Below are 92247 nucleotides of genomic sequence, written 5' to 3' on the forward strand. Positions count from 1 at the left end.
TATCTGACCAAGGGATGGGCGCGCAAGTAAGTCAATTGCCAAAAAGCTTTATTGAATTCGTGCTCGCTCGGCTATCCGAGCCAGCCGCCGGTAGGAATCGAGCCTCCGCTCCAGGTCAAAGCTGTTCATGGTCACCAGGACCTCGTCCGCGCCGGTGAGCTCCACCAGCGCGCCGAGTTCGATCTCGACCTCGTGCGCGGTGCCGTGGATCTGCCCCTTGCGGGACTCCTCGAACAGCGCCCGCTCCCGCTCGGTCATCGCCGTCGCCAGCACCCGCTCGGCGGGGGACAGCGGAGGGAAGGCGCCGCTCGTCCGCGAGCGCGCGGTCGCCCACGCCTCCGGCACCTGCAGCAGCTCCGCCTCGCGGGCCGTCTCACCGACCGCGACGTTCGCCGCCACGATGACGTACGGCGCCGCCGCCCAGGCCGAGGGGCGGAACCCGGCGCGGTAGCGCGAGATCGCCTCCCGCAGCCGGACCCCGCCGCCCCCGATCACCATCGGCAGCCCGTGCTCGGCGGCGATGTCCGCCCCCGAGCCCATGGCCAGCACGAACACCTGCGGCCGCAGCCCCTCGGCGGGCAGCGCGTGCACACCGGGATGCCCCCGCTGGTCCCCGGTGAAATAGCCGAGCAGCTCTTCCAGCTGCCCGCCGAACTCGTCGGCGTCCTCCTTGCCATGGCCGAGCGCCCGGCGAATGCCGCCGGTGAAGCCCACCGAGCGGCCGAGCCCCATGTCGACGCGGCCCGGGTTCAGCGCCTCCAGCACCCCGAACTGCTCGGCCACCACCAGCGGCCGGTGGTTGGGCAGCATCACGCCACCCGTGCCCACCCGGATCCGGTCGGTGGCCGCGGCGACGGCGGCGGCCAGCACGGTCGGCGCCGAGCCGGCCACCCCCGGCACGCTGTGGTGCTCCGACACCCAGAACCGGTGGTAGCCGAGCTCCTCCGCCTGCCGGGCGAACCTGACGGTGTCGCGCAGCGCCGTCGCCGGGTCGTGCCCCTCGCGGACGAGGGAGCGATCGAGGATCGAAAGCTTCATCACATATGTCGGCAACAGCGCAGGGGCGTGGCTGCTTCCGGGCTACTTCTGGTAGAGGCCGACAGCCCAGCGGACCGGGCGGTTGGTGTCGCTGCCCAGCAGCTTCCAGGTGACCTTGACGGTGGTCGTCTTGTTCGTGGGAAAGCTGAACTCGCTCACCGCCGAGGGGAAGGCGCCGCCCTCCCATACGCCGCAGGCGCCGCTGCCCCCCTGCGGGCGGCCGTTCACCACGAAGCTGAACCACAGGCGATCGGCCAGATCGCCGGTGCACGAGGTGTCGAAGCCGACCTTGCCCCGCACCTTGAACGTGGCGGAGCCCTCCTGAGGCCAGACACCGGCCTTCGTCTCCGCGAGCCGTGCCTTTCCCGCGTGGTCCGGCATGGCCGCGAGCGTCGTCGGCTCAGCCGGTCGCGCGGGCGGCGTCCACTCGTAGACGGCCAGTGACCAGGCGCCGCGGGTGAATTCCCGCGGCACGCACTTGCCGTTCCGGATGAGGCAAACCTTGCCGCTGGTCGTCGTGTCGAAGGTGATCGTGAGCTTGCCACGCGTGGCGGCCGGCACTTGGAGCGGCTGCAGCCGCATGCGCCTTGAGCACCCGCTGAAGTGGGCCGTCATGGACCTGTTGCCGGCGGATATCCTCGGCGCGCTGCTGTCCGGCCCCGCGCAGACCGCTCCGACGTCGAGCGGCTTGCCGGAGACCGGGATCGTCACCGAGACCTTGGTCGGCCCAGTCCTCTTGATCGACGTGATGGCGATCCGCCGGTACTTCGTCCCGTCTGAGGCGATGAACTGCTCCGGCAGCAAGCCCGCCAGCCCCGTGGGGATGGCGGTGGCCTCGGCGGCGGGTTCGTGCCGCGGCTCCGTCGGCTCGGCGAGGGACCCGGGGAGGAGGGAGACGCCCAGCGCGACGGCCGCCGCCACCGCGACCACCCCGCCGCCGCCCAGCATCCGCCTGCGCAGGCGGATCCGCCGGATGCGGGCCGCTATCTCTTCGTGCCGGGCCGGGTTGGCGGGGGAGGGGCCGTCACCGTGCTCGCGCAGGACGTCCCGCAGGTCATGAACGGTCATCGGTGCAGCTCCTTCACAATGGTTTCGTCCACGCGCAGCTTGGCCAGCGCCTTGGCGCTCTGGCTCTTGACCGTGCCGGGCTCGCAGCCCAGCAGCCGGGCCACCTCCGTCACCGGCAGGTCCTCGTAGAAGCGCAGCACCACCACCGCCCGTTGCCTGGCGGGAAGCCGGCCGACGGCCCGCCACAGCGCGTCGCGGTCGTCGGAGACCGGATCGCTGGCCGGGGTGTCCGGCAGGTCGTCGCTCGGCAGCTCACGTCGCCATCTCCTGCGCCACCACGAGGTGTAGGTGGTCACCAGGACCTTGCGCACGTACGCCTCTGGCTCCTCCACACGGGCCCAGGCGAACCATGCCTTGGCCAGCGACTCCTGGAGCAGGTCTTCCGCGGTCGCCCAGTCGTGGGTCAGCAGGTACGCCGTGCGTAACAGCCGATCCGATCGAGTGACCACGAAGTCCTGATATATCCCCCGGTCCGCCACGTACCGCCTCCTGTCGTCGCCTGTCGACGGTAGGGACGCATCGAGCGCGGACCTAGGTTGCCCCGTCCGTCTGGCGGCTGAGCGTGAAGGGGACCAGCTCGCCCAGCCCTCGTACGGACAGGCGTCTGACCGGGCGCAGCTCGAAGGCCCGGTCGCCCTCCAGCTCCTCGGCCATCTCCGGGCCCGCCAGGATCGTGTCCGGATAGGCCAGCGCGGTCAGCCTGCTGGCCAGGTTGACCGGAGTGCCGAACACGTCGCCCATCCGGCCGAGCACCGGCCCCACGGCCAGCCCCACACGCAGCTGCGGCATGCCCTTGTCCTTGGCGTGGGTCTCGATCAGGCGCAGGCCGATCTCCGCCGCCTCGTGCGCCTTCCCGGACACGAACAGCACCGAGTCGCCCAGTGTCTTGACGATGCGCCCGCCGCCCGAGGTCACCACGTCGGCCGAGCGGCCCTCGAACCTGTCGACCAGCCCGGCCAGCTCCGTCTCGGTGATCTGCCTGCTCAGCCTGGTGAACCCGACCAGGTCGGCGAACCCCACCGTCAGCCGGGCCGCGCTCGTCTCCTGTTCGGCCAGCCGGTGGGCGGAGGCGGCCAGGTTGCGCCGCCACGCGTAGACCAGCAGCCGGGCCAGGTCGGGCATCACCCGATCCGCCCGCCTGCGCCACGCCCGCGGCCGCTCGCTCAGCGGCACGCCCGCCTGGTCGAGCGCGTCGGCGCCCAGCTCGGCCTGCGACTCGGCCAGCCGCGCCGTCGCCCGGCCCAGGGATCTGGCCATGAGGAGTACATGCTCCTCGTCGTAGACCCCGTCGCTCACCATGCCGAGCAGCGTCCGCAGAGCCGCCACGTCGGAGTCGGTGAACTCGACGGCGTCGTCGGCGACGTTCGCGAAACCCAGCGCGCGCCAGAACCTGCGGGCGCGGTAGACCGGGACGCCGGCCATGTCGGCGACCTGGTGGCTGGTGTAACGACGGGGCTCGCGAAGGAACGCCTCCGTCAGTCCATCGGGATCCTCGCGCGCCACGACCGCAACATAACACCTGGCTGCACCAGTAGCGCACGCAGAGCGGGCCGCTCGTCCCCTTGACCCGAGCCGTCGCGGACTGGCAATCTGCGTAGCCTACTGGTCCGACCAGTGCACTAGCCAGGAGGCCGTAAGGCGTGAGGCGAATCGGCACCTGGATCCCCGTGGGGGCCAGAACCTCTACACGCGGACGCTGCCCCGGGCCGTACCGACATTGGAGGGATTGCTGTGATCGAGGTGGATGAGGTCGGGGTCGTCGAGTTCACCCAGGCGCTGGTCCGCATCCCGAGCACCAACGACCCGGCGCGCGGCCGCGACGAGCGGCCCGCCGCCGAGCTGGTCGCCGCCAAGATGCGCGAGTGGGGGTGGGAGCCGGTCGTGGACGAGGCCGCGCCCGGCCGGCCCAACGTCGTGGCCGTGGTCGAGGGCGGCGGGGGTGACGGGCCGACGCTGATGTTCGAGGGACACACCGACGTGGTCACCGAGGGCGACCTGTCGACGTGGACCGTGGACCCGTTCGGCGGGGAGATCCGCGACGGGCGGCTGTGGGGGCGCGGCAGCGCGGACATGAAGTCGGGCCTGGCCGCCACTCTCTACGCCACCCGTGCCCTGCAGCTGGCCGGGCCGTTCCCCGGGCGGATCAAGGTGTGCGCGCTGGCCGACGAGGAGGGCCTGATGCTCGGCGCCCACCACTTCGTCGCCTCCGGCCTTGCCGCCGACGTGGACGGGGCCATCGTGGCCGAGCCCGAGGCCGGGGAGATCTGCGCGGTCGCCAAGGGCGCGCTGCGGCTGCGGGTCGACTTCACCGGCAAGATGGCGCACGGCGCGATGCCGCAGCACGGCCGCAACCCCGTCCAGGCGGTCGGGGCGCTGCTGGTGGCGCTGCGGGCGCTGGAGGCGGAGCTGCAGGGGCTGCACCCCGCGCACGAGCACCTCGGGGAGGTGTACGTGACGCCGACCGTGGTGCGGGCCGGGACCGAGGAGCAGGTGAACGTCATTCCCGCGACCGCGTCGGTCTTCATCGACGTGCGGACGATCCCCGGCGTGGAGCACAAGCCGGTGGCCGAGCGGGTGGCCGCGCTGGCGGCCTTCGAGGGGATCGCGGCGGAGGTGTCCATCCTGGTGGACCGGCCGCCGGTGGACGTGCCCGTCTCCGACCCCGTGGTGGTCGCTTTGGCCGTCGCGCACCAGCACGTGACGGGCGCCGCGCCCGTGTACGGCGGCGTGCCCGGGTCCACGGACGGCACCGTGCTGACGCATTGGGGCGGGATCCCGTCGGTCGTGTACGGGCCGGGCGGCAAGTGGATCGCGCACCAGGCGGACGAGTACGTCGAGGTGGCGGAGATCGTGCGGTGCACCCGCGTGTTCGCCGAGGCGGCCCGGCGCTTCCTGACCCGGTCCGCGTCGTGACGGCCGGGTCGGACCCGGCCCGCGTCATGACGGCCGGGTCGGACCCGGTCCGTGTGACGGCCGGGGCGACGAACTCGCTGGTCGACGTCGCCGGGCTGCGGGTCGGGCACGCGCAGCGGGTGGGCGACGGATACCGCACGGGGACCACCGTCGTGCTCGCGCCGCCCGGCGGCATGGTGGCCGGGGTGGACGTGCGGGGAGCCGCGCCGGGCACCCGGGAGACCGAGCTCCTCGACCCGCGCAACCTGGTGGAGCGGGTGCACGCCATCGTCCTGACGGGCGGCAGCGCGTACGGGCTCAGCGCCGCATGCGGGGTCATGGACCGGCTGGCGGACGCGGGGATCGGCTTCCCGGTGGAGGGCGGCGTGGTGCCGATCGTGCCCGCCGCCGTCATCTACGACCTGGGCCGTGGCGGCGCGTTCCGCGCCGTACCGGACGGCTCGCTGGGCGCCGAGGCGTACGACGCCGCCGCCCACTCCCACGGCCCGGACCCATGGACGTGCGGGTCGGTCGGGGCGGGCACCGGCGCGGTGGCGGGCGGGCTGGCCGGCGGAATCGGTACGGCCAGCGTCGTCCTGCCCTCCGGGGTCACCGTGGCCGCGATGGCGGTCGTCAACGCCGTCGGGTCCGTGCTGGACCCCACCGGCGGACGGCTGTCCGGCACCCGCTACGGGCTGCCCGGCGAGTTCGATCATCTCCGCGAGCCCGGTGAGGACGAGGTGGCGGCCTGGCCGGGCGCCACGGTGACGTCGTTCAACACGACGATCGGCGTGGTGGCCACCGATCTGACGCTCACCAAGGCGCAGTGCGGCAAACTGGCCGGCGTGGCGCACGACGGGCTGGCCCGGGCGATCAGGCCCGCCCACACCATGGTCGACGGCGACACCATCTTCGGCCTCTCCACCTGCGCCCTCCCCTTCCCCTTCCTCGGGCCTACGGCGCTGGACAGCCCGGAACCCGGCACCGTGTGCCTCGGAGGCGCTGCCGGGAGCACCGAGGGCTTTGAGGGTGCGGCCGGGCCGGCGCCTGTGGGTGCCGGGCGGAACGCGCCTGGTGCCGCTGGGTTGCATGACGTGCTCGCCGCCGGGGCCGATGTCTTCAGCCGGGCCGTGGCGCACGCCATGCTCGCCGCCACCGGCCGTGACGGCGCGCCCGCCTATCGAGATGTGTTTCCAAGCGCTTGGGGGAAGTAGCGTGACATTTCAGGACTGGCCGGGGAACTGGTCCAGGGACTGGCCCGGCGGGCTGCCCGTGGGTGACGGGTGGGCCGAGGTCGAGGACACCGCCGAGGTGGTCTTCCCGTACGACGGCTCGGTGGTGACGGCCGCCCCCGTCGGCACCGCCGCGCTGGCCCGGCAGGCCGTCGAGGCCGCGCTGGCGGTCGCCCCCGCCATGGCCGCGCTCCCCTCGCACGCCCGCCGCGCCGCGCTCATGGCCGCCCACGATGCCCTGGCCGCACGGCGTACGGAGTTCGAGCGCCTGCTCGTACTGGAGACCGGGAAACCGCTGGTGGACTGCCAGGTCGAGGTGGCGCGGACGCTTGTCACGCTCCTCACCGCCGCCGAGGAGGTGGCCCGGCTGCACGGCGAGACCGTGCCGCTGGACCTGCTGCCGTCGGGGGAGGGGCTGATCGGGTTCTGGACGCGGCGGCCGATCGGGGTGGTGGTCGGGATCACCGGCTTCAACTACCCGCTGCTGCTGGCCGCGCACAAGATCGCCCCGGCGGTGGCGGCGGGTTGCCCGGTGATCGTCAAGCCCGCGCCCGCGACGCCTTTGGCGACGCTCTGGCTCGTCCATCTTCTTCGCGAGTCGGGCGCGCTGCCCCCTGCCGGGGTACAGCTCGTCACCGGCGACGTCGAGGTGGGCCGGACGCTGGTCGAGGACCGGCGGATCGGGGCCGTGTCGTTCACCGGCTCGGCGGCGGCCGGGCACGCCATCGCGAAGAGCGCGGCGCCCACCAAGGTACTGCTGGAGCTCGGCTCGAACGCCGCCCTCGTGGTGGCGGCCGATGCCGACCTGGAGGCCGCCGCCGCGGCGGTGGTGCGGGGCGGCTACTACGCCTCCGGGCAGGCGTGCATCTCGGTGCAACGGGTGCTGGTGGAGGAGCCGGCGCGGGAGGAGTTCCTGTCGCTGCTGGCCGGGCGGATGAAGGACGTGGTCGTGGGCGACCCCCGCGACCCGCGGACCCGGGTGGCGCCGCTGATCGACCCGGCCGCGACCGAGCGGGTGCTCGGCTGGGTCCGCGGCTCGGGCGCGACGCTCGTCACCGGCGGCGGGCTCGACGGGCGGGCCATCGCGCCCACCGTGCTCGCCGACGTGCCCGACGGGGCCGCCGCGTGGGACGAGGAGATCTTCGGCCCAGTGGTGTGCGTACGCTCGGTGCCCGGCCTGGACGCCGCGTTCACCGCCGTCAACGCCTCCAGGTACGGCCTGCACGCCGCCGTGTTCACCCGCTCGCTGGCCACGGCCTTCGCCGCGATCGACCGGATCGAGGCGGGTGGGGTGGTGGTCAACGAGGTGCCGGGGTTCCGGGCGGACAACATGCCGTACGGCGGCGTCAAGGACTCGGGCGCCGGCAGGGAGGGGCCCCGGTTCGCCATCGAGGAGCTCACGGTGACCCGGATGGCGATCATTCGCCCCTGAGGGGATATGGGGTCCTCGGGCGTCGGGGGTTGGACAGACCGGTTCGGTCGCCTGGTGAGCGCGTCGGGGGCTCGGGCTCCGACCCGACCCCGACCCTCGACCCCGACCCCGGGCTCGGGACCCTGTCTGGGGTCCCGGTCTCAAGTCCGGTCTCAGGTTCCGGGGCCGGGACAGGGGTCAGAGTTCGTCGAGGATCTCGATGTCCTCCGCGGTGACCTCCCGGGCCACCCCGAATGCCGCAGTGGCCGCGGCGGTGCCCGGCAGTGTCTGGCGGGCCGCTTGCAGGCTGGCGGCCGAGTCCCAGCGCCAGACGCCGACCCACGTCTCGTCGTCGAGCCGGCCGAGGCGCGCCTCGGTGAGGCCGGGCAGCTTGTCCCTGACCGCGGAGACCAGGGTCGCGTGCCGGGCCCGGACCTGTTCGGCCTCGGCGGGATCGGCCTGGAAACGGGTGACGCTGATGACTGACATGGATGGACCATTTCTCTAGAGTTGACTTCTAGTGACTGGATCTAGAGATAGACTCTATCCATGAGCGATGTCAAGCGGCCGAACAAACGGGCGGAGAAGGCGAAGGAGACGCGCCGGCGCATCCGTACGGCGGCATTGGAGCTGTTCACGCAGGACGGATACGGCGCGACGAATCTGCAGGACGTCGCCGACAGGGCCGGGGTCGCGGTGCAGACGATCTACTTCGTCTTCGGCAACAAGCGCGCCCTGCTGAAGGAACTGGTCGACGTGACGATCGCCGGTGACGACGAGCCGGTGGCGACCATGGACCGGCCGTGGTACGTCGCGGCGCTGGCCGCCGACACGGCCCAGGACATGCTGCGCGCCTACGTCGCGGGCGCGACCGCGGTCCTGGAGCGGATCGCGCCGATCGGCAAGGTGCTGGAGGCGGCGGCCGCGAGCGATCCCGAGGTCGCCGCCCTGTGGCCGCACGACGTCGACCCGCGTTACGTCGTCCAGCAAAGGGCGGCCAAGGCGCTGGCCGGCAAGCCGGGCGCACGGGCGGACCTGCCGGTGGAGGAGGCCGCTGACGTGCTGTACGGGCTGCTCAGCCCGGAGCTGTACCTGCTGTTCGTCCGGGAGCGCGGCTGGTCACGCGAACGCTGGGAGAGCTGGGTCGGCGAGACCTTGCGCGGCCGACTCTGCCAGCCCTGACCTGGCGACGCCGGTCCAGCGCGCTGGACGCTCAGTTGGGTGGGTCGAAGCGTCCGTCCACGGCGGTCCAGCCGCCGTCCACGTACAGGACGGAGCCGGTGACGAAGCTCGCCGCGTCGCTCGCCAGGTAGACCACGGCGCCCGCCATCTCCTCCGCCTGAGCCCAGCGGCCGAGCGCGCTCTTGGCGGCGTACGCGTCGTACCAGGCGGGGTCGTCCTTGATCTGCCGGGTCAGCGGCGTCTCGACCACGCCCGGCGCGACCGCGTTGACCCGCACGCCGGACGGGCCGAACTCGGCGGCGGCGGTGCGCAGCAACTGCACCAGCCCGGCCTTGGTGGCGGAGTAGACGCCCTGGCCGGGTTCGGTCACCGATGCCCGGATCGACGCGAACCCGATGATCGACCCGCGCCCGCGCTCCACCATCCCGGCGCCGAACGCGCGGACCACGTCGAACGAGGCTCGCAGGTTGAGGCGTACGACCCGCTCGAACTCCTCGCCGGAGTAGTCCAGCAGCCGCTTGCGCACATTCGTGGCGGCGGTGAACACCAGCACGTCGGCGGGCGCCTCGGCGGCGAGGGCCCGCACCGCGTCCGCGTGGAGGACATCGACCCCGCGCGACGCCGCCCCGCCGCACCGCTTCGCGGTCTCCTCGGCGGCGGCGGGATCCAGGTCCGCGCAGACCACCTCAGCGCCGTGCGCGGCCAGCGCCAGCGCCGACTCCCGTCCGATCCCGCTTCCGGACCCGATCACCACTGCGCGCCGCCCATCCAGGCGGAACAACGCGTCGTATGCCGTCATGTCGGCTAGCCTAGCAACTGGTCTGACCAGTGCACCAGGTCTGCCCTGAGATGGTGTCGGCGATTCCCAGGGACACGTCAGGGGCGATCACCGATGATGCGGGCCGGGGCGGCGCGGCATCGTGGTGGCATGATCTCCACCGACACCCCTGCGAACAGCCTCGCGAACAGCGTCGCCAGGGCCTCCTTCACCGCCGGACCCGCCGCCTTCCTCGGTGGCTGGCTCCTCATGCGTCCCATCGACGGCGATCTCGTGCCCGGTCCGTGGTGGACAGCCGCGCATGCCGTGTGGTTGCTCGGGTTCCTGCTGTTCGGCGTCATGGTGCTGGAGCTGCGGCGGATGGCGGCGCCCACGACCGGCGGGCAGAAGGCGGCCGTGTGGGCGGCGACGGGGGTGGCGCTGTTCAGCGTCCTGGCCAACGTGGCGCAGCTCGTCATCGACCTGGTGGCCGGGTTCACCTCGGCGGACGGGGCGGCGATGCGGGCGGTGTTCGACCAGGTGCAGGGGTATCCCGGGGTGGAGCTGGTCGTGTACTCGGTGGGGGCCCAGCTGTTCTTCGTGGCCCTGCTGGTGCTGGCCGGGATCATGGCGGTGCTGCACCGGGTCACCTCGCTCAGCGCCGTGGTCGTCGCGGCCGGGGTCGTGGTGCTGGCCGTGGCGATGCTCGGCGTCGGCCGCGACTCGGCGCTGGTCGCGGTGGGGATGGCCGTGCTGTGGCTGGGGGCGCTGCTGCTCGGCCGCGGACCCGGCACGCCGGCGCTGAGCGCCTAGAAGACCACTGAGAGATCTTGTGGGCCAAGGACCAGGGCGAGGAGCGCCGGGACGCGGCCGGTGTCGTCGAAAGTCCAGGTTCCGCGGTCCGTGGTGGGCGGGCCGTCCTCATCCGCCCCGACGGGTACGTCGCCTGGGTCGCCCGAAACGGCCGGACGGATCTGGACGCGCTCCGGGCGGCCCTCACGACCTGGCTCGGCCCGGGGCGGTGATCAGGTGGCCTTGCCGCGGGCGAGGTAGAGCTTCATGTCGGTGAAGTCGACGGTGATGTTGTAGGGCTTCCAGAAGCAGTGGGAGAACCAGCCCATCGCGTCGAACCCCGTCCCGAACGGCCACGGCACGTTGATCGCCGAGTTCGGGTTCGTGTAGCAGTAGACCTCCTTGGCGACGGCGTCGCCGAGGCGGACCTCCTTCGGGTAGCAGGGGTAGACGACGGCCGGGTGGCTGCTGCCGAAGGTGCCGATCTCGCGGTCGTAGTCGGCGCGGATCCCCAGCTCCTCGCCTGTCTTCCCGCGCAGGCCGGCGGCGATCTCGCTGGTCCCGCCGAAGTTCACGCCCACCACCCCGCTGCGGGAGCCGGTACTGCCGGTGAAGCTGCCCACGCTGTGCAGGTACTGCTCACGGGCCAGCCACAGCGGCAGGGCCTTGGCGCCCGCGCGCGCCTTCCTGGCCGCTTCGGCGGTTCTGCGGCGCAGGATCAGCGACCGGCCCGCGTAGTCGAAGGTGGTCAGCAGGTGGTAGAAGACCCACGTGCCGATCAGCCCGTCGCTGTCGGTGCCGACGTCCTCGCCCGACTCCGTCGTCGACCAGCCCACGGGGACGTTGCGCAGCTCGATGCCGCCCAGCTTGAGGGATTCCAGCACGCCGTAGTACGCCCAGACGGTGCCGTTCTCGTACTCGACCTTCTGGCTGGCGACGGGGTTCAGCCCGGCCTCCTTGGCCACCGACCCCCGCAGGCTCAGATTCGGGGCGCCGGTATAGAACATGAAGCGTTTGGCCGGCCCGCCGTTGACCGAGCCCTCCACCAGCGGGATCGGGTCCATCTGCTGGATCGGCAGCCGCGCGGAGTCGCCGTGGACCTGGTACGCCTCGCCGCTGACCGCCGCGAACCACTTGGCGTAGCCGTCCTCGCCGGCCGCCTTCCAGTGCGGTGCGGCGAGGGCCAGTTTGTCCTGCCGGATGTAGCAGTCGCCCAGGTAGGAGTTGGTCTCCTTGTCGTCGGGGGCCAGCGTGAGGGCCAGCTTGAAGTACTTCTCGGCCTCGGGGAACCGGTTGGACAGCAGCGCCACGTAGCCGCGCTGCCGGGCCGCGTGCAGGTTCTTCGGGTCCGCTTTCAGAATCTCCTCGTACGCGCGGGCGGCCTGCTCGAACTTCCCGGCCTTGAACAGCGCGTCCGCGTCACCGCCGGCGGCCAGCGCCGTGGCCGCCCCGCCCAGCAGCGGAGCTGTCGCTGCCGCGCCGGCCAGCACCGCGGCGCCCCGCAACACCGAACGCCTGTCCCATCCTCCGTCGTCAGCCAACGCCTTCTCCCTTTCGTGATCACATCGCCGGAACGCCCTCCACTGTCGGCCAGCGGTGTCCTCACCTCGTGCGCGCCGTGTCATGGTCGTGTCACGGCCGCGACCGGGCGGGCTCGGCCGCCTCCCCGTCGAGGACGTCGGCGACCGCGGCCACCCCGCCGGTGAGCCAGGCGAAGGTGGCGAGCCGGTCGATGCTGCGCTGTTCGGGCTGCAGGGTGCACCATGTGCGTGCCGGTGAAACGGTCGCGCAGGTAGACGGGGGCGTAGGTGTATGACCGGGAGGTGACAGCCGGCCAGTCCCGAAAAGCCTGCGCGTCGGACTCGGCGTCCTGCCCCAGCGCACCGGGCGCGCCAACGCGGAGGAGTAACCGGTGACGATCCGCCCCCGTCTCGGCGTCCACCCACACCACCACGTCGGTACCGCCGTTCGTTACCGCGCTCCGCGGCGCCGGGGCGATCACCTCCGAAGGAGAGATGGTGGAGGAGGCCATGGCGGCCCGCAGGCTGGCCTGGGTCATCATGGCGAAGCGCAACCACGCCGGCAGCGGGCCCTCCTGCGACGGTGAAAGCTGCTCCTCCACCAACGAGGGGCCGTACCAGACCGTGGCCGTCCGCGGCTACTACCTGACGCCGGGTACCCAGGTCACCGTCCAGGTCAAGCGCGCCTCGGATGACCGGGTGCTGTGGCAGGGCCGTACCACGGCGCAGGCGGGCGGCAACGGACCGTCCGGCAGTTACTCGCTCGACACGCCACGGCGAAAGCGAGCCTCGGCGATCCGTTGGCCGACCGGTTCAGATCACGCGGACCGGTTCACGCTTTCCTTTTGCCGGACGTACCAGGTGACGATCCACAGGACCAGGCCGATCGCCAGCAGTACACCCGCGATCTGGTACTGGCCGGCCGGACGCCCGGAGGACCATGGCAGCACCAGGTAGAGGCACGTGAACGTGCCCACCACGGGCAGGATTCGGCCCGCCTTGAAGTGCTTCTCGGGCACCCGGTCCTTGCGCAGGACGAGCACGGACAGGTTGACGAGCGCGAACACCGCGAGCAGGAGCAGCGACGTCGTCCCGCCCAGCAGGGCCACGACCGGGCTCTCCGGGTCCAGCGAGACGAAGGTGATGAGACCGCCCGCGATGGCGGTGGTGAACAGGATCGCCGCCTGCGGCGTGCGGCGCGTGGGGTGCACCTTCGACAGGAAGGCCGGCAGCACGCCCTGCCTGCCCAGCCCGTAGAGCAGCCGGCTGGCCATCAGCATGTTGATCAGCGCCGAGTTGGCGACGGCGAACATCGAGATGAACGGCAGCAGGTCGGCGATCGGGAAGCCGGGGGCCGCGGTCTGCACCACCAGCGACAGCGGGGTCTCGCTGTCGGCGAGCTTTCCGACGGGGACCACGGCGACGGCGCAGATGGAGACGAGCACGTAGATCAGACCCGTGATCCCGAGACCGGTGAGCATCATGCGGGGGAAGATCCGGGCCGGGTTCTTCGTCTCCTCCGCCATGTTGACCGAGTCCTCGAACCCGACCATCGCGAAGAACGCCAGCGAGGTGGCGGCGCTGACCGCCAGGAACACGCTCTTGTCCTCGGGGGTCTCGAAGGCGACGACGCGGGAGAAGTCCGCGTTCCCGCCGGAGATGAAGTACAGGCTGATCACGATGACGAGCAGCAGTCCCGAGAGCTCGATCGCGGTGAGCACAACGTTGATCTTGACGCTCTCGCCGACGCCGCGCAGGTTGACCGCCAGGACCAGGAGCATGAAACCCAGAGCGATCATCAGGATGACGCCGTTGCCGGCGTCGAGCCCGAATCCGGTGCTGAGGTTCGCGGCGAAGGCCCGCGAGGCGGCGGAGGCTGAGGTGATGCCGGAGCACATCACGGCGAAGCACACCATGAAGGTCAGGATGTGCGTGCCGAACGCCTTGTGCACGTAGAGCGCGGCTCCGGCGGCCTGCGGATATTTGGTGACCAGCTCCAGGTACGAGCACGCCGTGATCAACGCGACGAAGAAGGCGATGGCGAAGGGCAGCCAGGCGGCGCCACCCACCTCGCCCGCGACCTGGCCGGTCAGCGCGTAGATGCCGGTTCCGAGAATGTCGCCGATGATGAACAGCAGCAACAGCCCCGGGCCCATCACCTGCTTCAGGCTGGGCTGCTCGCCGCTGTTCGTCGCGAGATGGCCGGGTGGACTGGTGTGTGCCACAGGGGGATTCCTTATCGTGCGGCCGCTGTAGTAGGTGATCACGTACCCCACCCGGCCCGCGGATACTCCGGCCCACGGCGGAGCCGGCGACGCCACGCTGGAGATGCCCCCATCACGGGCCTAGCGCTTCGGGCGGGCCGCCCAGTCTGATCTGAGCAGTTCGTACTCCACCTCGCCCTGGTCGGAGCCGTCGATGACGTCCGGCCAGTCCTGGAAGAACGTCCGTACGAAGCGCAGCCCGCACTTCTCCATCACCCGCCGGGAGCCGCGGTTCACCGTCATCGTCTGGGCGAAGATCCGGCGGGTGCCCAGTTCGGCGAACGCCTTGTCGATGAGGGCCCGCGAGCCCTCCGTCGCGTAGCCCTTGCCCCAGCACGACTTGTGCAGCCGGTAGCCCAGTTCGAGCTCGTCCTCGGGGCCGTCCTTGGGGGGCCGCAGGTGGAACCAGCCCAGGAACTCGCCCGTCTCCCGCTCGACGGCGGCGAAGAAGTGGCCACTGCTGATGAAGACGGGCAGCGTCTCGCCGACGATCACCTCGCGCGGGGTGGCCTTCCCGCCGTTGAGGTATCGCATCACCTCGGGGTCGTTGTGCAGCTCGACGAGGCGCTCGGCGTCGGCCTCGGTGAAGCGGCGCAGGGTCAGGCGATCGGTCTCCAGGTACATGTGCACGCGCATACGCTAGCCACCGGGGCCGCGGTCCCTCGACCGGTTTTCCGGGTGATTGAGGCCCGCCTGCTCGAAGGCGGCGCAGCAGGGCAGGTGTACATCTCGGCCGCGGACGGCTGCGACGACGGCCACCGCGCCGTCCGAGCGGAACTCCCCCTGAGCCTGGAAGCGGCGGCGGAAGATCTGGGCTCGAAATATCACGCGGGAAATGAGGTCTCGCTCGGCATGTTCGCCCTGAGCGCGGCGTGTGAGTGGCCTGCCCGGCACGAGTACATGAACACCTGGGAAGACCTCAAGCAGGAGTTCCGCCACGGTAAAAACGAGGCCATAACCCTGGCCGGCCTGCTGAAGAAGACCGAGGACGGCTACAGCACGGCTGAGAGCGAGAACGCCCGCACGGTGCTCGCCGCCGTGGCCGAATCCCGGGAGGCGAAGCCCACCGACGTTCCCGAACCCTACTACGACCATGATCCCTTTAGTTTGGACACGCCTTTTCCGTGGTCGTTCACCGGTGGTGCGAGCGTCGCGGCGACGGGCTGGTCGAGTTCATCGCCGCGGGCAACCATCTGACCGAGAGAACACGCCGGCTGTCCGCCGCGCTGTCCGATACGGTCCAGGACCTCGACCGTATCCACCAGATCGCGCTGGCATTCTCCGCCGTCAGCCTGGGCGCCATCGCGGGCGCCGGAATCGCGGCCCGGATCAACCCCGCCCTGCGCCCCGTCACCGAGTTCCTCGGCACGCAGCTGGCCATGGTGATCCTTTCCTGCGCGCAGTTCGCGCCGGCGGTGGCCGCGGGAGCGCTCGCCTGGTACCGGATGGCCGACGCCAGCCGGCCGACCACCATCGGGGGCCGCGAGATCACCGGGTTCAGGCGTCCCTGAGCCGCCCGTAACCGGCACCGGCCCGCTCCCCGCACAGCCCGCTCACCGAACGACCTACTCCCCGAACGCCCCGCTCCCCGAACGGTCTACTCCCCGAACGGCCCGCTCACCGAATAGCGCGTGAGCGGGCCTTCGTCGCCCTGGCCGCTTTCCTTGCCCACTCGCCCGTTTTTCCGGTTATGCCAGGTCGTGCCAGAACATCCGTCCGGACATTTGCCGAGGTTGGGGTCCCATGTCGGATCCGATTTGACGGTGAGTGATGAAGTGTGGTCGTCTCGTGACTTATGTTTCTGATGGGATGATTGAGACCGCTTCGGGGGTAACTGTTCCGTGCGGTATCCATGGCACGCCCTGGGGCGCGTGCTCGTTTCCGCTTCCATGATCAGCGCGACCCTGGCGGTCGTGCCCGTCACCGCGCACGCGGCAGCGCCGTCGTACGAACGGCCGTACAGCAAAGAACGGCCGCAGGACGAACAGGTGGCCAAGCCCAAGATCCGCCCGGTGCCCGCCGTACGGCAGCCGGCGCCCGCGGCCGTGAACGTGCCGATGGAGGCGTCGCCGGCCCGCAGGGACGCGGGCTCGGAGGCCGTCGGCCCGCAGGCGCCGGAGGTGACGACGCCCGCCGGCCCGACGCTCGTCAACGAGATCACCGCCGAGGCGGCCAAGCGCGTCGGCGCGTCGCGGCCCGATCCCAAGCGGCTGCTGCCCGACACCGGTCAGGCGGCCACGCTGGCGGTGAAGAACCCGGTCGCCGGGCTGTTCGACCGGCTCGCTGCCCAGAAGGTCGTCTCCGCGCTGACCTACCGGCTCTGTGTGGAGAGCGAGGCCGTACCGGTCTCCTGCTCGGTCACCCGCCCGGTGGGCGTGCCCGCCGCCGCCGACGTGACCGGGGATAGCATGCCGGATCTGGCCGCCGACCTGGTGCCCACGGCCAGTCCCAAGGACTCGTCCGTCGGGCTCGGCTTCGCGGTCAGGCGGCTGCCCGGCGCCGAGACGAACCTCAAGGCGCAGGTCTGGGCGGAGTACGACGGCCGGGTGTCGGTCGGTTTCGACGGGCTGCACCGGGGCGGTTCGCTGTCCGGCGCCGACTGGGGCACCTTCACCGTCGACCTCACGGGCAAGCGGGTGAAGGCGAGCGTCGACCGTACCGATCCCGGAGCCTCTGCCGCGATCGTGGCCGGGCTGACCGGCCGCAGCGTGGTGAGCCTGCGGCAGACGCCCGCCACCGAGAAGCTCGCGGTCGACGTGGACCTCGACTCGACCGCCCTGGACGTCACCAGTTCGGCCGCCGCCAAGCTGGAAGCGCTGGCCGTCAGCGGCAGTCGCTACACCAAGGCGACGCTGGACAAGATGCCGACCAAGGCCAAGATCGGGCTGACCCGGGACAAGGACGGCGCCCGGCTCCGCTTCAGCAGCACGACCTCGATCCGCCACGCCGAGCTGTACAACTACGTCTACGCCGACGGCGCTCTCGCCCGGGCGGCGAGCGTCGAGGTGCGCGGCGCCCCGCCGTCCATGACCGCCGCCTACACCGCCACGAACGGCAAGCAGGTCCTGACCGTCGACTCGGGCCACCCGCGGGCTGGGTCGGCCAAGCTGCTCTACTTCGACCGGGCCGCCGCCAAGACCGTCCTGCGGGCCGAGCTCAGCGGGCTGCCCGCCAAGGTACGCCTGGTGAACGACCTGGCCGAGCACCGCGTGACGCACACCACCAGCTCGAAGATCGGCAGGTTCGCGGTCGTGCTGCAGCGCGACGGCGGCGCCGTCTCCAGCCCGCGTGGCAGCCACGTCACGATGATCAAGAACGGTGACGCCGTCGGCGTGTCCGGGCTGCTGACCGGCCTGTCCGGATTCGACGTCACGTACGGCGCCGCGCCCCACGCCCAGCTGGAGGTCGGCGCCAGTGGCCGGTCCTTCCTCGGCGCGGCCAGCATCGACGGCACCCGCCTGGCCAGGCTGGAGATCTCCAACACGCCCGCCAAGGTCGACGTGACCCTCGACCCGGCGGCGCGCAAGGCCGTCTACCAGGCCAGCGGCGTGATCGACAAGATCAGGGCGGCCTACACCGACACCCGGTCGGGGCCCACGATCGACGGCACCATCCAGGGCGTGCACGACGACGTCAAGGCCGGCTGGGAGCTGGGGGAGCGCTCGACGGTCGACATCGCCTCCTCTTCCACACTGGCCAAGGCGCGCATCTACGCCAACAAGGCGTACGTCACCAAGCCCCAGGGCGAGGACGTCCAGGCCGAGGTGTCGGGGGTGCGCAAGCACGTCCAGCTGGTGGCCGACACCGCCGCCAAGACCCTGACCTGGACCTCGGACGGCCCGGTGCGCTCGGTCTCCGCGCTGGCCCGCGCGAACGTACAGGGCCGCTACATCACCGCCGCCGCCGAGGTGAGCGGCGTGCCCGCCCGCTTCGACGCCTCCTGGAGCGGCGCGGCCTACCGCTTCCGCGGGCTGTCGGGCCCGGTCGGCTCGGCGGCCGTGGCGTTCGCCAACCACGACGGCGCCAAGGTGCCCGCCGGTCCGCATCTGTCGGCCCACTACGACGAGGCCACCGGTGACCTCGACGCGAGCGTGCGGGTCAAGGGCCTGCGCACGGTCGAGTTCAGCCCGGGGGACCAGGGCTTCACCGCCGACTTCAAGGCGGCCCGGCAGACGCTCGCCCTCGACACCGACGTCACCCGGGGCGACCTGCGCTTCGGCCTGCTCGGCAGGCTCGGCCCGCTGCCCGGCCGCCTGGCGGTCTCGGCGGCCGGGGGCGCGCTCACGTACTCGGGGTCCCGGCTCGATGTGACGGCCCGCGCTTGGCTCGGCAAGGCGGGCGCGCTCAAGAACATGGCGGCCGCGCCGGCCGTGCCCGGCGGCATCTCGCTGGTGGACGGCGGCTGCGTCGCCGGGTCCGCCGGGTGCGGGCAGGGCGCCTTCTGTACGGAGCGCGGCTGCTTCGGCGTCCAGGGCTACCTCGACGTGTCCGGCCTGCCGGACCAGGTCACGGTGGATCTGGCGAAGAAGGCGTTCACGTTCGCCGGATTCACGCCCAAGCGCCGCTCGCTGGGCGTCTACCTGGCCAGTACGATCCTGGCGCCGGTGCCGATCAAGGCGCGGGCCACGCTCACCGGACTGCCCTCCAAGATCACCAGCATGTCCGTCGGCCCGTTCGACGTGACGCAGGGCAACGCCGTACAGGCGAACTACCGGATCGAGCCCGCCGCGACGCTGGGCTCGCTCGACCTGCTGGCCGAGGCGGGCACCCTGCGCGGTCACGTGGCCATCGACCCGGTCCCGGCCGCCGTCGCCGTACAGGGCAGCTATGGCGCGCAGACCCGCATCCGCGTCACGAACTCCGCGGCCGTCAAGCGCCTCAGCGCGAAGGTCACCGTGGACGGGGCGGGCACCGGCGAGCTGCGCTTCGGCGACGTGCCGGCCCGATTCGGCGTGGACGCGGACGCCTCCGGCGCGAACCTGCGCGTGCCCACGCTCACCTACAAGGCGCTGGGCGGCGTCAACACGCTCGACGGCCACCTCGGCGTGGAAGGCGGGCTGATCGACCGGACGGGGCGGCTCGGCGACGTGTCGCTCGACGTCACCGACCTGGCCGCCGACACCACCGTACGGCTGAACCCGGACCAGTCGCTCGACCTGGTGTCCCGGCCGGTGCCGACAGGACGGGTCCAGGTGCGCGGCGGGCTGACCGTCGACCCGGTCGCGCGGCAGCGCATCGCGGTCAGCAAGGAGATCCCGTACACCACCGGCTTCCTCTCCTACCAGGTCGGCGGCGATTTCGGGCTCGGCAAGAGCACGATCAAGGACCTGTCGCTGGACATCCGCCGCATGGCGTGGCTGCGGATCAGACCGGGCAAGATCCCGTTCGGGATGAAGGCGCCGCCCGCGCTGGGCTACATCGCCCCCGGCTTCGAGGGGAACTATGAGCGCCTCGCCCTCGCCGCGAGCGGGGTGAGCCTGCGCCCCGACGTCAACGTGAACGTCAAGCTGAGCCGCAAGCTCGGCAACGACATCTTCCGCGACACGGTCCGCATCGGCCCGGTGACCTCGCTCGCCCTGCGCCGCTACGACCAGCGGATGCGCCGCATCGGCGCCAAGCAGGCGATCAGCGCGGTGGGCGTGCAGCTGGCCTGCCTGACCGTCGACGCCAAGCCGGGCTTCGCCGCGAACGGCACGAACTCGATCACGCTGCGCGGCGCGGACGGCCCGCAGATGGTGTCGCTGCTCGACCCCGGCGGCCAGGTGCCCGACTACGCGGTGGACCTGCTGACGCACTTCATGTCCCCGTTCCCCGGCGCCGAGTGGAAGGTGGCGGGGACCAAGGTCGGGCGTTGCGCCACGGGCACCCCCAAAACCTGAGCCGTCAGCGGGGGCCCAGGTAGCCGGGTGGCGGGCCCCCGCCGTCGTAGGTCCGCACCGGCCGGCCGGCCAGGAAGGCGCGCAGGACGTTCAGGTAAGGCTTGCCCCGGTACGAGCCGGTCGCCACGTAGGCGAGCTCGGCCCGGGGGAGGGCAGTGCGGTAGTCGGCGGCGGCCGACCAGGTCCGCCGGTCGTGGACGCCCTTGACGATCAGGGCGGGCGCGGTCGAGGCCGCCAGGCCCCGGCGCAGGCCGTCCGGGGCGGCGCGCTGGGCCAGGCCGGCGTAGCCGCTGCCGTAGGCGGCCTCCACTTCGCGGTCTCCGGCGAAGGCGTGCGCGGCCTGCGGGTCGGCCCGCAGGAGCGTGTAGACCGCGAGGAGCCGCGGCGACGGCGGGCGGCTGAGGCCGAGGAGGGAGGCCGCCTCCGAGGCCAAGGGGGAGGTCGTCTCCGGAGGGCCGACGGGTGTCGCCGAGGGGTTGAGCGGCAAGGGGGAGGCGGCCTCCTGGCCGTCGAGCGGGGCCGGGGAGGTGAGGACGGCCTTGGCCACCTGATCCGGGTGCTCCGCCAGGTAGGCGGCGGCCAGCCGGGCACCGTAGTCGTGGCCGATCAGGATCAGCCGCTGGGCGCCGATCTCCTGCCGTATCGCCTCCAGGTCGGCCACGTCGCGAGTCAGGCCGTACCCTCGCGGGTCCGTCAGCCGCGCGGACCGGCCCGCGCCCAGCTGGTCGTAGGCGTACACGGTGTAGCCGTCGGCGCTCAGCCCGGCCAGGAACGCCGAGTCGCCCGCCAGGTCGGCCGTGCCCGGCCCGCCGTGCAGGAAGACCACCGGATCCGGCCGCGTGGCCCGCTTGGGCGTCAGCCGTACGTAGGCCAGCTCGGAGCCCGTCGTCAGACGCCATTCTCGCTGCCCGGCCACGGCGGGCGGCGGCGCGGAGGCGTCCGGCGGGGCGTGCAGGGTGGCGGCCGTGACCTGCCAGACCACGGCGGCCTCCACGGACAGGATGGCCAGGGCCCGCAGCCAGCGCCCCCAGACCGGGCGCGGTCTCGGCACGCACAGCAGCAGGCCGAGGAAGAACACCGACGCGAACACCGCGAGCCCCGTGATGGCGAAGATGTCCGGCGGGGCGCCGATCGTCGCCATGCCGGCCAGCGCCGCCAGGCCCGCGATCGGCGAGAGCGCCAGGATCGCGAGCCCGGTCAGCAGCCGACCGGCCCGTCTGGCTAGAGCACGCACAGGGCGAAACTAGCCCAAACCACCCGTACGGGCGACCGAAACCGCCAACGGCGCCCCATGTTCCTGGCCCACGTCGCAGGCCAGGAGGGCGGCGAGTGGTCCAGGTCAGGTGAGCGAGTCGCCCAGCCGGAGCCGGAGGTGGCCGTCGCGTGGCGCCATCTCCCGCACCGTCCACAGCCGCTCCTGCACGACGGTGCCCCGGCCGGTCACGTACCCGCCCACCCGGAGCACCGGCCGCCCGGTGTCGTCGGTCAGGAGCCGCGCCCGCGACTCCGCGTCGTCGTCGCCGAACACCAGCAGGAAGTCGACCGGATCGGCCGGCGCGTCAAGGATGAGGCCGGGGGAGAGGTGGGTTTCCGGGATCCTGATCACGTGATAGTTCACCCGGACTCCTCTACCCCGGCCACGCGGTTTCAGTTGTTGTTGAGGAACTGCTGGGCGAGCGTCCTGCCCAGGTTGGTGGCCTGGGTGTGGTTCTCGATGGTCGAGACCTTGGTGCCCGAGCCGGTGAACACGATGTACGTGACGCCGCTGTCGGTGCCGCCGTTGCTCGGGTCGGGGTTGATGCCCAGGTCGGCGGCCGTACGGTAGGACGCCTCACCGATGATGCCCGTCGGTCCGGTATCACCCATGACGGCGTACTCCACTTGGCCGTTGTAGACGATCGCCACCACCGTCCCGCAGCCGATGCCCTTGGTCCGGTAGTCCCAGATGCTGCTGGCGCTGGGCACCACCATGTAGGCGAGCTGCGCGGCGTTGAGCGGCCCGCCGGAGCTGGTCTGGCAGAACGTCTCGTTCTGGAAGCAGCAGTCGGTGTCCTCGTTGCACTGCGTCGTGCGTACGCCGTCGCAGTCGATGTCCATGTCTCCCTTCCAGAACACCGCGCCGGTCTTCTCGCACACCGCCACCGTCGCCGTGCTGACGTCGGAGTCGGTCTTGTACTTGCCGTTGGAGATCTGGCTGCACGCCGTGACCTTGGCCAGCAGCTGGTCGGCCGTGGGCCCGGTGGTGCCGCCGGTGGCGGTGCCGGTGACCGTGGCGCTGTGGCCCGACTCGTTGCCCGCCGAGTCGACGGCGGTGACCGTGTAGCTGTGGGTGGAGCCGGAGGTCAGGCCGCTGATCGTGGCGCTGGCCGTCGGTGAGGTGGCCACGACGGTGGTGCCCTCGTAGACCTTGTAGCCGGTCACGCCGACGTTGTCCGTGGAGTCGTTCCAGGCCAGCGAGATGCTGCTGGCCGAGGTGCCGGTCACGCGGGGACTGGCGGGCACGCTCGGCGCCTGGCCGTCCGGGCCGCCGGAGCCGCTGACCGACAGCCGGTCCACGTTCGGGCCGCCGTTGGCGGAGGTGCCGGTCGCGCGGATGGTGTTGACGCCGGCGTTCAGGGTGACGGTGACCTGGCCGTCGGCCCAGGTGTCCCAGTTGCCGGTACTGGCGAAGTTCACTCCGGCGGCGGCCACGGTGCCGTTGACCGCGATGTCCATCGGCCGGGTGGCCGTGGTGCCGTTGGCGTACCGGAAGGTCAGGGTGTGGGTGCCCGCGTCGGCCACGCTGACGCTCCACTCGATGTACCCGCCGACGGCGTTGACGTAGTCGACGAAGCCGGTGCCGGTGTAGCCGGTGTGGTTGGTCGCCACGCTGGCCTCCGACAGGGTGGCCGCCTCCGCCTGGTACTCGCTGGCGGGCGCGTCGGCGACCGTGGCCTCGAGGTAGTCGAGGTTCGGGTTGCCGCCCGCGTTCGTCGAGGTGACGCGGATCGTGTTGTCGCCCGCGTTCAGCGTCGCGGTGAGCGTGGAGGTGGCCCAGGTGTTCCAGTTGGCGGTGGTGCCGAAGGAGCGGCCGGCCGAGACGACCGTGCCGTTCACCGAGACGTCCGCGGTGCGCGCCGAGGTGGTGCCGTTGGAGTAGCGGATGGCCAGCGTCGCGGTGCCGGCCGCGGGGGCGTTGACCGTCCACTCGGTGTACGGGCCCACGACGTTGTCGCCGTTGACGAAGCCGGTGCCGGAGAAGCCGGTGTGGTTGGCCTCGACGACGCCCTGGACGACGGTGGCGTTCTCGGCCTCGTAGCGGACCGTGGCCGCCCGCGCGGGCAGAGCGGTCAGGGTGGCGGTCAGGAGGGTGAGGAGGGGGAGCAGGATCAGCGGGCGTAAGCGTAAGCGAGCCCGAGCTGGAGAGTGCACGGCTGGCCCTTCTGCCGAATTCGTTAGGAAGGCTTCCTAACAACTGGAGATGGGACCACTCCGTCAAAGCGCAGTCAACCCCGTAGAGGGGCCCAAATAGCGTGAACGCCAACAGATGCTATGAAATAGCTCCACCCTCTACGAAGGCTGGAGACCTACGTGGCCCTGTTCGACCTGCCGCTTGAGCAGCTCCGTTCCTACCTCCCCGACCGTGATGAGCCCGCCGATTTCGACGACTTCTGGACGCGCACGCTCGCGGAAGCACGCGAGTTCGACTCGGCTGCCGAGTTCACTCCCTACGACTTGCCACTCGCCTCGGTCGACGTGTACGACGTCTCCTTCGCGGGCTGGGGCGGACATCGGATCAATGGCTGGTTCCTCGTGCCGCGCGGTGTGGAGGGGCCGGTGCCGTGTGTGATGCACTACATCGGCTACAGCGGCGGCCGCGGTTTCCCGCATCACCACCTGACCTGGCCCGCCGCGGGTTACGCGGTGTTCGTGATGGAGACCCGGGGTCACGGCGGCGCCAACCCGGGCAGCCCCGGTGTGACCGGCGACCCGTACGGTGGCGACCACGCCCAGGCCCCCGGCATGATGACCCGCGGCATCCTCGACCCCGACCAGTACTACTACCGGCGGGTCTTCACCGACGCGGTCCGCGCGGTCGACGTGGCCGCCGCGCACCCGGCCGTGGACGCCTCGCGGATCGTCGCCTCGGGCGGCAGCCAGGGTGGCGGCATCGCGCAGGCGACCGCCGCGCTGCATCCGGCGATCAAGGCGGCGCTCATCGACGTGCCGTTCCTGACGCACTTCCGCCGGGCCGTGGAAATCACCGACCGGGATCCGTACCAGGAGATCGTCCGGTTCCTGTCCAGCCGGCGGGAGAGCGCCGACCAGGTGTTCCGCACGCTGTCGTACTTCGACGGCGTGAACTTCGCCGCCCGCGGGCAGGTGCCCGCGCTCTACTCGGTGGCGCTCATGGACCAGATCTGCCCGCCGTCCACGGTCTTCGCCGCCTACAACCACTGGCGTGGGCCGAAGGAGATCAGCGTCTGGCCGTGGAACGGCCACGAGGGCGGCGGCGGCTTCCAGAACGAGGAGCAGATCCGCTACCTGCACAAGCTGCTCGCCGGCGCCTGACCGGTACAGCCTGACGAACCACTGGTCCGGTACGGCCCGACGAAAGGTACGTACCGGACCGGCGGTGGTCCGTGTTTCAGTCGGCCTGGCCGCTCGCCAAGCCGATAAGGCCCATCTAGACGGGCTGGTCGGTCACCAGGAAGGACACAGAGCCCTGGTCGTCCGCTCCCGCGTCCAGAGACTTGTCCTCCAGCACGGTCGCGGCCACCGGGTCGAGATACACCCGCGCGCCCTCCGCCTCGACGACTTCGTCGGCCGGCTCCGGCGCGGTGGCCAGGGACAGGGTCAGCGAGCTCGAGCCCTCGCCCTGGGACGAGATGCGGATGCCGCTCTGCGCAGGCTCGGGCGCGGACGCGGTCAAGTCGCGAATCGCCTGGGCTGCGTTGTTTGTCAGGGTGAGCACTACGGCTCCTCCTCACGATCGACGTACATGAACTGCCTGCCCTTCCCCCATTCAGCCGGTCAAACCTTCTGACTCGAAATCTTTGCCAGGCATTCTTGCCCGCTCGCGGGAATCATGTCGGGTATGGAGTTCGACGAGTACCGCGAGGCCATGGTCGCCCAGCTGCTCGAGCGCGGGGAGGTGAGCGAGCGGGTCGCGGAGGCGTTCCGGCTGGTCCCGAGGCATCGGTTCCTGCCGGACTTCGACCCGGAGGCCGCCTACCGGGACGAGCCCATCGTCACCAAACGCGATGAGGAGGGCAGGCCGATCAGCTCCTCCTCGCAGCCCGCGATCATGGGCATCATGCTCGACCAGCTCGACGTCCGGCCCGGCCACCGGGTGCTGGAGATCGGCGCGGGCACCGGCTACAACGCCGCCCTGCTCGCGCACCTGGCCGGGCCGGAGGGACGGGTGGTCAGCGTCGACATCGACGCCGACGTGGTCGCGGCGGCGCGGCTGCATCTCGACGCCGCCGCCTATCCCGAGGTGACCGTCGAGTGCGCCGACGGCGCGGCCGGCTTCCCCGCGGAGGCGCCGTACGACCGGGTGATCGCCACCGTCGGCGTGTGGGACCTGGCCCCGGCCTGGCTGGAGCAACTGGCGCCCGGCGGCCGGCTCGTGGTGCCGCTCGACCTGCGCGGCGTGCAGGTGTCCGTGGCCATGGAGCACGCCGGCGACCACTGGTCCAGCCGGTCGGTGGAGCCCTGCGGCTTCATGCGCATGCGCGGCCCCTCCGCCGGGCCCGAGGTCACGCTGATGCTGGACGGCGATGCCGATCTGGTGCTCACGCTGCCCGAGCCGCGCGAGGTGGGCGACGTCCTGGCGATGCTGGACGAGCCCTTCGCGGAAGTGGCCGTCGACGGTGTGGCGCCGCTGCCCCGCCTGTCGCTGATGGGCGGCGGGGTGGGCCTGTGGCTGGCGCTGCACGAGCCCCGCTGGGGGTCGTTGACCGGGCGGCTGCGGTGGGCCCCGGTGACCACCCAGGGCTACGGCATGACGGTGGGCATCGTCAGCGGGGACGGTCTGGCCGTACTGGCGGCCGAGGAGGAGCTGCGCGCCCGCGGGTACGGGCCCGGCGGGGCGGCGCTGGCGGCGGAGCTGATCGCGCACGTCCAGGCGTGGGACGCGGCGGGCCGCCCGGAAGCCTGCGACCTGCGCATCGACGCCTACCCCGGCCCGGCGCCGGAGGGCGCGGCCGTCATCGCCAAGCGGAACACCAGCCTGGTGCTAAGCTATGACTGAATATCCAGAGTAGTCATAGGGGCATAGATGGCCGTGGCGTTCACGGCGGACGACCGGGCGCGCATCACCGCCCGGCTGCTCGACACCGCCGAAGAGCTCTTCGCCGCCCAGGGGCTGAAGAAGACCTCGCTCGACGAGCTGGTCGCCCCCTCGGGCATCGCGAAAGGCAGTTTCTACGCGTTCTTCGAGTCGAAGGAGGAGCTCTACAAGGAGGTCATGGTCCGCCGGGCGCCGCTGATGGGCAAGCTGCTGGCCGCCGCGCTCGACCGGCCGCCCAGCGTGGAAGCGCTGGCCGGGCTCATGCGGAGCATGATCGAGGCGCTCACCACCGACCCGTTCTACCGGCGCCTGCTCACCCGCCCCGACGAGCTCGAGGCGGTGGCCCGCCGGGTCGGCCCCGAGGAGCTCGCCCGGGTCACCCCGCATCTGATGACGCCGCTGATCGACTACCTCGCCCAGGGGCAGAGCGCCGGCGTCATCGTCGCGGACGTCTCGCCGGAGGTGCTGATGGGCGTGCTGCGCACCGCGGGCCTGCTGGTGATCAACCGCGACAGATACGGACCCGACTTCGAGCAGGTGCTCGACGCCACCATCAACGCGCTGGCAAGGGGGCTCATCGCATGAGCGTGCTGAACAGATACGCGCAGGCCGCGGGCATGACCGACGAGGCGTGGAAGCGGCACGCCAACCCGTGGAGCGTCTGGACCAGGTTCGCCGCGATCCCGCTGATGATGCTGGCCATCTGGAGCAGGACGTGGATCGGCTGGTGGTCCCTGGTGCCGGTGGCCCTGGTCGTCGTCTGGCTGATCGTCAACCCGCACGCCTTCCCGGCGATCGAGCAGCCGACGAGCTGGACGGCCAAGGGCATCTACGGCGAGAAGATGTGGTTCCAGAACCGGTCGCTCGTGGCCGGCGATCATCGCAAGGTACAGCGCCTGCTCATCGCGGTGGGGCTGGCCGGGTTCGCGCTGCTGGCGTGGGGACTGGTCGCGCTGGAGGTGTGGCCCGCCGTCTTCGGCGCGACGCTGGTCGTGCTCGGCCAGCTCTGGCGCATCGACCGCCTCGGCCAGCTGTACGAGCGCCACAAGGCCGCTTAACCGGTTGGCAGCCTTTAACCGGTTGGCAGCTCCATCGGGGCGCCCAGGGTGCGGGAGACCTCGTGCGCGGTGGCCGCGACCAGCGGCCCGAGCTCCTCGGCGTCCGCCACCGACAGCTCGTGGGTCAGTGTCGAGATGCTCACTCCGGCCACCACGTGCCCCATGTGGTCGAAGACGGCCGCGGCGACGCAGCGGATGCCCGCCTCGTTCTCCTCGTCGTCGATCGCGAAGCCGCACTCCCGTATCCGGGCCAGGTGGCGGCGGAGCGCGGCCTGCGTGGTGATCGTGGCGGGTGTGCGCCTGGTCAGCCCGGTGCGGGTGGCGATGCCCGCCACCTCGTCGTCGGACATGGCCGCGAGCATCGCCTTGCCGATCGCGCTGGTGTGCAGCCACAGCGACATGCCGACGCGCGAGGGCATCTGGTAGGGTTTGCGGCCCTCCAGCTTGGCGGCGTAGACGGCCTCGTCGCCGTTGAGCACGGCCAGGTGCACGGTGTAGCCGGTCTGGTCGTGCAGGCGCTGCAGCACCGGAGAGGCCTGGCGTACGGGATCGAAGCGGGCCAGCATCCGGCCGGCCAGCGTGAGGATCTTGGGACCCGGCAGGTAGCCGCCGCCGCCGTCGGGCCGGGCGAAACCGTGCTCGGCCAGCGACTGCAGGATGCGGTGGGTCGTCGACTTGGGCAGACCCGTGGCCGTCGCGATCTTGGTGACGCTCTCGTGCTCGGCGAGGGCCTCCAACACCCAAAGCGCCTTGTCGATGGCGGTGCTCGGCCTGGGTTCCACCCGATCAAGCATACTCAGCGGGCCAGCCAGCCGCCGTCCACGACGAGCACGTGGCCGGTGACGTAGTCGGAGGCGCGCGAGGCGAGGAACACGGCCGCCCCCTCCAGGTCCGCGGGCTCGCCCCAGCGCCCGGCCGGGATCCGCGCCCTGATCTCCCGCTCGCGCCCCGTGTCCTCCCGCAGGGCCGTGGTGACGTCGGTGGCGATGTAGCCGGGGGCGATGGCGTTGACCTGGGCGCCCCGTGGCGCCCACTCGTTGGACAGCGCCTTGGTCAGCCCGGCCACCGCGTGCTTGGCCGCCGCGTAGGACGCCACGTTGATCCCGCCCTGGAACGACAGCAGCGACGCGATCGAGATGACCTTCGTGGCGCCGTGCTCCAGCAGCGCCTGGCTGAGCACGTACACGGCGTCCACGTCGACGGCCATCACCCGCCGCCAGTCGTCCAGGCTGGTCGAGCCCCGGCTGATCGTGCCCGCGTTGTTGACCAGGATGTCCACGTCGCCCTGGGCCAGCACCGGCTCCAGCGCGGGCCTGATCGCGGCCGGGTCGCCCAGGTCGAGCACGAGCTTGCGTACGTCTGCGCCGAGCGGCTTCACCTGGCGCTCGGTCTCGTCGAGGTCGTCGCGATGGCCGTGCAGGATGAGGTCGGCCCCGGCCCGCGCGAGGCCGACCGCGATGGCCCGGCCGATCCCCGACCGCGCCCCGGTGACCAGCGCCGTCCGGCCGGTGAGCGAGAACAGCTCCATCCGTCACCGCATCTCCGTGATCGCGACCTGGTCCATGTCGTCGAACGCCTGGTTCTCCCCGGCCATCGCCCACACGAACGCGTAGCTGCGCGTGCCGAACCCGCAGTGCACCGACCAGCTCGGCGAGATCACCGCCTGCTCGTTGGCCACGATCAGGTTGCGGGTCTCGTCGGGGCGGCCCATCAGGTGCACGACGCGCTCATCGCGCGGCAGGTCGAAGTACAGGTAGACCTCCGTGCGGCGGTCGTGGGTGTGGCACGGCATGGTGTTCCACATGCTGCCGGGCTCCAGCACGGTCACGCCCATGACGAGCTGGCAGCTGCGGATGCCGTCGAGGTGGATGTACTTGTAGATGGTCCGGTCGTTGGAGCCGTCGGCGCCGCCGAGCCGTACCGGATCAACGTCCTTCAGCCGCGCGTGCGTGGTCGGGAACGTCTCGTGCGCCGGGGCGGAGACCAGGTAGAACGTGCCGCGCTCGAACGTCACCTCGCGCGCGCCCCTGCCGACGTACAGGCAGTCCTTGGGGTCCAGCTCGTACGGCACGCCGTCGACCTCCACGGTGCCCGGCTCCCCGATGTTGATCACACCCAGCTCGCGGCGCTCCAGGAAGTGCTCCGACCGCAGCGGGTCGAACGCCCCCAGCCGGGCCTTCCCGCTCGGCCTGACCCCGGCGACGACCATCCGGTCCTGGTGGGTGTAGACACCGTCCACCTCCGGCCCGAACAGGCCCTCGACGAGGTAACGGGCGCGGAGTTCCGCGGTGCCGAAATGGCGGATCTGGTCGGGAGCGGTGGCATGCCGTATTTCCATCTCTTCCCTCCGGTTGTTCGGCGTCCTACGATCCTAGACACGGAACACTGTTCTATCCAATGGAACGCCTACCCCCGGAGGCGCGCGGTGTACCAGCAGAACTTCAACCCCACCGGCTCCCTATGGTTGTCCGCCCTTCTGGCCGCCCTGCCCCTGCTCGCGGTGCTGGTGCTGCTGGGCGTCTTCAAGTGGAAGGCGCACTGGGCGGGCATCTCCGGCCTGGTCGTCGGCTTCCTGATCGCGATCCTGCCCTTCGCGTACGGCATGCCGGTCACCCAGGCGCTCGACTCCGCCCTGTACGGCGCGGCCAGGGCGGTGCTGCTGATCCTGTGGATCACCTTCAACGCCATCTGGATCTACAAGATGACCGAGCGCAGCGGCCACTTCGCGGTGCTGCGCCGGGCCTTTCAGGGCATCAGCGACGACAAGCGGATCACCGCCATCGTCATCGCGTTCTCCTTCGGCGCGCTCATCGAGGCCCTGGCCGGCGGCGGCTCACCGATCGCCATCTGCGCGGTCATGCTCATCGCCCTCGGCTTCGAGCCGATGCGCGCCGCGGTCATCGCGCTCATCGCCAACACCGCGCCCGTCGCCTTCGGCGGCATGGGCAACCCGATCACCATCCTGGGCAGCGTCACCGAGCTGCCGCCCGAGCCGTTCGGCGCGATGGCGGGCCGGCAGACCGCGTTCATCGCGCTGCTCGTGCCGTTCATCCTGATCTTCGTCGCCGACGGGCGGCGCGGCCTGCGCCAGGCGTGGCCCGCCGCGCTGGTCGCCGGGCTCAGCTTCGGTGTCACGCAGATCCTGATGTCCCAGGTCAACTACCTGCTCACGGACATCGCGGCGGCCCTGGTCTCTGCGATCGTGCTGGTCGCGTTCGGCAAGATCTGGAAGCCGGCCGAGACGGTCGGGTTCACGCCGAGCCCGACGCCGATCGCGGGCGGGTCCGTGGACGATCCGGCGTTCGTCCGCACCCACGGCCGCCCCGGCGGCGACACCACCGGCGACAAGATCGCGGCCTTCGCCCCGTACGCGATCATCATCGCGCTGTTCTCCATCGCGCAGATCCCCGCGATCAAGACCTACCTCGCCGGCTTCACCGTCAAGCCCGCCTGGCCCGGGTTCGACATGGTGAACCCGGCGGGCAAGGCCGTGCCCGTCGTCTACGAGCTGCCGTGGGCCGCGCACCCGGGGACGCTGCTGTTCGTCTCCGGGCTGCTCACGCTCCTCGTGCTGCGGATCAGCCCGGCCTCGGCGCTGGCCACCTACGGGGCCACGATCCGGCAGTTCGGCTGGGCCATCGTCACCATCCTGTCGGTCTTCGCCCTGGCCTTCGTCATGCAGTTCTCGGGGCAGATCCAGACGCTCGGGCTGTTCCTGGCGGGCGCGGGCGCGTTCTTCGCGTTCCTGTCACCGCTCGTCGGCTGGTTCGGCGTCGCGATCACCGGTACGGACGCGGGCGCCAACGCCCTGTTCGCCAAGCTCCAGACCACCGCGGCGGGCCAGCTGAACATCCCGCCGGAGCTCTTCGGCGCGGCCAACAGCTCCGGCGGCGTCATGGGCAAGATGATCTCGCCCCAGAACCTGGCCATCGGCACGGCCGCGGTCGGCCTGGTGGGGGAGGAGGGCAACCTGTTCCGCCGGGTGGTCGGCTGGAGCGCCGTGCTGCTGCTCATCCTCTGCGTGCTGGTGTTCCTGCAGTCGACGCCGGTGCTGGGCTGGATGGTGCCCTGACACCGGGTGGGTCGGCTATGGCCCCGCCGGTACGTCCGGCTGGTACGTCTACGGCCCCGCTGATACGTCCGGTTGCTCCGTCGGTGCGGTCGGCCGATCGGCTGGGCCGTCGGGGCTGTCAGGGCCGCTGGGGCCGCTGCTTCGTCTGGACAGCAGCCAGACCGCCAGGCCGGCCACCACCAGCGCGGCGAGTCCGCCCCAGAGCCAGCCCGGGATGCCCCCGCCCTGCGCCGCAGCGGCAGGTCGGGTGCTCTCCGCCGACGTGGCGGGTGCGGCCGAGGCGGCTTGGGTGGCGGACGCCGTCGTGCTAGCGGCGGCGCCCTTCACGGTGAAGGGGATCTCGCCCTCGATCGGGTGGCCGTCGGACGAGACCACCCGCCAGGCGATGACGTATGAGCCGCCCGCCAGCTTGGTGGGCACGGCGGTCCGCACCTTGGGGCCGTCGGCCTGCGGCTCGCCGAGCTGGATCGTCTTGCCGTCGGCGGTGCGCAGCACCACCAGCGGGAAGCGGACGCGTGACGAGTACTCCAGCTCGATCGTCTGGACGCCGGAGACGGTGGCGTTCTTGGCCGGTGAGCTGCTCTTGAGGCTGTCGTGGGCGAGGGCGGCGGGCGCGGTGGCGGCAAGGAACAGCCCGCACCCGATCACCGCCACCAGGGTTCTGCGAAGGAGCGTTAGGCGAAGAAGGAAAGGCAAGGTGGACTCCATGACGAGGGAAGTGTTGGCGATTCGGTGACTCCCCTCGTGGGAGGCCCTCTGCGTGGCTCCGCGGTCGCGATCTGGACCGTGATCGACGGCCTCAGCGGCGCCCGCGCCGGCGCCCGGCGTAGCGGAGCGAGGGCGGGAACCGGGCGAAGCGGGCGCGGCAGGGCGAGCCGGGGACGGCCCGCCAGACGCACCATGAGCCAGAACGCGCTCTCACCCCGATGCAGCCACCAGCCCGTCAGCACGGCGATCGTCAGGTGCGCCAGCGGCATGCCCACGGTCAGATGCGCGTGCCCGCTGCTGGGCGCGGTCACCCCGAACAGCTGATGCAGCACTGCCTGCGTGCCCACCGTGGCGCCGAACACCACCTCGGGGCCGCGCTCGTGCCCGCCCAGGCCGTACGCCAGGCCGAGCGCGCCCAGCCCGCCCAGGACCATGACGCCGGGCGCGACCGCCGCGCCGCCCGCGAAGGCATGCCCGGCCGCCGTCACGGCGGCACACACCACCGCGAAGACCAGAGCCCGGGCGAAGCGCATACGCCCATCCTCGCAGCCTTCAGGCACGGACAATCTACTTGCCGGACATATGTACGGCCGGAGGGGCGGTATCTACTGTGAGGGCATGTGCGATCTGAGTCAGCAGGAAAGTCGGGACCTCAGCGACACCCTGAGCAAGATCAACAGCCTGGCGGGGCAGGTGGAGACACACCGATCGAGCATCGAGCAGACCGCGTACATGGACCACGAGAACCTGGCCGCCCTCCTCTCCGATCTGGAGCGCCAGGTGGGCTCCGCGCGGGCCTGGGTGGTGGCCAAGCCCCAGGAGCACGCCGGACACTGACGCTCAGGGCGTGCCAGTGGGGGGAATGCGGATGATGCGGTCGTCCTGGGCCACCGGGGCGCCGCGCCCGTCACGGTTGCTCGTCGTCACCCACAGCCATCCGTCCGGCCCCACCGCGGCCGCGCGCAGCCGCCCGTAGGTGCCCCGCAGCTCGGCGACCGGGGTCCCGGCCCCGCCTGCGCTCGTCAGAGGGACGGTCCACAGCCGGGTCCCGCCCAAGGCGGCGGCGAACAGCGTGCCGTTGGCGTACGCGAGCCCGCTCGGCGACGCCTCGGCCGTCGACCACGTGACGATCGGGTCGCGGAAGGACGGGTTGCCGCAGACGCCCTCGCAGGTGGGCCAGCCGTAGTTGCCGCCGGCGACGATCCGGTTGATCTCGTCCCGGGTGTTCTGGCCGAACTCGCTGGCGTACATCCTGCCCTGCGCGTCCCAGGCCAGGCCCTGCACGTTGCGGTGGCCGTAGCTGTAGACCCGGGAGCCGCCGAAGGGATTGTCCGCCGGGACGCCGCCGCTCGGCGTCATACGCAGGATCTTGCCCGCCGGGGTGTTCAGGTTCTGTGCGTTGGCGGTGTTGCCGGCGTCGCCGGTGGACACGTACAGCTGTCCGTCGGGGCCGAAGGCGATGCGGCCACCGTTGTGGATGGAGGCCCGCGGCACGCCGGAGAACAGGACGTTCTGGGTCTGCGGCGCGTTCAGCCGGAACCGTACCAGCCGGTTGTCGTTGCTCGTGGAGAAGTAGGCGTAGACCCACTGGTCCTGGGCGTACGTCGGCGACACGGCGATGCCGAGCAGCCCGCCCTCGCCGGAGGCGGCGACCCCGTTGACGGTCGCCACCCGAACCGGGGTCTGTCCCGGGCGTACCTGGAGAATCCTGGCGGTGCCGCGCTCGGAGACCAGCGCGCTGCCGTCGGGCAGGAAGGCCAGCCCCCACGGCACCTGCAGGCCGGTGGCGGACACCTGCGCCCGGGAGTAGTCGAAGCCGCCGATCGCCTGCGCGGCGGTGGGGCTCGTGACCACGAGCACCACGGCGGCCAAGAGAATCATGATCAGGGACGGGGTCGTTCGCGCGCGCATGGCGGGCTCCTTGACCGATCTGTCGAGATCATCGTCAATGACGGGGGACTCGTACGCTACGCAGTTTTCGACGCGTCAACAATGATCTGATCCGTCACCTGTCGCGGCGCCGGCCCCGCGAGCTGCGCGTTCGGCCGCCTCCTACGATGTAATTTTCAACGCGCAGGCGTAGCCGGATGGCAGGTGGGTGTCGCCGGCCGGGCGACTGGCCTGGAAGCCGAAGGACGTGCTCGCGCCGGGCGCCAGCGTCCCGTTGTGCGCGGCGTTGCCCACCGTGACGGCCTGGCCGCTTACCGTCAGGGCGGCGTTCCACGACCCGGTGATCTGATGGCCGGACGGCAAGGTGAAGGTGACGCCCCAGCCGTTCGCGGCGCTCGTGCCGGTGTTGGTCACCGCCACCTGGATGACGTACCCGGTGCTCCACTGGCTCTGCGTCGTCGCGGTGACCGTGCAGCCGCCCGTTCCTCCGTCGGCGCGCGTGGTCACGGTGACCGTCCCCGAGCGCGGCGAGCGGTTGCCGGCGGCGTCCTTGGCGTAGACGGCGAAGGTGTGGGCCGTGCTCGCGGCCAGGCCGGTGACGGTGGCCGTGGTGGTCGCGGCCGTGGCCACCGTCGTCTCGCCCGTCGGCTGCACTCGGACCACGTCGTAGCCGGTCACGCCCACGTTGTCGGACGAGGCGGACCACGACAGGCGCGTGGAAGAGGAGGTGATCTCGGACGCGACCGGCGTGCCGGGCGCGGTGGGCGGGCTGGTGTCGTCCTGCGCCTGCCCGTACGTCAGGCCGAAGCCGTACGCGAACAGCGGCGTCTTGCCGTCGCCCGCGTTGATCGGCTCCTGGGAGGCGCTGCTCATCCAGGTCACGGGCAGCTTGCCGGTGGGCTGCACCGTGCCGAACAGCACGTCGGCCACGCCCTGGCCCTCGGTGCCCGGCAGCCAGGCGGCCACCAGGGCGTTCCAGCCGGGCAGCTGGGCCGCGATGTCGAGGGGGCGCCCCGAGACCAGCACGACCACGACGGGCACCCCGGCCGCGCGCAGCGTGGCGATGGTGTTCAGGTCGGTGGTGTCCAGGCCCAGACCGCCTGGGCGGTCACCCTGGCCCTCGGCGTACGGCGTTTCGCCGACCACGGCGATCGCCACGCGATAGGAGCCGTCGATACCGCTGCCGTCGCGGCTGTAGGTGACGGTCGTGGCCGAGCCCGCGCTGTTCCTGATGCCCTGCAGGATGGTGGTGCCGGGGGTGATGGCGCCGGACGAGCCCTGCCAGGAGATCGTCCAGCCGCCGCTCTGGTTGCCGATGTCGTCCGCGCTCTTGCCCGCCACGAAGATCTTGCCACCCCGGGCGAGCGGCAGGATGTTCCCGCCGTTCTTCAGCACGACCTGCGACTTGGCCACCGCCTCGCGGGCCAGGGCGCGGTGCGCCGAGCTGCCGACGGTCGCGGTGTAGGACCGGTCGGTCAGCGGTTTCTCGAACAGGCCGAGCTCGAACTTCTTCGTCAGAACGCGCCGGACCGCGTCGTCGACCCGGGCCGTGGTCACCCGGCCCGCCTGCACCTCGGCCCGCAGCAGGTCGATGAACCGCCGCCAGGCCGTGGGAACCATCACCATGTCGATGCCGGCGTTCACGGCCGTGCGCACGTCGAGGGCGGAGGTGCCGGCGGCGCCGTCGATCTGGTCGATGCCGTCCCAGTCGGAGACCACGAAGCCGGAGAAGCCCAGCTCGCCCTTGAGCACGGTGGTGATCAGGTATTGGTGCCCGTGCAGCTTGGCGCCGTTCCAGCTGCTGAAGGAGATCATCACCGAGCCCACCCCGCGCTCCACCGCGGCCTTGAACGGCGGCAGGTGGATCGCCCGCAGGTCGGCCTCGGACAACTGGGTGTCGCCCTGGTCCACGCCGCCCGTGGTGCCGCCGTCGCCGAGGTAGTGCTTGGCCGTGGCCAGCACGGAGGCGGGGCCGTTCAGCACGGTGCCCTGCAGGCCGGTCACGATCGTGGCCATGGACGAGGGCAGCTCGGGCGTCTCGCCGAAGGACTCGTACGTGCGGCCCCACCGGTCGTTGCGGGCCACGCACAGGCAGGGCGCGAAATCCCAGTCCACGCCGGTGCCGGAGACCTCTTCGGCCACGGCCCGGCCGACCCGCTGCGCCAGCGCGGGGTCCCTGGTCGCGCCGAGCCCGATGTTGTGCGGGAAGATCGTGGCGCCGACGACGTTGTTGTGGCCGTGTACGGCGTCGACGCCGTACAGGATGGGGATGCCCAGCGGCGTGGCCAAGGCCGCGTTCTGGAAATTGTCGTACATATCCGCCCAGGACGCGGCCGTGTTCGGGGACGGCCCGGACCCGCCACCCGACAGCACCGAGCCGAGCCGGTACGTCGTGACGTCGCCGGCGCTGACCGAGCCGCGCTCGGCCTGCGTCATCTGGCCGAGCTTCTCATCCAGCGACATCCGGCCCATCAGGTCGGCCACCCGGGTGGGCACGGGCAGGCTCGGATCCTGGTACGGGTACGCGGCCGACGCGAAAACGGCCTGCCCGGCGCCGGTGCCGGGACCCCCGGGAACGCCCAGCACGGCGGCGACCAGCAGCGTCACGGCCGCCCGCGCCGTCCATTTCATGCTCGCGTTTCTCATGGCCCGCCATTCTTGGTCGGTGCGTCGCTTGGCCCGTGCGTCTCTCGGTCAGTGCGTCGAGATCGATATTGGGAGCGCTCCCAATATCGACTCTAGGCCACCGCTCCGCCATTCCCTTGGCCGTCCACAGCCTCACCCAGGCCCGCCTGCGACACCAGCGGAAACGGCCGAGACCGGGTGAAACTTTCACCGGGCATTTCCCGCGGCCCGATGCGCGGCGCAGGCCTTTTGCCACAGCGCGAACAACTCCCGTCGCTTTCACCTGCCCGATCCCGGGCACCAGCGAGCGGTTTCAGGGCCACGACGAGGGCGTCGGTCAGCGGCTGAAAGTTTCCCCCACCCCGTAACATCACCGGCTCGGCCACGGAACCGCCTTTCCGCTGCTCGCCCCCCGAATCGACGGCGGCCCGCATGCGGCGGCGAGCATGTTGACTCTCGCCTGTCATTGTCTTCACTTATGCAGTCATCTACCGTCGCCGCCATGCAGGAGCGCTCCCAATAACCGAGACCCCCACCGGAACACGGAGACCGCACCATGCCCTACACCCGTACACCGCGCTGGGTGCTCCGCGCCCTGGCTCTGCTGCTGTTCGCGGCGACGCTCTACGCCCTCCCGCTGGCCGGCACCGCGTCAGCGCATGGATCCGTGGTCGACCCGGCATCCCGCAACTACGGTTGCTGGCTGCGCTGGGGCAGCGACTTCCAGAACCCCACCATGCAGCAGCGAGACCCCATGTGCTGGCAGGCATGGCAGGACAACACGAACGCCATGTGGAACTGGAACGGGCTCTACCGCGACAACGTCGGCGGCAACCACCAGGCGGTCATCCCCAACGGCCAACTGTGCAGCGCGGGCCAGACCCAAGGCGGCCGCTACCGGTCCATGGACACACCAGGCGCCTGGACCATGACGAACCTCGGCAGCACCTTCAACATCCGCCTGAACGATCAGGCCAGCCATGGCGCCGACTACATCAGGGTCTACATCACCCGCCAGGGCTACAACGCCACGACCACCGCCCTGGGCTGGAACCACCTGGAACTGGTCCGCGAGACCGCCAAGTACGCGCCCAGCCAGACGTACATGATCAATAACCTGACCTCGGCCGGACGCACCGGCCGCCACGTCATCTACACGATCTGGAAGGCTTCGCACATGGATCAGACGTACTACTTCTGCAGCGACGTCAACTTCACCTGAGCTTGGGCGCGGCCCGGACTCAGGCGGAATGCGCCGGCAACGGCCCGTGGCCTCCCGGTTCGTCCGCTTCTAGGAGCCCGAGTTGACGTAGTGGCGGATGAGCGGCCCTAGGTAGTCCACGCAAGCGCCCTTGAGTCCGGCCACCTCGGTCGGGGAGCGGACGAAGGCGATCTGCTCCAGTTCCGGATCGCGTCCCTGTGCCGTCTCGGCGGACGTCAGAGCGGCGAACCGCTCGCGCAGCAGCGACGCCGGCCGGTGCGGGGCCAGGAACACCACGCCCACGCTCCCGTTCTCGCCGCGTGTGACCAGCCACAGGGACAGCTCGCTCGGCGCTGTGCCGAGGCCGGTCTCCTCGGCCAGTTCCCGAGCGGCGTGCCGGCGGAGGGCGGCCGTATCGAGGCTCTCACCCTCGGCGGGCGGTTCGACCGCTCCACCAGGTAGCTGCCAGCGACCAGGAGTGGCCGTCGACGCCGACATCCGCCCCACCAGCAGGCTCCCGTCATCAGTTGCCGGTTGCGCGACAGTGACGAAAAGAGACGGCAGCCACGAGGTGGCCCCCGGAACCCGCCCCAGAGCGCGGTGCCGGTAGGTCGTCCTCGCCCAGGTGAGAACCAAGCTGTGCGGCCCATCCCGATCCAGCCCCGCGCACGCTACCACCGGCCCATCGAAGAGACAGGGGTTGGCCTGGACCGCCTCCTCCCACAGGCGATCCATGGCCACCCGCTCAGCAGGCGGCACCCGCGGCGCGGCGTCCTCGATCAGGCGGAGCCGGCCGACTTCCAGAAGGCTGACCTCGCGAGGCCGTGGCAATGGCTCGGTCACCGACTCATGCTGGCACATCACGACCGACACCAACGGCGGATCGGGCGCGAAGAAACCCCCGGGCCAGCGGTGTCTTGCTACGCGGGTCGGCGGTGTCTTGCTGCGCGGGCCCGGTGCGGCGGATTCTGTCGGTGGCGCGTGGGAGGCTCGCGGGGACGCGGAAGGAGGGCTTACGTGGACACCCGCGCAGACGGTCCGATGGGCTGGATGGCCGAGCAGGCCGAGGTAGGTCGGCGGCGACTTCTCGTCGGGCCGGCCCAGAGACGTGTGGAGTCGCCCGTGGTCGTCGTCGAGCCGACGGAGGCCGCCGGATGACGGCCGGCCGCAAGCACGGCCGGTCAACGCCCCCGACCACCACGACGGTCCGCTCGGCCGACTGGGACGGTCGCGAGCTGACCCAGGAGACCTACCATCAGGTGCTGTTCGTCGACGTGGACATGACGGAGCTGACCAACACCGGGTGCGTCTTCGAGGAGTGCACGTTCAGCAGCGTCCGTTTCAACGTGTCCGTGCACGAGGACGCGATGTTCCTCAACTGCACGTTCTCGCGGTGCTCGTTCTTCGACACGACGTTCAAGGGATGCAAGCTGACGGGCAGCATGTTCGACGGCTGCTCCTACGGGCTGCTGAAGGTCGAGGGCGGCGACTGGTCGTTCACCGGCCTGCCCGGCGCCGACCTGCGGGGGAGCGCCTTTCATGGGGTGCGGCTGCGCGAGGCCGACCTGTCGGGCGCCCGGCTGGAGAAGGCCGAGGTGTTACGGAGCGATCTTTCCGGGGCTTGGCTCAGCGGGGCGGACCTGACGGGCTGCGATCTGCGGGGCAGCGACCTGTCCGACCTGGACCCGTCGACGGTCACGCTGAAGAAGGCGATCATCGACTCCTTCCAGGCGACCGTCGTGGCCACCGCGCTGGGCTTCGACGTCCGCGCTTGACGCGCTCCCGGGATGCATCCTGAGGATTCTCGCCCGTGCCTCAGGGACTGCCTCGTGCACTGTCACCGACGCGGCGCTGCGCCGCACCCACGGGCTGTTCACCAACCGCGACGACCTGCGTGAGGGATCCGCATCCTGATCAACGCCACCCTCGCCGTGTGCGACACCGGGTGGTGGGGCCGGCCTGACAGGGAATGTCGCTTAGGTTAAGCGGCAGTTGTCCCCGGACAGATCCCCGTTCCACGAGAAGACGCTGGGGCAGGAGTAGGTGCCCTTGGCGTCACCGAACCTGATGAGGACGGTGACCTGGTAGTAGCCGGAGCCGCTGCACGTCCAGCCGCTCAACTTGTAGGAGTCGCCGTTCGAAGTCCGGGCGCCGGAAAAGCACTCGTGTGATCCGTCCGCGTGGGCAGGGGCGGCGATCAGGGCCACGACCAGCAGGGCGGCGCCGGCTGTGGCGGCGAGGCGTTTGAGGAGCATGCTCTGAACGTAGAAGCCACCTGCGCAGGTGGCCTAGATGCGGTTTGCCATCGTGAGGCGTGGATTCTGCACAGCGCGAGCGGTGCGGTCGCACGACTGCTCGCCAGGTTGCCGGCCGAGCAGACAGCCGGACAATGTCCGCTCTCGACATTGAGGTGGTGGACGGTCCGGCATTGGCTGTGCGCTGCCTCGCTTCCACCGGCGCGAGTGGGCGGTGGCCGCCGACGAGTCGGTGTCGTATTCGGCTTCCAAACCTACGGTCCGGTATGCGGCGAAGTGCGGTTGTGTGCCGTCGGCGTTGGTGAACCCGTACTCCTGGTATAGGCCCCATGTGGCGAGTGCGCGCCCGGTCTTGGCCATGATGTCGGGGCCTGCTCGACCGCCGCATTCCAGGCGGTCGAGCACGGTAGTCCTGATCGGCGCCCGCCGCGGCCGGACCTCGCCCAAGAGCTTCATCGGCTGGCGCGAGCGCCGTGCGCATCCTGACGACCGGCAGCCTCTCCGACTTGACCGGTGAGTGGGCGTTCACTCACTATGGGCGGGAGCTGAGGAGGCCCCATGGAACTGACGATCTTCGGAGCTACCGGAGGTACGGGAATCGAACTGCTTCGCCAGGCGCTCGCCGCCGGGCATGAGGTGACCGCGGTGGTCCGCGATCCCCGGCGGCTGCCCGCCGACCTGCCGTCCGGCCTCGACATCGTCCAGGCCGACCTGATGGACCCGGACGCCATCGCGCCCGCCGTCAGGGACCGCGACGCCGTACTGTCCGCGATGGGTCCCGGCGGCCGGGGGCCCACCACGGTGTGCTCCGACAGCATCAGCGCCATCGCCACGGCCATGGCCCGCGGCCGTACGCGGCGCCTGCTCATGACCAGCGCCAGCGGCCTGGTGGCCGACGCGGGCGACGGCGTGTTCACCCGCTACGTGCTCAAGCCGCTCATCGTGCAACGGCTCTTGAAGCACTCCTACGCCGACCTCCGGGAGGCCGAGCGGCGGCTGCGCGCGACGAACCTCGACTGGACCATCGTGCGGCCGAGCCGCCTCACCGACCGCGGGCTGACGGGCCGGTACCGCACGGCGTGGGACACCAACATCAAGGGCGGCCTCAGTACGACCCGCGCCGACACGGCCCACTGCCTGCTCGCGCTGGCCGCGGATCCCATGTCCGTGCGCCACGCCGTTTCGGTGGCCTCTTGACGACGCATACTCTTGATTGAATCAAGAGTTGTTGATAGAAAGAGTAGAGGTGATCGCTCTTCCAGCGGGGATGGGGGCGCCGACAGCAGAGAGATCGCGTGTGGAGACTCCCGAAGACAGGTTCTTCCGCGAGTTGGGCGGTGCCTGCGGTGAGACGCGTCAGGCGTTCGCGCGGCATGTGGGGATGAGCTCATCCAGACTGCAGCTGCTGATGCGGCTGTGGAGGAACGGGGAGACCAGCCACAGCGACCTGCGTCAGGGCCTGTCCCTCGACGGGGCGAGCGTCACCCGGCTGATCAAGGAGTTCGAGGCCGAGGGACTGGTCAGCCGTCGCATCGATCCGGCGGACAACCGCTACACCCTGGCCAGCCTGACATCCACCGGCGAACGAGTGGCCGCCGATCTTGAGCGGTCTCACCAGGCATACCAGGTGCGGCTGCTCGACGGGATCAGCACGCAAGAGCGGGAGATCGTGCTGCGCGCTCTGGAGCGCCTGCGCGCCAATATGGCACGCATCGACCCAGTCGGCTGATGGCCCGTTATATCCCCAGGAACCCGTGATAACCCAGGAAAGAGCAGACAGATGACCGATGACGTGCGAGCTGTCGGGCAGCGCATGTACGAGGCGTTCAACGCCCATGACTTCGGGGCCGCCGAGACGATCTTCACTCCGGATTTCGTCAGCCACCCGTTGGGCACGACTGGAGCCGAGAGCGTCGTCCGCTCGTGGACGCGGTTTCACGAGAGGTTCCCCGATATTCGGGTGATCGTCGAGGACATGCTCATCGACGGGGACAAGGTCGCCGTCCGCACGACCCTGCACGGGCTCCCGGCCGATGTCGTCGAGCAGCCGCCGACGATGCTGGAGATCTTCCGGGTGCGAGACGGACGCATCGCCGAACTGTGGGGCCTGTCCGCGCTGAGGTGATCCGCCACACGACGGGATACCCGCATGAGAGGGCGGTCTTGGGGCAGCAGGATGAGGTGAACCCCGCACGGTACGACCCCGCCGACCTGGAACATCTCATCCGCCAAGAGTTAACCAACGCGGGGTTCACCGTGGAGCCCCCGAAGCCGCCCAGGTCGAATGGGCCGTCCGGGTCGTCGGGTGAAGGCGGTCTCAGCCTCCGGCGCGAGCCCGGTCGCGGTGTGGTCGTCTCGTGGGAGGCATCTCCCGATCTCGCCAAGGCCGACATGGTGAAGTACGAGACCATCCGCACCGCCGTACAGCTCGCCCTGCGCACGATCCTGGCGCAGGCCGGATTCCAGGTGGTCGGCGACTTCGGCGGCAACGAGATGCTCGTCATCGCCGACCCTCTCGGTACGACGCCCGAGGACCACTGGCCGCCCGGACCGGTACCCGAGCGGAACCGGCCGAGCAAGCCGGTGCCGGGACAGAACTGACCCAGCGCGCCCGGCGCCCACGCAGGACCGGCGGCCCCAACTACCGGTCCGCCAAATTACCGGCCGTCTCCAAGCGTGCCCGGCCCGAACAGCCAGGCGAAACCTGCCCGTCAGTGCCTCCCCTTGGCGAAGGGCGAAAGGACCGGTGGGAGACTGCTGGTGAGAGCCGCAGTCGCGGGGCGAGCGTTACGGGAGAGGTAGGCATGACCGACGAGTTCGACGTCATAGTGATCGGCGCCGGCCCCACCGGCGAGAACGCCGCGGCCAGAGCCGTGCGCGGTGGTCTGACCGCCGCCATCGTGGAGGACCGCCTGGCCGGTGGCGAATGCTCCTACTGGGCCTGCATCCCGAGCAAGGCGCTGCTGCGCCCGATAGACCTGGCGGCCGAGGTGGGGCGAGTGCCCGGTATGTCGCTCGGTCCGCTCGAGGTGAGCAAGGTGCTCGCCCGGCGCGACGAGGCCGTGTCGCACTACAACGACTCGGGGCAGGTCGAGTGGATCAAGAACGTGCCCATCGAGTTCGTCCGGGGCCGGGGGCGGCTCGATGGGGTCAAGCGAGTGCTGGTGACCACGCGAGACGGACAGGGGACCACCGAACGCGTGCTGACCGCGCGGCACGCCGTCGTGCTGGCCACCGGGAGCACCGCGCTGGTCCCGCCGGTGCCGGGGCTGGCCGAGGCGAAGCCCTGGACGAGTCACGAGGTCACGGCCGCCCAGGCGGTGCCGGAGCGGCTGGCCGTGATCGGTGGCGGAGTGGTCGCCTGTGAGATGGCACAGGCCATGCACGGGCTCGGCGCGCGGCAGACCACGGTCCTCGTACGCGGCGGGTCGCTGCTGGCCAAGATGGAGCCGTTCGCCGGCGAGTTGCTGGCCGAGTCGTTCGCCGACGCCGGGATCGACGTGCGGACCCACACGGACGTCGTACGCGTCGAGCGGCCGGAGCCCGGCGGCAAGGTGACCGTGCACCTGTCCGACGGTCCGCCGCTGGAGGCCGACGAGCTGCTGGTGGCCACCGGCCGGGTGCCCGCCACGGCCGGGCTGGGGCTCGAGACGGTCGGCCTGGCCGGGGGCCGTTCGGTCGAGGTGGACGACAGCATGCGGGCGACGGACGTCGAGGGCGGCTGGCTGTACGCGATCGGCGACGTCAACGGCCGCGCGCTGCTCACGCACATGGGCAAGTACCAGGCGCGGGTCTGCGGCGACGTCATCGCGGCGCGCGCCAACGGGGGCAACGACACGCTCCCCGCGATGCGCGACATCGCGGACGAGTTCGGGGCGCCGCAGGTGGTGTTCACCGACCCGCAGATCTGCGCGGCCGGCCGCACCGAGGCGGCCGCCCGCAAGGCCGGATTCGCGGTGCGGGTGGTCGAATACGATCTGGGCAACGTCACGGGGGCCTACCTCCTCGGCGACGGCTATCGCGGCCGGGCCAAGGCGGTCGTGGACGAGGAGCGGCGGGTGCTGCTGGGCGTCACGTTCGCCGGGTCCGGGGTGGCCGAGCTGCTGCACGCGGCGACCATCGCGGTCACCGGCGAGGTGCCGCTCGACCGGCTCTGGCACGCCGTCCCGTCCTTCCCCACGGTCAGCGAGATCTGGCTGCGCCTCCTGGAGGAGTACGGCCTCTGACGCGAGCGGGCCGGTACGGGGTCAGGTGCGGCGCGGCCGGACACGAGCGAGCGGTGAGCGAGGACCCAGGCGCCGCCGCCCGGCCGGCCGCGAGTGCGCCGCTGAGGGCTCAGCCGGACAAAAACGTCAGCCGGGCAAAGCGTCAGACGGGGGCGAGGGTTTCGGCGGTGTGCCACAGGTCGGGTAGCGCGTCCAGTACGCGCTGCCCGCGCCGCCGCCGGTCCGCGAACGTCTCGGCGTCGAGGTCCGCCAGCAAAGCGCGGAACCCCTCCTCGTAGGGCCCGGTGGGCGCCCCGGCCAGTGACAGCTTCTTCAGGCACCGCGCGTATGTCGCCACCAGCCAGAACACCGCCTCCCGGTGCAGGCCGCCCGCGATGAGCTCCCGGCTGCCGTCGATCGACAGCGGCCGGGCCGCCTCGCTGATGTCCGACGAGAACGGGTATGACGCCGCCTGGACGTCCTTGGCCGCGTCGAACACCCGCTCCAGCACCTCCAGATGCCCGGCCACCCGCGCCGCCCCCAGCCCATCGCAGCCGAGCAGCTCCAGCAGCGCCTCGTGCCGGTCCAGCATCCCGTGTCCGGCCAGCAGCTCCCGTACGGCCTCATAACGGCGGCGGACGGTGGGGTTGCGCAGCCCGGCGACGAGCAGCACATGAGTCGTGACCCCGGTGCCGAACAGCCACGACATCACCTGGTCGACCGGCGCCGCCGCCTCGTCCATACCGGCGATCCCGCGGCGCACCACGTCCATCGCCGCGCCGCACCGCCGCAGCACCCGCCGCCGGTCGGCGAACTCGCGGGCCACCACCTCGTGCAGCGCGGTCAGCCGCCCGCCCGGATCGGCCAGCACCCCGGGCAGGTGGAAGCTGCCCGCCAGGTGGTAGTCGCCCAGGACGTCCTCCGCCGACGCCAACCGCTCGCCCGACATATACGAAATTTCCAGCAAAACGCCGTCGTAGCGCAGCTTGCCGGGCTTGATGGGCGGCTCCGGGACGTCCAGCACCACCATCACGTCCACATCGGAGCTGGTGGCCAGGACCGCGTCCGCCGGCGACCACAACGCCGAGCCGGTCAGGAACGCCCCGCCGAACCCGGGCAGCCCGGAGCCCACCTCGGCCACCCACCGCCGCGCGATCTCCCTGGCCTCCAGGACCCGCGTCACCGCGTCACCCGGCACACCGCTCGCGTCGAGTCCTACCGGCGGGCGCGCAGCGGCGCGCCCACCTCGTGGAGGTGCTTCATCGCCTGGCCCCAGGAGGCCAGCAGCCCGCACTCCACGTAAGCCACTCCCAGCGACTCACAGTGCTCCCGCACCAGCGGTTGCACCTTGCGCAGGTTGGGGGTCGGCATGCCGGGGAACAGGTGGTGCTCGATCTGGTAGTTGAGGCCGCCCAGCGCCGTGTTGATCACGTGTCCGCCGCGTACGTTCCGGGAGGTGAGCACCTGGCGGCGCAGGAAGTCCAGCTCGTCCTCGGCGGTGAGGACCGGCATGCCCTTGTGGTTGGGGGCGAACGTGCACCCCAGGTAGACGCCGAAGAACGCCTGGTGCACCAGCAGGAAGACCACGGCCTTGCCCACCGGCAGGACCGCGAACACGCCACCCAGGTAGATGACGAAGTGCGCGAGCAGCAGCAGCCCTTCGGCCATCCGGTTCTTGAGAGAGTCGCGGCGCAGCGCCCGGACGCTGGAGATGTGCAGGTTGAGGCCCTCCAGCGTCAGCAGCGGGAAGAACAGGAACGCCTGATAGCGGCCGATGAGTCTGGGCAGTCCCCGGCTGGCCTCGGCCTGCTTGACCGACCAGAGCAGGACGTCGGGCGCGACGTCGGGGTCGTGGTCCTCGTGGTTGGGGTTGGCGTGGTGGCGCGTGTGCTTGTCCTGCCACCACCCGTAGCTGAGCCCGATGCCGAGGTTGCCGACGAGCAGGCCCGCGATCGCGCTGGTGCGCCGGGACGGGAACACCTGCCCGTGGGCCAGGTCGTGGGCGAGCAGGGCCACCTGGCCGAACGTCGCCGCCTGGAACACCGCGACCAGAATCTGCCACCACGAGTCGCCGACCAGGGCGAACGCCAGCCAGCCCGCCGCGAAGAGGCCCGTCACCACGCTGATCCGCGTGGCGTAGTAGACGGGTCGCCGTTCCATGAGGCCTGCCTGGGCCACCCGGCGTGACAGGCGGGCGAAGTCGCTCCCCCTCTCTTCCGATGCCGGTGCCGATGCCGAGGCCGTGGCGGCGCGAGTAGTGCTCACGTCAGTCACAGATTCTCCGATGCTCCAGACTCGATTCCCGATCGTTCACCATCAGCATTTCGGGATAACCGTGATCGCGAAGTCCTGCTGTCACCCGTCTTCGGGGTAGGGCTGGCCCTACCTCTGGGACCGGTCGAGGTCAGAGGATACGCTCCGCGCAGCCGGTCACACGCGGATCAGCGCGAGTGTCTGACGGGCGATCTCCCATTCCTCGTCGGTGGGCACGACCAGCACGGCCACCTCCGACTCCGGCGTGGACACCCGCCGCTCGCCCGTCTCGTCGGCCTCGTTGCGCGTGGGGTCGAGGGCGATGCCGAGGCGGTCCAGCCCGGTCAGCGCGGCGGCCCGGGTGGCCGGGTCGTGCTCGCCGACGCCGCCCGTGAAGACGATCGCGTCCACCCGGCCGAGCAGCGCGTAGTAGGCCCCGACGTACTTCTTGATCCGGCGGCCGTAGATGTCCAGCCCCAGCCGCGCCCGCTCGTCGCCTTCACGGGCCCGTCGCCGTACCTCCCGCATGTCGCCGGTGCCGGCGAGCGCGAGCAGGCCGCTGCGGTACGACAGCTCCTTCTCCGTCCGCACGATGTCCATGCCGCCCGCGCGGGCCAGGTAGCCGGTCAGCGCCGGGTCCACGTCCCCTGAACGGGTGCCCATGACCAGCCCCTCCAGCGGCGTGAGCCCCATGGAGGTGTCGACGCTGCGGCCGCCCTCGATCGCGGTCGCGCTCGCGCCGTTGCCGAGGTGCAGCACGATCAGGTTCGTCCGCGCCGGATCGCGGTCCAGCAGCTCGGCCGCCCGCGCCGACACGTACGCGCAGGACGTGCCGTGGAAGCCGTAGCGCCGCACGCCCAGCCGGTCGTGCCAGTCGCGGGGCACGGCGTAGGTGTACGCCTCGGGCGGCAGCGTCCGATGGAAGGCGGTGTCGAACACGGCCACCTGCGGCACGCCGGGAAAGGCTTCGCGGGCCACCCGGATGCCGGTGAGGTTCACCGGGTTGTGCAGGGGTGCGAGCGCCGAGAGGTTCCCGATGGCGCTGATCACGTCGTCGTCCACCAGCACCGCCTCCTGGAAGCGGGTCCCGCCGTGCACCACCCGATGCCCCACCGCCACCGGTTTCAGCGCGGGCCCCGCCTCGTCGAAGGCGGCCAGCATGGCGGCCAGCCCCGCCGCGTGGTCGCCGAACCGCTCCTTCCGCTCGTACGGCGGGTCGTCCCCGGCGTGGTGGGTCAACCGCCCCTCCTTGTCGCCGATCCGCTCCACCAGCCCCCTGGCCGGCCGCTCGCGCGACTCCACGTCCACCAGTTCGTACTTGATGGAGGAGGAGCCGGTGTTCAGGACGAGAATCTGTCCGGCCATGTCCACTCTCGGATCTCGGGCGCGTCCTCGCCGTGCTCACGGGTGTGGGCGCGGGCGCGCAGGCGGGCGTCGGTCATCCGCTGACGCAGGTGAGCCTGGGAGGAACCGAGGCCCGGGGTGCGGTCGATGACATCCATGACCAGGTGATAGCGGTCGATGTCGTTGAGCATGACCATATCGAAGGGTGTGGTGGTGGTGCCTTCCTCCTTGTAGCCGCGGACGTGCATGTGGGCGTGGCCGTGGCGGCGGTAGGTGAGGCGGTGGATGAGCGCGGGATAGCCGTGGAAGTTGAAGATGACCGGCTTGTCGGTGGTGAACAGGGCGTCGTACTCGTTGTCCGGCAGGCCGTGCGGGTGTTCTGAGGGTGGTTGCAGGCGCATCAGGTCGACCACGTTGATGACGCGGACGCGTAGTTCGGGCAGGTGCTCGCGGAGCAGCGCGGTGGCGGCCAGGGTTTCCAGGGTGGGGATGTCGCCGGCGCAGGCCAGCACCACGTCGGGGTCGCCTCCCTCGTCGGTGGAGGCCCACGGCAGGATGCCCAGGCCGCGGGTGCAGTGGGCGATGGCCTGGTCCATGGTGAACAGGTCGAGGATCGGCTGCTTGCCGGCCACGATGACGTTGACGTAGTCGCGCGAGCGCAGGCAGTGGTCGCCGACCGACAGCAGGGTGTTGGCGTCGGGCGGCAGGTAGACGCGCACCACGCTGGCCTTCTTGTTGACCACGACGTCCAGGAAGCCCGGATCCTGGTGGGAGAAGCCGTTGTGGTCCTGCCGCCAGACGTGCGAGGACAGCAGGTACGTGAGCGAGGCGACCGGCCGCCGCCAGGGGATCTTCTGGGAGGACTCCAGCCACTTGGCGTGCTGGTTGAACATGGCGTCGATGATGTGGATGAACGCCTCGTAGCAGTTGAACAGCCCGTGCCGCCCGGTCAGCAGGTAGCCCTCCAGCCAGCCCTGGCACAGGTGCTCGCTCAGCACCTCCATCACCCGGCCGCCGGGGGCCAGGTTCACGTCGGTGGATTCGAGGCGGGCGTTCCAGGCCCGGCCGGTGACCTCGAACACGGCCGAGAGCCGGTTGGAGTCGGTCTCGTCGGGGCCCATCAGCCGGAAGGCGCGCGGGTTGGCGGCGATCACGTCGCGCAGCAGGGCGCCGAGCACCCGGGTCGGCTCGCTGGACTGGGTGGCGGGCGTCTTGACCTCGACGGCGTGCTCGCGGAAGTCGGGCAGTCGCAGGGGCTGGAGCAGTTCGCCGCCGTTGGTGTGCGGGTTGGCGCTCATCCTGCGGTCGCCCGGCGGCACCGTCTCCCGGATCGAGGCCACCGGCCGGCCGTCGTCGTCGAACAACTCCTCGGGCCGGTAGGAGCGCAGCCACTCCTCCAGCATCGCCAGGTGCTCGGGGTTCTCCCGTACCTTGGCCAGCGGCACCTGATGGGCCCGCCAGGTGCCCTCCACCGGCAGCCCGTCCACGACGCGGGGCCCGGTCCAGCCCTTCGGCGTGCGCAGGATGATCATGGGGAGCCGGTCGGAACGGCGCTGTTTGTACTCGGCGATCTGGTCGAAGACGGTGTCGAGGGTGTCGGCCATCTCCTGGTGGTCGGGGCCGACGATATGCGGCCGGTAGCCGTACCCCTCCATGAGCTTGAGCAGGTCGTTCTCCGGGATCCTGGCCAGGACGGTCGGGTTGGCGATCTTGTAGCCGTTCAGGTGGAGGATCGGCAGCACCACGCCGTCATGGGCCGGGTCGAGGAACTTGTTGGAATGCCAGCTCCCGGCCAGCGGCCCGGTCTCGGCCTCGCCGTCGCCGATGACGCAGGCCACGACCAGTTCGGGGTTGTCGAAGGCGGCGCCGTAGGCGTGCGCGAGGGAGTAGCCCAGCTCGCCGCCCTCGTGGATGGAGCCGGGTGTCTCCGGCGCGGCGTGGCTCGGGATGCCGCCGGGGAAGGAGAACTGCCGGAACAGCCGCTGCATCCCGGCCGCGTCCTGGGAGACGTCCGGATAGCGCTCGGAGTAGGTGCCCTCCAGCCAGGCGTGCGCCACCGTCCCGGGACCGCCGTGGCCGGGCCCGGCGATGTAGATCATGTCCTGGTCGCGTTCGCGGATCACCCGGTTGAGGTGGGCGAAGCAGAAGTTCAGTCCCGGTGTGGTGCCCCAATGACCTAGCAGGCGAGGTTTGATGTGCTCTGGGGTCAATGGCGTCTTTAGTAGTGGATTGTCCAGTAGATAGATCTGGCCCACCGACAGATAGTTCGCCGCGCGCCAGTACGCATCGATTCGCTCCATGTCTCTGCTGATTCCTCCAGAAACGCAGCTCAACCTTAGGCAGCGGTCATCCTGATCCAATTTGATGCACTTTGATCCGACCTAGCTGAACCGCATTCGGTTAACATCCGTCATATCGGTGGGGGGCCGCAGTCACTGGCAGTACGCGCGAACGCGCACTGCCAAAAACGGGGTGCGGAGGACGCCGGTGGGTGGATCGCGGGGATTGGCCGTACACGACGACATAGAGATGTCGTTGCTGTCGGGAGAGCACGCACTGTATGGGGAAGGCAGCCTGCGGGCGGCGCGGCGCTGGTTCGAGACCGCACATCGGGAGGCAGAACGGCACGGCGACGCGGACGGGATGGCGCGGGCGGCGCTCGGGCTGGGTGGGTTGTGGGTGCACGAGCACCGCACGGCCGCCGAGGCGGCCGCGGTGCGCGCGCGCCAGCGCCAGGCTCTGGCGCTGGTCGAACCGCGCTCCTCACTGGGGTTACGGCTGCGGGTACGCCTGGCCGGGGAGGACGACTACCGCGGTGGAGGGCACGAGGCGATCCTGGCCATGGTCGAAGAGGCCAGGCAGGCCGGTGACCCCGTCGCGCTGGCCGAGGCGCTGAGCCTGGCCCACCACTGCGTTCTGGGACCCGAGCACGGCGCCCTGCGCCTGGCGCTGGCCGAGGAGCTGATCGAGCAGGCGCCGCGGACCGGGCGCCGCGGCGACCTGCTGATGGGGCTGCTCTGGCGGACCGTCGACCTGGTGCTGGACGCCGACCCCCACGCCGAGCGGGCGCTGGTGGAGCTGCGCGGCCTGCTGTCCAGGGAGGACCACCTGGCGGTCGGGTTCGTCGTGGACGCGATGGAGGTCATGCTCGGCATCAGGAGCGGCCGGCTGGCGGAGGCTGAGGCGATGGCCGGAGCCTGCGCCGACCGGGGCGCGGCGGCGGGTGACATCGACAGCGCGGGCTGGTACGCCGGCCAGCTCGCGGCCATCCGCTGGTACCAGGGACGCACCGCCGAGCTCGTCCCCATGCTGGCGGACCTGGTCAACTCGCCGGATCTCAGCGCGGTGGACAGCTCGTTGTGGGCGGTGCTCGCGGTGTCGGCGGCCACCGCGGGGGACCGGCGGCTGGCGGAGGGGGCGCTGGCCCGGCTGCGCGTCCGGGACCTGGGGGCGTTGCCCCACTCCAGCACCTGGCTCATCTCGATGTACGGCGCGGCGGAGGCGGCGTACCTGCTCGGCGACGCGGACACGGCGGCCGAGGTTCATGCCGTGCTCCGCCCGTTCGAGCGGCTGCCCGTCGTCGTCAGCCTGGGTGTCACCTGCCTCGGCTCGGTCCGCCATTCTCTCGGCGTGGCCATGCTGACCTGCGGCGAGACGGACAAGGCGATCGCCTACCTGCGGGCCGCCGTGCACGACAACCTCGCCTTGGGGCACTGGCCCGCCGTCGCGCTCTCCCGCCTGCGGCTCGGCCAGGCCCTGCACGGGACCGAGGAGTCGCGCAGGGTCCTGGCGCTGGCCCGGCAGGAGGCCGCGTCGATGGGTATGGCGCTGCCCGACGACGGTCCGGCGGCCCCGGCCGAGGTCGTCTGCGTGCGCCAGGGCCGCAAGTGGCGGATCGAGCTGGCCGGCCGGACCGTGCTCGTCGACCACATCGTGGGCATGGCCCACCTGGCGACCCTGCTGGCCAACCCCGGTCGCGAGATCCCGGCCGTGGACCTGGCCGCGGGGGCGGCGGCCGGCGAGGCCGCCGAGTCGGCCCAGCCGGTACTGGACGAGCAGGCCAGGCAGACCTACAAGCGGCGGCTGTCCGGGCTGCAGGCCGAGATCGAGGAGCTGGAGGCGATGCACGACCTGCAGCGGGCCGCCACGCTGCGGGCCGAGCGCGACTGGCTGATCGACGAGCTGGCCGCCGCCACCGGGCTGGCGGGGCGGGCGCGCCAGTTCGCCGGCAGCGAGGAGCGGGCCAGGATCGCCGTGGGCAAGGCCATCAGGCGGGCCCTGGTGCGCATCGGCGAGGCGGACCCGGTCATCGCGGAGCGGCTGCGGTCAGCCGTACAGATGGGGGTGCGATGCAGCTATCACCCGGTGTGACGTGGAACGGCGTGGAACGGGATGGAACGCCTAACAGGTGTATCCACCCTGGACCGTGATCTCACGCTTAGGCGGCCAGTGAGATCACGCCCCCCGGCGGCCCGTGTCCCTGTGCGGGCCGCCGGTTTCATCCCCAAAATGGCGGGATGTCAGGATGAGGGCATGCCGCTCCGCAGCTCCCGCTGGTACTCAGGTCAAGACCGCAACTCCTACATCCATCGCGCCTGGATGCGCCGCGGCCTGCCGGAGGCCGCGTTCGACGGGGACCGGCCGCACATCGCGATCGCCAACACCGCCTCCGACCTCACCCCGTGCAACTCCCACCTCGACGAGGTGGCCGACAGCGTCAAGCAGGGCGTGTGGGCGGCCGGCGGCGTCCCGCTCAACCTGCCCGTCGTGTCCCTCGGCGAGACGAACGTCCGGCCGACCGCGATGCTCTGGCGCAACCTGGCCGCCATGGCCACCGAGGAGATGCTGCGCGCCAACCCGATCGACGGCGTGGTGCTGCTCGGCGGCTGCGACAAGACCATCCCGTCGCTGCTGATGGCCGCCGCCTCGGTGGACCTGCCCGCCCTGGTGGTGCCCGGCGGCCCGATGCTGACCGGCCACTTCCGCGGCGTCCCGCTCGGCTGCGGCACCGACGTGTGGCGGCTGAGCGAGGAGGTACGCGCGGGGACGCTCTCCCGCGAGGCGTTCCTCCGCTCCGAGTCGTCCATGATCCGCAGCCGCGGCCACTGCAACACGATGGGCACCGCCTCGACCATGGCCTGCATGGCCGAGGCCCTCGGCATGACCCTGCCCGGCACGGCGGGTACCCCCGCACCCGACAGCAGGCTGCTCGAACGCTCCCACGAGAGCGGCCGGCTCGCCGTCGAGCTGGTACGGCGCGAACTGCGGCCGAGTCGGGTGATGACCAGGGGATCGTTCCTCAACGCGATCGTGACGCTGGCCGCGATCGGCGGCTCCACCAACGCCGTCGTCCACCTGCTGGCCATCGCCGGGCGCCTCGGCGTCGAGCTGGAGCTGGACGACTTCGACCGGACCGGCAGGGGAGTGCCGCTGCTGGTCGACCTCCAGCCCGCTGGCCGGCACCTGATGGACGACCTGTTCAGGGCGGGCGGGCTGACGGCCGTACTGAAGGAGGTCGAGGACCTGCTCGACCCGGCGGCGGTCACCGTCAGCGGCCGGCCGCTCGTGGAACACCTCGCCGACGCGGAGATCTGGGACGAGAGCGTCATCCGCCGGCGCGCCGACCCGCTGCTGCCCGAGGCCGGGATCGCGGTGCTGCGCGGCAACCTCGCGCCGGACGGCGCGGTGATCAAGCCCGCCGCCGCCTCGCCCGAGCTGCTGAGCCACCGGGGCCGGGCCGTCGTGTTCGACAGCGTCGAGGACCTCAACGCCCGGCTCGACTCGCCGGACCTGGACGTCGACGAGACGTCGGTCCTGGTGCTGCGCGGCTGCGGGCCCAAGGGCTACCCCGGCATGCCCGAGCTGGGCAACCTGCCGCTGCCCGCGAAACTGCTGGCCAAGGGCGTACGCGACATGGTCCGCATCAGCGACGCCCGGATGAGCGGCACCGCGTACGGCACGGTCGTGCTGCACACCGCGCCCGAGGCGGCGGCCGGCGGCCCGCTCGCGCGGGTGCGGACCGGCGACCCCATCGTGCTGGACGTCGCGGCCAGGCGGCTCTACGTCGACATCCCCGACGCCGAGCTGGCCGCCAGGGAGCCGGTCGTCAACGGGCACGCCGCCCCGCCCCGCGGCTGGGAGCGCCTGTACGTCGACCACGTCATGCAGGCCGACAAGGGGGCGGACCTCGACTTCCTCACAGGTTCGAGCGGCGACGCCGTGGGCAGGGAATCCCACTGACCTGGAGACCCGCGCGATATCTTGCCCGGTACGGGATTAGTGTGATCGTTTGACGGCACGAGGAGGACGAGTGGGCGGCGACATCACCCAGAGCCAGGAGTGGGCGGCACTGGACAAGCACCACGGGGAGCTGGCGGGCAAGCAGCTGCGCGAGCTGTTCGCGGAGGATCCGGGCCGCGCCGAGCGGATGACGCTGACCGCCGGTGATCTTTACCTCGACTACGCCAAGCACCGCGCCACGGACGAGACGATCGACCTGCTCGTCCAGCTGGCCGAGCGGGCCGGGCTGCGCGACCGGATCGCCGCGATGTTCCGGGGCGAGCACATCAACGTCAGCGAGGACCGGGCCGTCCTGCACGTCGCGCTGCGCATGAGCCGGGAGGCCAAGCTGGAGGTCGACGGCCAGGACGTCATCGCCGACGTGCACGCCGTGCTCGACAAGATGAGCGCCTTCGCCGACCGGGTCCGCTCGCGCGAGTGGACGGGCGCCACCGGGCAGCCGATCACCACCGTGGTCAACATCGGCATCGGCGGCTCCGACCTCGGCCCGGCCATGGCGTACGAGGCGCTGCGCGACTACGCAGACGCCGGCATCGCGGCCAGGTTCGTCTCCAACATCGACCCGGCCGACATCACCGGCAACCTGGCCGGTCTGGACCCGGCGAGCACGCTGGTCGTGGTCAGCTCCAAGACGTTCACCACGATGGAGACGCTGACCAACGCCAAGGTGGCCCGCCAATGGCTGGTTGACGCGCTCGGTGAGGACGCCGTGTCGCGGCACTTCGTGGCCGTCTCGACCAACGCCGAGAAGGTCGCCGCGTTCGGCATCGACACCGCGAACATGTTCGGCTTCTGGGACTGGGTCGGCGGCCGCTACTCCTATGACGGCGCCATCGGCCTGTCCCTGATGATCGCGATCGGGCCCGAGCGGTTCCGCGAGATGCTGGCCGGGTTCCGCGCCATGGACCAGCACTTCCGCACCGCGCCGTTCAAGGCCAACATGCCGGTGCTGCTCGGCCTGCTCGGCATCTGGTACAACGACTTCTTCGGCGCGCAGACCCGGGCCGTGCTGCCCTACAGCCAGCGGCTGCACCGCTTCCCCGCCTACCTGCAGCAGCTCACCATGGAGTCCAACGGCAAGTCCGTACGCGCCGACGGCACGCCCGTCACGACCGACACGGGCGAGATCTTCTGGGGCGAGCCGGGCACCAACGGCCAGCACGCCTTCTACCAGCTGCTGCACCAGGGCACCCGGCTGGTGCCCGCCGACTTCATCGGGTTCGCCGAGCCGTTCGAGGACCGCGAGGGCATGCACGACCTGCTCAACGCGAACCTGTTCGCGCAGACGTCCGCGCTGGCGTTCGGCAAGACGGCCGAGGAGATCGCCGGCGAGGGCACGCCGCCCGAGATCGTGCCGCACAAGGTGATGCCCGGCAACCGGCCCACCTCCACGATCCTGGCCACCAAGCTCACCCCGTCCACGCTCGGCCAGCTCGTGGCCCTGTACGAGCACGCGACGTTCGTCGAGGGCACCATCTGGGGCATCGACTCCTTCGACCAGTGGGGCGTCGAGCTGGGCAAGAAGATGGCGCTCGACCTGGCGCCCGCGCTCACCTCGGAGGAGCCACCGACAGACTTCCCGGACGCCTCCACCGAAGGGCTCGTCCGGCGCTACCGCGAGCTGCGCGGAAGGCGGGTCTGAGGTGGGGGCGACCAAGGCCGCGGGCGCGCTCGTCCTGTTCGGCATCACCGGCGACCTCGCGCGCAAGATGGTCCTGCCCGCCCTCTACCAGCTCACCGCCAAGGGCGAGCTCGATCTGCCGATCATCGGCGTGGCCAAGACCGACCTGGACCTCGACGGGCTGCGTGAGCACGCCCGCGCGGCCTGCGGCGGCGTGCGCGACGCGGCGTTCGAGAAGCTGGCGGGCAACCTGCGGCTGGTGGCGGGCGACTACCGCGACTCCGGCACCTACACCCGGCTCCGCGAGGAGCTGGAGGGCAAGGGTTTCCTGGTCCACTACCTGGCCGTGCCGCCCGCGCTGTTCTCGGTCGTGGCCGAGGGGCTGGCCGCGGAGGGCCTCAACAGGGACGCCAGGCTCGTCGTGGAGAAGCCGTTCGGCAGCGACCTGGACTCGGCCCGGGGGCTCAACGCCGAGCTGCTGAAGTACTTCGACGAGGATCACCTGCGCCGGGTCGACCACTTCCTGGGCAAGGAGCCGGTCGAGGACCTCATGGTGTTCCGGTTCGCCAACATGCTGGTCGAGCCCCTCTGGAACCGCAACTACGTCCGCAGCGTGCAGATCACCATGGCCGAGGACTTCGACGTGGCCGACCGGGGCGCCTTCTACGACGCCAACGGCGCTATCCGCGACGTCGTCCAGAACCACCTGCTGCAACTCCTCGCCATCTTGGCCATGGACCCGCCGCCGTCCAAGGACGCCCGCGCCCAGCTGGACGAGAAGTGGCGGGTGCTGCGCGCCGTCGAGGCCATCAAGCCCGTCGACGTGGTCTGCGGCCAGTACGAGGGCTACCTCGACACCGAAGGCGTCAAGAAGGGTTCGACCACCGAGACGTTCGTCGCGCTGCGCGCCTACATCGAGAACTGGCGATGGGCCGGGGTGCCGTTCTGCATCCGCGCCGGCAAGGCGCTGCCGATGACCGACCTGGAGATCGTCGCGGAGCTGCGCAAGCCGCCGATCTCGCTGTTCCCGCACGACCCGCACCTGAATCCCAACCTGATCAGGTTCCGGCTGCAGCCCGACGCCGGGGTGACCTTCGACGTGCTGGCCAAGGAGCCCGGTAAGCAGCGCACCCGGCAGGTGCCGGTGAGCGTCGACTTCACCAAGGTGCTCGGGCCGATGGAGGCCGCCTACGAACGGATCCTGGCCGACGCGGTAAGCGGCGATCCGCTGCGGTTCGCCAGGTTCGACCTGGTGGACGAGTCGTGGCGGATCGTCCAGCCGATCCTCGACCTTCCGGACCCGCCGCTGCCGTACGCGAAGGGCACCTGGGGGCCCAAGGCGGCCGAGAAGATCGCGCCCGGCGGGTGGCACGAGATCTCGACCACCTTCGACTGATCCCGCGCGGGCGGGCAGCGATGAGTGGCATTGACGGCGGGGCCGATAGGTCCGACGATCGCAGGCATGCCCCTCATCCCTGTTCCCGCCCACGCGCACACATGGGCTGCACTCACCCGCGATACCTCCTATGTCTTCGGGTTCGAGGAAGCCGACGGCGATACTCGGGTCGTGCAGTGGTACTGGGGGCCCCGGTTACCCGCCGGGGCCCTCGGCCAGGTCGCCGAGCACGCCCCCGGCTGGATCGTCACCGGCTTCCTCGACCCCGACGACGCGACGGAAATGCTGCCCGTCGACGGCGGCCGCCGCTGGGGCGTGCCCTCGCTCCAGGCCGTCTACGAGGGCGGGGTCCGCTCCGTCGAGCTCGGCTTCGAGGACGCCGTCCTCGGTGAGAACGAGGTGGAGGTGGTCCTGCGCGACCACGCCTACGGCCTCCGGGTGGGCCTGCACGTACGGGTCTTCGACGACTGCGACGTCATCGAGCGCTGGGTGAACGTCACCAACGAGTCGGCCGCGCCCCTGCGGCTGCGGCGGCTCGACTCGGGCAGCTGGGTGATCCCCGAACAGGCGGGCTTCCGCTACACCAGCGCCGCCGGGGGCTGGGGCCGCGAGACTCAGCTCCAGAGCGGCGAACTGCCGGCGGGGGAGACCACATTCGGCAGCAGGACCGGCACCACCTCGCACAAGGCCAACCCGTGGATCATGCTCGGCGACGCCACCGAGGACACCGGCGACCTCTGGACAGTCGCGCTCGCCTGGAGCGGCTCCTGGCGGCTCACCACGCAGCGCCGCCCCGAGGGCGACGTCGCGGTCAGCGCCGGATTCGGCCACGAGGGCCTGACCTGGCCCCTCGGTTCCGGCCAGTCGCTGCGCACCCCCTCCGCGCTCGGCCTGCACACCGCCGGCGGCTACGGCGCGGCCAGCCGGGCCTGGCACGACTACGCCCGCAAGCACGTCCTGCCCAGACCCGAAGAGGAACGGCCCGTCCTGTACAACTCGTGGGAGGCCACCGGGTTCGACGTCACCGAGGCCGGCCAGCTGGACCTGGCCCGCCGGGCGGCCGACCTCGGCGTGGAGCTGTTCGTGGTGGACGACGGCTGGTTCGGCGCCCGCACCGACGACACGCGCGGGCTCGGCGACTGGTGGCCCAACCCCGAGCGCTTTCCGGACGGCCTGCGGTCGCTCTTCCAGGGTGTACGCGACCTCGGCCTGCTCGCCGGGCTCTGGGTCGAGCCCGAGATGGTCAACCCCGACAGCGACCTGTACCGGAAGAACCCCGACTGGGTGCTGCACTACCCGGAACGCCGCCGCGACACCATGCGCAACCAGCTCGTGCTCAACTACGCCCGCGACGACGTGCGCGAGTGGGCGCTCGGCTGGCTCGACCAGCTCGTCCGCGAGTACGGCCTGGCCTACCTCAAATGGGACATGAACCGCAGCTTCAGCCAGGCAGGCTGGGCCGATGGCGGCGACCTGCTCTGGATCGAGCACACCAGGGGCGTCTACACGATCATGGACGAGCTGCGCGGGCGCCATCCGGGGCTCCGCATCGAGTCGTGCTCGGGCGGTGGCGGCCGGGCCGACTTCGGCATGCTCCGCCGTACGGACCAGGTGTGGACCTCCGACAACACCGACGCCCGCGACCGGCAGGTGATCCAGCGGGGCTTCTCCTACCTCTATCCCGCCGGCGCCATGTCGTGCTGGGTGACCGACAGCCCCAACCCGATCACCCACCGGGAGGTGCCGCTGCGCTACCGCTTCCACGTGGCCATGGCGGGCACGCTCGGCATCGGCGGCGACCTCACCCGGTGGAGCGCCGCGGAGCTCGAGGAGGCCAGGCAGCTCATCGCCGACTACAAGGCCGTCCGCCCGGTGATCCAGCACGGCGCGCTGCACCGGCTGGCCGGCCGGCCCGGTGAGAGCGCCTCCGCCGTCCAGTACACGCTCGGCGACCAGGTGGTCGTGCTCGCCTACAACCCCTTCGCGCTGGACAAGCAGCCGCCCCGGCGGCTCCGCCTGGCCGGGCTCGACCCGTCGGCCGTCTACGAGGGGCCCGGCGGCTCCTGGTACGGGGCCACGCTGATGCACCACGGCCTCACCCTGCCCACCTGGTTCCACTCCGGCGCCGACTACCGCAGCGAGATGGTGGTGTTGCGCCGGGTCTAGGGCCAGCATGTGGGGATGGACATCATGGAATTAGTCGAACGCGCGAAGGACTCCGCCACCGTCAAGCGGGTCTTCGGCGACCCGATCCAGCAGGACGGCGTCACGGTCATCCCCGTCGCCCGGGTCGTCCAGGGCGGCGGCGGGGGCATGGGCAGGCAGGAAGCCTCCGTGGATCCGGACGCCGCGCCCGGCGGCGAAGGCAGCGGCGGCGGATTCGGTCTCAGCGCCACTCCCGCCGGGGTGTTCGTGGTGAAGGACGGCGACGTCCGCTGGCAGCCGGCGGTCGACGTCAACCGCATCGTCATCGGCGGCCAGATCGTGGCCATCGTGCTGCTGCTGACCATCCGATCGATCCTCAAGAAAAGCCGCAAGCGCTGATTTTTGCCTGTTTTTAGTAGCGTTAGCGTCATGAGCTCTGTGACGCAAGTGCTGGCTTTCGGCGGTGTGGTGATGCTCGGGGCCATGTCCCCAGGGCCCGATTTCGCCGTCGTGGTACGGCGCTCGGCGATCTCCGGTCGCCTGTACGGCATGGCGGCGGCGCTGGGCATCTCGATCGGCGTGTTCGCCTGGGTGGTGGCCGCGGCGACGGGCGTCGCCGCGCTGCTGGCGGCCTCGGCGATGGCGTTCACCGTGGTCAAGGTCGTCGGGGCCACCTACCTGCTGTTCCTGGGCGTCAAGGCGTGGCGCGCCGCCCTGCGCAAGGGCGGCGCGCTGGAACTGGAGGCGCCGGACCCGGGGAAGCGGAGCGCGTGGGCGGCCTTCGTCGAGGGACTGCTGACGAACGCGCTCAACCCCAAGGCGGCGCTGTTCTTCGTGGCGCTCGTGCCGCAGTTCGTCAGCGAGGGCGCGTCCCTGGGAGACACGCTCACGCTGTCGGTCATCGCGCTGGCGGGGACCGTGCTGTGGTTCCTCCTGGTGGCCACCATCGTGGGGGCGCTGCGCAAGGTCTTCGCCAGGCCGGCGGTACGGAAGACGGTCGACGGGCTGACGGGCGCGGCCCTCATCGCCCTCGGCGTCAACCTGGCCGCCGCCAGCCGCCCATAGCTCTTTGGGACGGCTGGTCTATGGGGCGGCCGTTCTATGAGACGGTGACGCCCAGCAGGTGGCCCAGGCCGAATGTCACGGCGGCGGCCCCGGCGCCCAGCGCGAGCTGGCGCAGGCCGCCCAGCCACCACGGGCGGGCCGTCATCCGCGCCACCGCCGCACCGAACACGAACAGCGCCACCAGGCTCAGCACCAGCGCCACCGCCAGCCCCGACGCCCCGAACAGGAACGGCGCCAGCGGCACCACCGCCCCGGCCGCGAACGCGCAGAACGACGACCCGGCCGCGACGTACGGCGAGGGCAGATCGTCGGGATCGACGCCCAGCTCCTCCCGCACATGCACCCGCAACGCCTGCTCGGGATCCGCCGACAGCCCGGCCGCGACCCGCGCCGCCAGGTCGGCGTCCAGGCCACGCGCACGGTAGATCGCGGTCAGCTCGGCCAGTTCCCCTTCGGGGTCGCGGGCCAGCTCCCGGCGCTCCACGGCGATCTCGGCCCGCATCAGCTCCGTCTGCGACTTCACGGACGTGTACTCGCCCGCCGCCATCGAGCACGCGCCCGCGATCAACCCCGCGCACCCGGCGAGCACCGCCCCACGCCCCGCACCCGCTGCCCCGACGACTCCGGCGATCAATGCGAAATTGGACACCAGCCCATCCATCGCCCCGAACACCGCCGGCCGCAGCCAGCCACCGGTCACGTCGCGATGGCTGTGGTGCCTCTCGGGAGAGTACGGCCGGTCGAGCTCGATGGTCATGAACATCCTCCGCTTCAATAACGCCTTAGTACGAAATTTAGGCAGATGTCACGGTGATCCGCAACGAAGGGGAGGCTTCCCTGACCTGCGACGGAGCGGCAGGCTACGAACGTGTGTGCGGGTCTCAGCAGGGAAGTGGCGGTGAATCTCTCGAACGCCTGTTGCGGAAAGCCAGGGGAAGGTAATGTCATTCCGTCACTCGGTGTGATCGTACGACTGCGTATGGCTGAGGTCGGGTTGGCGTGCGAGACTCGGTCCTATGGAAGGCGGCGATGACATGAGCGCTCTGCCCGACGAAGGCTGGCTGGCCGCGCATCGCCCGCCCAGGCGTACGAGACTCTTCCCGCTGGCCCATGCCGCCGGTTACACCGTCGATGACTGGCTCAAGCTGCCCGATTCCGGGGAGCGCATCGAGTTGATCGACGGGAGCTTCGTCGTGAGCCCTGCGGCCATGGGCCTGCACGCATTGTGCGCGGGTGGTCTGCGGACCGTCCTGGCGTCAGCGGCGAAGGCGGCCGGAGCCGATCTCGTGGTCGTCGAGGCGGTCAACGTGGCCGTCGGCGAAGACGGGCTGATTCCCGACATCGTGGTGCTGCCTCGAGACCTGGTCATGTCCCGCATGGTGATCTTTCCCGCCTCGGAGGTCGCCGCGGTGGCCGAGATCGTGAGTCCCGGACCGGGCAATCGCCGGCGCGACTACGAGATCAAGCCGCTCAAGTATGCTGAGGCGGGCATACCGGTCTTCCTGCGGGTCGAGCTCGAAGGTCCGGGCGGCCCGTGGGTCGAGGTGCTGGAGTTGGGAGCGGGCGGCTATGGGGTGACGGCTCGGGCTGGGGCGGGGGAGAAGGTGACGATCTCTGATCCGTTCGCCGTGTCCTTCGACCCGGCGCACCTACTCGACGCCTGATCCGATCCGCTGGGGAAGCGTGGCGCATCCCCAGGGGTCGGGTCGGACAGAGGTCAGATGCGGGCAGGGGTGGCGTGCTCCGGGGCGGTCTGGGTGTCGGTGCCGCGGATCAGGGCCTGGCAGTCGGCGATGGCGCCCGTCAGCAGGTCGCGCAGCAGGGTGTCCGGGTCCGGGATGCAGGCCTGGACGATGCCCACCACCGAGAGCTGCACCGCGTTCGGCGCCGCGTACCGGCGGAAGCCCTTCTCCGTGATCCGGGCCGCGCGGCTGAAGCGCCTGGCCTGCTCCGCCGCGTGCGGGACCAGCGCCATCGCGCGCTGGCTTTCCTCGCTCAGCGGGACCGTGCTGAACCGGCCCGAGGCCGGCTGGCCGGACGGGACGCCGTCGAGCCTGGCCAGCATCTCCTCGGCCGCCAGCACCGACACCGCGAGTGCCAGTTGACGCTCGGCCGCCGAGACCGGGAGTGCGGTCGTCGCGCACCGCAGCGCGATCCGGGCGTCCACCCGGAGGTCGTCGGCGTTCAGGTCGATGATCGAGGGAACGAGGCCCACGAGGCGGGCCCGGTTCGCGTCGCTGGTGTTGTCGTTGACCAACCGGGCGAGCGCGGCCAGCAGCGGGTGCGTGCAGGCCGGGTGGTCGCTCCACCGCTCTCCGGCTAGGTAGGACGCCAGCTCCATGAAGCAGGCGCCGCGCTTCGGGTTGCGATGCCTGCCGCGTGACAGAACCGGCATGTGATCAAGCTGATTGTCCACGGGGTGCTCCACTGCTCCACGGGATGCTGCTCTACGGGATCGCCGTCTTTCCAGTCTGCGCTGATAACAGCAACAACGCCAGTGATGGGGGATTTTGCCTCCCCTGCAGCCTGCCCGGTGGGCGCGCACGCACACCTGGGGTAAGAGGGATGCCACCTTTGTGGATCAGTTCGGTCGCCGGAAGCCGCTGAAATTATTCTTTAGTTCATCGTCAAGTCTTGAAAGTTATAACCGCGAACGATTGAGTTCGGTCGTGCAGACCCTCCGCTACGCGGCCGTCGCGGCCGCGCTCGTCTTAGGGATCGCCGCCCCCGCGCAGGCCGATCCCCAACCCCCCGCCGAAGACGCGCTGAAGGCGTCGTCCTATCCGCCGCCCTCCACGCTGCTGACCCAGGCCGTCACCGGCAAGCAGCTGGAGACGGCCAAGAAGACCCGGCCGGTGGCCCCCGGCATCTCGCTGACCTCGTTCGACCGCTACGACGAGCTCGGCTGGCTGCGGGCCGACGCCGTCACCGCCGACCTGGGCGCCGCGAAGGCCGACTACGTCTACTCCGGCGAGGTGTCCAAGACCGAGCCGCTGTCCGGGCCCGCCAAGCGCGCCCACGCCGTCGCGGCCGTCAACGGCGACTTCTTCGACATCAACAGCTCGGGCGCCGCCCTGGGCATCGGCGTCCAGAACGGCTCGCTCATCCAGTCGCCCGCCTCCGGCCACGACAAGGCCGTCGCGATCACCGGCGACGGCATCGGGCGGGTGCTGAGGATGTACTTCGAGGGCACCGCCACCCCCGCGGGCGGCGCGCCGATCACCCTGACCCAGTTCAACCAGATCGTCCAGGCGGGCGGGGTCGGCCTGTTCACGCCGCTGTGGGGCTCCTACAATCGGGCCCGCGCCGTCGAGGGCGCCACCGCCGTGACCGAGGTCGAGCTGGTCGACGGCGTGGTCTCGGCGGTACGCCAGGCGCCGGGCACCGGCCCGATCCCGGCGGGCACCACGATCCTGCTCGGCCGTGACGCCGCGGCCGCCACGCTGGCCGGGCTCAAGCAAGGCGACAAGATCGACGTGAAGTACCAGCCGAAGTCGTCGGACGGCGACGCCGTCAAGGCGGCGGTCGGCGGCAACTACGTCCTGGTCAAGGACGGCGCCGTGCAGAGCTCCACCGACCCGGCCGCGCACCCGCGCACCGCGGTCGGCTTCTCGGCCGACGGCAGGAAGATGTACCTGCTGACCGTCGACGGCCGCCAGGCCGACAGCCGTGGCGTCACGCTCAACGAGCTGGCCGCGATGATGGTCGAGCTCGGCGCCGCCAACGCGCTCAACCTCGACGGCGGCGGCTCCTCCACGATGCTCGCCCGCGAGCCGGGCTCCGCCGACGTCCAGGTCGAGAACAGCCCGTCCGACGGCGGCGAGCGCCATGTGCCGAACGGCCTGGCCCTGTTCGCCCCCGAGGGCAGCGGCAAACTCAAGGGCTTCTGGCTGGAGACGGCCGGCGACCCCGCCAAGGCGCCCGGTGCTTCTCCTGTCGCCGGTGGCCGCCCCGACCGGGTCTTCCCCGGTCTCACGCGGCGGCTGACCGCCGCCGGATACGACGAGACGTACGGCCCGGCGGCCGGCACCCCGTCCTGGCGCGCCGAGCCGATGGTGCACGGCGTCATCCGTGACGGCAAGTTCCACGCCCTGGTCCCCGGCCAGACGACGGTCACCGCCTCCCGTGGCGCCGCCAAGGGCACGCTGCAGCTGACCGTGCTCCAGCCGCTCCAGCGGCTCGGCGCCACCGTGGACCGGGTCGGCCTGGCCGGCGCGGACGCCACGGCCACCTTCGGCGTCGTCGGCTACGACCACAACGGCAACACCGCGCCCATCGAACCGGCCGACCTCACGCTCGACTACGACCACGACGCCTTCGAGGTGACGCCCGCCGACCAGGGCTACTTCACCGTCAAGTCCAAGAAGGCGACCACGTCCGGCCTGATCACCGCCAAGGTGGGCAAGATCAGCACCGCCGTGCCCGTCACCGTGGGCTTCGAGGACAAGCCGGTCGCCGACTTCGAGAACGCGGCCCAGTGGAGCTTCGCCGCCGCCCGGGCCACCGGCTCGCTGTCGGCCGCGCCCGGCCAGAGCGGGGGCGGCCTCAAGCTGTCGTACGACTTCACCCAGTCCACCGCGACCCGCGCCGCCTACGCCAGCCCGCCGCAGCAGATCGAGGTGGCGGGGCAGCCGCAGGCGTTCGGCCTGTGGATCAACTCCACCGGCAAAGGCGAGTGGCCCAGCCTGGAGTTCTACGACGGCCAGGGGCAGTCGCAGATCCTGCGCGGCCCGTACATGACCTGGACCGGCTGGAAGTACGTCGAGTTCGCCGTGCCGCCCGGCGTCACCTACCCGCTCAAGCTGCGGCGCTTCTACGTGGCCGAGACCAAGACCGACGCGAAGTACACCAACGACATCCTCATCGACGGACTGGTGGCCAAGGTGCCGCCGTCGGTGACGGCGCCGCCCGCCCAGAAGGTCGCCGACCCGGTCGTCAAGCCCGAGGTGGCCAAGATGCCGTGGCGGTTCGCCGTCATGTCGGACGCCCAGTTCGTGGCCCGCGACCCGGACAGCGACATCGTCAAGAACGCTCGCCGTACGCTCCAGGAGATCAAGGCCGCCAAGCCCGACTTCCTGCTGATCAACGGTGACCTGGTGGACGAGGCGTCGCCCGAGGACTTCGCGCTGGCCAAGAAGATCCTCGACGAGGAGCTCGGCGGGACGCTGCCGTACCACTACATCCCGGGCAACCACGAGGTGATGGGCGGCAAGATCGACAACTTCAAGGCCGTCTTCGGCGACACGTACCAGACCTTCGACCACAAGGGCACGCGGTTCGTCACGCTGGACACCTCGCGGCTGAACCTGCGGGGCGGCGGCTTCGACCAGGTCGCCCTGCTCCGGGCCCAGCTCGACGCGGCGGCTCGGGACTCGTCCGTCGGCTCGGTGGCGGTGCTGTTCCACGTGCCGCCGCGCGACCCCACGCCCGGCAAGGGCAGTCAGCTCGGCGACCGCAAGGAGGCCGCGCTGGTCGAGGGCTGGCTGGCGGACTTCCAGCGGACCACCGGCAAGGGCGCCGCCTACATCGGGGCCCACGTCGGCACGTTCAACGCCTCGCACGTCGACGCGGTGCCGTACTTCATCAACGGCAACTCCGGCAAGAACCCGGCCACCGCGGCCGACGACGGCGGCTTCACCGGCTGGTCGCTGTGGGGCGTGGACCCGGTCACCGCGCAGGAGGCGGAGCACGTCAAGCGCAACTGGTTCGCCGACGCGCCCAGCTGGCTCGGCGCCCAGGTACGGCCGCACGTGGACGACCTCGCCCTCGCGGCCCCCGCGACCGTGCAGGTCGGCAAGACCGCGGCCGTGTCGGCGACGGTCAAGCAGGGCACTCGGGTGGTGCCCGCCGCCTACCCGGTGTCCGTGGCGTGGTCGGGCTCGCCGAACCTGCACATCGGGTCGCGGCAGAGCGCCAGGCCCTGGGACGTCGCCGTGCTCGACCCCGCGACGGGGACGCTCACGGCGCTGCGTAAGGGCCAGGTGACCGTCGCGCTGACGGTCAGCGGCGTCACCCGCCAGGCGACGATCGCGCTGACGGCCAACGCGGCCGCCTGACAAAAGCGGCCGCCTGACGTAACAGGCGCCTGACACACGGCGGTGGGGGTCACCACACCCGGCCCCCACCGCCGGACACAATGGACGTCATGACGGACCTCGTCGAGACCATCGAACGGCTCGAGCTGGTCGACCACCATGTCCACGGAGCCACCGCGCACGACCTGACGCGTACCGCGTTCGAGGAGCTGATCACCGAGTCGGACCGGCCGGTGCCGCACTGGATGACCCAGTTCGACTCCCAGGTCGGCCACGCGATCCTGCGCCATTGCGCGCCCGTGCTCGGCCTCGACCCGCACCCCACGCCCGAGGAATACCTGGCCAGGAGGGCCAGGCTGGGCGCGGCCGAGGTCAACGGGCGGCTGCTGGCGGCCTCCGGCGTGGGGCACTTCCTCGTCGAGACCGGCTACCGGGGCGAGGAGATCCTCAGCCCGGCGGGCATGGCCGAGGTCAGCGGCCGGCCCGCCGACGAGATCGTCCGCCTGGAGTCGGTGGCCGAGCAGGTCGCCGAGGGTGACGCGGCCGGGTTCGCCGACCGGTTCGGCGAGGCGCTCCACGAGCGCACCCGTACGGCCCGCGGCCTGAAGACCATCGCCGCCTACCGCCACGGCCTCGACTTCGACCCCGCCCGGCCCGGCCCGGCCGAGGTCGCCGAGGCGGCGGGCCGGTGGCAGGAGGAGGGCGGGCGACTCCGTGACCCGGTGCTGCTGCGCCACGTCATCTGGGCCGGTATCGAGCGCGGGCTGCCCCTGCAGTTCCACACCGGGTTCGGCGATCCCGACCTCGACCTGCGCCGATCCGACCCGCTGCTGCTGCGCGGGCTGATCGAGCTGGCCGAGCCGACGGGGGTGCCGCTGCTGTTGCTGCACTGCTACCCGTACCAGCGTCACGCCGGGTTCCTCGCCCACGCCTATCCGAACGTCTACTTCGACGTAGGCCTGGGCGTCACCTACACGGGGGCGCGCGGCGCCGAGGTGGTCGCGGAGAGCCTGGAGCTGGCGCCGTTCGCCAAGATCCTCTTCTCGTCGGACGCCTGGGGGCCCGCTGAGCTGCACCATCTCGGGGCCGAGCTGTGGCGACGGGCGATGGCGCGGGTGCTCGGCGGCCTCGTGGCCGACGGCGAGTGGTCGGCCGCCCAGGCGGTGCGCGTGGCGGCCATGGTGGGGGCCGAGAACGCCCGCCGCGTGTACGACCTGGGCCCGGACGGGTGAGGACGGCGGCGAAATGGGCACCGGGGAAACAGGTGTGACGAAAGGAGTATCTGGGTGAGCCCGGGGGAACTGCTGCGCGAGGCGCTACTTGACGAACTGCCCGCCGCCGTGAAGCTCAGGCGGGAGCTGCACGCGCAGCCGTGCGTGTCCGGGGAGGAGGGGCCGACACTCAAACGCGTGCTCGACGCGCTGCCGGGCGGCCTCGTGGAGTACGTGGCGGGCACCGGCGCCGTGATCAGGATCGGCTCTCCCGGCCCCGCGGTCGGCGTGCGCGGCGAGCTCGACGCACTGCCCATCGCCGAGCGCACTCGCGTCCCGTGGGCCGCCACCAACGGCGCTATGCACGCCTGCGGTCATGACGTGCACCTGGCCGCCGTCGTCGCCCTGGCCCGCGCGGTGGCGAAGGTCCGCGCCGTCGTGGACGCCGGGGTGGAGGAGGCAGGGGATCCGGGATCGACGGGACTGTCCGCCTGGAGCTGGGACGAGATCGCGCCGCTGGTCGTGGTGCTGCAGCCGCGCGAGGAGACCTACCCCTCCGGCGCCTTCGACGTGGTCGAGTCCGGCGTGCTCGACCGGCACCAGGTACGCGCCATGATCGGCGCGCACGTCCAGCCCGTACTCACCGCCGGCGTGGTCTCCTGCACGCCGGGGGCGGTCAACGCCTCGGCCGACGAGTTCGAGCTGACCGTCAGGGGCGCCGAGGGTCACGCCGCCTACCCCCACCTGGCCCGCGACCCCGTCGTGGCCATGTCCCAGATCATCGTGGCCGCCCAGCAGATGGTCAGCCGCGCCGCCGACCCCATGGTGCCCACCGTGGTCACGTTCGGCATGGTCAACGCGGGCACCGCGCCGAACGCCATCCCCGGCGAGGCCGTGGCCAGGGGGACGCTGCGGACCATGTCCGAGTCGTGGCGCCGCGGCCTGCACGACCGGTTCACCCAGCTGGTCGAGGACGTGGCCAGGGCGCACGGCTGCCACGGCGAGGTGCGGGTCCTGCCGGGGGAGCCGGTGCTGGCCAACGACCCGGCGCTGGCCGTACAGACCGGGGAACTGCTGCGGCACCAGGGATGGACGGTCACCGAGGAGCTGCGCTCGTGCGGCGCGGACGACTTCGCGGCCTACGCGTCGGTGATGCCGTCGCTGATGATGTTCGTCGGCGTCGACACGGCCGCCGGACTGCACAGCCCGGACTTCCTGCCGGGAGACGACGGGGTGGCGGCCACGGCGGAGGCGCTGCTGGCCGGATATCTCACGGCGGGGGGCCGTCCGGCCCGCGCGAGATGACGCCGCTGTCCGACCGCACCGGGACGGACAAGACGCCGGCCGGTTGCACCAGGACGGACAAGAAACTCACCAATACTCACCAATACTCATCAATGACGAAACCGCCCAGAACCTTTAGGCTCGGCGGCGATGGATCTCGAAAACTTCGCACCCGGTTCGGGCCGCCTCGAACCCAGGGCCGCACTACGTTCTGACGCCCCTTCCCTCGACCTGAACGGCGACTGGCGCTTCCGCCTCTCTCCGTCCGCTGTCCTGCCGGACGACTTCGCCGACCCCGGCTACGACGACTCCGCCTGGGACACCCTGCCGGTGCCGTCGCACTGGCAGCTGCACGGGCACGGCTCGCCCGCGTACACCAACGACCTGTACCCCTTCCCCGTCGACCCGCCGCACGTGCCGAACGAGAACCCGACCGGTGACCACCGCCGCGTGTTCGACCTGCCCGAGGGCTGGACCGGCGGGCGGCTGCGGTTCGAGGGCGTGGAGTCCTTCGCCCGGGTCTGGCTGAACGGCCACGAGCTGGGCCACTCGACCGGCAGCCGCCTGCCCGTCGAGTTCGACGCCGGACCGTGGCTGGTGCCGGGCCGCAACGTGCTCGCCGTCCGCGTCCACCAGTGGTCGGCCGCCAGCTACCTGGAAGACCAGGACATGTGGTGGCTGCCCGGCATCTTCCGGGACGTGTCACTGACCCGCTCGGCCGCTGACGTCTTCGTCCACGCCGCCTATGCCGACGGGCGCGGCACGCTGAGCTTCGACGGCCCCGGACGGCTGGCCATCGCCGAGCTCGGCGTGGCCGACCTGGCGCCCGGCACGGAGATCACCGTCGACGCCGAGCCGTGGACCGCCGAGACGCCCCGTCTGTACGAGGCCGTGGTCACGCTGCCCGAGGAGACCGTACGGGTGCGTGTCGGGTTCCGCACGATCTCCATCGAGGACGGGGTGCTCCTGGCCAACGGCCGTCCGCTGCTGCTCAAGGGCGTGAACCGGCACGAGTTCCACCCGGAGCACGGCCGCGCCGTACCGTACGAGACCATGCGCGCCGACGTGCTGCTGATGAAGCGCCACAACGTCAACGCCGTCAGGACCAGCCACTACCCGCCGCACCCCGGCTTCCTCGACCTCTGCGACGAGCTGGGCCTCTGGGTGATCGACGAGTGCGACCTGGAGACGCACGGCTTCGGCCACGTCGGCTGGCGCGGCAACCCCACGGACGACCCGCGCTGGGCCGAGGCGTGCGTGGACCGGATGCGCCGCACGGTCGAACGGGACAAGAACCACCCGAGCGTGATCATGTGGTCCCTCGGCAACGAGGCCGGTGTCGGTCAGAACCTGACCCTCATGGCCGACTGGACCCGGCGGCGCGACCCATCGCGGCCGATCCACTACGAGGGCGACCGCTCGTGCGCCGACACCGACGTGTACTCGCGGATGTACGCCTCGCACGCCGAGGTGGAGGCCATCGGGCAGGGGGTGGAGGACCCGCTGGCCGACCCCGAGCTCGACGCGCGGCGGCGGGCGATGCCGTTCGTGCAGTGCGAGTACGCCCACGCGATGGGCAACGGGCCCGGCGGCCTGGCCGACTACCAGGAGCTGTTCGAGCGCTATCCACGGCTGGCCGGTGGGTTCATCTGGGAGTGGATCGATCACGGTCTGGCACACCCGGAGTTCGAGTACGCCTATGGCGGTGACTACGACGAGCCGGTGCACGACGGGAACTTCGTGATCGACGGGCTGGTCTTCCCCGACCGGACGCCCTCGCCGGGACTGCTGGACCTGAAGAAGGTGTTCGAGCCGGTCCGATTCGCCTTCGACGACCAGGCCCAGGTCGTGCGGGTGGCCAACCACCACGGCTATCGCGACCTGTCGCACCTGGGGTTCGTCGCGGTGGTCGAGGAAGAGGGGGTGGCGGTCGCCGAGTTCCCGCTCGACGTGCCCGCGACGGGTGGCGAGGTCAAGCTGCCCGACCTGCCCGGTGGGGAGGGGGAGCGCTGGCTGACGGTACGGGCGGTGCTCGCCACCGACCAGCCGTGGGCCGCCGCCGGTCACGAGGTGGCGTGGGGCCAGACCCGCCTGTCCACCGAAGCCGGACTGTCATCTGGCGCCCGGGACGGCCTGACCTCCGGAGCCCGGGCGGCGTCTGATGGCCGGGGCGTCGGTTCAGGGGCGGACCTGGAGTTCGACCCCGTCACCGGGCGGCTCACCCGCCTGTTCGGGATCGAGGTCGAGGGGCCACGGCTGGAGCTCTGGCGGGCGCCGATCGACAACGACACCTACGGCGGGCTGGCGGATCGCTGGCGGCAGCTCGGCCTGCATCGGCTCACCCACCGAGTGGACGCCGTGGAGACCGGCGACGGGCTGACCGTACGCGCCAGGGTCGCACCGGCGGCCACCGACCTGGGCCTGCACGTGGTCTACCGGTGGACCGCCACGGACGGCGGGCTGGAACTGACCGTGGACGTCGAGCCGGACGGGGAGTGGAGCCTGCCCCTTCCGAGGCTCGGCGTCGTCATGGCGCTGCCCGCGGCGTTCGGCGACGTCACCTGGTTCGGCAGGGGTCCGGGGGAGGCGTACCCCGACACCGGCATGGCCACCAGGGTCGGCCGATGGTCCGCCACCGTCGAGGACCTGCAGACGCCGTACGTCTACCCGCAGGAGAACGGGCACCGAGCGGATGTCCGCTGGGCCGAACTGACCGGCCAGTCCGGGGGCATCCGGGTGACGGGCGCTCCGGTGTTCGGCCTCACCGCCCGCCGCTGGACCACGGCGGAGCTGGAGGCGGCCCGCCACCGGCCGGACCTGACGCCGGGCGACCGGGTGCACGTCAACCTGGACTTCGCTCAGCACGGTGTCGGCACAGCGTCGTGCGGTCCGGCCACGCTGCCGCAGTACGAACTCCACGCCCGGCCTGCCACCTTCCGTCTCCGCTTCACCCCGACGGAAGGCGCCTGACGCCCTGCTGTTCTGACGGCCCGGGGCCTCACGGCCTCGGGCCTGACGGCCTGAGGTCTCACGGCCTCGAGCCTGACGGCCCTGGGCCTGATGGGCCTGGAGTCTTACGGCCTAGGGTCTGACGGCCTGATGCCCAGTGCCCAGTGCCCGCTGTGATTGCCTTTCCCACCGCAACTCCACCCTCTCCTCCCCCCTCTGTCGCAAAGGAGTCGTCATGGATGCCAAGCAGTACATGGCCGGTGTGTTCGACCGCGCGTCCGGCACCTACGAACAGGTCGGCGTGCCGTTCTTCGGCCCGGTGGCCGCCGAGCTGGTACGGCAGGCCGCGCCGGAGCCGGGCGACCGGGTGCTGGACGTCGGATGCGGGACCGGCGCCTCGCTCGTCCCAGCGGCAGGGGCGGTGGGGCCGACGGGCCGGGTGGTCGGGCTGGACCTCGCGCCGGGGATGGTCGCCGCCACCACGGCCGAGATCGAGCGGCACGGCCTGACGCACGCGACGGTCCTCCAGGGTGACGCGGAACGGGCCGAGGAGTTGCTGCCCGGCGAGCGGTTCGACGTCGTGCTGGCCGGGATGATGCTGTACTTCCTGCCCGACCCGCTGGCCGCCGTACGCTCCATGACCGGCCTCCTCCGGCCCGGCGGACGGCTGGCCGCCAGCCTGCTGGCCCAGGCGAGCCCGGCCGAGGCCGACCTGCTCGGCCTCGTGGCGCGGGCCCTGGCCCCGTACACCGCCGACGCGGGCACCGCCCCCTTCCACCGCACCCTCAACACGGCCGAGGAGCTGACCGAGCTGCTCGTGGCGGGCGGACTGGAGGGGGTTCGCTGCGAGGACGTGGTGTTCGAGGTGGTCGTCGAGGCCGGACAGGTATGGGACTGGCTGTGGTCGGCCGCCCGCCGCGCCTCCCTGGAGACCATCCCCGAATACCTGCACCCGGAGGCCAGGGCGGCCCTGGAAGACGCCCTGGCGTACGAGACGTTCGTGCTCCCCCGCACGGTGCGATTCGCCACCGGGACCCGCGCCTGACGGGGACCCGGCCGTGAGAGCCGGGGCGGGTACGACGACCGGTGTCCGCCTCAGACCGTCCTCGCGAGGGTCACCAGGCGGTCGCCGGTCCTCACCGTGTCCTCATCGTGGGCGACGCAGCCCGCGCAGGAAATTCCACAGGGGGAACGGGGTGCCGGTCATCCGGCGGCCTCATCCGCACGGGACGGCTGCGCGTCGGCGGGACCGGTGGTACGCGCGTGGACGTGCTCGCCGCTGAGTTCGTACCCGCTCCCCAGGCGAGCTGGGCTTCTCGAAGAGGCATTACCAGTCGTGGACGGTGCCGTCCTGGAGCCGGTTGACCGGCAGGTAGGACGGCTCGTACGGGTGCGCGGCCGCCAGTTCCTCATCGAGGTCGACGCCGAGCCCCGGCGCTTGTCCCGGATGCAGGTGGCCGTCGGTGAAGGTGTAGGCGTGGGGGAAGACGGAGTGGGTCAGGTCGGTGTGTCCGGCGTACTCCTGGATGCCGAAGTTGTGGATCGCCAGGCCGAGGTGGATGGCGGCGGCCATGCCGACGGGGGAGATGTCCTCGGGTCCGTGGACGGCGCTCTTGATCTGGTACTGGGCGGCGAAGTCGAACAGTTTCTTCAGCGGGGACACCCCGCCGAAGTGGGTGACGGCGGAGCGCACGTAGTCGATGAGCTGCTCGGTCACCAGTGTCTGGTAGTCGAAGACGGTGTTGAAGACCTCGCCGATGGCCAGGGGTGTGGTGGTGTGCCGGCGGACGAGGCGCAGCCCTTCCTGGTTCTCGGCGGGGGTGCAGTCCTCCAGCCAGAACAGGTCGTACGGCTCAAGATCTTTCCCCAGCCGGGCCGCCTGATTCGGGGTGAGGCGGTGGTGGGCATCGTGGAGCAGCGGCAGGTCGGGGCCGAACTCCTGGCGTACCGCGTCGAACACCTTGGGGATGGTGCGCAGGTAGGCGGCGGTGTCCCAGTCCTCCACGACGGGGCGGCGCCCGGTGGCGGAGGTGACGCCGTACACCCGCTTGAGGCCCGGGACGCCCGCCTGCACCCGGATCGCCGGATAGCCGTCGGCGAGCCGGGCGCGGACGGAGTCGAGCAGTTCCGGAATGTCGCGCCCGCCGGCGTGGCCGTAGGTGCCGACCCGCTCCCGGCTCGCGCCGCCCAGCAGCTGGTAGAGCGGCAGGCCCGCGACCTTCGCCTTGATGTCCCACAGCGCCGTGTCGACGGCGGCGATGGCGGCCATCGTCACCGGCCCGCGCCGCCAGTACGCGCCCCGGTAGAGGGACTGCCAGGTGTCCTCGATGCGGTGGGGGTCGGTCCCCAGGAGCAGGGGGACGACGTGGTCACGCAGGTAGGCGGCCGCGGCGAGCTCACGTCCGTTGAGAGTCGCGTCGCCGAGGCCGGTGACGCCCTCGTCGGTCTCCACCTTCAGAGTGACGAAGTTGCGGCCCGGGCTGGTCAGGACCACAGTGGCGTCGACGATCTTCATGAGCGACCTTTCTGAGAACGGGGATCAGCCCTTGAGGGCGCCGGAGAGCATGCCGCGGATGAACTGCCGCTGGAAGAACAGGTAGAGGCCGACGATGGGCAGCGACATGAGCACCGCCGCGGCGGCCAGCAGGTTGACCTGCACGAGGTAGCGGCCCGAGAACGTGCCGAGCCCCAGCGTCAGCGGCTGGTGGCCGGAGTCGGCCACGAGGATCAGGGACAGGAAGTAGTCGTTCCAGGTCCACATGAAGCTGAGCACGACGAACGTCAGGATGGCCGGCCGGGAGATCGGCAGGTAGATCCGCCACAGGCGCGTCCAGGAGCCGGCTCCGTCGAGTTCGGCGGACTCGGCGATGCCGGCCGGCACCGTACGGAACGCCGCGCGCATCCAGAATGCGCCGAAGCTCACGCCCATGCCGACGTGCGCGAGGATGATGCCCTGGTAGCCGTCGGTGAGGCCGAAGGACAGGAAGTCGTAGTACAGCGGCACGATGATCGACTCCATCGGGATCATGATGCCGAGGAGCATGAGCGGGAAGATGGCCTTCTCCCCGACCACGCCGAGCACGCCGAACGCGTACCCGCTCATCACCGCCAGCACGGTGGAGACGAGCACGACGATCCCGGTGATGATCACACTGGAGCGCAGGTAGTGCGCGAAGCCGGCCTGCTGCCACGCGGCGGCGAAGTTGGACCACTGCGGATGGGCGAGGTCGAGCGTGCCGCTGGTGCTGGGGCTGAGGGCCACGCCGAGGATGTACACGATCGGGAACAGCACGCTGGCGGCCAGGAGCGTCAGGAACGCGTAGTTGAAGAGCTTTTCCCGGGTGGAGATCATCGGGTTCCGTCCTCGGTGAGCCGTACCACGACGAGCGCGATGAGAAGGGAGACCAGCGCCAGGACGACACCGATGGCGGAGGCCGCCCCGACGTCGGGATTGGCGAAGGCGCGCTGGTACATGACGATGGTGGGGGTGATGGTCGAGGTGCCGGGGCCGCCGCGGGTGGTGAGCCACACGATGTCGAACACCCGGATCGCGCCCAGCACCGTGAGGGTCACGGCGATCGCGAGCTGCCCGCGCAGCCCGGGGAGGGTCACCGTTCGGAACTCGCGCAGGGGGCCCGCGCCGTCCACCCGCGCCGCGTCGTACAGCTCTGACGGGATGGACTGCATGCCGGCGATGAACAGCACCATGCACAGGCCGAAGGCCGCCCACGTGCCGGCGAGGCCGATCGCGGGCAGCGCCCAGTCGTAGTCGCCCAGCCAGCCGTGGGCCAGGGAGTCGAGGCCGAAGGCGCGCAGCACCGAGTTGATCGGCCCGTCGGGTGCGTAGACGCGCTTCCACATGACCGCGGTGACCGCCGGGGTGAGGACCTGTGGCAGGAAGATGATCCAGCGGTAGACCGCCGCGCCCCTGACGTCCTTGCGGGCGGTGAGCGCGGCGCTGGTCAGGCCGAGCGTGATGGGCAGGACCGAGAAGAACACGATGAAGAACAGGGTGTGCTCGATCGCCTGCCGCAGCGCCGGGTCCTGGAGGAAGCCGAGGTAGTTGGCCAGGCCCGCCCACGTCGCCGCGGTGATGCCGTTCCAGTGGTAGAACGACAGCCACACGCCCTGGACCGCGGGAACGAGCACGACGATCCCGTACACGAGCAGGGCGGGCGCCAGGTAGGCCAGCCCCAGCCACCGGCGCCTGCGGCGGTGGCTGGAGGGTGCCTGCGCATGCTGTGTGGTCCGCGCGGACGCGCTGCGCGCCGGGAGTTGCTTCACGGTCACCATGGCGCGGCTACTTCCCCAGCGTCCGCTGGAACTTGTCGTAGTCGGCCTGCGCCGATCGGACGACCGCCTCCGGCTGGACCTTGCCGGCGAGCAGGTCCTGCATCTGCGTCTGGATCGTGGTGAGCAGGGTCGGCGTGGCCCAGTCGAGGTACGGGACGGAGGCATCGTCGGCCGAGAGCTGGGCCGCCGCGGCGACGTCGTCGGCGAACAGCGGGTCGTCACCGGCCGGTTCGACGGTGGCGAGCAGCGGCATCGTGGTGTGCTCCACGGCGATCCGCGCGGCCTCGGGGCTGGCCGCGAAGTTCAGGAACGCCGCGGCGGCGTCCGGGTGCGCGGTCTTGGCGGATACGGAGAGGTTGCTGGCCGACGACGCGGTCGCGACCGCGTGGCCGCCGTCCGCGCGGGGCATCAGGAACGATCCGAAGTCCTTGCTCTGGCCCTTCTTCAGCGGCAGAGAGCCGGAGTAGTCGAACCGGAAGAGCGCCTTGCCGTCGACGAACGCCTGTGCCGCGTCCTGGCTCGGGACGGCGGCGAAGTCCTTGGTGAGATAGCCCTTGTCCGCCCACTGCTTCACTTTGGCGGCGGCCTCGGGGAAGCCCGTGTCGGCCATCTGGACGGCGTTCTGGGAGTAGATGAAGTCGGAGATCCGGTTCTGCTGCCCGAGGGCGTCCATCGTGGCGAACAGCGGGCCGGTGATGCCCACCTGCTCCAGATTGCCCAGGGAGATCGGCGTGAGTCCGGCTGACTTGGCCTTGGCCAGGGCGCTGTCGAAGTCGGCGAAGGTTTTCGGCACGGTCGCGCCGATCCGGCTGAGCAGCGAGCGGTTGTAGTACACCTCGACGACCGACGCCCGTGCCACCGGGGCGCCGAACACCGACCCGGTGCCCATCTGCTTGCCGTCGGTGGAGAACTGGTGCTGGCGCAGGATCGACGCCGGGAACTTCGTGCGCCAGCCGTACGCGTCGGCGTAGTCGTCGAGGTTGCGGACGAGCCCGCCCTGGACCAGGGTGCCGAGCGACTGCCAGCCGTTGTTGGCGGGCACGATGTCGGGTGGGTTCCCGGACCGCAGCCTCAGCGGCAGCGCCTTCATCACGTCGTCCCACGGCATGGAGGTCCGCTCGACCTTGATGTTGGGGTACCTCTTCTCGAATGCCGAGACGACGTCGTTGATCCAGGCGAGGTCGGTGCCGCCGGTGAAGTAGTCGAGCACCCGGAGGCTGGCCTTGCCCATCTTCGCCGGGTCGGTGATGACCGGTCCGGCCGTCGAGGTCTCGGTCACGGCCCCGCCGGAGGCGCCGGGCACGCAAGCCGTGAGCAGCCCCGCCGCCGCGAGTGATGTCGCCACGGCGGCGAGTCGCCTTGTTCTTCCGAGCGTGGTTCTTCCGAGCGTGACCACGGTGTCTCCTGTCTTCGGGGGGAGGAACGGGCTCCGCCGGACGGTGACGTCGGCAGCCGCCTCATCGGCGAGCCGACGGGCTCCCGGGTATCGACGAGCATAGGGTGACCAGACCAGTTAGTCCAGATGTCATCAAATGGTTTGCTTGGCTTTCCAGCGGTAAGGGGAGTGTCCGCCATTGCCGTCCGGCGATCCCGTGCGAGAATTCGGTATGTCTGGTCCGCTCCCGCGTGCTACCGTGACCGCCATGAGCACCGGTGTGGACACGGAGGCGGGCAGCGCCGTCATGGAGACCTACCGGAGGCTCGGTGACGCCCTCCGGCGGGGAGTGTTCGCGGCGGGCAGCCGGCTTCCCGGGGAGCGTGACCTGGCCGAAAGCCTCGGCGTCAGCCGTTCGACTCTACGTCATGCCCTGGCTCGCCTCGCTGACGAGGGCAAGCTGGAGCGCTCCGCGCAGCGCGGCTGGTTCGTCGCCCGCAACGTCGTCGGCGAGCCGCCGAGCACCCTGCAGAGCTTCTCGGAGATGGCCAGAGCCCGCGGCCTCACCGCGACCGCGGAGATCCTGCTGCGGAGTGAGCGACCGGCGAGCTTCGAGGAGGCCGAGCAGCTCGGCATCGCCCCGGCCGCGCGCGTCCTGGAGCTGCGCCGGCTGCGCAGTCTCGACGGGGTGCCCGTCTGTCTCGACTCGAGCGTGGTGGTGTTGTCCCAGGCGGCGGCACTGGCCGACGTCGACCTCACCGACCGCTCCCTGTACGAGACGCTTGAGCGCGAGTGCGGCATCCGCATCGCACGTAGTTCCTACACCGTGCGCGCGGACGCCGCCGACGCGGAGATCGCGCGGCTGCTCCAGGTCGATCGCGGCGCCCCGGTGCTGGTCGGCGAGGAGGTCACCTACGCCGACGACGGCACTCCCATTCTCGCCGGCCGCATGATCTACCGCAGCGACGCCTACCGCTTCCAGGCCGACCTGTTCCGCCCCATCTGACGGCGTCAGGCCGCGTACGCCGGCCGGCCCGTCGGACATGACGGCCGACAGGCGGTTCGCCCGGCTCGATGGGCGCGCTCATGGCGCTCCTCTCAGGAGGTGGAGTCCTGTCAGGTTTCGAGGAACGCCTTCGGCGGGAGCGTGCCCGCCAGTCGGTCCAGAACTGCTTCCCTCAGGGGCACGCCACCCTCGCCCAGAGCGTCCAGCGTCGCCCCGGCGACAGGGGGGAGCGCGCCGCGGTGCGGCACCGCGCCGGGGACGTGCGCGGGCAACTCCGCCAGCATCGCCCGGGTGACCGGGGAGGCGTCCGCCATGAGCACCGACCCGGACAGCACCACGCTCACCGGCCCGCCGGCGGCGATCAGGCCGGTACGCCGCGCGGCCACGCCGGCGTACATGGCGAGGTGACGGCCCTGCGCCTGGACGATCTCCACCGCGACCGGATCGCCGGCGACCGCCGCGGCGGTGACCGCCCGCGCGCACCCGGCCTTCTGCGGGTGGGTGGCGGCTCCCTCACGACGGGTGAACCAGTGGTTCAGCTCATCCACCGAGGGCCGGTCGTAGTGCGCCAGCAGCGCCGCCGTCAGCTCCGTTCGCGGGCCGAGACCGAGTTCGGCCAGGTTCACGGCGCGGAACGCCTCGATCGCCAGGCCGAGCGCGCCCATCGCGTGCTGGCCCCGCCAGCCCATGTCCCACAGGGTTCCGTCGGGGCCGCGCGCCGCGATAGCCGCGGCGGTGCCGGCCGCGACCGCGACGCCGACACCGGACGGCTCGCCGCACCGGATCGCGGCGTACCCGTCGTTGAGTATCGACCTGGAGGGGTACCTCTCGCCGAGGGCGTGCTCCCAGTAGGTCCGGTCCTCGGGCCAGTCGACCCCGGCCAGCCGGAAGGCCGCGCCGGCGACGTCGGCACGGCGCGCCCCCGCCTGGGCGAGGGCGGTGCCGATCGCCGCCAGCACCTCGCTCACCGCCGCCTCCGGACCGGCCGCGCCGTAGATGTCGCCGCAGCCCGACCGGCCCGCCCCGGCGATCATCCCGGTCGCGTCGCAGACCAGCGCGGCGGTCTTGCTGTTGCCGGCGTCGACGCCGAGGTAGAGCGTGCTCATGATCAGGGGATCAGCCGCTCGGGCAGCCAAGCGGCCTGGGCGGTGGCGAGCTCGCCGTACAGCGCCTCGGCGACCGTGAGCGAGGGGACCAGCGGGTTGGCCGTCAGGGCGCGTACCGCATCGGCGACCGTGCCGTCCCAGGCCGCCTTGGCCGTGAGGATCTGGTAATCGGCGAGCTGGCGGGTGATGCCGAGTACGGAGCGGGGCAGCGGCTTCTGCGGCTCGGGGTGGAAGCCCTTCGCGTCGACGGTGCCCCACAGTTCGACCACCGTGCGCTCGTCGAACCCGGGAAGCGCGCCGCCGGCGTTGGGGATGTTGAACGGCAGTCGCGCGCCGGTGTCGTTGTAGAACGCGCTGATCGCGTCGATCGCCAGCTCCAGCTCATGGATGCCGCCGCGCGAACGCGCCGGGTCGAGGTGCGGCGCGTCAGACTCGGCCTGCTCGCGGTAGTGCGCCCAGTAGCCGTCGAGCGAGGCCATGATGACCTCCGACCGGGTCAGCGGCGCCAGCTGCCGCTCGCGGAGGATCTCGTCCTTGAAGTAGTAGTAGTTGAAGTAATCCGACGGAATCGACTCCATGGCCACGGCGAGGTGCAGCGCGCGCATGCCGTTGACGTCGTCGGTCGGCCGGTCCCGTAGCGCCTCCCAGCGCTCGCGCAGGATCGGGAAAGCGTCCTGGCCGTCGTAGGTGGCCTCGTTCGACCAGCAGTTGTGGTTGACCCCGGTCATGTTGGCGGCCAGCTTGTCCGGGTCGAGCCCCGCCGCCTTGGCCACGACCGGCGGGAAGACGATCGGCCCCTCACAGAACGACACGATCGGAATGTCGGTGTTGTCGGCCACGGCCTGAGAGACGATGTTGACCGGGTTGGTGTAGTTGAAGATCCGCGCCCCCGGCGCGACCTCGGCGAGGTTCGCGCACAGTTCCTTGATGACGTGCACGGAGCGCAGCGCCATCATCATGCCACCGGGTCCTTGCGTCTCCTGGCCGATGACGCCGTACTTCAGCGGGATCCGCTCGTCGATCGCCCGCGCCGCGAATCCGCCCGGCCGGAAGCTGGACAACACCGCGTCGACGTCGCGAAGTCCCTCTCGCTGGTCGGTGGTCGCGGTCACCGTGATGTCGAGACCGGCGTTGCGGGCCATCTTCTCGGTGATCGTCTTGACGTTCTCCAGATGTGCGGGGTCGAGATCGATCAGCACGAACTCCGAGCCGTCGAACTCCGCGCCGTGATGCATGAACGACGCCATCGTCCCGGGAGCGCGCGACGAACCTCCGCCGAGATACGCGAGCTTGATGCGGGCCATAACTGTCTCCTCAAGGGTGTCAATAGAGGCTAGGTGCAGGTCAGGGACGGTCGAACGCGGGCTGCGCGGCCACCAGGCCGGTCGCCGCGTCGGCGAGCAGGCGGGGCCGGGCGCAGTCGCTCAGAACGGTGGCGGGCCAGCCGGGGTCGTAGCCCTCGGCCGCGGCGAGCCGGCGCGCCGCCTCGGCCTTGTCCGCGCCGTGCACCACCATCACGACGCGCTTCGACAGGTCCCGGATGGTCCCGACGCCCACGGTCACGCCGTACGCGGGGACCTCCTCCAGCCCGCCGAACGTCGGGAAGGTGACGAGGTTGTCGCGGCGGGTCCGCTCGGCCAGTTCCACCACGCGGGTGCGGGTGTTCGCGCCGGTGCCGACGGGGTTGAAGGCGATGTGGCCGTCGCTCGCGCCGGAGGCCAGGATGAACAGGTCGACGCCGCCGATGCCGGCGATCCGGCGGTCGTACTCGTCGGGGTCGGCGGGATCGGGCACCCAGAGCCTGTCGTGGGTGATGCCGCGCCCGGCGCCGGCCGCCGCGTTGAGCGGCTCGACGATCTCGGCGTGGCCGAAACGCACGCAGCTGTGCGGCAGGCCCGGGGCGATCCGGCGGAACAGGCCGGAGTCCTCGGCGCGGACGACGTACTCGTCCATCATGGCGATCACCACGTGGCCCAGGTCCAGCCTCCGGGCCGCGACCTCGTCCGCCAGCGCCGAGTAGGTGCTGTGCGCGCTGCGCCCGCCGGGACAGCCGAGAACGTACGGCCGGCCGCGGCGGGCGGCGTCTTCGAGCTCCGTCGCGATCTCCGCGGCGAGGGCGCGTCCCAGAGCCTCGGGATCGGGGAACACGGTTGGCGGCACGCGCACGGACTCAACTCCTCAGTGGACCAGTTATACCAGTCACCCTAGCTTGGTCTGCCTGGTTCTCGCAATGGCGAGGATGTCGGAAGCTGAGCGGTCCGGGCGCCGCGATCGGCTACTCGCCGCGGGCGCCGTCGATGAGGGGGAGCAGGCCGTTGACGGTGTCGAGGATGTGGGTGTGAGGGGCGAGTTCGAGCCGTTCGCGCCCGTGCGCGCCGGTGAGGACGCCTGCGACGATTCCAGCGCCGGCTCGTGTTCCCGCGTGGAGGTCGTTGCTGGTGTCGCCGGCCACGGCGATGCTCGTACAACTGCCGGCGTGGAGCCGGAGCGCCGCGGTCCAGATCAGGTCGGGGTGCGGGCGGCCGCGTCCGGCGTCCCGCGGCGAGAGCGCGAGGTCGATCAGGGGTCGCCACCCGAGGACGTCGAGCAGCTCGTCGCGCACTGCCGGGGAGAAGCCGGTGGTCAGCGCGGTACGGATGCCGCGGTCGCGGAGGTGCGCGAGCGTGTCGGCGGCGCCGGGGATGGGCCGCACCTGCCCGGCGCGGATGCGTTCGAGGAGGTCTTGTTCGAAGAGGTCGTGTGCTCGGTCGGCGAGGTGCGCGTCGCCGTCAAGGATGTGCCGGAACATGTCGATCTTGGAGCCGCCGCGCATGGCGTGGAAGCGTTCGGCGAGGTGGGGCGGGGTGTTTCCGTCGGTAATGGTGTGTACGGCGGTGCGCACGGCCTTTTCGACGATGCCGTTGTCCTGGGCTGTCGTGCCTGCCAGGTCGAGGACGGCGAGGGTGATGGGGGTCATTTGGTGACCTCTCGCTCGGCGATGATGGCGTCGTCTCTCAGAAGTGCTTCGTCCGCGCGTTCCGGGTCTTTCATGGCGAGCGCGACGCTGATGGCGTCGACGACGGCGAGGTGCGCCAGCCGGCTGGAGACGGCGTCCGGGCGGAGGGTGGGTTCGGGGGAGGCGACGACGATTTCGATGTCGGCGAGCTCCCCGATCGGTGTGCCGCGGTAGCTGGTGATGAGGATCCGCTTGGCGCCGGCGGCTTTCGCGTATCGGAAGGTCGCGTGCGTCTCGAACGAGCGCCCGGTATGCGAGATCCCGAGCGCGACGGCCGTGTCCGTCAGATGGGCGGCGGAGGTGGCTTGCATGTGCGGGTCGGTCGCGACGCTGGTCGGCACGCCGAGTCGCAGCAGCCGGTAGTAGAGGTCGAGAGCGATCGGGACGGAGCTGCCGACAGCGAAGCATTCCACGCGCGAGGCTTCGGCGATCGCGTCGACGGCGGCGGACACGGCGCTCTTGTCGATGGTGGCGAGGGTGTCGGTGAGCACGTCGATGCCGGAGCGCAGGACCTTGTCGGTGATGGTCGCGACGTCGTCGCTCGGGGATACCGGGGACAGGGGGTCGCTGGTCGTGACGAGCGCGCGGGTGGCCAATTCGATCCGCAGTCCGCGGAAACCGTCGTAGCCGATGGACTGGCAGAAGCGGACGACGGTCGCCTCACCGACGCCGACCCGTTCCGCGAACGCCTTGAGCGGGAGCCGGAGCAGCTCCTGGGGTGCTGCTTCGAGCGCGTCGGCGACGCGGCGCTCGGCGCTGGACAGTGACGGGTAGCTGCTCCTGCTGCGAGCGAGGACCTCTCTCATCGGATCTTGTGCGGGGCGTGGCTCGGGGGAGTGTGACGGCATCGCTGCGCTGTGTCCTTTCCAGAACTACCTGACCGCTTGCTTGGAGTTTACTTTCCGTTCAGAGCCCTACGTTAGAAAGTCTACTCGCAAGGGTTCGGTGCCATACGGATGGGAGGGGCTGCGGACGATGAACGTTGAAGGCCAGGCGCGTGAACGTTCCGCGAAGCGACCCAGGGTCGTGCTGTTCGTCGTTGACGGGCTGCGTGCGGATGACATCACCGGGCGGGTGATGCCCGCGCTGTCGGGTCTCGCCCAAGACGGTGTGCGGTGCACGGCCGCGCGTACCGTGCTGCCGTCCGTGACCCGTGCCGCGGCGGCTTCGCTGGTGACGGGCTGTCTACCGCGTCGAACCGGGGTGATCGGGAACCGGATCTGGACCCCTGAGGGTGTCCTGAACACCGGTGCGGTCCGAGAGGTCCTCACGATGCGGTCCGTGCGCGGGCGGGCGGTGGAGGTGCCCACGCTCGGGGAGATTCTCGCCGCGGTGGGCCTGCGGGTGATGGTCGTCGGCACCGGCAGTGCCGGGTGCGCGTATCTGCTCCACCCCGAAGTGGACTCGGCCGGGGGAGCGGTGGTGATGGCCTCCGCCGATCCGGTCGTCGGGCCTGTGTTGCCGGCGTCGCTCCGTCCCCTTCTCGAGCGCGATCATGGCGCTCCGCCGTCGGATGCGGATGTGATGCTCTCCTGGGCGGTGGACGCCGCGTCCGGGCCGTTGCTCGACCGGATCGATCCGGACGTGCTGGTGTTCTGGTGCGGCGAACCGGACGAGACCCGGCACGCCGCGGGACTGGGCGCGGCCGCCACGATGCTTGGTCATATCGACGCGGAGCTGGACCGGCTGCTCGCCTCTGTGCGCCTCAGGAACCGATCGGTCGACGCCATCGTGACCGCTGACCACGGCATGGTCGCTCTTCCACCAGGTGCGCTGCTCGGGCAGGAGCTGTTCGACCACCTGCCCGCGGCGCTGGCCGAACTGGTGACGATCTGTGTCAGCGGTGCGGCCTTCGCTCTCCACCTCGCAGCGGACGCGCGTCCATCGCTGCGTCGTGATCTCGTGCGGTGGTGTCGTGAGCAGGCGTGGGCCGATTGCGTGTACGCCGACGCGGAGTACGGGGTTCCCGGAGTGCGGCCGATGGCCGAGGCCGGGTGCGATCATCCGCTTCTCGGCCCCGCGGTCCTGGTCACCGTGGACCCGTACGCGCTACCGGTCGATCCGCACGGCACGGTCGCAGCCACCCACGGAACCCTCCTGCCTGACGATGTCGGCATCCCGCTCATCCTCCACGGCCCTCATATCGCGCGGGCGCTCACTGTCAGCCGGCCCGTCGGCTTGCCCGACGTTCTCCCGACCGTGCTGGAGATCCTCGGCGTCCCGCTCATGCATGAGGTGGACGGCACCCCCATCCTTGAGGCCCTCGCCGGCCTTCCGACTCTCGCTGAAAGGCCCTATCGATGACTGCTCACCAGGTGAGCGTTTCCCCTACAGGATCGTTGCGCGAGCTCGCCCGCACGTTGCAAGCGCAGGGACGCGACGTCGTGAACCTCACTGCGGGAGAGCTGTCCATGCCCACGCCGCGGCACATCGTCGACGCGGCGATCGCCGCAGCTCAGGACCCTTCTCGCCACGGGTACGGCAACGCGGCGGGCGACCCCGAGCTCCGCGACGCGATCAGCGGGTGGGCGGCGCGGAGCCTCGGCATCCGCGCTGATCGTGCCCAGGTCGCCGTGACCAACGGGGCGAAGCAGGCTCTCCACAACGCGCTTCGCAGCCTGGCGGGCCCTGGTGACGAGGTGATCGTTCCGGCGCCGTACTGGGTCACCTTCCCCGAGGCGATCCGTCTCGCCGGCGCCACGCCGGTGTTCGCGTACCCGCGCGAGGGGCATGTCCTTCCCGGTGCGGCGGACCTGGACGCCGTGCGCACTCCGGCGACGCGTGCGGTGATCATATGCTCGCCCCACAACCCCACTGGGGCCGTCCACGACGACACCGAACTCGAACAGATCGTGCGGTGGGCGGCCGGCCACCGCATCTGGGTGATCTCCGACGACACCTATCGCGACCTGCGCTTCGCCGATATCCGCCCCACCCCACGGGCCGCTCTGGACGCCGGGTGCGACGTGGTGTCGATCGGCAGCACCAGTAAGAGCCACGCGATGACCGGTTGGCGGACCGGTTGGCTCATCGCCCCGCCGGAGATCACCGCGACGGCGATCGCGATCCAGTCACACACCAGCTCGAACGTCAGCCGGGTCGCACAAGCCGCCGCTCTGGCCGCGCTCACCGGGCCCGATGTCGCGACCGAGACCCGCCGCGAACTGCGTTGCCTGCGCGACGAGCTGATGGGCGTCTTCTCTGCCGCGGGAATCTCCTTTCCGGCCCCCGAGGGAGCGTTCTACCTGTTCCCGCCCACATCCGCGCACGGGGGGCTCGATGACACGGAGCTGGCCGGCCGGCTACTCGAGGACTCGGGCGTCGCGGTCGTCCCCGGCGCCGCGTTCGGGGCGCCGGGACACGTACGCGTGAGCTATGCGGGGGCACCCGAGACCGTCTCGGACGGGGTGCGACGGCTTGCCGCCGCCCTCGGAGCCGGCCGATGACCATGACCCTTCCCGCCAGAACCGCCGACATCGAACAGGCACGTGCGCGGCTGCGACCCGTCGATTTCCCGGCTCCCCGGGTACGGCTGCCGAACCGGCTCGAACCGGCCGCGCTGCTGAGCCCGGCTACCGGCCTGCTGCTGCTGTTCGTCGCCCTGCCGGCTGTTCTGGCCTTCGCGATCGCGTTGTTCGACTGGAGCCCGCTCAGCGGGCAGATCACCTTCGTCGGCATCGACAACTACGCCCGCGTCCTCACCAGCCCCGCACTGCTCAACGCGCTCGGCAACACGCTGCTGTACACGCTGATGACCGTGCCGACCTCGGTCGCGGGGGGCCTGCTCGTCGCCGTCGGGATCAACGCGCTCACCCGTGGTCAGGCGATCTGGCGGGCCATCTATTTCCTCCCGACCGCGGCGGTGCTGGTGGCGATGGCCGCGGCGTGGCGGTGGATCTTCTACCCCGAGTCGGGCCTGTTCGACCACGTCTTCGGTGGGCTCATCGGACGCACCGGTTGGCTCAGTTCCAGCGACCTCGCCCTCGCCGGTCTGGCCATCGTCGGCAACTGGCAGAACATCGGCTACAACGCCGTCATCTTCCTCGCCGGCCTCACCGGCGTCCGCAAAGACCTCCAGGAAGCCGCCCTGCTCGACGGTGCTGGAGCTTGGCACCGGTTCTGGCACGTCTCCTGGCCGGCGATCGCCCCCGCGACGGTGTTCACCATCGTCATCTCCACAACGTCGGCCTTGCGGATGTTCGAGACAGCCCAGGTGATGACCCGCGGCGGCCCAGGCGAGAACACCACCACACTCGCGCACCTGCTCTGGCAACAGGGCATCCGCAACGTCGACTTCGGCTCGGCCGCCGTCACCACCGTCGTCCTGTTCCTGCTGTGCCTGCTGGTCACGGCCTGCCAGATGCGCGGATTCGGCACCCGCCTGGAGAAAGCGGGATCGCGATGAAAGCGCGCCCCCTCGCGCAGGCGGGCATCCATCTGGCCCTCGCGGTCGGCGCGGTCGCGATCCTCGCCCCGTTCGTGTGGATGGTGCTGACCGCCTTCACCCCACAGAATCAAGTCTTCCGCGACGGGTTTCTGCCGACCGAACTCACCCTCGCGAACTTCGCGGAGGTGTTCCGCGAAGTCCCGATGCTCCGCTACTACATCAACAGCTTCATCACCGCCACGATGATCTTCGGCCTCCAGGTGACGGTGTGCCTGCCGGCGGCGTACGCGCTGGCTCGGCTGCGGTTCCGGGGCCGGAGTCTGAGCTTGTGGATCGTGCTGACCTGCCTGATGATCCCCACACAGATCGTCGCCGTCCCGATCTACCTGCTGTTCAGCAGGCTAGGGATCCTTGACACGATGCCGAGTCTGGTGCTGCCGTTCGTCAGCTCCGCGTTCGGGATCTTCCTGCTCCGCCAGTTCATCCTCACCATCCCGCAGTCGGTGTTCGACGCCGCCCGCCTCGACGGGGCACGAAGCTGGGCGACCCTCACCCGAGTGGTGTTCCCTCTCGTCAAACCCGCACTGGTGTCCTTCGGCGTCTTCAGCTTCGTCTCGCACTGGAATGACTACTTCTGGCCCTCCGTGGTCCTGCGAAGCACCGACAACGCGACCGTTCCCTTCGGGATCGTGCGGTTCGTCAGCTTCGAATCCGGAACCAGTTACGGCGCGCAGATGGCTGTCTCGCTCCTGGCGATCGTGCCCCTGCTGATCGGCTTCCTCATCGCCCAGCGACAGTTCATCGCCGGCTTCAGCCTCACCTCCGACTGACTCCAACCAGCACAGAAAGAACACCCATGAGAACCTCCCTCCGCCGGATCGGCGTGACCGTGGCCGCCGCGGCGGCTTCCATCTCCCTCCTTGCCTCCTGCTCCGCGGACACCACCGCTTCGGCTCCCGACGCGGCAGGGGACAAGGTCACGCTCGTCTACGCCTTCGACGGCCTGTTCACCAAGCCGTTCGGCGAGATCGCCGGCAGCGTGAAAGAACGCACCGGCCTCACCGTCGATCTTCAACTGGCTGGAAACTCCTACGAAGACAGCCTCGCCCGCTTGCAGAACGACCGGACGGCGGGAACCCCGCCGGACATCACCATGATCGGGCTCAATCAGGTCCGCATGCTCGTCGAAGCCGGTGCCGCCGTCCCTCTCGGTCAGTTCACCAGCGGTGACAGGGAGTTCGACCTGCGGCAGTACAGCGACGAGATGCTCGACCTCACCACCGTCGGCGGCAAGCTCTACGGCATGCCGAACGCGGTCTCGATGCTGGTGATGTACTACAACGCCGATCTGTTCACCGCGGCCGGCCTCGACCCCGGCAAGCCGCCGCGGACATGGGACGAGGTCAAGACCGCCGCTCGCGCGATCGTCGACTCCCATACCGCCAAATACGGTCACTGGTCGGACTTCGAGAGCGTGTGGTCGTTCGAGAACTTCCTCCGCTCCAACGGCGGCTCCATGATGAACGACGCCGAGACGGCCGTCACCTTCAACAAGGACCCGGGCGTCAAGGTGCTCGAGTTCTGGCGGGGGATGGTCGAAGCGGGCCTCATGCCCGCGTACGGCACCGACGACGGGCGGGAGGCGTTCTTCCGGGGTGACGTCGCGATGGCGATCGATTCGAGCGCGCAGGTCGCGAACTACGAACGCACCTCCGGGTTCGACCTGCGCACCGCCGAACTGCCCATTCCGACCAGCGGGGACCGGCAGGCGCCCGGCGGCGGGAACGCTCTGGTGATCACCGCGACCGCCCCCGAACGTCAGAAGCTGGCGTGGAAGGCGCTCAAGGCCTTCGTCGGCCCGGCGGGATCCACGACCACCACGAAAGCGACCGGTTACCTGCCCGTCAACCACTACGCCGCCGAAAGCGACGAGTACCTCGCGAAATTCTTGAAGAGCAGCCCCACCCGCACCGCGGCGCTCAAGCAGAGCACGGACCTGGTCCGCTGGTTCAGCTGGCCCGGGAAGCGCGGTCCGGAGATCGCCAAGGAGCTCCAGAACGGCATCTACCGGGCGGTCACCGGTGAAAAGTCTCCCCAGGACGCGCTGAACGAGGCCGCCGACGCCGCGAAGGGACTCCTGTCATGACCACCCTCGGCGATTACCCGCCCGCGGCCGACGCCATGCGGGAGGAGCCGGCTGTGGCCGAGCCGGCCGGTGTCACCATCCGCCAGGTCAGCAAACGCTACGGATCCGGTACGCTCGCGCTCCACCGGATCGACCTCGACTGCCTGCCCGGGGAGATCACCGTCCTCGTCGGCCCCTCCGGTTGCGGAAAGACCACCCTGCTGCGTGGCATCGCCGGGCTCGAACAACCCACAGGCGGTTCCATCCACGTCGCCGGACGAGACGTCACCACGATGGAACCGCAACGTCGGGGCGTGGCGATGGTCTTTCAGAACTACGCGCTCTACCCGGACAAGACCGCCCATGACAACATCGCCTTCCCGCTGAAGATGGCACGCGTGCCGAAACAAGAACGCCGCGGCCGGGTCGAGGCGGTCGCGCGGCTGCTGCGCCTCGAGGCGCTCCTCGAGCGGAAACCGGCCGAGCTCTCCGGGGGACAGCGCCAACGAGTCGGCATCGGCCGGGCCCTGGTGCGCGGCCCGCGGGTCCTCCTCATGGACGAACCGCTGAGCAACCTGGACGCGCAACTACGCGTCGACATGCGAGCGGAGCTCCTCGCCCTGCAGCGGGATCTGGGCACCACCATGGTCTATGTCACCCACGATCAAGTCGAAGCACTCACCCTCGGCAGCAGAGTCGTCGTCATGAACGGCGGAAGGATCGCCCAGAACGGAACCCCCGACCAGGTCTACAACCGGCCCGAGAACGCGTTCGTCGCATCATTCCTCGGCGGAATGAACCTCATCGACGGACACGTCGAGGAAGGCCGGTTCCGCTCCGGTGACAACACCGTGGCCTTGCCACAGCGGCTGCGATCGTTCGAAGGGCAGCGCATCACGCTCGGCATCCGCCCCGAGTCGCTCACGCGTGGCGACGGAGGACCGGACGCCCTCACCGTGACAGGTCGCGTGGCGCTCAGCGAGATGCTCGGCCACGATCACATGGTCCACATCGGCGGGCTCTCCGCACCGCTGCGCGTACGAGAGCGATATGGCCCCCGCGCGGGTGAGAGCGCCACCGTCCACGCGCGACCAGACGACATCCACATCTTCCTGCCCGACGACGAAGGCAAGCGAGCAGACCTCTCATGACCGCACCCGCCCGTGTCACCGTCCTCGGCGCCGGCATCCTCGGAGCCGCCACCGCACACCATCTGGCTCGCCAGGGCGCGCACGTCACCCTCATCGACGCGGACACGCGCGATGCTCGGTCGACGACGGCGTCTTTCGCGTGTGTGAACGGCAGCGCGAAGAGCGACCCTGACCTCTGCGCCCTCAACGACCGCGCCGTCGAAGAGTACCGCCGCATCGCCCACACCCTCGGAGCAGCCGCCGTCCGATTCACCGGCCAGCACTTCGTCGCCACCGGCCCAGACTCCCTGCGCATCGCCGAGCGGCGAGTCAACGCCGCCTGCTCCCGCGGATACGGCGGAGAGATCCTCCCCGTCGGCGCGTTCCGCGAACGCGAACCCCACCTGCGCCTGGACACGCCACCACTCGCGGTCGCGTGGTTCCCCGCCGACGGATGGGCTGACCCGGAAGCCCTCCGCGCGCACTTCCTCACCGGCCTCACCATGCAGCACCGCAAAGCCATCGCGATCAGCCCAAGCGGATCAGGCCGCCTTCAGATCACCTTCGCTGACGGAGACCGAACCGACACCGACCGCGTCGTCGACGCCACGGGCGCCGGAGCCGCCGACATCGAACTCCCCGTATCGCGTCCGCCCCTTCACGTCACGTCCGGGTTCGTCGTGGCAACGGACACCGACAGAGATCTTGTGACCACCGTCGTCCGCACCCCGCAGCTCGGCATCCGCCCTGATGGGCCCCGTCGTGCCCTTCTGCACAGCCACGAGATTGATCGCCTCTTCGACCACGACCGGACCACGGCCGAACTCGCCGCCGAAACCCTCCTCGACCGAGCCCGACGCATGTTCCCGGACGCCGGTCACATCACACCACGACGAATCACCCGAGGCCCACGACCGACACCAGCCGACGGCAAGCCCGCCGTAGGCGAAAGCGCGATTCTCCCCGGCTACTACGAACTCTCCGCGCATAGCGGGATCACCCTCGCCCCGCTCCTGGGCCGACTGCTCGCCACGGAGATCCTCACCGAGTTCCGTGACCCCATCCTCTCCCCATTCCGGCCAGACTGGGGCCTGTCCGGAAATGTCACCCGAAGCGTGGATGGAGCAAGGTAGATCATCCCATGTTGGAGACCCGCGCCAGCCGATCTACCCGGCCTGGACCTCCTATGGCTTCGGTGAGCCGCCACCCTGACCAGTCCTGCAAACCAATCGGGCGATATGCGAAGAGTTAGCTATCAGTTTCAGTACGTAGCCCTGGACAAGCTGAACACCGGCCTGACCCAGGGCAGCGCCGGCGGAGTGCGGATCATCACCCGGGGCGGTAAACCGTGGGTCCAAGCTCGACAAGCTGCCCGAGCCGAAGAACCTCGGCAAACTGAAGGCCGAAGTCCAGCGCCGGTGGGGCACCATCGACCTGCTCGACGTCCTCAAGGACACCGCCTTCCTCATCGACGCCTTCACATCGGTGGCAACCCGGGAGGTGCTGGACAAGCAGACGCTGAACCGCCGACTGCTGCTCGTACGCTTCGCGCTCGCACGAACATGGGAATCCGGCAGATGGCCGCGACCGGCGACCACGGCCAGGACGAGGCCGCGCTGCGGCACGTGCGCGCGACCTACCTCACCCGTCAGAACCTGCGGGCGGCGATCGTCGCGGTGGTCAACGCCACCCTGGAGGCCCGCGAGCCGAGCTGGTGGGGCGAGGCGACCAGCACCGCCTCGGACTCCAAGCGGTTCGCCTCCTGGGACTCCAATCTGATGACCGAGTTCCACGCCCGGTACGGCGGTCACGGCGTCATGATCTACTGGCAGTGCGACCTGAAAGCCGCACAATTCGAGCAAATGTCAGAAAGGAGCTATCGACATTTTCGACCTGTGACCAAT

General features: G+C 70.8%; 82 protein-coding genes. 45 read left to right on the forward strand and 37 right to left on the reverse strand.

Translation table 11 applies throughout. The features are described from left to right. Positions 1-48: 48 nt before the first annotated feature. From ACGFJ2_RS55635 to ACGFJ2_RS55650, 4 genes are read right to left on the reverse strand one after another with little or no spacing between them, the layout of a single operon-like run. Positions 49-1038 carry an LLM class flavin-dependent oxidoreductase gene (locus ACGFJ2_RS55635; RefSeq protein WP_357957284.1) on the reverse strand — a complete coding sequence of 330 codons (990 nt, stop codon included), beginning with the start codon at positions 1036-1038 and terminating at the stop codon, positions 49-51. 42 nt (positions 1039-1080) lie between these two features. Beyond that, complete coding sequence (locus ACGFJ2_RS55640) at positions 1081-2106, reverse strand: hypothetical protein (protein WP_358182235.1); 1026 nt, start codon at positions 2104-2106, stop codon at positions 1081-1083. After that, entirely contained in the window at positions 2103-2585 is a 483-nt protein-coding gene (locus tag ACGFJ2_RS55645) for a SigE family RNA polymerase sigma factor (protein WP_358182238.1), read from the reverse strand. Before ACGFJ2_RS55645 ends, ACGFJ2_RS55640 begins: the two co-directional genes overlap by 4 nt. Positions 2586-2637: 52 nt before the next feature. Then, complete coding sequence (locus tag ACGFJ2_RS55650; RefSeq protein WP_357957278.1) at positions 2638-3609, reverse strand: adenylate/guanylate cyclase domain-containing protein; 972 nt, start codon at positions 3607-3609, stop codon at positions 2638-2640. A 228-nt stretch (positions 3610-3837) separates the two neighbouring features. Here ACGFJ2_RS55650 and ACGFJ2_RS55655 point away from each other — a divergent pair, with 228 nt between their 5' ends. Genes ACGFJ2_RS55655 through ACGFJ2_RS55665 form a run of 3 tightly spaced genes read left to right on the forward strand, consistent with a single transcriptional unit; the run spans position 3838 to position 7662 of the window. After that, the gene (locus ACGFJ2_RS55655; RefSeq protein WP_357957277.1) at positions 3838-5019 is read left to right on the forward strand and encodes a M20 family metallopeptidase; all 1182 of its coding nucleotides are present in this window, start codon (positions 3838-3840) and stop codon (positions 5017-5019) included. Then, positions 4962-6212 (forward strand): P1 family peptidase, encoded by a 1251-nt coding sequence (locus ACGFJ2_RS55660; protein WP_393482973.1) that lies wholly within the window; start codon positions 4962-4964, stop codon positions 6210-6212. The genes ACGFJ2_RS55655 and ACGFJ2_RS55660 overlap by 58 nt, the downstream gene beginning before the upstream one ends. Before the next feature lies 1 nt (position 6213). Then, positions 6214-7662 (forward strand): aldehyde dehydrogenase family protein, encoded by a 1449-nt coding sequence (locus ACGFJ2_RS55665; RefSeq protein WP_393482976.1) that lies wholly within the window; start codon positions 6214-6216, stop codon positions 7660-7662. Positions 7663-7839: 177 nt separating this feature from the next. Here the strand turns inward: ACGFJ2_RS55665 and ACGFJ2_RS55670 are convergent, their stop codons facing one another. Beyond that, positions 7840-8130 carry an antibiotic biosynthesis monooxygenase gene (locus ACGFJ2_RS55670; protein ID WP_357957271.1) on the reverse strand — a complete coding sequence of 97 codons (291 nt, stop codon included), beginning with the start codon at positions 8128-8130 and terminating at the stop codon, positions 7840-7842. 60 nt (positions 8131-8190) lie between these two features. Between ACGFJ2_RS55670 and ACGFJ2_RS55675 the strand changes: the two genes are divergently transcribed. Beyond that, positions 8191-8823: a helix-turn-helix domain-containing protein gene (locus ACGFJ2_RS55675; RefSeq protein WP_357957269.1), complete on the forward strand. Its 633-nt coding sequence runs from the start codon at positions 8191-8193 to the stop codon at positions 8821-8823. Positions 8824-8854: 31 nt separating this feature from the next. Here ACGFJ2_RS55675 and ACGFJ2_RS55680 read toward each other — a convergent pair whose 3' ends face one another. Beyond that, positions 8855-9622, reverse strand: a complete 768-nt coding sequence (locus ACGFJ2_RS55680) for an SDR family NAD(P)-dependent oxidoreductase (RefSeq protein ID WP_393482981.1) — start codon at positions 9620-9622, stop codon at positions 8855-8857. 129 nt (positions 9623-9751) lie between these two features. On the opposite strand from ACGFJ2_RS55680, the gene ACGFJ2_RS55685 reads away from it, so the two are divergent. Next, positions 9752-10393: a hypothetical protein gene (locus ACGFJ2_RS55685; protein ID WP_357957265.1), complete on the forward strand. Its 642-nt coding sequence runs from the start codon at positions 9752-9754 to the stop codon at positions 10391-10393. A gap of 17 nt (positions 10394-10410) precedes the next feature. Beyond that, positions 10411-10605 (forward strand): hypothetical protein, encoded by a 195-nt coding sequence (locus tag ACGFJ2_RS55690; RefSeq protein ID WP_357957263.1) that lies wholly within the window; start codon positions 10411-10413, stop codon positions 10603-10605. Here the strand turns inward: ACGFJ2_RS55690 and ACGFJ2_RS55695 are convergent, their stop codons facing one another. The 3 genes from ACGFJ2_RS55695 to ACGFJ2_RS55705 form a co-directional block, all read right to left on the reverse strand. Further along, on the reverse strand, positions 10606-11913 hold the full coding sequence (locus ACGFJ2_RS55695; protein WP_393482985.1) for an aspartyl protease family protein: 1308 nt from the start codon (positions 11911-11913) through the stop codon (positions 10606-10608). 797 nt (positions 11914-12710) lie between these two features. Further along, positions 12711-14117: an APC family permease gene (locus ACGFJ2_RS55700; RefSeq protein WP_357957257.1), complete on the reverse strand. Its 1407-nt coding sequence runs from the start codon at positions 14115-14117 to the stop codon at positions 12711-12713. A gap of 120 nt (positions 14118-14237) precedes the next feature. Then, a complete protein-coding gene (locus tag ACGFJ2_RS55705) occupies positions 14238-14780 on the reverse strand; it encodes a GNAT family N-acetyltransferase (protein WP_357957381.1) in 543 nt (180 codons plus the stop codon). A gap of 54 nt (positions 14781-14834) precedes the next feature. Between ACGFJ2_RS55705 and ACGFJ2_RS55710 the strand changes: the two genes are divergently transcribed. From ACGFJ2_RS55710 to ACGFJ2_RS55720, 3 genes are all read left to right on the forward strand, one after another. Beyond that, the gene (locus ACGFJ2_RS55710; RefSeq protein ID WP_393482988.1) at positions 14835-15353 is read left to right on the forward strand and encodes a hypothetical protein; all 519 of its coding nucleotides are present in this window, start codon (positions 14835-14837) and stop codon (positions 15351-15353) included. After that, positions 15281-15667, forward strand: a complete 387-nt coding sequence (locus ACGFJ2_RS55715; RefSeq protein WP_393482991.1) for a hypothetical protein — start codon at positions 15281-15283, stop codon at positions 15665-15667. Before ACGFJ2_RS55710 ends, ACGFJ2_RS55715 begins: the two co-directional genes overlap by 73 nt. Positions 15668-16045: 378 nt before the next feature. Then, complete coding sequence (locus tag ACGFJ2_RS55720) at positions 16046-20035, forward strand: hypothetical protein (protein ID WP_393482994.1); 3990 nt, start codon at positions 16046-16048, stop codon at positions 20033-20035. A gap of 4 nt (positions 20036-20039) precedes the next feature. Here ACGFJ2_RS55720 and ACGFJ2_RS55725 read toward each other — a convergent pair whose 3' ends face one another. The 3 genes from ACGFJ2_RS55725 to ACGFJ2_RS55735 all read right to left on the reverse strand — a co-directional run bounded on the left by ACGFJ2_RS55725 (position 20040) and on the right by ACGFJ2_RS55735 (position 23446). Next, a complete protein-coding gene (locus ACGFJ2_RS55725; RefSeq protein WP_393482997.1) occupies positions 20040-21269 on the reverse strand; it encodes an alpha/beta fold hydrolase in 1230 nt (409 codons plus the stop codon). A gap of 105 nt (positions 21270-21374) precedes the next feature. Next, complete coding sequence (locus ACGFJ2_RS55730; protein ID WP_357957247.1) at positions 21375-21653, reverse strand: hypothetical protein; 279 nt, start codon at positions 21651-21653, stop codon at positions 21375-21377. Between the two features lie 29 nt (positions 21654-21682). Beyond that, the gene (locus ACGFJ2_RS55735; RefSeq protein WP_393483000.1) at positions 21683-23446 is read right to left on the reverse strand and encodes a glycoside hydrolase family 75 protein; all 1764 of its coding nucleotides are present in this window, start codon (positions 23444-23446) and stop codon (positions 21683-21685) included. Positions 23447-23605: 159 nt separating this feature from the next. Here ACGFJ2_RS55735 and ACGFJ2_RS55740 point away from each other — a divergent pair, with 159 nt between their 5' ends. Further along, positions 23606-24586, forward strand: a complete 981-nt coding sequence (locus tag ACGFJ2_RS55740) for an acetylxylan esterase (RefSeq protein ID WP_358182265.1) — start codon at positions 23606-23608, stop codon at positions 24584-24586. 115 nt (positions 24587-24701) lie between these two features. Here ACGFJ2_RS55740 and ACGFJ2_RS55745 read toward each other — a convergent pair whose 3' ends face one another. Beyond that, positions 24702-24989, reverse strand: coding sequence for an iron-sulfur cluster biosynthesis family protein (locus ACGFJ2_RS55745; RefSeq protein ID WP_357957242.1), 288 nt, complete (start codon positions 24987-24989; stop codon positions 24702-24704). A 123-nt stretch (positions 24990-25112) separates the two neighbouring features. Between ACGFJ2_RS55745 and fxlM the strand changes: the two genes are divergently transcribed. From fxlM to ACGFJ2_RS55760, 3 genes are read left to right on the forward strand one after another with little or no spacing between them, the layout of a single operon-like run. Continuing rightward, on the forward strand, positions 25113-26270 hold the full coding sequence (fxlM, locus tag ACGFJ2_RS55750) for a methyltransferase, FxLD system (protein WP_393483004.1): 1158 nt from the start codon (positions 25113-25115) through the stop codon (positions 26268-26270). Positions 26271-26297: 27 nt separating this feature from the next. Beyond that, positions 26298-26894, forward strand: a complete 597-nt coding sequence (locus ACGFJ2_RS55755; protein WP_393483007.1) for a TetR/AcrR family transcriptional regulator — start codon at positions 26298-26300, stop codon at positions 26892-26894. Next, a complete protein-coding gene (locus tag ACGFJ2_RS55760) occupies positions 26891-27367 on the forward strand; it encodes a DUF6653 family protein (protein WP_393483010.1) in 477 nt (158 codons plus the stop codon). Before ACGFJ2_RS55755 ends, ACGFJ2_RS55760 begins: the two co-directional genes overlap by 4 nt. Positions 27368-27381: 14 nt before the next feature. Here the strand turns inward: ACGFJ2_RS55760 and ACGFJ2_RS55765 are convergent, their stop codons facing one another. The 3 genes from ACGFJ2_RS55765 to kduI are packed head-to-tail and all read right to left on the reverse strand — an operon-like array spanning position 27382 to position 29705. Beyond that, positions 27382-28149 (reverse strand): IclR family transcriptional regulator, encoded by a 768-nt coding sequence (locus tag ACGFJ2_RS55765; RefSeq protein WP_357957234.1) that lies wholly within the window; start codon positions 28147-28149, stop codon positions 27382-27384. 14 nt (positions 28150-28163) lie between these two features. Then, positions 28164-28895 carry an SDR family oxidoreductase gene (locus ACGFJ2_RS55770; protein ID WP_393483013.1) on the reverse strand — a complete coding sequence of 244 codons (732 nt, stop codon included), beginning with the start codon at positions 28893-28895 and terminating at the stop codon, positions 28164-28166. 3 nt (positions 28896-28898) lie between these two features. After that, positions 28899-29705, reverse strand: a complete 807-nt coding sequence (gene kduI, locus ACGFJ2_RS55775) for a 5-dehydro-4-deoxy-D-glucuronate isomerase (RefSeq protein WP_393483016.1) — start codon at positions 29703-29705, stop codon at positions 28899-28901. Between the two features lie 87 nt (positions 29706-29792). Between kduI and ACGFJ2_RS55780 the strand changes: the two genes are divergently transcribed. Then, complete coding sequence (locus tag ACGFJ2_RS55780; RefSeq protein ID WP_393483019.1) at positions 29793-31439, forward strand: L-lactate permease; 1647 nt, start codon at positions 29793-29795, stop codon at positions 31437-31439. A 48-nt stretch (positions 31440-31487) separates the two neighbouring features. Here ACGFJ2_RS55780 and ACGFJ2_RS55785 read toward each other — a convergent pair whose 3' ends face one another. Continuing rightward, positions 31488-32135 carry a copper resistance protein CopC gene (locus tag ACGFJ2_RS55785; protein WP_393483022.1) on the reverse strand — a complete coding sequence of 216 codons (648 nt, stop codon included), beginning with the start codon at positions 32133-32135 and terminating at the stop codon, positions 31488-31490. Beyond that, positions 32114-32680: a hypothetical protein gene (locus ACGFJ2_RS55790; RefSeq protein WP_393483025.1), complete on the reverse strand. Its 567-nt coding sequence runs from the start codon at positions 32678-32680 to the stop codon at positions 32114-32116. The genes ACGFJ2_RS55785 and ACGFJ2_RS55790 overlap by 22 nt, the downstream gene beginning before the upstream one ends. 85 nt (positions 32681-32765) lie before the next feature. Between ACGFJ2_RS55790 and ACGFJ2_RS55795 the strand changes: the two genes are divergently transcribed. Then, positions 32766-32984 carry a hypothetical protein gene (locus ACGFJ2_RS55795; protein ID WP_357957222.1) on the forward strand — a complete coding sequence of 73 codons (219 nt, stop codon included), beginning with the start codon at positions 32766-32768 and terminating at the stop codon, positions 32982-32984. A 3-nt stretch (positions 32985-32987) separates the two neighbouring features. Here the strand turns inward: ACGFJ2_RS55795 and ACGFJ2_RS55800 are convergent, their stop codons facing one another. After that, positions 32988-34058 (reverse strand): PQQ-dependent sugar dehydrogenase, encoded by a 1071-nt coding sequence (locus ACGFJ2_RS55800; RefSeq protein ID WP_393483029.1) that lies wholly within the window; start codon positions 34056-34058, stop codon positions 32988-32990. A 141-nt stretch (positions 34059-34199) separates the two neighbouring features. After that, on the reverse strand, positions 34200-36683 hold the full coding sequence (locus ACGFJ2_RS55805; protein WP_358182289.1) for a glycoside hydrolase family 3 N-terminal domain-containing protein: 2484 nt from the start codon (positions 36681-36683) through the stop codon (positions 34200-34202). A 535-nt stretch (positions 36684-37218) separates the two neighbouring features. Here ACGFJ2_RS55805 and ACGFJ2_RS55810 point away from each other — a divergent pair. After that, positions 37219-37884 (forward strand): lytic polysaccharide monooxygenase, encoded by a 666-nt coding sequence (locus ACGFJ2_RS55810; RefSeq protein WP_393483032.1) that lies wholly within the window; start codon positions 37219-37221, stop codon positions 37882-37884. A 69-nt stretch (positions 37885-37953) separates the two neighbouring features. Here the strand turns inward: ACGFJ2_RS55810 and ACGFJ2_RS55815 are convergent, their stop codons facing one another. Next, the gene (locus ACGFJ2_RS55815) at positions 37954-38706 is read right to left on the reverse strand and encodes an NUDIX hydrolase (protein WP_393483035.1); all 753 of its coding nucleotides are present in this window, start codon (positions 38704-38706) and stop codon (positions 37954-37956) included. 174 nt (positions 38707-38880) lie between these two features. Between ACGFJ2_RS55815 and ACGFJ2_RS55820 the strand changes: the two genes are divergently transcribed. Both ACGFJ2_RS55820 and ACGFJ2_RS55825 read left to right on the forward strand, forming a co-directional pair. Continuing rightward, positions 38881-39021, forward strand: a complete 141-nt coding sequence (locus ACGFJ2_RS55820; RefSeq protein ID WP_357957212.1) for a hypothetical protein — start codon at positions 38881-38883, stop codon at positions 39019-39021. Continuing rightward, positions 39018-39638, forward strand: a complete 621-nt coding sequence (locus ACGFJ2_RS55825) for a pentapeptide repeat-containing protein (RefSeq protein WP_393483038.1) — start codon at positions 39018-39020, stop codon at positions 39636-39638. The genes ACGFJ2_RS55820 and ACGFJ2_RS55825 overlap by 4 nt, the downstream gene beginning before the upstream one ends. A gap of 201 nt (positions 39639-39839) precedes the next feature. Here ACGFJ2_RS55825 and ACGFJ2_RS55830 read toward each other — a convergent pair whose 3' ends face one another. After that, on the reverse strand, positions 39840-40118 hold the full coding sequence (locus ACGFJ2_RS55830) for a hypothetical protein (RefSeq protein WP_358182298.1): 279 nt from the start codon (positions 40116-40118) through the stop codon (positions 39840-39842). Positions 40119-40676: 558 nt separating this feature from the next. On the opposite strand from ACGFJ2_RS55830, the gene ACGFJ2_RS55835 reads away from it, so the two are divergent. The 5 genes from ACGFJ2_RS55835 to ACGFJ2_RS55855 all read left to right on the forward strand — a co-directional run bounded on the left by ACGFJ2_RS55835 (position 40677) and on the right by ACGFJ2_RS55855 (position 44344). Further along, complete coding sequence (locus tag ACGFJ2_RS55835; RefSeq protein ID WP_393483041.1) at positions 40677-41315, forward strand: NAD(P)-dependent oxidoreductase; 639 nt, start codon at positions 40677-40679, stop codon at positions 41313-41315. Between the two features lie 100 nt (positions 41316-41415). Next, a complete protein-coding gene (locus ACGFJ2_RS55840; protein ID WP_358182301.1) occupies positions 41416-41847 on the forward strand; it encodes a MarR family winged helix-turn-helix transcriptional regulator in 432 nt (143 codons plus the stop codon). Between the two features lie 51 nt (positions 41848-41898). Beyond that, positions 41899-42243 carry a nuclear transport factor 2 family protein gene (locus tag ACGFJ2_RS55845; RefSeq protein ID WP_357957201.1) on the forward strand — a complete coding sequence of 115 codons (345 nt, stop codon included), beginning with the start codon at positions 41899-41901 and terminating at the stop codon, positions 42241-42243. Positions 42244-42299: 56 nt separating this feature from the next. Continuing rightward, positions 42300-42719, forward strand: a complete 420-nt coding sequence (locus ACGFJ2_RS55850) for a hypothetical protein (RefSeq protein ID WP_358182304.1) — start codon at positions 42300-42302, stop codon at positions 42717-42719. A gap of 203 nt (positions 42720-42922) precedes the next feature. Further along, a complete protein-coding gene (locus ACGFJ2_RS55855; protein ID WP_358182307.1) occupies positions 42923-44344 on the forward strand; it encodes an NAD(P)/FAD-dependent oxidoreductase in 1422 nt (473 codons plus the stop codon). A gap of 142 nt (positions 44345-44486) precedes the next feature. On the opposite strand, the gene ACGFJ2_RS55860 is transcribed toward ACGFJ2_RS55855, so the two are convergent. The 4 genes from ACGFJ2_RS55860 to ACGFJ2_RS55875 form a co-directional block, all read right to left on the reverse strand. Next, positions 44487-45506 (reverse strand): hypothetical protein, encoded by a 1020-nt coding sequence (locus tag ACGFJ2_RS55860; RefSeq protein WP_357957196.1) that lies wholly within the window; start codon positions 45504-45506, stop codon positions 44487-44489. A 32-nt stretch (positions 45507-45538) separates the two neighbouring features. Beyond that, entirely contained in the window at positions 45539-46483 is a 945-nt protein-coding gene (locus ACGFJ2_RS55865; protein ID WP_357957194.1) for an acyl-CoA desaturase, read from the reverse strand. Between the two features lie 270 nt (positions 46484-46753). Next, positions 46754-47941 (reverse strand): acetate/propionate family kinase, encoded by a 1188-nt coding sequence (locus ACGFJ2_RS55870; protein ID WP_393483047.1) that lies wholly within the window; start codon positions 47939-47941, stop codon positions 46754-46756. Further along, the gene (locus tag ACGFJ2_RS55875) at positions 47917-50220 is read right to left on the reverse strand and encodes a phosphoketolase (protein ID WP_393483050.1); all 2304 of its coding nucleotides are present in this window, start codon (positions 50218-50220) and stop codon (positions 47917-47919) included. The genes ACGFJ2_RS55870 and ACGFJ2_RS55875 overlap by 25 nt, the downstream gene beginning before the upstream one ends. Before the next feature lie 187 nt (positions 50221-50407). Between ACGFJ2_RS55875 and ACGFJ2_RS55880 the strand changes: the two genes are divergently transcribed. The 7 genes from ACGFJ2_RS55880 (at position 50408) to ACGFJ2_RS55910 (ending at position 60447) form a co-directional block, all read left to right on the forward strand. Continuing rightward, positions 50408-52291 carry a hypothetical protein gene (locus ACGFJ2_RS55880; protein ID WP_358182316.1) on the forward strand — a complete coding sequence of 628 codons (1884 nt, stop codon included), beginning with the start codon at positions 50408-50410 and terminating at the stop codon, positions 52289-52291. A gap of 162 nt (positions 52292-52453) precedes the next feature. Continuing rightward, positions 52454-54160, forward strand: a complete 1707-nt coding sequence (locus ACGFJ2_RS55885) for an IlvD/Edd family dehydratase (RefSeq protein WP_357957187.1) — start codon at positions 52454-52456, stop codon at positions 54158-54160. A 70-nt stretch (positions 54161-54230) separates the two neighbouring features. Beyond that, positions 54231-55862, forward strand: coding sequence for a glucose-6-phosphate isomerase (gene pgi / locus ACGFJ2_RS55890; protein ID WP_393483054.1), 1632 nt, complete (start codon positions 54231-54233; stop codon positions 55860-55862). Between the two features lies 1 nt (position 55863). Beyond that, positions 55864-57237, forward strand: coding sequence for a glucose-6-phosphate dehydrogenase (gene zwf, locus ACGFJ2_RS55895; protein WP_393483057.1), 1374 nt, complete (start codon positions 55864-55866; stop codon positions 57235-57237). Between the two features lie 66 nt (positions 57238-57303). Further along, positions 57304-59403: an alpha-galactosidase gene (locus tag ACGFJ2_RS55900; protein ID WP_393483060.1), complete on the forward strand. Its 2100-nt coding sequence runs from the start codon at positions 57304-57306 to the stop codon at positions 59401-59403. Between the two features lie 24 nt (positions 59404-59427). Next, positions 59428-59781, forward strand: a complete 354-nt coding sequence (locus ACGFJ2_RS55905) for a spore germination protein GerW family protein (protein ID WP_357957179.1) — start codon at positions 59428-59430, stop codon at positions 59779-59781. Positions 59782-59811: 30 nt separating this feature from the next. Beyond that, on the forward strand, positions 59812-60447 hold the full coding sequence (locus ACGFJ2_RS55910) for a LysE family translocator (RefSeq protein WP_393483063.1): 636 nt from the start codon (positions 59812-59814) through the stop codon (positions 60445-60447). Positions 60448-60481: 34 nt separating this feature from the next. Here ACGFJ2_RS55910 and ACGFJ2_RS55915 read toward each other — a convergent pair whose 3' ends face one another. Beyond that, a complete protein-coding gene (locus ACGFJ2_RS55915; RefSeq protein WP_393483066.1) occupies positions 60482-61204 on the reverse strand; it encodes a VIT1/CCC1 transporter family protein in 723 nt (240 codons plus the stop codon). A 277-nt stretch (positions 61205-61481) separates the two neighbouring features. Here ACGFJ2_RS55915 and ACGFJ2_RS55920 point away from each other — a divergent pair, with 277 nt between their 5' ends. Next, complete coding sequence (locus tag ACGFJ2_RS55920) at positions 61482-62111, forward strand: Uma2 family endonuclease (RefSeq protein WP_393483069.1); 630 nt, start codon at positions 61482-61484, stop codon at positions 62109-62111. A gap of 53 nt (positions 62112-62164) precedes the next feature. Here the strand turns inward: ACGFJ2_RS55920 and ACGFJ2_RS55925 are convergent, their stop codons facing one another. Then, on the reverse strand, positions 62165-62842 hold the full coding sequence (locus tag ACGFJ2_RS55925) for a hypothetical protein (protein ID WP_393483071.1): 678 nt from the start codon (positions 62840-62842) through the stop codon (positions 62165-62167). Positions 62843-63116: 274 nt separating this feature from the next. Between ACGFJ2_RS55925 and ACGFJ2_RS55930 the strand changes: the two genes are divergently transcribed. From ACGFJ2_RS55930 to ACGFJ2_RS55950, 5 genes are all read left to right on the forward strand, one after another. Further along, positions 63117-66503, forward strand: coding sequence for a phosphodiester glycosidase family protein (locus tag ACGFJ2_RS55930; RefSeq protein ID WP_393483074.1), 3387 nt, complete (start codon positions 63117-63119; stop codon positions 66501-66503). An 89-nt stretch (positions 66504-66592) separates the two neighbouring features. Then, positions 66593-67714, forward strand: a complete 1122-nt coding sequence (locus ACGFJ2_RS55935) for an amidohydrolase family protein (RefSeq protein ID WP_357957170.1) — start codon at positions 66593-66595, stop codon at positions 67712-67714. 54 nt (positions 67715-67768) lie between these two features. Then, positions 67769-68998: a M20 family metallopeptidase gene (locus ACGFJ2_RS55940; RefSeq protein ID WP_393483077.1), complete on the forward strand. Its 1230-nt coding sequence runs from the start codon at positions 67769-67771 to the stop codon at positions 68996-68998. Positions 68999-69127: 129 nt separating this feature from the next. Then, positions 69128-71947 (forward strand): glycoside hydrolase family 2 TIM barrel-domain containing protein, encoded by a 2820-nt coding sequence (locus ACGFJ2_RS55945; protein ID WP_393483080.1) that lies wholly within the window; start codon positions 69128-69130, stop codon positions 71945-71947. Positions 71948-72161: 214 nt separating this feature from the next. Next, the gene (locus tag ACGFJ2_RS55950) at positions 72162-72971 is read left to right on the forward strand and encodes a methyltransferase domain-containing protein (protein ID WP_357957164.1); all 810 of its coding nucleotides are present in this window, start codon (positions 72162-72164) and stop codon (positions 72969-72971) included. A 282-nt stretch (positions 72972-73253) separates the two neighbouring features. Here the strand turns inward: ACGFJ2_RS55950 and manD are convergent, their stop codons facing one another. Genes manD through ACGFJ2_RS55970 form a run of 4 tightly spaced genes read right to left on the reverse strand, consistent with a single transcriptional unit; the run spans position 73254 to position 77564 of the window. Continuing rightward, positions 73254-74441, reverse strand: a complete 1188-nt coding sequence (gene manD / locus ACGFJ2_RS55955; RefSeq protein WP_357957162.1) for a D-mannonate dehydratase ManD — start codon at positions 74439-74441, stop codon at positions 73254-73256. Positions 74442-74465: 24 nt separating this feature from the next. Beyond that, a complete protein-coding gene (locus tag ACGFJ2_RS55960; protein WP_357957160.1) occupies positions 74466-75278 on the reverse strand; it encodes a carbohydrate ABC transporter permease in 813 nt (270 codons plus the stop codon). Then, a complete protein-coding gene (locus tag ACGFJ2_RS55965; protein ID WP_393483085.1) occupies positions 75275-76219 on the reverse strand; it encodes a carbohydrate ABC transporter permease in 945 nt (314 codons plus the stop codon). Before ACGFJ2_RS55965 ends, ACGFJ2_RS55960 begins: the two co-directional genes overlap by 4 nt. A gap of 7 nt (positions 76220-76226) precedes the next feature. Continuing rightward, positions 76227-77564: an extracellular solute-binding protein gene (locus tag ACGFJ2_RS55970; RefSeq protein ID WP_357957156.1), complete on the reverse strand. Its 1338-nt coding sequence runs from the start codon at positions 77562-77564 to the stop codon at positions 76227-76229. 298 nt (positions 77565-77862) lie between these two features. Here ACGFJ2_RS55970 and ACGFJ2_RS55975 point away from each other — a divergent pair, with 298 nt between their 5' ends. Further along, a complete protein-coding gene (locus ACGFJ2_RS55975; RefSeq protein WP_357957154.1) occupies positions 77863-78600 on the forward strand; it encodes a GntR family transcriptional regulator in 738 nt (245 codons plus the stop codon). Positions 78601-78710: 110 nt separating this feature from the next. On the opposite strand, the gene ACGFJ2_RS55980 is transcribed toward ACGFJ2_RS55975, so the two are convergent. From ACGFJ2_RS55980 to ACGFJ2_RS56000, 5 genes are all read right to left on the reverse strand, one after another. Further along, the gene (locus ACGFJ2_RS55980; RefSeq protein WP_357957152.1) at positions 78711-79706 is read right to left on the reverse strand and encodes a BadF/BadG/BcrA/BcrD ATPase family protein; all 996 of its coding nucleotides are present in this window, start codon (positions 79704-79706) and stop codon (positions 78711-78713) included. Positions 79707-79708: 2 nt separating this feature from the next. After that, positions 79709-81010 (reverse strand): hypothetical protein, encoded by a 1302-nt coding sequence (locus ACGFJ2_RS55985; RefSeq protein ID WP_358182343.1) that lies wholly within the window; start codon positions 81008-81010, stop codon positions 79709-79711. Positions 81011-81050: 40 nt separating this feature from the next. Beyond that, the gene (locus ACGFJ2_RS55990) at positions 81051-81872 is read right to left on the reverse strand and encodes a 6-phosphogluconolactonase (RefSeq protein ID WP_393483091.1); all 822 of its coding nucleotides are present in this window, start codon (positions 81870-81872) and stop codon (positions 81051-81053) included. A 109-nt stretch (positions 81873-81981) separates the two neighbouring features. Beyond that, positions 81982-82662: an HAD family hydrolase gene (locus ACGFJ2_RS55995; RefSeq protein ID WP_357957146.1), complete on the reverse strand. Its 681-nt coding sequence runs from the start codon at positions 82660-82662 to the stop codon at positions 81982-81984. After that, positions 82659-83507 (reverse strand): MurR/RpiR family transcriptional regulator, encoded by an 849-nt coding sequence (locus ACGFJ2_RS56000; protein WP_357957144.1) that lies wholly within the window; start codon positions 83505-83507, stop codon positions 82659-82661. Before ACGFJ2_RS56000 ends, ACGFJ2_RS55995 begins: the two co-directional genes overlap by 4 nt. A gap of 169 nt (positions 83508-83676) precedes the next feature. On the opposite strand from ACGFJ2_RS56000, the gene ACGFJ2_RS56005 reads away from it, so the two are divergent. The 8 genes from ACGFJ2_RS56005 to ACGFJ2_RS56040 form a co-directional block, all read left to right on the forward strand. Further along, positions 83677-85005 (forward strand): alkaline phosphatase family protein, encoded by a 1329-nt coding sequence (locus tag ACGFJ2_RS56005; RefSeq protein WP_357957142.1) that lies wholly within the window; start codon positions 83677-83679, stop codon positions 85003-85005. Between the two features lie 80 nt (positions 85006-85085). Beyond that, a complete protein-coding gene (locus ACGFJ2_RS56010; RefSeq protein WP_393483096.1) occupies positions 85086-86147 on the forward strand; it encodes a pyridoxal phosphate-dependent aminotransferase in 1062 nt (353 codons plus the stop codon). Next, positions 86144-87106, forward strand: a complete 963-nt coding sequence (locus ACGFJ2_RS56015; RefSeq protein WP_393483099.1) for a carbohydrate ABC transporter permease — start codon at positions 86144-86146, stop codon at positions 87104-87106. Before ACGFJ2_RS56010 ends, ACGFJ2_RS56015 begins: the two co-directional genes overlap by 4 nt. Next, positions 87103-87918: a carbohydrate ABC transporter permease gene (locus ACGFJ2_RS56020; protein WP_364009211.1), complete on the forward strand. Its 816-nt coding sequence runs from the start codon at positions 87103-87105 to the stop codon at positions 87916-87918. The genes ACGFJ2_RS56015 and ACGFJ2_RS56020 overlap by 4 nt, the downstream gene beginning before the upstream one ends. A gap of 26 nt (positions 87919-87944) precedes the next feature. Beyond that, on the forward strand, positions 87945-89234 hold the full coding sequence (locus ACGFJ2_RS56025; protein WP_393483102.1) for an ABC transporter substrate-binding protein: 1290 nt from the start codon (positions 87945-87947) through the stop codon (positions 89232-89234). Next, positions 89231-90364, forward strand: a complete 1134-nt coding sequence (locus ACGFJ2_RS56030) for an ABC transporter ATP-binding protein (RefSeq protein WP_393483105.1) — start codon at positions 89231-89233, stop codon at positions 90362-90364. Before ACGFJ2_RS56025 ends, ACGFJ2_RS56030 begins: the two co-directional genes overlap by 4 nt. Continuing rightward, the gene (locus tag ACGFJ2_RS56035) at positions 90361-91476 is read left to right on the forward strand and encodes an FAD-dependent oxidoreductase (RefSeq protein ID WP_358182355.1); all 1116 of its coding nucleotides are present in this window, start codon (positions 90361-90363) and stop codon (positions 91474-91476) included. The genes ACGFJ2_RS56030 and ACGFJ2_RS56035 overlap by 4 nt, the downstream gene beginning before the upstream one ends. A 429-nt stretch (positions 91477-91905) precedes the next feature. After that, a partial coding sequence (locus ACGFJ2_RS56040; RefSeq protein WP_393483110.1) for a Tn3 family transposase occupies positions 91906-92247 on the forward strand: 342 nt, incomplete at its 3' end.

The sequence above is a fragment of the Nonomuraea sp. NPDC049028 genome (assembly GCF_043197735.1).
Taxonomy (GTDB): Bacteria; Actinomycetota; Actinomycetes; order Streptosporangiales; family Streptosporangiaceae; genus Nonomuraea.

Bases quoted from the DNA above. Each gene is read 5' to 3' on its own strand.
- ACGFJ2_RS56000 (WP_357957144.1), bottom strand. From the start codon at position 83,507: ATGAGAGAGGTCCTCGCTCGCAGCAGGAGCAGCTACCCGTCACTGTCC.
- manD (WP_357957162.1), bottom strand. From the start codon at position 74,441: ATGAAGATCGTCGACGCCACTGTGGTCCTGACCAGCCCGGGCCGCAAC.
- ACGFJ2_RS56020 (WP_364009211.1), top strand. From the start codon at position 87,103: ATGAAAGCGCGCCCCCTCGCGCAGGCGGGCATCCATCTGGCCCTCGCG.
- ACGFJ2_RS55995 (WP_357957146.1), bottom strand. From the start codon at position 82,662: ATGACCCCCATCACCCTCGCCGTCCTCGACCTGGCAGGCACGACAGCC.
- ACGFJ2_RS55870 (WP_393483047.1), bottom strand. From the start codon at position 47,941: ATGGCCGGACAGATTCTCGTCCTGAACACCGGCTCCTCCTCCATCAAG.
- ACGFJ2_RS55705 (WP_357957381.1), bottom strand. From the start codon at position 14,780: ATGTACCTGGAGACCGATCGCCTGACCCTGCGCCGCTTCACCGAGGCC.
- ACGFJ2_RS55905 (WP_357957179.1), top strand. From the start codon at position 59,428: ATGGAATTAGTCGAACGCGCGAAGGACTCCGCCACCGTCAAGCGGGTC.
- ACGFJ2_RS55875 (WP_393483050.1), bottom strand. From the start codon at position 50,220: ATGGAGCGAATCGATGCGTACTGGCGCGCGGCGAACTATCTGTCGGTG.
- ACGFJ2_RS55985 (WP_358182343.1), bottom strand. From the start codon at position 81,010: ATGGCCCGCATCAAGCTCGCGTATCTCGGCGGAGGTTCGTCGCGCGCT.
- ACGFJ2_RS56015 (WP_393483099.1), top strand. From the start codon at position 86,144: ATGACCATGACCCTTCCCGCCAGAACCGCCGACATCGAACAGGCACGT.
- ACGFJ2_RS55915 (WP_393483066.1), bottom strand. From the start codon at position 61,204: ATGACCATCGAGCTCGACCGGCCGTACTCTCCCGAGAGGCACCACAGC.
- ACGFJ2_RS55965 (WP_393483085.1), bottom strand. From the start codon at position 76,219: ATGGTGACCGTGAAGCAACTCCCGGCGCGCAGCGCGTCCGCGCGGACC.
- ACGFJ2_RS55830 (WP_358182298.1), bottom strand. From the start codon at position 40,118: ATGCTCCTCAAACGCCTCGCCGCCACAGCCGGCGCCGCCCTGCTGGTC.
- ACGFJ2_RS55825 (WP_393483038.1), top strand. From the start codon at position 39,018: ATGACGGCCGGCCGCAAGCACGGCCGGTCAACGCCCCCGACCACCACG.
- ACGFJ2_RS56005 (WP_357957142.1), top strand. From the start codon at position 83,677: ATGAACGTTGAAGGCCAGGCGCGTGAACGTTCCGCGAAGCGACCCAGG.
- ACGFJ2_RS55920 (WP_393483069.1), top strand. From the start codon at position 61,482: ATGAGCGCTCTGCCCGACGAAGGCTGGCTGGCCGCGCATCGCCCGCCC.
- ACGFJ2_RS55980 (WP_357957152.1), bottom strand. From the start codon at position 79,706: ATGAGCACGCTCTACCTCGGCGTCGACGCCGGCAACAGCAAGACCGCC.
- ACGFJ2_RS55795 (WP_357957222.1), top strand. From the start codon at position 32,766: ATGTGCGATCTGAGTCAGCAGGAAAGTCGGGACCTCAGCGACACCCTG.
- ACGFJ2_RS56035 (WP_358182355.1), top strand. From the start codon at position 90,361: ATGACCGCACCCGCCCGTGTCACCGTCCTCGGCGCCGGCATCCTCGGA.
- ACGFJ2_RS55635 (WP_357957284.1), bottom strand. From the start codon at position 1,038: ATGAAGCTTTCGATCCTCGATCGCTCCCTCGTCCGCGAGGGGCACGAC.
- ACGFJ2_RS55640 (WP_358182235.1), bottom strand. From the start codon at position 2,106: ATGACCGTTCATGACCTGCGGGACGTCCTGCGCGAGCACGGTGACGGC.
- ACGFJ2_RS55755 (WP_393483007.1), top strand. From the start codon at position 26,298: ATGGCCGTGGCGTTCACGGCGGACGACCGGGCGCGCATCACCGCCCGG.
- ACGFJ2_RS55685 (WP_357957265.1), top strand. From the start codon at position 9,752: ATGATCTCCACCGACACCCCTGCGAACAGCCTCGCGAACAGCGTCGCC.
- ACGFJ2_RS55900 (WP_393483060.1), top strand. From the start codon at position 57,304: ATGCCCCTCATCCCTGTTCCCGCCCACGCGCACACATGGGCTGCACTC.
- ACGFJ2_RS55800 (WP_393483029.1), bottom strand. From the start codon at position 34,058: ATGCGCGCGCGAACGACCCCGTCCCTGATCATGATTCTCTTGGCCGCC.
- ACGFJ2_RS55950 (WP_357957164.1), top strand. From the start codon at position 72,162: ATGGATGCCAAGCAGTACATGGCCGGTGTGTTCGACCGCGCGTCCGGC.
- ACGFJ2_RS55910 (WP_393483063.1), top strand. From the start codon at position 59,812: ATGAGCTCTGTGACGCAAGTGCTGGCTTTCGGCGGTGTGGTGATGCTC.
- ACGFJ2_RS56025 (WP_393483102.1), top strand. From the start codon at position 87,945: ATGAGAACCTCCCTCCGCCGGATCGGCGTGACCGTGGCCGCCGCGGCG.
- ACGFJ2_RS55770 (WP_393483013.1), bottom strand. From the start codon at position 28,895: ATGGAGCTGTTCTCGCTCACCGGCCGGACGGCGCTGGTCACCGGGGCG.
- ACGFJ2_RS55835 (WP_393483041.1), top strand. From the start codon at position 40,677: ATGGAACTGACGATCTTCGGAGCTACCGGAGGTACGGGAATCGAACTG.
- ACGFJ2_RS55945 (WP_393483080.1), top strand. From the start codon at position 69,128: ATGGATCTCGAAAACTTCGCACCCGGTTCGGGCCGCCTCGAACCCAGG.
- ACGFJ2_RS55670 (WP_357957271.1), bottom strand. From the start codon at position 8,130: ATGTCAGTCATCAGCGTCACCCGTTTCCAGGCCGATCCCGCCGAGGCC.
- ACGFJ2_RS56030 (WP_393483105.1), top strand. From the start codon at position 89,231: ATGACCACCCTCGGCGATTACCCGCCCGCGGCCGACGCCATGCGGGAG.
- ACGFJ2_RS55885 (WP_357957187.1), top strand. From the start codon at position 52,454: ATGCCGCTCCGCAGCTCCCGCTGGTACTCAGGTCAAGACCGCAACTCC.
- ACGFJ2_RS55675 (WP_357957269.1), top strand. From the start codon at position 8,191: ATGAGCGATGTCAAGCGGCCGAACAAACGGGCGGAGAAGGCGAAGGAG.
- ACGFJ2_RS55805 (WP_358182289.1), bottom strand. From the start codon at position 36,683: ATGAGAAACGCGAGCATGAAATGGACGGCGCGGGCGGCCGTGACGCTG.
- ACGFJ2_RS55865 (WP_357957194.1), bottom strand. From the start codon at position 46,483: ATGGAACGGCGACCCGTCTACTACGCCACGCGGATCAGCGTGGTGACG.
- ACGFJ2_RS55790 (WP_393483025.1), bottom strand. From the start codon at position 32,680: ATGCGCTTCGCCCGGGCTCTGGTCTTCGCGGTGGTGTGTGCCGCCGTG.
- ACGFJ2_RS55810 (WP_393483032.1), top strand. From the start codon at position 37,219: ATGCCCTACACCCGTACACCGCGCTGGGTGCTCCGCGCCCTGGCTCTG.
- kduI (WP_393483016.1), bottom strand. From the start codon at position 29,705: ATGGAAATACGGCATGCCACCGCTCCCGACCAGATCCGCCATTTCGGC.
- ACGFJ2_RS55855 (WP_358182307.1), top strand. From the start codon at position 42,923: ATGACCGACGAGTTCGACGTCATAGTGATCGGCGCCGGCCCCACCGGC.
- ACGFJ2_RS55845 (WP_357957201.1), top strand. From the start codon at position 41,899: ATGACCGATGACGTGCGAGCTGTCGGGCAGCGCATGTACGAGGCGTTC.
- ACGFJ2_RS55935 (WP_357957170.1), top strand. From the start codon at position 66,593: ATGACGGACCTCGTCGAGACCATCGAACGGCTCGAGCTGGTCGACCAC.
- ACGFJ2_RS55720 (WP_393482994.1), top strand. From the start codon at position 16,046: ATGATCAGCGCGACCCTGGCGGTCGTGCCCGTCACCGCGCACGCGGCA.
- ACGFJ2_RS55760 (WP_393483010.1), top strand. From the start codon at position 26,891: ATGAGCGTGCTGAACAGATACGCGCAGGCCGCGGGCATGACCGACGAG.
- ACGFJ2_RS55975 (WP_357957154.1), top strand. From the start codon at position 77,863: ATGAGCACCGGTGTGGACACGGAGGCGGGCAGCGCCGTCATGGAGACC.
- fxlM (WP_393483004.1), top strand. From the start codon at position 25,113: ATGGAGTTCGACGAGTACCGCGAGGCCATGGTCGCCCAGCTGCTCGAG.
- ACGFJ2_RS55925 (WP_393483071.1), bottom strand. From the start codon at position 62,842: ATGCCGGTTCTGTCACGCGGCAGGCATCGCAACCCGAAGCGCGGCGCC.
- ACGFJ2_RS55960 (WP_357957160.1), bottom strand. From the start codon at position 75,278: ATGATCTCCACCCGGGAAAAGCTCTTCAACTACGCGTTCCTGACGCTC.
- ACGFJ2_RS55680 (WP_393482981.1), bottom strand. From the start codon at position 9,622: ATGACGGCATACGACGCGTTGTTCCGCCTGGATGGGCGGCGCGCAGTG.